The sequence below is a fragment of the Amycolatopsis sp. NPDC043887 genome (assembly GCF_056435665.1).
Window position 1 is genome coordinate 114,604 of record NZ_JBWKEB010000003.1, and the last position, 98,523, is coordinate 213,126.

A 98,523-nucleotide genomic window follows, 5' to 3' on the forward strand; every position below is an offset into this window, starting at 1 on the left:
CTGCCGTCGGCTTCACAGATCCGTTCCGTCGCGCCGGACACCCCGATCGCGCCGACCACGATGCCGCCGTGGCCGCGGATCGGCGCCGCGATCCCGGCCTCGCCGGTGATCATCTCGCCGTTCTCGCTCGCCCAGCCCGCCTCGCGCACCTTGCCACAGGCGCGTTTGATCGCGGTCTGGGTGACCAGGGTCCGGCGGGTGTAGGCCTCCGGCTCGCCGGTGCGCAACGATGCCACGAGACCGGTGTCGTAGGCCAGAAGTACTTTTCCGAGCGCGGTCGCGTGCAACGGCAGAAGCGTGCCGACGTCGAGGGTCTGAAGGCTGTCGTCGGGCCGGAACACGTGGTGCACCACCAAGACGCGGCCTTCCAGCGGTGCGCCGATCCGGACCGCTTCACCGCTGCGCGCGGCCAGCGCGTCGGCCCAGTTGATCGCGCGCGACCGGAGTTCGTTGACGTCGAGGTAGCTCGTCCCGAGATGCAGCAGTGCCGCGCCCAGTTGGTATTTCCCGGTGTCCCGGTCTTGTTCGACAAAGCCGACCCCTTGCAGGGTGCGCAGGATCCCGTGCGCGGTTCCCTTGGCGAGTTCGAGGGAATCGGCGATCTCGCCGACGCCGAGACGCCCCGAACCGCGCGCCAGCAACCGCAGGATCGCGGCGGCGCGCTCGATGGACTGGATCGGACCGGGCACGGCTCAACCGTAGCCCGACCGGCCCTGATTCGACAATGTCGAACATCGTCTCCGGGCGTTCGACAATGCCGACCGGTGTCCGTTGACCCTGGGTTTCCACGAACTTAACTTCGGCCTCAACAGGGCAACGGTGTCCTTTGTGGAGGAAGCAATGGTGCGAAACCTCAAAGCTCGCGGACTGGCGGGCGAACTGGCGGCGGAGTTCGTCGGGACGATGATCCTCATCCTGTTCGGCTGCGGGGTGGTGGCTCAAGTCGTCGCCGCGGGCATCGGGGACCACGACAGCATCGCGTGGGCCTGGGGTATCGGTGTCACGCTCGGTATCTACGTGGCTTCACGGATCAGTGGCGCGCATCTGAACCCCGCCATCACCGTGGCGCTCGCGGTGTTCAAGGGCTTCTCGTGGCGCAAGGTCGCCCCGTACGCCTTGGCGCAGACCGCCGGCGCGTTCCTGGGCGCGCTGCTGGTGCGCTGGAACTACACCGAGGTGCTCAACGCGGCCGACCCCGGCCTGACGATCAAGACCCAGGGTGTGTTCTCCACTCTTCCGGGTAACGGAACCCTGCCGGTGGGTGACTGGGGCGCCTTCCGGGACCAGATCATCGGAACGGCCATCCTCGCTTTGGTGATCTTCGCCATCACCGACCTCCGCAACACCGCGCCCGCCGCGAACCTCGCCCCGGTCGTCGTCGGCTTCCTGGTGGTCGCGATCGGCATGGCCTGGGGTACCAACGCCGGCTACGCGATCAACCCGGCCCGCGACTTCGGCCCGCGGCTGATGTCCTGGCTCACCGGTTACGACACCGCGTTCACCGATCAATACGGCTATCCGTACTGGTGGATCCCCATCGTGGCGCCGGTCATCGGCGCGGTCATCGGCGGCGCGATCTACAAGTTCTTCATCGAGCGTTACCTGCCCGCCGACCCGGAACCGGAAGCCTTGCCCGCCAAGGACATCGAGCGCGTTTCCTAGGAGAGAAACCATGTCTGACTACATCGGCGCCGTCGACCAGGGCACCACCAGCACGCGGTTCATGATCTTCGACCACGGCGGCAACGAGATCGCCCGCCACCAGCTCGAGCACGAGCAGATCCTGCCGAAGCCGGGCTGGGTCGAGCACGACGCCACCGAGATCTGGGAGCGGACCCGTTCGGTCATCGCCACGGCGCTCAACAAGGCGAAGCTGACCGCCGCCGATCTCGCGTCGCTCGGCATCACCAACCAGCGTGAGACCACGGTGGTGTGGAACCGCCGGACCGGGCGGCCCTACTGCAACGCCATCGTGTGGCAGGACACCCGCACCGACCGGATCGCGTCGGCGCTCGAGCGCGAGGGCAAGGGCGACGTCATCCGGCGGAAGGCCGGTCTGCCGCCCGCCACCTACTTCTCCGGTGGCAAGCTGCAGTGGATCCTGGAGAACGTCGAGGGCGTCCGCGAAGACGCCGAAAAGGGTGACGCGCTCTTCGGCACCACCGACACCTGGCTCATCTGGAACCTCACCGGCGGGCCCGACGGCGGCGTGCACGTGACCGACCCGACCAACGCGTCGCGCACCATGCTCATGGACCTGGAAACGCTGGAGTGGGACGACGAACTGCTGTCGTTCTTCGGCGTCCCCAAGCAGATGCTGCCGTCGATCGCGCCGTCGTCGAACAACGGCCGCTTCGGCGTCACCCGTGCGGACGGCCCGCTCGGCGGCGAGGTCGCCATCACCGGCGTGCTCGGCGACCAGCAGGCGGCGACCGTCGGCCAGGTGTGTTTCCGCCCCGGCGAGGCCAAGAACACCTACGGCACCGGCAACTTCCTGCTGCTGAACACCGGGCACGAGGTCGTGCGCTCGAAGCACGGGCTGCTCACGACGCTGGCCTATCAGTTCGGCGACGAGAAGCCGGTGTACGCCCTGGAGGGCTCGATCGCCGTCACGGGTTCCGCCGTGCAGTGGCTGCGCGACCAGCTGGGCATCATCAGCGGCGCGTCCCAGAGCGAGAGCCTCGCCCGCCAGGTCGAAGACAACGGTGGCGTGTACTTCGTCCCCGCGTTCTCCGGGCTTTTCGCGCCGTACTGGCGATCCGACGCGCGCGGCGCGATCGTCGGCCTCACCAGGGCCACCACCAACGCGCATCTCGCGCGGGCGACCCTCGAAGCGATCTGCTACCAGACCCGCGATGTCGTCGAGGCCATGCAGAACGACTCGGGCGTCACGCTCGACGTGTTGCGTGTGGACGGTGGCGTGACCGCGAACGAACTGTGCATGCAGCTGCAGGCCGACATCCTCGGTGTGCCGGTGTCGAAGCCGGTCGTCGCGGAGACCACCGCGCTCGGTGCCGCCTACGCGGCAGGGCTCGCCGTCGGGTTCTGGAAGAGCACCGACGAACTGGAACGGAACTGGAACGAGGACAAGCGCTGGGAGCCGTCGTGGACGGACGAACAGCGTGCCGAGGGCTACGCGGGCTGGCAGAAGGCCGTCGGCCGCACGCTCGACTGGGTCGAGGTCGAGTGAGCCCGATGAACAGGAGGAACAGAGTGACACCCGTACCGCTTTCCCCGGTCTACCGTGCCGAGACGCTGCGCAAGCTCGCTCGCGAGGAGATCGACGTACTCGTCGTCGGCGGGGGAGTGACCGGTGCCGGCGTCGCGCTCGACGCGGCGTCGCGCGGGCTCTCCGTCGCGCTCGTCGAGGCCCGTGACTTCGCCGCGGGAACCTCCAGCCGGTCGTCGAAGCTGATCCACGGCGGGCTGCGGTACCTGGAGAACCTGGACTTCAAGCTGGTCCGCGAGGCGCTGAAGGAACGGAGCCTGCTGCTGCAGACGCTGGCGCCGCACCTGGTCCGGCCGGTGAAGTTCCTCGTGCCGCTCAAGCACCGCGTCTGGGAACGCGGCTACATCGGCGCGGGTGTCACGCTCTACGACACCCTCGGCGGAGCGCGGGCCTTGCCGCGGCACCGGCACCTGTCCAAGCGCGGTGCGGGCAAGGTCGCTCCCGGCCTCGCGGACGACGCCCTGATCGGCGCCATCCAGTACTACGACGCGCAGGTCGACGACGCACGCCACACGATGATGATCGCGCGCACCGCGGCGGAACAGGGTGCTTCCGTCCTCACCCGCGCCCGGGTCACGTCGCTGATCCGTGACGGCGAACGCGTCGTCGGCGCCAAGGTCGTCGACCGCGAGAGCGGCGCGGAGATCGAGGTCCGGGCGAAGACGGTCGTCGCGGCCACCGGCGTGTGGAGCGACGACATGGCGGAAGCGGCGGGCATCCCCGCGCCGTTCACCGTGCGCGCGTCGAAGGGCATCCACCTCGTGGTCCCGCGCGAGAAGATCGACCTGGACACCGGGCTGATCCTGCGTACCGAGAAGAGTGTTCTGTTCGTCATCCCGTGGGGGCGGCACTGGATCGTCGGCACCACCGACACCGAATGGGACCTCGACCGCGAACACCCGGCGGCCAGCCAGGCGGACGTCGACTACGTGCTCGACCACCTCAACGCGGTCCTGCGCACGCCGATCACGGCAGACGACATCGAAGGCGTGTACGCGGGGCTTCGGCCGCTGCTGGCCGCGAAGGCGACGTCGACGACGAAGCTGTCGCGGGAGCACGCCGTGGCGCATCCGGTGCCGGGTCTGGTGATCGTGGCCGGCGGCAAGTACACGACGTACCGCGTGATGGCCGCCGACGCCGTCGACGTCGCGGTGGAGGACCTCGGCCGTCCCGCGCCGTCGTCGTGGACCGAGCGGCTGCCGATCGTCGGAGCGACGGGCTACCACGAGATGTGGGGCGCGCGGCACTCGCTCGCCCAGCGTGCGGGCCTGCCGATCGGCCGCATCGAGCACTTGCTCCAGCGCTACGGCACCGCCGTGGAGGACATTCTGGAGTCGATCTCGGAACGTCCCGAACTGGGCGAAGCGATCCCGGGGACGGCGGAGTACCTGAAGGCGGAGGTCGTCTACGCCGTTTCGCACGAGGGCGCCCTGCATCTGGAGGACGTCCTGACACGGCGCACGCGAATCTCCATCGAGGAGCGGGACCGCGGTGTGACGGCGGCGCCGGTGGTGGCGGAGCTGATGGCGCCGCTGCTGGGCTGGGACTCGCACAAGCAGGAGCGCGAGGTCACCAACTACCTCGCGCGGGTCGAGGCGGAGCGCTCCGCCCAGGCCCAGCCGGACGACGAAGCGGCGAATGCCAGCCGTCTCGCGGCTCCGGCGCTGCTGCCGAGCTGATCCGAAGCGCGTGAAGGCCCCCTTCTCTCGGCTGAGCCGAGGGAAGGCGGCCTTCACGCGCTGTGCCGCTACTTGAGCCAGTCGGGGTAGCGGGTCTCGGCGATGCGGGCGCCGTCCTTCGTGGTGAGGACGTCGCCCTTGACGGCGGCGAACATGCCCGCGGTCTCGTCGACGGTCACCGGACGCGTGTCTCCCTTGGCGGACAACGTGATCCGGCCCAGCTCGTCCAGCGGGTAGACATCCGGGCCGCCCACGTCGAGGGTGCCGTTCAGCGGCTTCCCGGCCGACACCTCGGAAACGGCGGCGGCGACGTCCGCCGCGGCGATCGGCTGGATCGGCGTACTGGGCAGGCGGACCGCGGTCTCGTCGGAGGTCCAGGACAGAACCGCGTCGACGAATTCCATGAACTGGGTGGCGCGGACGATCGAGTAGGGGAGGCCGCTCTCCTTGAGAATGTCCTCCTGCAGCGTCTTCGCGCGGTAGTAGTCGAGCTCGGGCACCTGGTCGACGCCGACGATCGACAGGATCACGAAGTGCCCGGTGCCCGCCTTCTTCGCGGCCGCGACGAGGTTGTCCATCGACGTCCGGAAGAACGCGGGGGAGGCGTCGTCGAAGGTCGGCGAGTTCGTGAGGTTGACGACCACGTCGGCGCCGTCGAGCGCGCTGTCCAGCCCTTGGCCGGTGAGCAGGTCGACCCCGGTGGACGGCGAATGCGGCACCGCCTCGTGCCCCGCCTCCTTCAGGTCGCGCACGACCTGCGAACCGATCAGCCCGGTCCCGCCGATGATCGCGAATTTCATGGCCCAGTGCCCTTCGTCGGTGGCGTCCGTAACCCGGACACCTCATGTCCGAGATAATACTCGGACAGATTGTGTCCGAGTCAAGAGGCGGGTTAGAGTCATCCGGGTGAAGATGTCCGGTGGGGTGGAGTGGGCCCTGCACTGCTGTGTCGTGCTGACCTCGGTCGACGAACCCGCGCCCGCCGCGCGCCTGGCGCAGCTGCACGACGTCTCGCCGAGTTATCTCGCGAAGCAGCTTCAGGCGCTTTCCCGGGCCGGCCTCATCCGGTCGGTGCAGGGGAAGGCCGGCGGCTACGTCCTCACCCGGCCGCCTTCGGAGATCACGGTGCTTGACGTCGTCGAAGCCATCGACGGGCCCGGGCCGGCCTTCGTCTGCACCGAGATCCGGCAGCGCGGCCCGATGGCGACGCCGCCCGAGGCGTGCACGACGCCGTGCGCCATCAGCCGCGCGATGGCGAACGCCGAAATCCAGTGGCGGGCGGCGTTGCGCGCCGTCACCATCGCCGATCTGGCCGACGACGTCAGGGGCGACTACGGTCCGGGCGCGCTCGCCGGGATCGGCGCGTGGTTCAAGGCCGCCGAGGGGTAGTGAGCGTGCCGGTCCGGGTGGTCGTGAGTGGCGATTCGGGCTAGAACCCGAATCGTCACTCACGACCACGGTGGGCCAACGCTCACCGTCGCCTTCGTTTTCCCTCAAGTGGTCCGGGGCATCAGCGCGGTGGCGACCATGGGTCGCCACCACCAGCACCGCCGCGAGCGAGAACGCCTGCGCCACGGAATGGCTCAGCGCGCAGCCGGCCACCGCGCGGACGCTCGCCCGGTCGCTGGCGAGACGGCCGGACACGTCCTGGTCAAGCTCACCTCGGGTGGCACGGAGATCGTGACGATCGCGCACACGCCGAGACACGAGCAGAGCGCCATGCTGCTGCACGACATCCGGCGCACCGCGAGCGTCACGGCGGTGTCCGCGCATTTCATCCTGCACACCTACCTCGGCGGCCCGACGGCGTGGCGCGGGCGGGTCGCCGCGTTGACGGAGGAGCAGCAGGAGGCGTTGCGGCCGCCGGAATCCGTCACCGAGGAAGTTCCGCTGACCGCGGCGGACCACGCGCTGATCGCCGCCCTCCGGCAGGACGGCCGAGCGAGTATCGCGGATCTCGCCGCGGCGGCGGGACTGGCGCCGGCGACCGCGGCCCGTCGCCTGGCGGATCTGCGCGCACGGGGCGCGCTCTTCTTCGACGTCGAGATCAGCGCGGCCCTGTACGGCGTGACCACGCAGGCGTTCCTGTGGATGGCCGTCGCGCTACACCGCTACCTCACGCACCGGCTGGGCGCGCTGCGCGCGATCCGCACGGTGCACACGGCGCCGGTGCTGGAGATCGTGAAGGCGGTCTGACCGCTCACGGCTTGAACCGGTCGGCGTGCTCGGCGACCCATTGCGCGAACGTGCGGGCAGGGCGTCCGGTCACCTTCTCGATCGTGTCGACCACGGTGCGCGCCTCCACCGGCGGATCGCTGTGCCAGCCGATGACGTATTCGGCGTCCGCGACCGAGACGCCCTCGGCCAGCAGCCGGTCGATCGCCTGCTGTCGCGTGATCCGCTCCAGCGCGATGTCGTGGCCGAGCGCGGAGGAGAGGATGGCGATCCGTTCGCTCGTGGTCAGCGCTTCCGGGCCCGTGAGGTTGTAGACCTTGCCGGAGTGCCCGTCCTCCACGAGCGCGGTGGCGGCGACGGCGCCGATGTCGCCCTCGTGCACCACAGCGCTCGGGAGGTCGAACGGCTCACGGACCACCTTCCCGGTGCGGATGGAGTCGGTCCAGGTCAGGGCGTTGGACATGAACTCCTGCGGCTCGAGCCGCGTCCACTCCACCCCGGACTCGGCCATGGCCTGTTCCGTCGGCCCGACGTAGCCGCCCCAGACGATGGTCATGCGCCGCACTCCCGCGGCCACGGCGCGTTTGACCAGATCGGCGCCGACGTCGGCGAGCCCGGCCGTCACGGTGATGTGCAGGCGGGTGACGCCCTCGAAGGCATCGGTGAGTGTTTCGGGCGCGGTGTGCGTGCCCTCCACCAGTTCGACGCCTGCCGGAAGCCGTGCCCCGGCGGGGTTCCTGGTGAGTGCCCGGACGCGTTCCCCGCGGCGGACGAGTTCGGCCACCACGTGGCGGCCGGTGTTCCCGGTGGCGCCGGTTACCAAGACGGTCATGAGTGATTCCCTTCGTTTCCAGCGAAGGTAAAAGCTCAAGTAATGTGGAGGTCAAGCGGACCGATCAGGAATCGAGAAGCGTCGGTGCCCACGGGATCCCTAGCGTCTTCGCCATCAGGCAAAACGACTCCAGGAGGTTCTCGTGAGCAAGCGGATCCGGACGTTCCACCGGTGGACGTCCCTCGTCTTCGTCGCCACCGTCATCGTGTGCTTCGTGGTCGTGGCACAGGGCGACCCGGCCCAGTGGGTGCTCTACACGCCACTGCCGCCGCTCTTCCTGCTGATGTTCAGCGGTCTCTACCTGTTCGCGCTGCCGTATACCGCCAAGTGGCGGAACCGGCGGCGCGTGCCCGGATGACTCGCCCGATCTTAGTTCATGGCAAAAATTAACACTCGGTGTACCGGCCCGAAACTCTTGACGCGGCCGCCGGGTCCGGTGAGGATCGGCCGGTCCCCGCCTCCCGCAGAATGGACCAGACCATGGCAAGACGTTCTCGTGCGCGCCGAAGTCCGCTGATCGCCTTGATGAGTCTCACGCTGCTCGGCGGGGCCGTGGTGGCCACGCCCGCGGCCGTCGCCGCCGAACAGCCCGTGATCGGGAAGCCCGCGTTCGACCGGGACGGTTGCGCCCGGATCGAGAAGAGCCTGCCGACGCTCGCCGACTGGCCGAAGGTCGAGAGCCGGTTCAAGGGCAAGGGCGGTGACGAGCAGCGGATCGCCCGGATCCTCCAAGAGATGACCCTTGAGGAGAAGGTCGGGCAGATGACGCAGCCCGAGATCGCGGCGATCACCCCCGACGAGGTCCGGCAGTACTCGATCGGTTCGGTCCTCAATGGCGGCGGTTCGTGGCCGAACAAGGACAAGCACGCCTCCCAGCAGGACTGGCTCAAGCTCGCGGACGCCTACTGGGAAGCCGCGAAGGGCAGCCGGACGAAGATCCCGGTGATCTGGGGCATCGACGCCGTGCACGGCAACAACAACGTGTACGGCGCCACCGTCTTCCCGCACAACATCGGTCTCGGCGCGGCGCACGACCCGTGCCTGGTGCGCGACATCTCCGCGGCGACGGCCCGGCAGATCCGTGCCACCGGCCAGGACTGGGCCTTCGCGCCGACGCTGGCCGTGGTGAAGGACGACCGCTGGGGCCGCACCTACGAAGGATTCTCCGAGGATCCGCGGATCACCAGGGCCTACGGCTACGAGGCGATCAACGGTCTCCAGGACGGTTCGACCAAGCGCATCGGCTACAACGGCGTGATCGGTACCGCCAAGCACTTCATCGGGGACGGCGGCACTCTGAAGGGCCAGGACCAGGGCGTCAACCCGTCGTCCGAAGCCGAGATGATCAACGTCCACGGCCAGGGCTACTACGGCGCGCTCGCGGCGGGTTCCCAGACCGTGATGGTGTCGTTCAACAGCTGGACCAACGCCGAACTCGGTATCGACGAGGGCAAGCTGCACGGCAGCGACAAGGCGCTGAACCAGATCCTCAAGGGCAAGATGGGCTTCGACGGCCTTGTCGTGTCCGACTGGAACGGCATCGGCCAGGTTCCCGGCTGCACCAACGCTTCCTGTCCGCAGGCGATCAACGCCGGCATCGACATCGTGATGGTGCCGAACGACTGGAAGGCGTTCATCGCCAACACCGTCGCCCAGGTCAACGGTGGGCAGATCCCGCTTTCGCGAATCGACGACGCGGTGGCCAGGATCCTGCGCGTCAAGCTGCGCTCGGGGCTGTACGAGGCGCAGAAGCCGTCGGACCGGTCCTATGCCAACTCCGACGAGGCGCTGAAGGAGACTTGGCTGGCGCGCGACGCCGTCCGTTCGTCGCAGACGTTGCTGAAGAACAACGGCAACGTGCTGCCGCTGAAGCCGAAGTCGAAGGTCCTCGTGGTCGGCAAGAGCGCGGACAGCATTCAGAACCAGACCGGTGGCTGGACGCTGAGCTGGCAGGGGACCGGCAACACCAACGCCGACTTCCCGAACGCCACGTCGATCCTCGCCGGGCTCAAGCAGCAGTTGGGCGACGTCAACGTCACCTTCGACGAGAAGGGTGACACGGACCCGAAGGGCTACGACGCCGTCGTCGCCGTCATCGGTGAGACCCCGTACGCGGAAGGCGTCGGCGACCTGACCCGCAAGACACTGGAGGCGTCGAAGCTCTACCCCGAGGACCTGGCCGTTCTGGACAAGGTCCGAGGGAAGGGCGCTCCTGTCGTCACCGTCTACGTCGGCGGCCGCCCGCTGTACATGAACAAGGAGATCAACCGCTCCGACGCGTTCGTCGCGGCCTGGCTGCCCGGCACCGAAGGCGGCGGCGTCGCCGACGTCCTGCTCAAGGGCGGCTTCAAGGGCAAGCTGCCGTATTCGTGGCCGAAGAGCGCCTGCCAGACGCCGCTGAACGCGGGCTCGGCGGAGTACGACCCGCTGTTCGAACTCGGTTACGGCCTCAAGGCCGGCCAGCGCGTCACCGTCGGTCAGCTGGACGAGACGGCCGGACCCGCGACGTGCGGCTCGACCGGTGGCGGCGGCACGGCGACCGAGGATCTCGAGGTATTCAATCGTACCGATGTCGCGCCGTACAAGGGTTTCATCGGCTCGGCGGAGAACTGGGGCGGTACTGAGATCGGCCCCGACGGCGCCGCTTCACACGCTGAGATCGGCGTCGTGCAGTCGGACGTGAACGTGCAGCAAGACGGGCTCAAGTCGACCTGGACCGGCACCGGGCCTGCCCAGCTCTACTTCCAGAACCCGGCCGGTACCAACGATTTGCGGGGCTATCTCAACGCTGACGCGGCGCTGGAGTTCGACACGATCGTGCACGAGGCGCCCGCCAACCGGACGGTGATCAGCATGCACTGCGTCTACCCGTGCTTCTCCGAGGTGAACGCGACCAAGCTCTTCACCGATCTGGCGGGGGCGCCGAAGTCGACGGTGAAGATCCCGGTGTCGTGCTTCGCCAACGGCCTGGATCTGGAGAACGTCAACACACCGTTCCTGGTGTACACCGACGGCAGGTTCTCGGCTTCGTTCGCCAACGTGCGGTGGGTGCCCAAGGGGGCACAGGACCCTGATGCGAGGCCTTGCTCGAGTCTGAGCTGATTTTCGCCGCGAGGGTTCCGGAGCGGCATGATGCGAAAGCCACTTTCGCAACCTTCAAGGTTGCGAAAGTGGCTTTCGCGTCGTCGGGGGAGCGACCGGCGCAGGGGGTAGTAAGTGCCGAACCGGGCTGGAGTCAAGGTGGCTCAGGTACCTACGTGTATTCCGGGTGAGGTTGATGTCAGGCCGGTGAGGAGCCGCTGGCACAGGGTCGTCCATGAAGGATTCGGGACGCTCAAAGTCCCAAATCCTTCATGGACACGGGACAGCCCAGCTCCCCCGGCATGATGAACCGAAGTACGAGGCACCTGGTCCACCAGAACCCGAATCGCCACTCACGACTCTCGCGGCGCGGCCGACGCGAGGCCGCTGATCAATGGCTCCAGGGTCCCGCTCGGGGTCGGAAACTGGGCGTGGTCGTCCCCCGTCTGGGGCCGTGTACTGCGCGAAACGAGGACCAGGCCGCGTTACTGCGTCCCGGTTAGCACGTCGCCGCGCTCCGCGAGGTGATTGAGGAGACCTGGAGATCTCGGCGGCCGAACGGCACTTCATCGCGGTGGCTCCCGCGCTCGTTGCGGGGTGGAGCGAGCCGCGTGTATAAAGTGAAACGACTGTTCAAAATGTAACGATCGTTCAAGTTGTGGGGGGCGCCGTGCCAGGCCAGTATCGGGAGCTGTTCTCCGCGAAGGGTTCCCTCGCCTTCTCCGCCGCCGGCCTGGTCGCCAGGGTCCCGATCCCGATGATGGGGATCGGGATCATCACGATGCTGGCGCAGACGCGGGGCGACTACGGGCTCGCCGGTCTGGTTTCGGCGACGTTCACGCTGTCCATGGCGCTGCTCGGGCCACAGGTCTCGAGGCTGGTGGATCGCCGGGGACAGAGCCGGATCCTGTTGCCCGTGACTGGGATCAGCGTGATGGCGCTCGGCGCGCTCCTGCTCTGCGCCCGCTTCGGGGCACCGGTCTGGACGCTGTACGCGTCCGCGATCCTCGCCGGGTTCATGCCCAGTATGGCGGCTATGGTCCGGGCCCGGTGGTCGCGGTTGTACCGAGGCTCACCTCGGCTGCACACCGCCTTCGCGTTGGAATCGGTGGTCGACGAACTGACTTTCGTCATCGGGCCCGCGCTGTCGGTGGCGCTGTGCACCACTGTCTTCCCCGAGGCAGGACCGCTGGTCGCCGTGGTCTTCCTCGCCATCGGAGTGCTGCTGTTCGTCGCGCAGCGCGAGACCGAACCGCCCGTTCTGCCGCCGAGCGGATCGGCCGGCAGTTCGGCGATCCGGCTGGGCGCCGTGCGGGTGCTCGTGCTGACGCTGGTGGCGGGCGGCGTCATCGTCGGCACGGTCGACGTCGTCAGTGTGGCGTTCGCCCGGCACGTCGGGTCGCCGTCGGCCGCGGGGGTCGTCGTTTCGGTCTACGCGGTGGGCTCCGCGATCTCCGGACTGGTCTTCGGGACGCTCAAACCGGCCATGACGCCGCCTCGGCTGCTCCTGATCGGCACCGCGGGCACGGCCGCGAGCGTGGTGCCGTTGCTGGTCGTGGATGGCGTCGTGAGTCTGTGCGCGGTGGTGTTCGTCGCCGGATTGTTCTTCTCTCCCACGATGATCGTCGTCATGGGGATGATCGAGAAGGTCGTCCCGGCGGAGAAGCTGACCGAGGGGATGACGTGGGCGATCACCGGCCTCAGCATCGGTGTCGCGCTCGGCGCCGCCGTGTCGGGCGAGGTCGTCGACCGGTTCGGGTCGGACGGCGGGTTCGCCGTGGCGGTCGTCGCCGGTGGCTTGATCATCCTGATCGCGCTGCTCTCGTATCCTCTGCTGAGCAGGAGGATCGCGATCAGTGAGGAGGCGGCACGCTGAACGAGCCGAGCACCGACGGCCGCCTCGCCAAAGGCGAGCAACGCAAACGGGAACTGATCGAGGCCACGCTGCGCATCGTCGCGAGGGACGGGGTATCGGGGGTCAGCCACCGTACCGTCGCCCGCGAGGCGGGTTTGCCCGCGACAGCGGCCGCGTACCACTTCCGGGGGATCGAAGACCTGCTGACCGCCGCGCTCACCCAGTGCATGGACGAGGACTCCGAACGGATGCGGATGCTCGCCGCCGAAGCCGACGGGGGCGAGGACGCACTGCGGAGGTTCGGCGCCTTGATGGCCGAAGTGGTCGCCAAGCCAGGGCATCTGCTGGCGGAGTACGAGCTGTACCTCTTGGCGGCGAGGGAGCCGAAGCTCCGCGAGTCGACTGATCGCTGGATGGGGGCGTTGGCGGACTTCGCCCGCCGCTACACCGACGATCCGGTTCGGGTCGAGATGGTGGTGGGGCTGGTGGACGGGGTGCTGCTGCAGGGATTGCTGCGCGACGAGCCGCCGACGGCGGAACGGTTCGAGGCCATCCTGCGGACCGCGTTGCCCTCGTGAGCGCGTTGCGAAAGCCACTTCCGCAACGTCAGGGCAGGCCTGGGGTGTCCGTGAAGGCCTCCTTCCCTACCTTCAGGGTAGGTAAGGAGGCCTTCACGGACTTTCGGGCGCCTCAGGTGGTCGCGGGTGGCGACCAGGTCAGCCGCGGATCCGTCTGGACGAAGCTGCCCAGCAGGTGATCGATCCGCGTCAGCGCGTCGAGGTCCAGCACCACGCCTGCCGCCTTCGCGTTCTCGGTCACCTGGGCGGCGGTGCTCGCGCCGGTCACCACGGAAGCGACGGTGTTGTGCTGCAACGTCCACGCGAGCGCCAGCTGGGCCATGGTCAACCCGGCCTCGTCGGCGACGCCGCGCAGCATGCCGACGCGTTCGAGGAGGTCCGGCAGGAGTAACGGCCGCGCCTCGACCGCCTTCGCGGCCCGAGAGCCCGGCGGGATCTCACCCGGCCGGTACTTGCCGGTCAGCACACCCTGCGCGAGGGGGACCGACGCGAACTGCCCGATCCCGGAGCGTTCGCACACCGGCATCACCTGGGCTTCGGCGACCCGCCAGAGCATCGAGTAGTGCGGCTGGTTCGCGACGAGCGGGACGCCGTGCCGCTCGGCGATCGGCCGCGCCTCCAACAGTTGTTCCGCCGTCCATTCCGCGGTGCCCGCGTAGAGGATCTTCCCCTGACGCACCAGATCCGACAGCGCGAGGAACGTCTCTTCCAGCGGCGTGCGGTAGTCGAACCGCAGCAACTGGTAGACGTCGATGTAGTCGGTGCGCAGCCGCCGGAGCGAGCCGTGCAGCGACGTGACCAGGTGTTTGCGGCTGAGGCCCGCGTCGTTGACCCCCGGGCCTTCCGGCCAGAAGACGCCGGTGCACAGGACGAGATCGTCGCGGCGGGCGTGGCTCAGCGCCGCGGCGAGGTTCTCCTCGGCGGCACCGCCGTCCCAGGCCGCGGCGGTGTGAAACGTCGTGACGCCCGCGTCGAGCGCGGCCTGCACGCATTCCGCGCCGTCGTGGTGGGTGAGCCAGTTGCCGTAGGAGATCTCACTGACGGACAGCCCGCTCGCGCCGAGCCTGCGGTACTCCATGGTCACCTCTTCCGCGCGCCGGTTTCGAGGATGGTGCGGTCGATCCATTCGTCGAGGCCTGCCGCCTTGCGGGCGTAGGTCTCCCGTACCGATTCGTGCGGCAGGATCAGGAACTCCTCCGTAGCCAGCCCGTGCACGACGGACTCCGCGACGTCTTCCGGTTCCAGCAGGGGCGCGGCGGCGGCGATCGCGAGCGCGGCGGGGTGCCCGGCCGCGATCCCGGGTTCCAGCAGCGCGGTCCGCACGCCGAGCGGGCACAGCGCGCTGACCCGCACCCCCCGCGGACGGTAGGTGATGGCCAGCCATTCGGCGAGCCCGACGGCCGCGTGCTTGGTCACCGAATACGGCGCGTCACCGGGGGTGCCCAGCAGGCCAGCGCCCGACGCCGTGATCAGCAGGTAGCCGTGCCCTCGGCTCAACATCGCGGGAAGCGCGACCTGTGCGGCGTGCACGTGCTGCATGACGTTGATCGCCCACGACCGCGTCCACTGTTCGTCCGCGGCGTGCACGCCGGTCCCGAACGCGGCGCCCGCGTTGGAGCAGAAGAGGTCTACCGCGCCGAACGCCGAGCGGGCGTCGGTCACCAGCATCTTCAAGTCCTCTTTGGACGACGCGTCGGCGTGGCGCGCGATCGCGGCGCCGCCCGCGGCGGTGATCCCGGCGACGACCTCCTCCGCGGCGTCGAGATCGAGATCGGAGACCACCACCCCGGCGGCGCCCTCGGCGGCGAACCGCCTGGCCATGGCGGCGCCGATACCGTGTGCCGCGCCGGTCAGCACGACGACTCGTCCTGTTACTTCCACATGCGCTCCATGGTTATCGATTCTGCTTTCGGTGACAATTCTTCTGTTTTGTCATATCGGTGAGCAACGCGTTGCCAAAACATGCGACGCGGGTGATAAAAGTGCAGGTCAGAGGCTTGTTTCGTGGGTGCCGACATATTTGTTTCCGGCGTCGGACTTTAGCACGCGTTCCCTTGTTTTCCGAGTTTTCGCACGAGACTATTGCGCTCTCTGCGGCAAGTAGGTTATTTCTTGGGAATCCCGCTGAAAGATCGCCGAACCCGGCGAGGTTCGACCAGCCCAGCCGAACAGGAGGTCCGCCGGTGAGTCATGCGACGGCGCGCACGCGGGTACTCGGCGTCAACCCGCTCGGACGTCCCGATCCCGGACTGGCGGCCGCCGTCGCCAGGGGTGGCGGTCTCGGGATCGTGGATATCGGGTCCACAATGGACTGTGGCTTTCCGTTCGGCGTCCGGATCCCCGCGGGACGTCACGTGCGGGACGAAGAGGTGCGGGAAAGCGGCGCGGGGCTCGTGCTGCTGGCCGAGGGGGCGGTCTGGCGGGGCAGGGCCGACCTCCCCGTGCTGGCCGAGGTGACCGGTGTCGAGCAGGCCGTCCGGATGCTCGACGCCGGCGCCACCGGTCTGGTGGCGAGGGGAGCCGAAGCGGGCGGCTCGGATCTCACCACGTTCGTCCTGCTGCAGCGGTTGCTGGCGCGGTTCGGCGACGGTGTCCCGGTGTGGGCGTACGGGGGCATCGGGCCGAGGACGGCGGTGGCCGCGATCGCCGGCGGCGCCGCGGGCGTGGTGCTCGACGGGCTCGGCCTGTTCCCGGAGGCCGACGTGCCCGCCGCGGAGCGCACCGAACTGGCCAGGGCCGACGACGGGCTCACCGCGCTGTTCGCGAATCGCTTCGAGGACGCGGAAAGCGCTGTCCGCTCGGTCGTGCGCTCGCTCGCGGCGCCGGCGGTGATCCCCGCGGACCAAGGCGAACGGCTGTGCCGCACGTTGGGGACCCGCCTGCCGGTCGTGCAGGGCCCGATGACGCGGGTGAGCGACCAGCCCGGGTTCGCCGCCGCCGTCGCCGCGAACGACGGCTTCCCGTTCGTCGCGGTCGCCACCGCGAACGGCGCCAAGACCGCCGAACTGCTCGGCCGGACCGCCGGCGCCCTCGGTGAACGACCGTGGGGAGCGGGCATCCTCGGGTTCGTTCCGGAGGCCCTGCGCGCCGAACAGCTCGCGGCGATCCGCGCGGCGCGCCCACGATGCGTGCTGATCGCGGGCGGGAAACCCGCGCAGACCAAGACACTGGAGGCCGACGGCATCGCGACCTTCCTGCACGTGCCATCGCCGATCCTCCTGCGGCAGTTCCTCGACGCCGGGATCCGCCGGTTCGTCTTCGAGGGCGCCGAGTGCGGCGGGCACATCGGCCCGCGGTCGAGCTTCGTGCTGTGGGAGCAGCAGCTGGACGTCCTGCGCGAACACGGCGCCGACGACGTCGAGGTCCTGTTCGCGGGTGGGATCCACGACGCCCGGTCCGCCGCGATGGTGTCGGCGATGGCGGAGCCGCTCACGGGCATCGGCATCCTGATGGGCACCGCGTACCTGTTCACCGGAGAAGCCGTGACTCATGGCGCCATCACCGGGACCTTCCAGGACCGCGTGCTCGACGCCGGGTCCACGGTCACCCTGGAGACCGCGCCCGGACACCTGACCCGCTGCCTGCCCAGTCCGTACACCGACGAGTTCGCCGCGCTGAAGGCCGGGCTCCGCGCGGACGGCGTCCCGCCGCAGGAGGTCTGGCAGCGGCTGGAGGAGCTGAACACCGGACGGCTGCGGATCGCGAGCAAGGGCATCCGGCGGGAAGGCGACACGCTCGTCGAGGTCGACACCCTCGGCCAGCTCGCCGAGGGCATGTACATGGCTGGGCAGGTGACGGTCCTGCGCGAGCGGTGTACCGACATCGCCGCCCTGCACCGGGAAGTCACCGAAGGCGCGGCGGAACTGCTCGCCGCCCGCGTTCCCGCCGAGGAGTCCGTTGTGGACAGTGACATCGCGATCGTCGGGATGGCCTGTGTGTTCCCCGGGGCACCCGACCTCCCGGCCTTCTGGTCCAACGTCCTGCACGGTGCGGACGCCGTCACCGAGGTGCCGGTTCACCGCTGGGACACCGATGTCTACGCGGACCAGTCGACGTCGAAATGGGGCGGTTTCCTGCCTCCGGTGGACTTCGACCCACTCGCCTACGGCATCCCGCCCAAGTCGATGGGCAGCATCGACCCGGCCCAGCTCGTGTCCCTGCAAACCGCGCGCCGCGCCCTCGAAGACGCCGGCTACGGTGAAGGCGGCTTCGACCGCGAGCGCACCAGCGTCATCTTCGGCGCCGAAGCCGGGGGAGACCTGGCGAACGCAGGAGTCCTGCGCGCGCTGCTCCCCAGCTACCTCGAAGACGTCCCGGAGGAACTCCTCGCCCAGCTGCCGGAACTGACCGAAGACTCGTTCCCCGGCACCCTCGCCAACGTCATCTCCGGCCGGATCGCCAACCGGCTCGACCTCGGCGGCGCCAATTACACCGTGGACGCCGCGTGTGGCTCTTCGCTGGCCGCGCTGGACCTCGCGGTGAAGGAGCTGCGGGCGGGGACGAGTTCGATGGTCCTGTGCGGAGCGGTCGATCTGCACAACGGCGTCAACGACTACCTCATGTTCACCTCGGCGGGTGCCCTGTCGCCGACCGGCCGGTGCCGTCCGTTCGACGCGGCGGCGGACGGGATCGCCCTCGGCGAGGGCGTCGCGTGCCTCGTGCTCAAGCGGCGGTCCGACGCCGAACGCGACGGCGACCGTGTCTACGCCGTGGTCAAGGGCGTCGGCGCCGCCAGTGACGGCAAGGCGCTCGGCCTCACCGCGCCGCGTCCCGAGGGACAGCGGCGAGCCCTCGCCCGCGCCTACAGTGACGCCGGCGTGTCCCCGGCGGACGTCTCGCTGGTCGAGGCGCACGGTACGGGCACGGTCGTCGGCGACGCCACCGAACTGACCACGCTCACCGAGTTCTTCCTCGCCGCGGGTGCCGAACCGGGCACATGCGCGCTGGGTTCGGTGAAGAGCCAGATCGGGCACACGAAATGCGCCGCGGGACTGGCGGGCCTGATGAAGGCGGCGCTGGCGCTGTGGCACGAGGTCGTGCCGCCCACATTGCACCTGAGCAGGCCGAACCCTGCCTGGGACGCCGAGAGCAGTCCCTTCACCTTCTCCACCGGCGCCCGGCCGACGCCGGTTCCGCGCGGACGCGAGTTCGCCGGAGTGAGCGCGTTCGGGTTCGGTGGGACCAATTTCCACGCGGTGCTCGCCGCCCCCGGAGTGCCGCCGGGGCGGCGGCACGGCCCGCGTGACTGGGACGCCGAGCTGGTCCTGCTCCGCGGCACCGACGTGGACGCCGCCCGCGCCACCCTGCGTGATCTGCTGGCGGCCAACGAAGGCCGTCCGCTCCGGGAGATCGCCGCCCTCGCCGCCGAGCGGGGCGGATCGGGGCCGGTGCGGCTCGCGGTCGTCGCGAGTGACGTCGCGGAACTGCGTGAGGCCGCCGAGAACGGTGGAGGTCTTGCCGCGGAGAGCACCGAACCCGGTGCGGTCGCCTTCCTGTTCCCCGGCCAAGGCAGCCAGCGGACGGGAATGCTGGCGGACCTGTTCGTGCACTTCCCCGAACTGGCCGACGTCCTGAGGCTCGCTCCCGACGTCGCCGCGACGGCTTTCCCGCCGCGCGCGTTCACCGAAGACGCCCGCGCCGCGCAGGACGAAGCGCTCAAGGACACGCGTATCGCACAGCCCGCGCTCGGGCTCGTCGAGTCGGCCGTCTGCCGGCTGCTCGCCGACCTCGGCGTCCGGCCGGATCTGCTGGCGGGGCACAGCTACGGCGAACTGACCGCGCTGTCGGTCGCGGGCGCGTTCGACACGCCGACCTTGGTGGCGCTCAGCCGGGCCAGGGCCCGTTCGATCGCCGAAGTCGCGGGCGCGGACCCGGGCGCGATGGCCGCGGTGAAGGCATCCAGCGAGGAACTGGCCACCGCACTCGACCACCCGGACGTCGTACTGGCCAACCACAACGCGCCGGGGCAGACCGTCCTTTCCGGACCGACGGCCGCCATCGAGGAGTCGGTCCGCGAACTGCGCGCCCAGGGGATCGGCGCGAAGCGGATCCCGGTCGCCTGCGCCTTCCACAGCCCGCTGGTGGCCGGGGCGAGCGACGTGTTCGCCGTCGATCTCGACAATGCCGAGATCGGCGAGCCGGGTCCGCCGGTGTGGTCGAACCGCACCGCCCGGCCGTACGAAGCCGGGGCGGTCCGCGCCGAGCTCGCGGCACAGATCGGCTCGCCGGTGCGGTTCGTCGAACTGATCGAGGACATGTACGCGGCAGGCGCGCGCACATTCGTGGAGGCGGGCCCCGGGCAGGTGCTTTCCCGGCTGGCCAAGGACATCCTCGGCGACCGGCCGCATACCGTGATCGCGTGCGACCCCGGCGGGCCGGGGCTGCGCGGGTTCCTCACCGCGCTCGCGCGACTGGCCCTCACCGGTGTCGATGTGCGCATCGAACGGCTCTTCCGCGGCCGTGTCCGTGTCGGTCCGCTTCCCAAGCCCGTTTGGACCGTGGACGGCCAGACCGTCCGCGCGCCAGGCGGCGAGGTCCCCGCCCATGGGCTCGTGCCCGCCCGACGAATCCCGAGGACGACCATGAACCAGCCCGCGCCCGGACGTGACCAGGCCGTCGTCGAATTCCTCCGCACCAGCCGCGAGCTGCTGGCGGCGCAACGGGACGTGATGCTGGGGTACCTCGGCACCGCGCCGCTCGCCCCCGCTCCGGTGCGGGCTCCGGTCGTGCCGGCGTTGCTCCCGCCGGTCGAGGCCCCGGCCGTCGTGCACACGCCGGTCGCCGAGCCGGAACCGGTCGCGGAGGCCGCGGTCACGGACGTCCTGGCCACCGTGATCGGCGCGATCAGCGAACGCACCGGCTATCCGGCCGAGATGATCGACGCCGATCTCGACCTGGAAGCGGATCTCTCCATCGACTCGATCAAACGCACCGAGATCGCGGGCTCGTTGCTCGCGAAGCTGGGTCTCACCGGCCGGGTGCACGACGACGCCCAAGATCAGCTCAGCCGTGATCGGACGGCGAGCGCGCTGGCCGCACGGCTGCGGAAGTGGCTCGAACCGGCGGCACCGGTCGTCGCGACACCGGTTCCCGCCGAGACACCCGTCGGAACCGCTCCCGGCCGGTACCTGCTCGACCGCGTGTCCGCGCCGCTCGGCACGCCCGACCTCGCCAAGGTGACCGGCAGATCGATCGCGGTGAGCGCCGAGCCCGGCCAGGAGGAACTGGCCGAATCGGTCCGCGCGGTGTTCGCCGACGCGGGTGCCCTGCCGGGGGAGCGGGACGAGGCCGACGTCGTCGTCGTGCTGAATCCGTTGTCGGACGCCGAGGAACCCGTCGCGGCGCAGGTGTTCGGCCTGCTCAAGAGCGCCAAGGGCGCGGTGGTCGTGGTGGCGAGGCCAGGTGCCGCGCACACCGCCGGGCTGCGTGGTCTCGTTCGCGCGGCGGCGCGGGAGCGGAGCGAGCCGACCAGACTGGTCGAGGTGGAGTCCACAGTGGACCTCGGGCGGATCGTGCTGGAAGAGGCGATCGCCGACGGTCCGGTGGCCGTTCGCTACGACACCGCGGGACGCGCGGCGTTCGAGCCTTCCGCGGGCTCGCTCGGTTCGATCGCGTATGCGGGCGCCGGTCCCGGCGGGGGCGAGGTCAAGGCGCTCGGCCTCGACGCGGATTCGGTGCTGTTGCTGGTCGGCGGCGCCCGCGGGATCACCGCGCGGGCGGCGGTCGCGCTGGCGGCGAGCGGATGCCGGATCGAACTGGCGGGCCGCACACCGTGGCCCGCCGAACCCGGCGACGAGGACCTTCCCGATGACGCGCCGGGGATGCGCTCGGCTTTGGCCGCGCGTGGCGGCTCGCTCGCGGACATCGAACGCCGGGTGCGCACCGTCCTGGCCCAGCGCGAGATCGCGCGGACGCTCGACCAGATCCGGGCGGCGGGCGGTATCGCCGCCTACCGGTCGCTCGACGTGCGCGACGCCGCCGCCGTCCGGCAGGTGGTCAAGGATCTGCACACCCGCTACGGGCGGATCGACGGCGTCGTCCACGCGGCCGGCGTGATCGACGACAAGCTGATGGCCGACAAGGACGAGCACTCGTTCCGCACGGTCTACGGGACCAAAGTGGACGGTGCGCGGGCGTTACTCGACGCGCTGGAGCATTTCGGTGTGCGGCCCGGGTTCGTGACCTTCTTCGGCAGTATCGCCGCGGTGCTGGGAAACCGGGGGCAGACCGACTACGCGGCGGCGAACGACGCGCTCGAAACCCTCGGTGAGCAGTGGGCGGAACGTACCGGCTGCCGGGCGCTGACCGTCCACTGGGGACCGTGGGCGCCCTCGGACGATCACGCGGGCATGGTCTCGCCCGAGCTGGCGCGCGAGTACGAGCGCCGCGAGGTGGCGTTGATCGACCCGGACGAGGGTACCGCCGCGCTCCTGCGTGAGCTGGCCTACGGTCCGGCCGACGTCCGCTCGGTGCTGTACACGGCGTCGCTGTGGTGAACCAGGAGCCGGTCGCGATCGTCGGGATGGGCGTGTTCCTTCCCGGCGCGTCCACTGTGGACGAATATTGGCGGAACATCGAGTCGGGCACCGACGCGATCACCGAGATCCCGCCGCACCGCTGGGATCCGAGTTTCCACGACGGAGACGGCCGCACCCCGGATCGCACCTACGGAAGGCGCGGCGGGTTCGTCGCCGACAGCCTGGACTTCGACGCGACGGCGCTCGGCATCGCCCCCAGCAGCGTCGCCGGGATGGAGCCGGACCAGCTCGTCGCGCTGGCCGTGGCCGCTTCCGCGGTCGACGACGCCGGTGGCCTGCGACGGCTCGGAGACCTCGAACGCGTGGGCGTGATCCTCGGCAGGGGCGGCTACCTCTCGCCCGGGCTCCAGCGGTTCGACCAGCGGGTCCGGTCGGTCCGCCAGATCACCGGCGCCGTCCGGGAGCTGCTGCCGTCGGCGCGTCCGGAGATGCTGGACCGGCTCCGGGACGCTCTGCTGGAACCGCTCGGCGAGTTCCGGCCGGACACCGCGATCGGGCTGGTGCCGAACCTCGCCGCGTCGCGGGTCGCCAACCGCCTGGACCTCGGCGGCCCCGCGTACACGGTGGACGCGGCCTGCGCGTCGTCGCTGCTCGCCGTGGACCAGGCGATCGGCGAACTCGCCCGGCGCCGCTGCGACGTCGTGCTGGCAGGCGGCGTGCACCACTGCCACGACGACACGCTCTGGTCGATGTTCACCCAGCTCGGCGCCCTCTCGCCGAGCCAGCGGATCAGCCCGTTCTCGCGGGACGCGGACGGGCTGCTGATCGGCGAAGGCACCGCGATCGTCGTGCTGAAGCGGTTTTACGACGCGCGCCGCGACGGCGACCGGGTCTACGCGGTACTGCGTGGTTCGGGGACGTCGAGCGACGGGAAGGGCGCGAGCCTGCTCAGCCCGGCCGTCGCCGGTCAGACGCTGGCGCTGCGCCGCGCGTGGGCGTCGGCGGGCCTCGATCCCACCGCGCCCGGCGCGCTCGGCCTGTTGGAGGCGCACGGAACCGCGACACCGGCCGGGGACGCGGCCGAACTGGCCACCCTCGCCGAGGTGTTCGGCCCGCCGGACGGACCCCGCGCCGCGATTGGCGCGGTGAAGGCGATGATCGGCCACACCATGCCGACCGCCGGGGCCGCCGGGCTGGTCAAGGCGGCGCTCGCCCTGCACCACGCGATCCTGCCGCCGACCCTGAACTGCGCCGATCCGAGCCCCCTTCTGGACAAAACGCGATTTCGTACCTTGACCACCGCCGAGCGCTGGCGTTCGGGGGACGTCCCGCGCCGGGCGGCGGTCAACGCCTTCGGTTTCGGCGGCGTCAACGCGCACGTGGTGCTGGAGGAGGCCGACCCGGCGCCCGTGCGGCCGCGCCGGGCCAAGGTGACCGGGGAACCCGAGCGCGTCCTGCTGCTCGCGGCGCACACTCCCGGGGAACTGCGCGCCCTGCTCGCCCGCCCGGAGCCGGAATCCGGTGGGCACGGCCCGTGCCGGATCGGGATCGTCCGGCCCGACGAGAAGCGGCTCGAAGTCGCGCGGAGGGTGCTCGCCAAGGTCACGGCCGAGGGCGGGTCCTGGCACGGCCCCAACGACATCTGGTGCACGACCGCGCCCCTGCTGGACCAGGCCGGGGCGAAGACCGCTTTCGTCTACCCAGGGCTGGAGGCGGACGCGGAACCACGGTGCGACGACGTCGCCAGGCACTTCGGATCGGACCGTCCGGAGTGGTCGACGGCGAGTGTGCTTTCGCGGGCTACGAGCGTGTCCCAGGTCGGGTTGCTGCTCGACGCCGCGCTGAGGCGGCTCGCCATCAAGCCGGATCTGCTCGCCGGGCACAGCGTCGGCGAATGGACCGCGATGCAGGCGGCGGGCATGTACCCGGGACAGTCCACAGAGGACATGCTGAACCGGTACTGGCCGCAGGGGTTCACCCTGCCGGACGCCGAGTTCCTCGTGCTGGGCTGCTCCGCGGAGCGTGCCGAGGCGCTGCTCGCGGCCGAACCGGAGCTGATGATCTCGCACGAGAACGCGCCACGGCAGACGATCGTCTGCGGTGACCCGGCCGCCGCCGCCCGGCTAGCCAAGCTGTGCACGCAGCATGGCATCGTCGCCAGGACACTGCCGTTCCGGTCGGGATTCCACACGCCGCTGATGCGATCCCGGCTCGGCCCGTTCACCCGGCTCGCCGCGGAACTGGACCTGAAACCGCCGCGGATCCCGGTCTGGTCGGCGACCACGGCGCGGCCGTATCCCGCGGACCCGGTGGAGGTCCGCGAGCTGTACCTGGCACATCTGGTGCGCAAGGTCCGGTTCCGGGAACTCGTCGACGCGCTCTACGCCGACGGCGCGCGGGTCTTCGTGCAGGCGGGCGCCGGTCAGCTCGGCTCGTTCGTGTCGGACACGCTGGGCTCGCGGCCGCATCTGGTCATCCCGGCGTCGTCCGGTACGAGGCCCGGCCTCGCGCAGTTGCGCAGGGTCGCCACCGCGGTCTGGGTGGAGGGCGGACGCCCGGCGTTCGAGGCGCTGGAGCCGCGTCGCACCCGGATCGACACGGCGGGCACGCTGCTCTCGGTCGAGGGTGATGTGAAAGGCCTGTTCGCGGATACCGGTGAGGTGCCCGAACTGGCCGACGGGATCCCGGACGCGATCGTCGCGGAGTTCAGCGCGCTGCTCGCGGAGACCAGAGAGGCCGCCGCGAGTGTCGCCAACGCCGCGGCGCGGCGCACCTTCGAGTCCGCTGTGGACGTGTCGCTGACGACGATGCCGTACCTGGTGGACCATCGGTTCTTCCGTCAGCGCGAGGGCTGGCCCGACGAAGCCGATTGCCGTCCCACCGTGCCGGCGACGACGCTGGTCGACCTGGCCTGCCGGGAAGCGGAACGGGCCTGGCCGGGTACGGTCGCGACCGGGGTGAGCAACGCGGCGTTCTCCCGGTGGCTGATCGCCGCCCCCGCCGTGCGCGTGCCGCTTTCGATGACCCGCGAGGATGATCGGATCAGTGTCCAAATAGGACCCCACGCCAGTATGGACGTCCATCTCGGACAACGGTATCCGACGGCCCCCCGGCCGTCCCCGCCGCCGGGACCGGAAACCGCGCCGCCGCTGAGCGCCGCCGAGATCTACACCCGCCGCGAGATGTTCCACGGCCCCGCGTACCAAGGGCTCGACAGGCTCATCGGCCTCGGCGAACGGCATATCCGCGGCGACCTCGTCGTGCCGACGGCGCCCGGCGCGCTGCTGGACAACGTCGGCCAGTTGCTGGGCTGCTGGCTGATGGCCACGAAGGCGGACGCGCTGCTGGCGTTCCCGACGTCGATGGGCCGGATCACCTGGTACGCGCCGGAACCGGCGCCGGGCACCCGGCTGCGGTGCGTGGTGCGGGTCCGGCTGCCGCGGCCGGACGTGCTGGAGATGGACGCGGAACTCGTGCTGGACGGCGCCGTGCTGGCCAGGATCGAGCAGTGGCGGGACATCCGGTTCCCGTGCGACCGGCCTGCCCACCGGGTCTACGCCTTCCCGGACCGGAACCGGCTTTCCGAGGACCACCACGGCGGCTGGACGCTGGTCACCGACCGGTGGCCGAGCCCGGCGGCGCGGGACATCTACGCGGGCATCTACCTGGGCACGGAGGAACGTGCCGAGTTCGCCGCCTGCGCGCCCCGGCGGCAGCGCGGCTGGCTGCTGGAACGGATCGCGATCAAGGACGCGGTCCGCGCGAAACTCGGCCTGGGCGGCGTGTACCCGGCGGAACTCCGCGTGAGCGCCGACGGGACCAGGGTGACCGGGCTCCACGGCCGGACGGTGCCACCGCTGGAGGTGGCCGTCGCGACCACGGGAGAGGTCGCGGTCGCCCTCGTCCGCGAACCGGCCGCGACGCCGCCCAGGATCGCGATCCGGGCGGAAGGTGAGCTGGCCGGGCTGGCCGAGGAGATCGGTATCGGGGCGGAATTCGCCGGAATCCCCGGGCATGTGGTGGCCTGGAACCGCGGGTAAGAACAGGGAGCAGAGCATGACGATCGAACAGCAGAGCCCGACGTCGGTCTTCGGCACCGTGGCGGAGTTGCTGCGAGAACTGGTCGGGGACACCGACGTCCTCGGCATCGAGATCACCCCGAAGACCACCTTCCACGAGGATCTGCAGCTGGAGAGCATCGACCTGGTGACCTTCGCGAGCATCCTCGCCGAGTTCTTCGGCGCGGACGTCAACCTCGCGGAGTTCCTGGCGGAGAAGGACCTCGACGACGTGATCGAACTCCGCGTCTGCGACATCGCCGACTACGTGGCCGCCCGCCTCGGCGAACGGGGGTGAGGCGGTGCCGACGATGACCGTCAACGGGCTGCGCACCAACGTGCAGCTCGTGCCCGGCGGGGGTTCGGAGACCGTGGTGTTCCTGCACGGAATGGGCACCGACAGCCTCGCGAGCTTCTACCTCACGCTCGCGCCGCCGGTCGCCGCCGCCGGGGTGGACGTGATCAGCTACGACCTGCGCGGGCACGGCAAGACAGAACGCCCGGAGCGCGGGTACACGATCGCGGACTTCGTCGCCGACCTCGACGACCTGCTCGATCAGCTCGACCTCGACCGGCCGGTTCACCTGGTGGGCAACAGTTTCGGCGGCACCCTCGCCTACAGCTACGCCGTGGCGAAACCGGAACGGGTGCGCAGCATCGTGTGCATCGAGTCGGAACCCGCCACCGAACTGTGGGCGGGCAAGATGGCGCAGATCCTCGAACACACCGTGCGTTTCTTGAAGGTCGAGGAAAGCTTCGACTGGATCGAGGCCAACTACAGCGCGCATCACCGGCGGCTGGCGCGGATGGCGGCCGAGCGGATCATGTCCACGTCCATGGCCGAGGAGGTCCCGCTCGGTCCGCTGCTGACTCTCGACCAGGTGGCGGGGATCGGCTGCCCGGTACTGTCCATTTTGGGCAGTCACGGTTATCAGGCCGACGACCTCACCGCGTTGACGTCCCTGTTGCCCCGTGGCGAACTGCACGTGTTCGAGGGGCAGGGCCATTCGGTGCTCGTCGAGCAGCACCGGGAAGTCCGGGAGCTGCTGCTGAACTGGATCTCGCGGCACGGGAGGCCACGCGGATGAGATTCCTGCTGGTCGTCCCGCCGCTCACCGGGCACGTGGCGCCGTTGCGCGCGGTGGCCGCCGAGCTGGTGGACCGTGGTCACGACGTCGCCTGGTGCGGTCCGGAACCCACGACGTCCGAGCTGACCCGGGCGGGCCGGGTGTACGCGGCCGCCGACGCGCTGGAGTTCGCCGTCGAGCGCCGCCCCGAGGGCCTGCGCGGGTTCGCGGCGCTGAAATACCTTTGGGAGCAGTACCTGGTTCCGCTGGCGGACGCGATGGTGCCCGGGGTCGAGAAGGCGGTGGCCGCGTTCCGGCCCGACGTCGTGCTCGCCGACCAGCAGGCGTTCGCCGGTGCCCTCGTGGCGAGCCGTCACGCCCTGCCGTGGGTGACGTCCGCGTCGACGTCCACCGAACTCGGGGACCCGCTGGGCACCATGCCGAAGATCGCCGCTTGGGTCGAGGGCCTGCAGGAAGGCCTGCGAGGGCGGCACAAGGTGTCCTGCGGGGACCTGCGTTTCTCGCCGGATCTCATCCTGGCTTTCACCACCGTGTCCCTGACCGGCCCGATCGCCGACGTGGGCGCGGTCCGGTTCGTCGGCCCGGCGCTGGCCCCCGCACCGCCGGTGGGCTTCTCGTGGGACCGGCTCGACGGACGTCCGCTCGTCCTCGCCACCCTCGGCACCGCCAACGCCGCTCTAGGCCGCCGCTTCCTGTCCGAATGCGTCGACGCCCTCGCCGGGATGCCGGAAGTCCAAGGTCTCGTCGTCGACCCCACCGGCGAGCTGCTCAGCGACGAAGTGCTGGTGGTCAAGCGGATCCCGCAGGCGGACGTGGTGCGGAAGGCGGCGGCGGTGATCTGCCACGGCGGACACAACACCGTCAGCGAGACTCTCGCTTCGGGGCTGCCGCTGGTGATCGCGCCGATCCGGGACGATCAGTCGATGCTGGCGCAGCAGGTCGAGGCCGCCGGCGCCGGGTTGCGGCTGCGCTTCGACCGCGTGAAGGCACCCGACATCCGCGACACGGTCACCGAGGTGCTCGCCGAGCCCGCCTACGCCGCCGCGGCCGCGCGGGTGCAGGCCTCGTTCGCGGCGGCCGGGGGAGTCGTGGCGGCCGCGGACCACCTGGAAGCCTTGCCGCGCTGAGCGGGACTCGCGTGCTTGGAGCCGGATCTCGCGTGCTTGGAGGCGTAACACGCGAGTTCCGTCTTCAAGCACGCGAGTTCCGTCTTCAAGCACGCGAGTTCCGTCTTCAAGCACGCGAGTGCGGGGTTCAGGCGATCGGGGTGACGCCTCGCGGCGACCGGAACGTCCTCGCCGCGATCCATCCGCCGCCCGCCGCCGCCACGGCGGCGATCGCCAGCGAAATGGGGATCGACCAGCCCGAAGGCCGTCCGAGCGCGAGTGCCCGGGTCGCGTCGATCGCGTAGGTCAGCGGGTTGAGCGCCGAGACCACTCGCAGCCACGTCGGCATAGTCTCGAGCGGCATGTACGCGCTGGAGGAGAACATCAGCGGGAACATGACCACAAAGGACGCCATCTGCAGCGTTTCGGCCTTGCGCAACCAGGTCGTGATGGCGACGAAGATCCAGCTCAGGCACCAGCCGACGACGAGCGTGAGCACGAGGGCGGCGGTGATGCCGAAGACGCCGCCGGTCGGCCGGAAACCCAGCAGGACCACGCTGGCGAGCGCGGTCACCAGCAGTTGCACGCCGAGCCGGGCGGAATCCGAGATGGTGCGCGCCACCAGGACGGCCGAAAGGCTGATGGGCATGCAGCGGAGACGTCCGGTGAATCCACTGTAGATCTCCGCGAGCAGGCCCGCCCCCGAACTCATCGCCGTCGTCATCGCGATGTTCACCAGCGTCGCCGGGACGAGGAAGTTCACGTAGCCCTGGTAAGCCGCGACACCGGGCAGCGTGCTGACCCCGTTGAAGACCTGGCTGAACAGCAGGAGGAGCACGATCGGTTGCAGCAGCCCGAAGAATACGAGCCGCCGGTCGCCGAACGCCGTCTTCAGCGAACGTGCGGCGAGCACCCGGACCTGGGTGGCGAAGGTGCTCGGCGGCCAGGTCGACGGGTCACCCAGCACCGGCGGGGACGGCGCGCGATGCCGTGCCTCGGTCATGACGTGACCGCCGGATTCCGGTGCAGCGAAAGGTAGACGTCGTCAAGCGTCGGCTCGGCGACGGTAAGGTCCTTCATCGGCGCCCCCGCCGCGTCGAGCGCGCGCACCAGCACCGTGATGTCGGCGGGCCCGGACAACGCGACACCGAGCACCAGCCCGGAGGCCGACGTCGTGCAGCTCATGCCGAGCCGGTGCACCGCGGCCAGTGCCCGGCGGGCGGCGAGGTCGGTGCCGAAGGTCAGGGTCGCGGTCCGTTCCCCGAGCCTGGCCTTCAGCTCCGACGGCCGCCCGGCAACGGTGACGTGCCCCAGCCCCAGCACGATGACGTGATCCGCCAGCCTGTCCGCCTCCTCGAGGTACTGCGTGGTGAGCACGACGGTGGTGCCGCGTGCGGCGAGCCGTTCGACGCCGTCCCAGAGCCCCGCGCGGCTGAGCGGGTCGAGGCCGGTCGTCGGTTCGTCGAGGAAGAGGACGTCGGGGGAGCCGACGAGCCCGGCGGCGAGGTCGAGCCGCCGCCGCATGCCGCCGGAGTACGTCCGCGCGGGCCGGTCGGCCGCGTCGTCGAGGCCGAACATGGCGAGCAGTTCGGCCGCGCGAGCCCTGGCCTGATGCCGGTTGGCGCCCAGCAGCCGGGCGACGAGTTCGAGATTGCCGCGCCCGGAGAGCGCGTCGTCGACCGCCGCGAACTGGCCGGTGACCCCGATCCGCCGCCGGACGTGATGCCCGGCGCGCACGACGTCGAAACCGCAGACCTTGGCGCTGCCGCCGTCCGGTTTGACGCGCGTGCTGAGGATGTCGATCAACGTCGTCTTGCCCGCGCCGTTGTGGCCGAGCACCGCGAGCACGGTGCCACGGCCGACCCGGAGACTGACGCCGGCGAGGGCCGTCACTTCACCGTAGTGCTTGGCGAGGCCGGTCACCTCGATGGCAGCCTGCTCCATTCGCCGAACGTAGCCGGGGTTTCGGTGCGGCCGCAAGCTTTTGGGCTCGTGAGTGGCAAGGACGGTTAGAACCGTCATTACCACTCACGAGACCCGACGCAAAACAGTTACGCCCATTACAATCTTTTCCTGTCGCGGACCCTCCATTCCCGAATTACTTGTCCCTCTGGCATTCCGTCAGTAGCGTGCTGCACCAGTTGGCCGTTCGGCCGGACAAGTCGAAATGAGGAAGCCCGTATGTCAGTGCTGACCGGGCGCGTTCTGCGCGCCCTCCTGCTCCCGGCGGTGCTGGGGCTGGGGGCGCTTTCCTTGGCTTCCGCCTCCGCCGATCCCGCCAGGACACAACAGACACCGGAAGCCCTCGCGCAGGAACCCGCCGTCGCGCAAGCCGGACTGACGTTCGGTTTCTACGTCGGCGACGAACAACAGCCCACGACCAGCCGCGTCGCGAAACTCGGTTCGGACATCACCTTCCCGCAGGGGCGATTCGACGGCAAGATCCTCGGTTTCAGCGACACCTCGCCGATCACCGGCAAACTCGCCATCCCGTCGACGTCGAGCTACTTCGTCTCCTTCCGCTTCATGCCCGCCACCGGCACCGTCGAACTCATCCCGGACGGCGACGCGACCGGCGTTGTCGACGTGGACACCGGCGCCACGGGCGACTGCAAGGAGGTCGCCACCAACATCTGCGCGCATACCGATGTCACGAACAAGGTGTTCATCAAACTCTCGAACGTCAAAGTGGACGGCAAGGTCCTCGACGTCGGACCGAACTGCCGGACCGCGCAATCGGTCGCGGTGAACATCAAGGCCCTGGTGCCGCTCGCGGTCCCCGCCCCGCCGGTGAAGGTCACGAGCACCTTCACGACACCGGGGTTCACCGGATGCGGGGTGCGTGAGGATCTGAGCCCGTTGCTGACCGGGCTGGTGTCCGGTCCTGGAAACACCCTGGTCACCAACCTCAGGCTGCGATGCGTCGGCGATGGCCCGCCCCCCAACGGATGTGGAGCCTGACGATGGCCAATCCAGTCGCCCTGCTCGCCCGCGCGCCGGAGAAGGCCGCCGCGGGCCTGCGCGAGTTCGGCCGCATGTGCGCCATGGGGATCGACGTCGTCCTCGCGATGTTCCGCCGCCCGGTGCAGGTCCGCGAGTTCATCCAGCAGTTCTGGTTCATCGCGAGCGTGTCGATCACCCCCGCGATCCTCGTGTCGATCCCGTTCGGCGCGGTCATCTCGCTGCAACTGGGTTCGCTCACGAGCCAGATCGGCGCACAGCAGTTCAACGGCGCCGCGAGCGTCCTCGCGGTGGTGCAGCAGGCCAGCCCGATCGTGACCACGCTGATCATCGCGGGAGCGGGCGGTTCGGCGATCTGCGCGGATCTGGGCGCCCGCTCCATCCGCGAGGAGATCGACGCGATGGAGGTGCTCGGCGTCTCGCCGATCCACCGGCTGATCGTGCCCCGTGTGCAGGCGGCCATCGGCGTTTCGGTGCTGCTGAACGGTTTGGTCAGCGTCGTCGGCGTGCTCGGCGGCTACTTCTTCAACGTCATCGTGCAGGGCGGGACGCCGGGCGCGTACCTCGCGAGTTTCAACGCGCTCGCCCAGCTGCCCGACCTCGTGGTCAGCTCGATCAAGGCGTTCATCTTCGGTTTCCTCGCCGGCGTCGTCGCCGCCTACCGGGGCCTGAACCCCAAGGGCGGCCCCAAAGGCGTGGGCGACGTCGTCAACCAGTCGGTGGTGATCACGTTCCTGCTCCTGTTCTTCGTCAACACGATCCTGACCGCGCTGTACCTGCAGCTCGTCCCGGCGAAGGGAACCTGATCCCGTGACCAGCGTCCCCGAACGGGCCCGCGAGGCGTTCAAACGCCCCGGCAACAGTCTTTTCGAGCTGGGCGACCAGTTGCTGTTCTACATCCGCGCGCTCGCGGCGATCCCGATGGCGGTCACCCGCTACTTCCGGGAAGTGGTACGCCTGCTCGCCGAAGTGACCTTCGGCAGCGGGGCCCTCGCGGTGATCGGCGGGACCGTCGGAGTGATGGTCGGTCTGTGCGTGTTCACCGGGATCACGGTGGGGCTGCAGGGTTTCAGCGCGCTGAACCAGATCAACATCTCCGCGATGACCGGCTTCCTCACCGCGTACTTCAACACCCGCGAGATCGCTCCGCTGTCGGCGGGGCTCGCGTTGTCCGCGACGGTCGGCGCCGGGTTCACCGCACAACTGGGCGCCATGCGGATCTCCGAAGAGATCGACGCACTCGAAGTGATGGCCGTGCGCAGCATGCCCTACCTCGTCACCACCCGGATCGTGGCCGGATTCATCGCGATCATCCCGCTGTACGTGATCGGCCTGTTGATCTCCTATCTCGGCTCGCGGGTGACCACGGTCGTCTTCTTCGGACAGTCCGGCGGAACCTACGACCACTACTTCTCCCTGTTCCTGCCGCCTGAAGACGTGCTGTGGTCGTTCGCCAAGGTCCTCGTCTTCAGCGTCGGCGTCATCCTCACGCACTGCTTCTACGGCTATCGCGCCGCCGGCGGCCCTGCGGGCGTCGGGGTCGCGGTCGGTCGCGCCGTGCGGACGTCGATCGTGCTGATCAGCGTGCTGGATCTGTTCCTCAGCCTGGCGATCTGGGGCGCCACCACGACCGTGAAGGTGTCCGGATGAGCGCGCGCGCCCGGACGCAGGCGGCGGGGGTGGTCTTCCTCGTCATCCTGGTGCTGCTCGGCTGGCTCGCCGTCGCCATCTTCAACAAGGACTTCGACCGCGCGGAACTGGTCACGCTCAAAACCGACAGGGTCGGCAACCAGCTGGCCCCGCCCGCCGAGGTCAAGGTCCGCGGCGTCCCGTTCGGCGAGGTCAGGGCGGTGCGGGGCACCGCGGAAGGCGCGGAGATCGATCTCGCCCTCGATCCGGCGAAGATCGATCAGCTGCCGCGCAACGTCTCGGCGCGGTTGCTGCCGAAGACGGTGTTCGGCGAGCGTTACGTCAACCTCGTGCTCCCGGAGCGGCCCGCGGGAGGTTCGCTGCGCGACGGCGACGTCATCGGCCAGGACCGGTCTTCCAACGCGATCGAGCTGGAACGCGTCCTCGGCGATCTGCTGCCGCTGCTGCGTGCGGTGCAGCCGCAGAAACTGAACAGTTCGCTGGGCGCGATCTCGCTCGCGCTCGACAACCGTGGGAAGTCCTTGGGGGACAGCATCGTCCAGCTCAACGACCTCCTTAACCAGGTGAACCCGCTGATGCCGCAGTTCAAGGCCGACATCAGCGGTCTCGCCGACGTGGCGGATCTGTACACCGGTGCCGCGCCGGACATCCTCAAGGCGCTCTCGGATCTCTCCACCACCGCGAAGACCATTGTGGACACTCGGGCGGACCTCGACAAGCTGTACGCCAGCGTCACCACCGCGAGCGGCGACCTGAACAAGTTCCTGGTGCAGAACAAGGACAACATCATCGGCGTCAGTGTGAAGAGCAGGCCGACACTCGAGCTGCTTTCCCGATATTCGCCCGAGTTCCCTTGCCTGTTCGACGCGGTGAACCGCCTCAAGCCGGTGATGGAGAAGGCTTTGGGCAAGGGAACCGGGGAGCCGGGACTGCACGTGACGTTGTCCGTCCACGATCCGCGCGACAAATACGTGCCGGGCCGGGACGATCCGCGGTTCGACCAGAAGGGCGGGCCGCGCTGCTACGGCGGCGGCGGGACTTCGGCGGCGGTGGCGTTCGCCGCCGATGGGGACCTCGGCCCGGCCAATTCGAAGGGGGAGCGGGGGCTGGTCGCCGAGATGCTGGCGCCGTCGCTCGGGATGAAGCCGGCCGAGGTCCCGGACTGGAGCAGCGTGCTCGTGGGCCCGGCCTTGCGTGGTACGGAGGTGACCGTCCGATGAGGGGTATCGCGGGGCCGGCGATCAAAGGCCTGGTCTTCTTCGTGATCACCGTGGTGGCGACCGGGATCCTGGCCATCACCATCGCCAACTCCGGGGTCGGCACGACGGTCGGCTACACCGCCAGGTTCACCGACGCCACGTCGGTCAACCCCGGTGACGAGGTCCGGATGTCCGGTGTCCGCATCGGCCAGGTGGATTCGGTCGGGGTGGTCGAGCGTCGGCTGGCGGACGTGCGGTTCTCGGTCGAGAACAAACGCCGCCTCACCGCCGGGGCCACGGTCACCATCAGGTACCGCAACCTCGTCGGCCAGCGATATCTCTCGATCGATCCCGGCCCGGACGGGCCGGCGGTGCTCGACGACGGCGCGTTGATCCCGCCGGAGCGGACGCATCCCGCGCTGGATCTGACCGCGTTGTTCAACGGATTCAAGCCGCTGTTCCAGGCACTTTCGCCGAGTGACGTCAACCAGCTGTCGTTCGAGATCGTCCAGGTGCTGCAGGGCGAGGGGAGCACCGTCGACAGCCTGCTCGAACACACCGCGTCCCTCACGAACACCCTGGCGGGCAAGGACGAGGTGATCGGCCAGGTGGTCGGGAACCTCAACACGGTGCTCGACACGCTCAACTCCCAGGGCGACCAGTTCGACAAACTCGTCGACGTCACCGCGCAGCTGGTCTCCGGGCTCGCCGGCGACGCGAAACCCATCGGGCAGGCGATCGGCGGGCTCGGCGAGCTCACCACCGCCACCGCGGATCTGCTCCAGGACGGCCGCGCGCCGTTGAAGGACAGCATCAACACCCTCGGCGACCTCTCGAAGAATCTCGCCGACAACACCCCGGTGTTCGAGCAGTTCCTGGCGAACCTCCCGAAGAAGCTGGACCGCATGGGCTCGATGGTCTCGTACGGCTCGTGGTTCAACTTCTACCTGTGCTCGGTGAAATCGGACGCACCGCCCGCCCCGGGCGGCCCGCCGGTCGGGATCCCGCTGACCCAGGGACGGTGCCGGTGAAAGCGCCGAGGATCAAACCGTTCCGCAGCCGCAACCCGATCGTCGTCGGCGCCGTCACGGCGCTGCTGATGGCGGTGGCGGGCTCGGCCACCTTCTTCTCCGACGATCTCCCGCTGGTCGGCGGCGGAACCACGTACGCGGCCGAATTCACCGAAGCCGCCGGTCTCAAACGCAACGACGAGGTCCGCGTGGCCGGGGTCAAGGTCGGTGAGGTCTCCGACGTCCTGCTGGACGGTGGCCGGGTCAAGGTCCTGTTCCGGGTCAGGGACACCTGGATCGGCAACCGCACCACCGCCGCGATCAAGATCAAGACCCTGCTGGGGCAGAAGAACCTGGTCCTCGACCCGGTCGGCAACGCGGAACTCGATCCGGACGAGCCGATCCCGGTGCAGCGCACGAGTTCCCCGTACGACGTCACCACGGTGTTCAACGACCTCGCGAACACGGTGGGAGCGATCGACACCGACCAGCTGGCGAAGGCGTTCGGGACCCTGTCGGAAACGCTCGGCGCCTCCACCCCGCAGGAGGTCCGGACCGCGTTCGACGGCATCACCGCGCTGTCCAAGACGCTCGCCTCTCGCGACCAGGAGCTGGTGAAGCTGTTCGAGAACACGAACAAGGTGTCGAAGACGCTCGGGGACCGCTCGCAGCAGATCGAGGCGTTGATCCGCGACGGGAACACCCTCCTCACGGAGCTGAACGCGCGCAAGGACGCCATCGCGAAGCTGTTCAGCGGGGTGAAGAACCTGTCGATCCAGCTCAAGGGACTGGTGGCGGACAACCAGAAGACGCTCGGCCCGGCGCTCGACCAGCTCGATCGGGTCGCCACCGTGCTGCTGCGGAACCAGGACAAGCTCAACGAGAGCCTGCGGCTGGCCGGGCCCTTCTACCGCCTGCTCGGCAACGCGGTCGGCAACGGCCGCTGGATCGACACCTACATCTGCGGGCTCGTCCCGACCGGCGGCACGCCGGGCAGCTGCATGCCTTCGAGGAAGGGGGGACGCTGATGGGGCGCCACTTCACGTTGTCGGATCTCGGGGCACAGGCCCGGCGGCGGGCCTGGGTACGGAGGCTCGCGCTCGCCGTCGTCGCCGGGCTCCTCGTGACGGCGGCCTGGCCGCTGCTGACCAGGCAGGCCGACCGTGTCCTGACCGGGTTCTTCACCGCGACCGTCGGGGTGTACCCGAACACCGAGGTGCGGGTGCTCGGTGTCCCGATCGGTTCGGTGACCAAGGTCGAACCGCGCGGCACGAACGTCGAGGTGACCATGACGGTCCGGCCCGATGTCAAGCTGCCCGCCGACGTCGGCGCCGTCGTGATCACGCCGAGCCTGGTCGCCGACCGGTACGTGCAGCTCACCCCGGTGTACGTCGGCGGGCCGGAACTGGCCGACGGCGGGCGGATCCCGCCCGAGCGCACCGTCACCCCGGTCGAGGTCGACGAACTCCTGGGCAGCCTCAACCAGCTGATGACCGCGCTGGGGCCCAAGGGCGCCAACCGGGACGGCGCGGTCAGCGACGTCCTGACCAAGGCCGCGGAGTACCTCGACGGCAACGGCGGCAAGCTCGGCGAAGCGATCAAGAACCTCGGCGAGTTCGCCAGGACCGCGAGCGATTCCAAGGACGACCTGTTCAACTCGGTCGACAACATCAGCAAGTTCACCGCGATGCTCGCTTCGAACGACGACAAGGTGAAACAGGCGATCCAGCAGATCTCCTCGCTCAGCAAGATCCTTGCCGATCAGCGGGACCAGTTCTCCGGCGCGATGACCGAACTGACCGAAGCGCTCAGCGTGGTGCAGGGCTTCATCAAGGACAACCGGGGCAAGGTCAAGTCCGATGTGGACAAGCTCGCCGAGATCACCAAGCTGCTCAGCCAGCAGAAGGCGTCGCTGAGCGAAGCACTCGACGCCGCGCCGAACGCGCTGGCGAACGTGCTCGGCGCGTACAACCAGGGCGCGGGAACGCTGGACGGCCGAGGGAACCTCACTGAATTCTCGGGGGCGAAATGAAAAGCAGGACACTATCTGCCGTCCTGGTCCTCGTGCTGGCCGCCACCGGCTGCAGCGGCGGTGTCGACGTCTACGACATCCCGCTGCCGGGCGGGGCCGCGCTGGGCGAGCGTCCGATCCACGTCACGGCGAGCTTCACGAACGTGCTGGACCTCGTGCCCCAGTCCGGGGTGAAGGTCAACGACGTCCCGGTCGGTCAGGTGCGGACCGTCGAGCTGGCGCCGGACGGCCGAAGCGCGGTGGTCGGCCTGCTCATCAACGGGGACGTGAACCTGCCTGCCAACTCCGTCGCACGGCTGCGGCAGGCGAGCATCCTCGGCGAGAAGTTCGTCGAGCTCGCGCCGCCTCCCGAGGGGACCCCGAGCGGGCGGCTGGTCGACGGCGCGGTGATCCCGCTGGCCAGTTCTTTGCTGACCCCGGAGATCGAGGAGGTGTTCGGTGCGCTTTCCCTGCTGCTCAACGGTGGTGGCGTCGCGCAGGTGCAGAACATCACCCGTGAACTCAACGACGCGCTCGGCGGCAAGGAAAGCGCGGCACGCAGCCTGCTGTCCAATTTGGACACGTTCGTGCGCGGCCTCGACGAACACAAGGCCGAGATCACTCGCGCCATCGAGAGCGTCAACAAGCTCGCGGCGACGCTGAACGCGAACACCGAGGAGATCAAGGCGACGCTGAACGGGCTCACCCCCGGCATCGAGGTGCTGAACCAGCAGCGTCAGGCGCTGGTCGGGATGCTCAAATCGCTGGACGGGCTGACCTCGGTCGCGGTCGATACGGTGAACCGCAGCAAGGACGACCTCGTCGCCGACCTCAAGGCGCTCGAACCGTTGCTGCGGAAGCTGGCCGACTCCGGGGACAAACTGCCGAAGGCGATGGAGATGATCTTCACCTTCCCATTCCCCGACGCCGCGCTCGAAGCCATCCGCGGTGACTACCTGAACACGTTCCTGACCTTCAAGAACAGTGGTGGCCGCTGATGCTGACCAAGTTCGTCCGCGTCCAGCTGGTGGTCTTCGTGACCATCGCGGTCCTCGGCGTCGCGTACGTGGGCGCGACGTACGCGGGCCTGGACAAACTGGTGCTCGATCGCGGGTACACCGTCAAAGTGCGGCTCGCCACCGGTGGCGGCATCTTCACCAACGCCGAAGTCACCTACCGGGGCGTGCCGATCGGCCGGGTCGGTGAACTGCGGCTGACGGCCTCCGGGATGGAGGTCGATCTCGAGATCGAGCCAGGCGGCCCGGAAGTGCCCGCGGACACCGAAGCCGTCGTCGCCAACCGATCCGCCGTCGGCGAGCAGTACGTCGATCTGCGGCCGCGCCGCGGCGACGGCGCCATGCTGCGCGACGGTTCGGTGATCGCCGAGGCGGACACGAAGATCCCGCTGCCGGTGGACATCGTCCTGTCCAGTGTGGACTCTTTCGCCAATTCGGTGCCGAAGCCCGCCCTGCGGACCGTGGTCGACGAGCTGTACAACGCGACGTCCGATGCCGGCCCGGCGCTGGACCAGCTCGTCGGGCGGGGGATCGAGTTCGTGCAGGAGGCGAGCGCGCATGTCGGCCCGCTGACCCGGCTCGTGACCGACGCGCAGACCGTGCTCGACACCCAGGTCTCGCAGGCGGACGCGATCCGCTCGTTCGGTGCCAACGCGAAACTGCTCGCCGCGACCTTGAAGAGCTCCGACGGCGATCTGCGGCGGCTGATCCCGGCCGTCCCCGCGGCCGCGAACGAGGTCAGCACGCTTCTGCGGGAGACCGGCCCCAGCCTCGGCATCCTGCTGGCCAACCTGCTGACCACCGCGGACGTGCTGGAAACGCGCCAGGACGGCCTCGAACAACTGCTGGTCACCGCGCCGAAAGCGGTCGCCGCGGGGCACGCGATCATGGGACCCGACGGCGCGCGCGTCGGTCTCTCGCTGACGTTCTTCGATCCGCCGCCGTGCGTCACCGGTTACGGGACCGCCTACCGCGACGGACTCGACACTTCGCCGCGTCCGTTGAACACCGCTGCGCGCTGTGCCCTGCCCAAGGGCAATCCCACGAACGTGCGCGGCTCGCAGAACGTGCCGGGAAGGTGAAGTCCATGACTCGAATCGCCGCGTTCCTCGCCGCGATCGCCACGGCTTTGGCGGCTTGGTTCGGCTACTCGTGGTGGGACGCGAGCCACGACGAAGGTGTCGCGCGGGCGACGGTTCGTGAGGAGGCGTTGCAGGTGGGCAGACAGGCCGTCGCCGCTCTGACCACTTTGGACTACCGGCAGGCGGAGCAGGGCTACCAGAACTGGCTGAACCTGTCCGGCGGCGCGTTGCACGACGAACTGGCGCGCGACCGTGAAGGCGGTCTCGGCCGGATCGGCCAGGCGAAGACCGTGACCACCGGCCGGGTCGTCGACGCCGCGGTGACCGAAGTGGACAGTGGCGGTGGAACGGCCGAGGTGATCGCTGCGGTCGAACTCGAGGTGCGGCCCGAAGGCGGGGAAGCGGTGACCAAGCACAACCGGTTCCGCGCCGGCCTGAACCGGACACCGGACGGGTGGCGGGTCACGTCGCTCGGCCAGGTGCCGGTGACCGACACCGGAAAGCCCTGACGGAGGACGGGATGACCACGAAACGAGCCGTCAAACCGGCGCGGCGCGCGGTGAAGGTCGCAGGGAAGATGGGCGGTGGCACAAAGGTACTCGAACCTGCGGAAGCCTCGGAGGAGGCTCCGGCCGATCCTCCCGCCGTCGCTCCGGTGCGGCGGCGGGGTGCGCTGGTGTTCGGCGCGGTCGCGCTGGTGATGGCGGCTCTGGCGGGGTGGTTCGCCATCGAGGCGCGGGACGCCACGGCGGTGCTGGCGCACAACACGGCGCTGACCGACGTCGCCACCACCGCGGAGGTGAGCGATCAGATCGGCAAGGCGCTCGGCACGGTCTTCTCCTACCGCTACGACGACCCCGCCAAGAGCGAGCAAGCCGCGAAAGAGGTCCTCACCGGGCCGGCGCTGGGGCAGTACGACCAGCTGTTCGCGCAGGTCCGGGGGCTCGCGGCGGAGCAGAAACTGGTCGTGACCTCGACCGCGGTGGTCTCGGGAGTGAAGGTCCTCGACGGGGACCGGGCGTCGCTGCTGGTGTTCCTGGACCAGACCGGCGTGCGCGGGGACGGGCAACGCAGTACCGGTGCGGCTCAGCTGAGCGTCAGCGCGGAACGGGCCGAGGGGAAGTGGCGGGTGACCGCCCTGGCGGCCGCCTGACTTGAGCGGTCGCCGGTCCGTGAAGGCCTCCTTCCCTACTCTCAAGGTAGGGAAGGAGGCCTTCACGGGCTTTCGCCTCAAGAAGGGGCCGCCCGAAGGGTCAGGATCCCGGCAAAGTCGGCTATCCGCGGGTCAAGCGGGTGCCGGATGGGGCTCGTCACAGTGACTTCCTCGACTGTCTACATGGGACACTGTCGGTGTGACCGTGTCTGCTTCGGGCGTTTTGTGATGGGGTCGTGAGTGGCAAAGAGGTTTATAGAGGGGTAAGTCAAACGTGGCGTGCCGGAGTTGGCGGCAGGAGCGGACTTGCCGAAGAGACACCTTCCTGACTGTCCATAAGGGACGTTTTCCGTGGTGTCAGTGCCCGAGTTGAGCGATTTGTGCGATTTGGCGAGGGGGTCGTGAGTGGCAAAGAGGGTTAGAACCCTACTTGCCATTCACGACCCCCTTGCCAAAGCGGGCATATGGCCTTGAAACAGACATTTCGTCACCGGAAAGCGTCCCTTGTGGACGCTCAGAGCGCAGCTGGCTCCTGTCGGCCAGTCCAGAACCACACCGGGAAGGCCGCCTCTCCGCCTTGACCCAGCGAAGGGGTCCTTCACCGCAGAGGCTCGGTCACGCCACATTTGACTTACCCCTCAATGGAACCCTCTTCGTCACTCACGACCCCGCTCGAAAACCGTACAGATGCGCTCAAACGGACGTCCACCTGGCAGCTGGCGTCCTTGTGGACACCGTCCGTTCAAGCCCCCTGCCGTCGGCCCCGTTCGAATCACCAAGAGCGACACCGAGCAGCGTTTACGCGACTTTGCCGAGCCCCTGACCCTGAGCGTAGGGAAGGAGGCCCTCACGGGCTTTCGTGGTCCTGCTGGGTGCCGTGCCTGGAGGAGGGTTGCGAAAGCCACTCTCTTTCGCAATCTCCGGCCGCCGTCGGGCTCACGACCGCCCGGCGATCTTGTCCCGAAAGCGGCTTTCGCGACACCACCCTCCAGAACCCAAAGGCCTGTTGCGCGTGAAGCCCCTTCCCTCGGCTCAGCCGAGGGAAGGGGCTTCACGTACTTGGGGCGGTGTGAAGGTCGAGTTTCCTCGGCCGAGCCGGGTGTCCCCAATGCCACATTGGGGACACCCGAGCAGTCCGCCGCAAAGCCTCAAGAAGGGGCCGCCCGAAGGGCCAGGATCATCTCGAACCGTCGCTCAGGGTCCCGCAGCCCGTCCGCGAACAGCGCCTCCAGCTCTTGGGCACGGGACCGCACCGTCTGCGGATGCACGGCGAGCCGTTCCGCCACCTCGCGGACGTTCCCGCAGGTCTCCAGCCACGCCAGCAGCGTTCCCGCCAGCCGCGAATGCTGCTTCCCGGTCAACCCGGCCAGCGGCCCGAGGCGTTCCCGGACCAGCTCGGCGGCCAGAAACGGCTCCTTGAGCAGCCACAGGCGGGAAAGATGGTCGACGCACCACGTCACGGGCTCGTCGGCGAGCGCGCCGGAGTCGACGAGCCGCAGGGCCTCGCGTGCGGCCCGCAGCGAACGTGCCGCGAAAACGGGTGGGACGGCGGGGCCGATCGCGGCCCGCCAGCCGGTCAGTTCTTCGGCGAACCGGTCCCGTTCGTCCGGTTCGGGGGCGGGGAGCAGAAGACAGGGCGAGGCGCTCTCGAAGTCGGCCAGCGCGGTCGGCGCGACCGCCGGTGCTTCGTCCGACGGCCGGTCGAGAGCGACGGCGACGAGCAGATCCGGTAGTTGCCAGCGGGCCAGGTCGGCGGCGTGTTTGACGACGTCCGGCGGTGACGGTGGCTCGGCGAGCAGGAGTTCCATCAAACGGTGCCGCCGGCGCTCCAGTGCGCCGGCGGCCTTTTCCCGTGCCTCCGCATGGCCCTCGACCGAGAGCGCCGACAGTTCGTCGATATAGGCGAAGATGGCTTCCGCGAGCAGGCACAGCGTCGCCGAAGGAACTCTCGCGCGTCGGCCCGCTTCGGCCACCCGGCGCCAGGTCACCCTGGCGCCGACGCGGTACGCCGCCTGGAGGACGTCGACGTTGCGGCCCTGGTGGAACTCCTGGACACCCAGGCTCAGGAATACGCTCCGGCGGTCCTCCGACGGCGCTTCCGGGTTCCCGATCCGTTCCACGAACTGCAGGAACGCCATCTGGACGCCGGTCTTGAGCGCCTTTCCGAACGCGCCGTCCAGCGGCCGCGCGTAGTCGGGGATGGTCCGCTGGATCTCGCGGACCACCTCCCCGGCCACGTCGGCCAGCACCGGTCTGAACACCGTCGCCAGCTCTCTCGGCAGCAACGCCCAGAGCTGGACCGGGCGCCCGCTCGGCCCACCCGGCCGGGCAGGCGTGAGCAGCGGACCGTACGTCGCCTCGACCCCGCTGCGGGCGTCCTGCGGTCGGGTCACCTCGTCACCTCGTTGTGAGTGGGAAACGCTGATCTGTCAGTCCTCGGCGAGCAAGGCCTCCGCGCGCAGGGCGATCTCCATGTCGAGCCGGTCGTCGGCGTTGTTCAACCGGTCGCCGAAGAGATCGATGAGCTGGTGCATGCGGTACCGGACGGTCTGCGGGTGGACCTTGAGTTTCTTCGCGATCTCCGGAGCGCTGCCCCGGGATTGCAGCCAGATCAGCAACGTCTCGCCGAGCCGCGCCCGCTGTTTGGGGGTGAGGTCGTCGAACGGGGCGAGGCTGCGCGTGCACAGTTCACGGACCAGGAACTCGTCCGCGAGCAGCCACAGGGTGGACAGATGATCGCTGTACCGCGTGACCGGATTGTCCGGAAGGACCCCTCGCTGGACCAGCCGCAGCGTGCGGCGCGCCCACAGCAGGGAGCGCGGCGCTTCGGTGAGCCGCACGGCCGGGCCGATCACCGCGCGCCAGCCGGGGAGCCGTTCGGCGAGATCCTTCAGATGCTTGTCCGGGTCGCCGGTGACCAGGCAGGGTTTGGGGCCTTCGAAGTCGACGAGGACGTCGGCGTCCAGGTCGGCGCTGTCGGGGTCAAGCGGGCCGAGCCGTCGCTCCAGCGCGACGACCGTGATCTCGGTCGGCAGCGCCCACTGCGCGTTGGCGGCGTGGGACGCGATCGACTGCGGTGAGGACGGGGGATCGGAGAGCATCAGTTCGAGCAGCCTGCGCCTGCGTCTGGCCCTGGTGCCCGCGGCCCGCTCCTGCGCGGCCGTGTAGCCCTCGATGGACAGTGCGGAAATCTCGTCCACGTAAGCGAAAATCGCTTCGGCCGCGGTGCACAGGAGATCGGCGTCCGCTCCGATCGCCTGCCCGAATTCCGAAACGTGCCGCCACGCGACGCGGCCGCCGACGCGGTAGGCCGTCTGGAGACAGTCGAGGCTGCGGCCCTCGTTGAATTCGACCTTCCCGAGGTTGCGGAACACCGCCGACCATTTGTCGAGCGGCGCCGTCCCCTGACCGACGGTGTCGAGGCAGTGCAGGATCGCCTGCCGGATACCCTGCGTGATCATCTGTCCGAACGCGCCTTCCAACGGCTGCGCGTACTCGGGGACGGCTCGTTGCACCTCCTGCAGGATGGCTCGTGCCAAGGGGTCGGCCCGCGGCCGGAACCGCTCGCCAAGGTCTCTGGGCAGTGACGCCCACAGTCCATTCGCACCGGTGCTGCGCACAGGTCGGTTCTCCACTGGGGTTCTCGGTGCCGGCGTGAAGGCGCGCGGTCGCTGGACCGGACCCGGTGGCTGGCGGAGCGGGGTGGCGGGGTGACGCACGCCGGGGTCGGGTCGTGCGGTCCGCAGATCGTGCCGCGAGAATCCGGTATCCAAGTCGGTCATGTTTTTTATCCTTGCTGGCAACAAAATCAGCCTCTTCAACGGTGAAGCCGATCCAGATTTTGTGGCTCACGCAACATAAAATCCGGCCGAGAGGACTGTCAACGGCTGGCGGGAGCTTGAGCGGCCACCTGGATGGACTACACCCGAACGGGTGGTCCGATCCGATGGTGGGTGACATTCAGGCAGGCCTGAGATGGCGTCCGGATGACAATTTTTCCGGGACGTTTTCGGGCGCTTCCGCCGCCTCGCTGGCGCGGATGAGCACCTCGACGACCTCGTCCAGGCTCAACCGGGCCGGAGCGGTCTCGGTGAGGAAGCGTTCGAGCTCGTCACCGAACCGGGCCGGGTCGGCCACATGTGGAAAGTGTTTCGCATTTTCGAACACCGTCAATCGGCTGTCCGGCAGCACTTCGGCGGTCTTGCGGCCGTGGGCGACCGGGATGAGCGGGTCGTGCGCTCCCCAGACGACGAGGGTGGGCACCTCCCGGGCGAGATAGAGCTTGTCGATCGCGCTCGCGCGCTGGCCCCGGAGGTCGATCAGGCTGCGCGCGATGAACAGGAACGCCCGACGCCTGCCCGGGGCGGCCAGTGACGCAAGGTGACGGGTCAGCTCTCGGGTCTCGGCGGAGAGCTTCCCGCCGAGCGCGCGGCCGGCGGCGGCGATCCCGCGAGCGATCGCGACGGTGACCGGATTGACCGCGACGGTGAGCGTCGCGTTGGCCCCCGGCAGCGCCGTCGCGCGCAGCACAGGGGTCACCTGCGGGCCGAGCCCGGCGCTGCCCACGAGCACCAGCCGGGCGCACATCTCGGGGAACTGGTAGGCGAACTGCATCGCGATCCCGCCGCCGAGGGAATGCCCGACGATGGTCGCGTGCCGGTTCCGGGTGAGCGCGAGGACGTCGCGGACCACACTGGCCATCGCGCCGAGGCCGTAATCGGCCCGAGGTGCGGCCGAATCACCGTGGCCCGGAAGATCGGGGGCGAGGACATGGCGCCCGAACCCGGTGTGCTCGAAGTGGTCGAGCAGCGGGACCCACGTCTCGCTGCTGCCCGAGATGCCGTGCAGCAGTACGAGCGGTTCACCCGCAGCGTCCTTTGTGGACGGAACGTATTCCCGTAGCCGGATTTCCCGCCCGTGCAGGGTCAGTGTGCGCGCTTCGAGGGTCATGTCCCGCCTTTCCGTTGTCAGGCGTCAAAATAACGTGTAGAACGCCGGGTCCGTCAGCGTGTCGCCGGACACGTGCGGCAATTGCGACCCGGGTGACAAGAATGCCGGGGTCGACCCCGAGCCGGATGCCAAAACCGCGCGGGCGGGGCAATTGCGCATCGACATTTTCCCACCGTCCCGGTATTCAGGAAAACGTTGGTAAACACCCGTAACGACGGAGAACGCGATGGCCTGCCGGGCGGACTTCCATGTCGATCAGCCGAGGGCGAAGCGTGCCCGCCGCGGCCTCCGCTGGGTGCTCCCCACCGTGCGGCCGCCGGAACGGAGGGTCCGGCGTGTCAGCTCCCTGGCGTCCCTTCGTCGCGGCGGTGGGCGCGCATGAGCCGCTGCGCGCGGAGCGCGAGTTGCATGTTCAGCCGGTCGTCAGCGTCTTTGAGTCGGTCGCCGAACAGGTCCTCCAGTTGACGGAGGCGGTTCCGCACGGTCTGCGGATGCACGCCGAGCCGCAGCGCGATCTCCGGCGCGCCACCGCGTGTTTCCAGCCACGCCAGCAGGGTTTCGCTGAGCCGCTCCTGCTGTTTCCCGCTCAGCGAGGTGAACGGGTCGAGGCTCTGTTTGGCGAGTTCGGCGCCGAGGAAATCCTCGGCCAGCAGCCACAGTGTGGCGAGGTGATCCCGGCACCAGATGACCGGGCCGGGCGCGTCCTCGCTGTCCAGCAGTAGCGCACGGCGGGCGGTGCGGAGGGCGGCCGGGGCGTCGGCGAGCGGTACGACGGGGGAGACCGCCACGCGCCAGCCGTCCAGCGCGTCCTTCAGCGGGGCGAGATCGGTGTCCGGATCCGCGGTGAGCAGGTACGGCTCGGCGGTGTCGAGGTCGGCCAGCACGGTGGTGTCCAGGAGGTGGACCGGGAAGGCGGGCGCGCCGGGAGCGCGCTGGAGTGCCACCATGGCCGCGGCTCGCGGAACCCGCCAGCCTGCGCCGTCGGCGAGGCTGGCGATGCTGCACGCGGAACCTTCCGGCGCCTGGGCGATCAGTTCGAGCAGGCGACGGCGCCGGAGCGGGATCGCGCCCGCCGCCCTGGCCTCCGCCTCCTGATACCCCTCGATCGTCGTGGCGCACAGTTCGTCGACGTAGACGAAGACGGATTCGGCCGCGAGCGCGATGACGTCGAGGCCGACGCCGAGCCCGCGCACGATGGGCCGCATCGCCCGCCATGCCGCCCGTGCGCCGATGGTCACGCTGTCGTGCAACGGTTCCAGGCTGCGGCCCTCGGTGAATTCGATCCGCCCGCGCATACGGTAGAAGTCGATCCAGCGGTCGTGGGGCGCGTCCGGATCGCCGATGCACTCGACGTAGTGGCGCACCGCCCGTTCGCAGGAGACGACCAGGACGCGGCCGAAGACACCGCGCAACGGCTGCGAGTACGCCGTGACCGAGCGCTGCACCTGCTTGACCATGGCGGCCGCGGCGTGACCGGTATACGGACGCAGTTCTTCGCCGAGCGAACGCGGCAGCGCCGCCAGCATGCCGAAACCGCGGTACTCGACCACCAAGACCACCCTTTGATTTTCTTCGAACCAGGAAGGGAAACATGAATCCGTTTGCATAATCGCGTCGGATCGACGGGAACGGTGCGGGCCGTTTGTACTGGATCGGCGGACGGCCTGTACCCCGAATGTGACGTTGAATTTGCAACGGAAAGTCGCGACGCTCAGCCACGTGACAACGAGCGGGCGTTTCGGTGTGACGTCTTTTGACACGGATGTGTCGGCGGTCCTACGCTCCGTGCATTCGAGTGCGCCGGTGGCGCGCGGACGAAAGGGATTGGGTGCCCGAAATCGTCGGCCTACTTCACAGCGGGGGATCGCACACGTGAGCTGGCAGTCCGTTGGCGTGTTGTGGGAACGCCTGCCGAGGGAACTCGGTGACGCCATCCGCCCGCGCATCCCGGCGATCGCCCGGCACTGTGTCGAAGGCGTGGTGTCCGAGGTGGGCGAATGCGCCGAAGTGTTCAGCGACGGCGAGGCCCGTGCCGCGGCCGTCGAGCTGACCCGGCGCAGTATCGAACGCGCCATCGACCGGGTCGGCGTCCCCGAACTCCTGCAGAACGACCTGCTGGCCGATTTCCGTGCCCAGGGCCGGATCGCGTTCCAGCAAGGGCTCAGCAGGGAGTCCGCGCAGGCGGCGTTCCGGGTCTCGAGCCGGGTGCTGTGGCGTTCGATCGCCGCGATCGGCCGCCAGCTCCAGCTGCCCGGCGACGTCCTCTACGGCGCGGCGGAATGTCTGTTCGGTGACGTCGTCGAAGTGACGATGGCGCTGACGGACGGGTACAACGCCGCGCAAGCCGAGGCGACGGGCCCCGCGGAGCAGCGGGCCAGGCTCTTCCGGCTGCTGACCGGTGGCTCCGGATACAGCCAGGCCGACGCCGGCGCGCTCGCCGTCGCCATCGGCTGGCGGATCCCCGAACGGATCACCGCGGTCGTCTTCACCGCGGCGCCCGGCGCGCCCTCGTTCCCGCCGGGCCTGCTGCCCGCGGCGGTCCCGGTGGACCTTGTCTCCGACGTGCCCGGCGCGCTCGTGGCTTGTCCGGAGGCCGACCTCGGCGGCCTGCGGCACCTGCCGTCCGGCTGGTCGGCGACGGTCGGGGTGTCCGTCCCGGTCGCGCAGGCCGCCGAGTCGTTCCGGATCGCGCGGCGCGCGTCCGAACTCACCCAGCGGGGCATGATCACGACGGTCGGCCCGGTGCTGTGGTGCGAAGAGCACATCACCACGCTGCTGTTGCTCGCCGACGAGTTCCTGCTCGACCGGCTGGCCGGCGAGGCGCTCGAACCCTTGTCGGGGCTGGCGCCGCGCCAGCACGACGAACTGGCGGCGACCCTGCTCACACAGGTGCAGACGCGGGGGAGCGCGCCCGAGATCGCCCGACGGCTCGCCGTGCATCCGCAGACGGTGCGGGCACGGCTGCGGCGGCTCACGGAGCTGTTCGGCGAACGGCTGGACGATCCGGATCAGCGGCTGCGGATCGAGCTGGCGCTGCGCGCGGAACGGTTGCGGCCCGCCGACGTCTGACGCGCTCCCGCCACCGGGAACACCCAGCGGCGGTAGCCCCACCAGCGGAACGCCGAACCCGCCGCGGTGCCCAGCACCATCCCGCTGACGAAGTCGGCGATCTCCTGGACGAGGAAACCGACTTCGGGCACCTCGAGCCGCAGGACGTAGCGCGAGATCAGCGGCGGGCACAGGTTGATCGTCACGGCGACCGCGTTCACGGTGAAGAACAGCGCCGCTTCCGTGAAGCCGCGTCTGCCGCCGCGGGTGTGGAACGCCCAGCGCCGGGACAGCAGATATGAGAAGGCGGTGGCCACGACGGTCGCGATCGCGAGCGCCGTGACCGGTTTCTCTTGCAGGACGGTGAGTTTCAGCCCGTAGTTGGCCCCGAGCGTGAGCCCGAACGCCGCGAGGCCGACGGTGGCGAACCGGAGCAGCTCACGCCGCTCGCCGGTCCGCGCACCATCGTCCACAAAGGATGCCGGGGCGGTTCTGAGCACCGCCCGGCTCAGCAGTTCGACGTCGCCGGGGTGCCCGTGACCCGGTCCTTGAGGAAGGCGAGCACGTCGGCGTTGCCGGTGTAGACCGCCGTGATGTGGTCGGTGTCGAAGGTCTTCCAGGTCGTCTTGACACCCGCGGCGCAGTAGGCCTTGCGCAGCGCCTCGGCCTGCGCGAACTGCACGAGCTGGTCCTGGGAGGCGTGGTAGAGGAACACCGGGACCTTCGGCGGAGTGCCGCCGAGCTTGTTCTCGTTGAGCCGCTTCACCCATTCCGGCCGCACGTAACCGGCGCTGGTCGTGTAGTCGGCGATCTTCTGATTCGCGTAGGTGGTGAGCAGCTCGAAGGTGCACGCGCTCTTCTGCATCTCCGCCAGCTTCACGCGGCCGTTGTCGCTGAGGAACGAATCCAGCTTCAGCTCGGGATAGGCGTGGTCGAGGCCGATCAGTGCGTAGGCGAAGACGCCGAAACCGAATTTTCCGTCGAGTTGCAGCGTGACCTGGACGAGGTCGGCGGGCACGCCGCCGGCGGCGACACCGACGAGGTTCAGCTCCGGCGCGTAGGCCGGTTGCAGTTCGCCGGCCCAGGCCGCCGCCCCGCCGCCCTGCGAGTACCCGCGGAAGAGCACCTTGGCGTCGGTGGACAGGTTCGCCTCCGGCAGGCGCTGCGCGGCGCGGACCGCGTCGATCATCGCCGGTCCTTCCGAACGCCCGACCACGTACGTCGTTTTCGGATCCTGGCGATAGCCCTCGTAGTCGGTGAGCGCGACGGCGAATCCGGCGTCGAGCGCGTCGTCGAGGCCGGATTGCTCGTAGAACGCGCCGATGTCGATCATCTTCGACGGCGTGCAGTGGAAGGCGGGGCCGTGCGTACCGGCGCCGAACGAGACGATCGGCGCCTTCGCCGGGTCCACGTTCTTCGGCACCAGCACGGTCCCGGTCACCGCGTCCGGCCGCCCGAGGGCGTCGGTCGACAGGTACATCACCTGCCACGCGTTGACGGAATCCTTACGCGGACCGGCTTTCGAGACACGCGAGCGGATGATGTCACCCGGTTTGCCCGCCGGGAGCGGGGACGGCGGGGTGTAGAACGAGTCGTCGGACGCCGCCGGGGCGGCGGAGCTCGCCGGGCTCCCGCTCAGCACGGTCAGGAGACCGGCAGACAGGACGATCGCCAGCGCGACGGCGAGCGTCCGGCGGGACGGGCGGGGGAACGGGGTCGGCACGGCCGGGCCTCCAGAGGCGGTGGGCTGGGTGAGGGGCAGAGCGTCGCGAAAGCCACTTTCAGGACATCAGGTGTCCCGAAAGTGGCTTTCGCGACACCTGCCCCGGGCTTCGAGGGTGTCCGCTCAGGCGTTGCCGCCGTAGACCTGGCGGCAGGTCGTGGACTCGGCGAACGCGAGCTCCAGTTCGGGGTTGGCACGAAGGTGCTTGATCGGGCCTTCCGGCTCGCTCAATCCGCTCATCGTGCTGTCGGCGTCGGCGACCACCTTCTGCAGGCTCGCCTGGTCGGTGACCTTCGCGTCCTGCATCCGCGTCAGGGTGGCGGACACCTTCGATTTGGTCTCACCGAGCGTGGTGGTGGCCTTGTCCACAGCGGACTGTCCATCCGGGACCGGTGGTACACCGGCGTTCCGGATCCCGCCCGCCATGTCGTCGAGCGCGGCGGACAGCGAATTCAGGAAACCCACCATGGCGGTCTTGGTCCCCTGCGGGTCGGCGGGGTCGAACGCGGGTGGCTTGGACAGCTTCGCCGAGCCCGTCGCGACACCCGAGCACACCTTGTCCACCCAGGCGAGCGCGGCCGGGTCGGCGTGTCTGCCGGCGTCGGCGGGATCGTCGGACCCGCAGGCGCTCAACAGGACCGCCGCGGCGGTCGTGGAGACGGCGGCGAACGCGATTCGCGCTGCCATGCGGCGCATTCTTTTCATGGTTTCCCCGTCGAATTCGGCGAAAGAGGGCCTGCCCCGCCCGCGACGAGCGGGATTCCGCGCTGGTCGGCGGTGACCGGCTTGCTGAACCGCGAGGTTACTCACGAAAGATTCCGGCAGGCAAGGCGGTGGTGACCTGGAAAAGTGTGATTGGCACGTGCGAGATAGTTTCCAGCGGTGAGATTGTCACTCTCGTCAGCGGTTCCGCGAGCGGTCTTACCTGGCTCTGAACTGGGGAAACCCATGTGCCGCTACTAGGAACCAGCCGGTTGTACCGTGCCCGCGTGACAATTTACCCGTGGCCGGTCAACTTTTCCGGTGAAGCACTTGATAGCGGTGTGGACGCGTCGTTAGTTTACTGTTCGGTTGCGATCCGTCAGACATCGTCGCTACCCGGAGAATTCTCTCGGGCCGATATTCATTGCTCTGGGGAATTGTACGCCGTTTCGTATCATCGTTGATACCACGGAAGGACGATCGTGAGTCACCGTAGAGGAACCAAGAAGGCGGTCGCCGCCGCCGCTGCCGGTGCCGTGGGGCTTGCCGCCGCGGTACTCGTGGTCGGGGCACAGTCCAGTGTCGCCGATCCGATCTCGCTCCCGCTCAACTACCACTGCGACCTGCCGCTCGTGGGGTCGCAGTCGCTGAAGGTGGTGATCAACACCGATCTTCCGCTGTCGGTCAAGACCGGTCAGCCGACCGGCACGTTCGACATCAAGGCCGTCTCCACGATCAACGCGGACACGGTCAGCGGGCTCAACCTGATCGGTGCGACCACGCTGGAAGGACAGGCCGTCGCGGCGGCGACCGTGGCGGCACCGGGGCTCAACCTCCCGGTCAACGTCCCGAACGACATCGCCAAGCAGAACATCCCCACCTCGGGCGAGATGACGGTCAACGCGGCGGGCAAGACGCCTTCGCTGACCTTCAACCAGCCCGGCGAAGCGAAGATCACCGTGGGTGACCTGCAGCTGAAGGTCACCCCGCGCAAGGCCGACGGTTCGGTCACCGGCATCACGCCGGACGGCACGATCGACGCGCCGTGCAAGCAGGATCCTGGCCAGAACAACACGCTGGCCACGATCAAGATCGGTGACGGCGGTGGCGGCACGACCACGCCCACCACCCCGACCACGCCCACCACTCCCACGACGCCGACCACCCCGACCACGCCGACGACCCCGCCCACTACCACCACCACGCCCGGTGGCGGCGGGATCAAGTACGCCTTCGGCATCAAGGGACAGACGGCGCTGAAGTCGCTCGGCAGCACGGCGGAGATCAACGGTGGCTTCGACGCGGACGTGGATCTCGCGTCGAAGACGTTCACCGGTGACCTGAAGCTCGACCCGTCGTCCACCCAGTTCAAGCTGTTCGGGTTCGTCGACGGCCGTTCGGAGATCAAGGTCGAGCAGGTCGGCAAGCAGACCGGTGAGCTCGTCGGCACCGGGTTCAAGGCGCACATCAAGTTCAACGTGTTCCTGCCGAGCGTGCAGGTCTTCGGGATCCCCATCAGCAGCGACCCCAAGTGCGGCACGGTCAGCCCGTCCACCAGCGAGATGACCACCGGTCCGGACTTCGACCTGCTCAAGGGCGGGAAGCTCACCGGCACCTACTCGCTGTCGGCTCTGCAGAACTGCGGTCAGCTGAACGACTGGATCAGCGCGTTCGCCAAGAGCGACGGCAACACGCTCGATCTGAACCTCACCAAGAAGTAAGTCAGGCAGCCGGTCCCCGTCGCGCTCCGTGACGGGGACCGGTGCCGTTTCCGTGCCGTCCAGGAAGGCGACCATGCCCCTTCGCATCAACGTCCGGATGCTGCTCGCGGCGGGCCTCACCGTCCTGCTCACGGCGGGCTGCCTGCTGTTCGTCGCCGTCCGCGGCGCGGCGGCCGGTACGCCCGTCGACAAGAAACTGTCGTTCACCTGCCCGTTCCCGCTGATCGGGCTGCAGAAGCTCGACGTGAACATCAAGGCCGACTTCGAGGTGCCGACGGCGCCCGGCGGCACGCTCACCACCTCCGGCCTGACCATCACCGTGACGGTGCCGGACAAGGCGGCGCGCGGCCTCAACCTCGTCGGCGCCACCACCATCGAAGGCACCGCGGCGGCCGGTGTGACACTGGTCAACGGCGACGCGAACCCGCTTCCCGTGCGCATCCCGCTGAACGTCGCCAAGACCGACGTCCCGCCGTCCGGCACGTTCAGCCCGGTGGCGACCGGCTCCGTGCCCACCATCACGCTGGCGAAACCGGGCAAGACGACGCTGACCGTCGGCGACTTCACCACCCGACTCACTCCGAAGAAGGCCGATGGCTCCTTCACCGGGCTGGGCTCCTTCACCTCGGACTGCACGCTCGACCCCGGCCAGGACCCGATCCTGCTCTCCTTCGATCTCGGCGAGAAGCCCGCGGGGCACCGGTTCACGATCGCCGGGAAGACCGGTATCAAGGCACTCGGTGCCGACGCGCCGCTGACCGGCGCCTTCGAGCTGAGCCCGACCGCGGCGACGGTGTTCAGTGGCGGCCCGGTGTTCGACAAGGCACACGCCGATTTCCGGCTGTTCGGCTTCCTGCCGGGTTCGGCCGATCTGGAGTTCGTCGCCGACGGACCGCAGGGCGGCGATCTCGCCGGGACCGGTTTCGTCGCGAGATCCCGGTTCACCACCGTCCTCCCGCTGGTGACGCTCGTCGGCATGCCGGTCAGCACCGGGCCGGGCTGCCGGACGTCGGCCCCGTCGACGGCGGAACTGCGCACCGGCGACGGTTTCGCCATGGCGAAGGGCGGCGCGCTCAGCGGCACCTATTCGCTGGCGCCGCTGACCGGCTGTGGCGCGTTCACCTCCTACGTGAGCACACTCGTCCAGGGGGACGGCAACACCTTCGAACTCGCGCTGACCCCGCGCCAGGCCTAGTGGTACAGCTGGTCGTGAGTGGCGATTCGTGTTCTATTTGAGGGGTAAGGCAAATGCGGCGTGCTGCGTGCTGGAGGCCCGGCCTGCCGAGCTGATCGCGACCCCGCTGTCCACAAGGGACACGAAGACACCCCCTTGTGCCCGATTTGGGTGCTTTGTGCGGGGGTCGTGAGCGGCAATGATCGTTCTAACCGTCTTTGCCACTCACGACCCCGGCAAGAAGCGGACATCAGGACATTAATCGGGCACGCAATCGGCGTGAAGCGTCCCTGGTGGGCACTTCACGCCGGAGTCGGCCGGCGAGTCAGTCCGGAACCCTGTTGTCCAGGGCGGTGATCTCATCACGAAGCCGGCGAAGACGGCCCGCGTGACAGGATTCGATCACGCCACGTTTGCCCTTCCTCTCATTAGAACCCGAAACGCCACTCACGACCAGCTGTACCGAAGCCTGACTTGAGACGCCTGTTTCCACCACCACCGCAGTAGTCGGGCCGACGGCGGCGCCGGTTCCCGGCGGCGGTAATCTGCCTCGCGACACGACCCGGACACCTGTTCCGCCACCGAGGAACCACTGGTGAATCCTGGGAGTGCCACGAAATGACGATTTCCGCGCCGGAGACCGCCGTCCGCACGGTGGAACTGACCGTGTCGGGGATGACCTGCGCCGCTTGTTCGGCGCGGGTGGAACGCACGCTGAACAAGCTGGACGGGGTGCGCGCGTCGGTGAACTACGCGACCGAGCGCGCCACCGTGCAGGTGCCCGCGGCGCTGGCTGACGACGTGCTCATCGAGCGGGTCCGCAAATCCGGCTACACGGCGGAGCTTCGCGGCGAAGAGGATCCCGACATCGGCTTCGCCCGGGTCCGGGATCTCCGGCGACGGCTGGTCGTCGCCGCGCTGCTGGCGATCCCGCTGGGGAACCTCTCGATCACCCTCGCGCTGGTGCCGCGGCTGCGGTTCCCCGGCTGGGAACTGCTGTGCCTCGCCCTGGCCGTTCCCGTGGTGTTCTGGTCCGCGCTGCCGTTCCACCGTGCCACGCTGCGGAACCTCCGTCATCGATCGTCCAGTATGGACACCTTGGTGTCGCTGGGCGTGCTCTCGTCGTTCGTGTGGTCGGCGTGGTCCGCCTTCGCGGGCGGCACGGAGCCCGGCTACTGGATCGGCTTCGGCCCGACGGCGGCCGGCGCCGACGCGATCTACCTCGACGTCGCCGCCGGTGTGACCACCTTCCTGCTGGCGGGCCGGTATTTCGAGAGCCGGTCCAGGCGCAGTGCCGCCGGACTCCTGGCCGCGCTGGACGCCTTGGCCGCCAAGGACGTCCGGGTGCTGCGGGACGGTGTCGAGCGCATGGTCCCGGTCGGCGAACTGGCCGTCGGGGACCTGTTCGTGGTCAAGCCGGGGGAGTCGATCGCCGCCGACGGCGTCGTCCGCAGCGGACTGTCCACTGTGGATGTGAGTGCGGTGACCGGTGAGCCGGTGCCCGCGGAAGTCGCCACCGGGGACCGGGTCGTCGGCGCTTCGGTGAACCGGGACGGCAGGCTCGTCGTCCGCGCGACCGCGGTCGGCACGCATACGCAGCTGGCCCAGATGACCGCGCTGGCCGAACGCGCGCAGGCCCGCAAGGCCGCGGTGCAACGGCTGGTCGACCGGATCTGCGCGGTGTTCGTCCCCGCCGTGCTCGGCGTGGCGGTGGTGACGCTCGCGGCCTGGCTGCTCGGCGGGGCACCCGCCCGCGAAGGGTTCGCGGCGGCCGTCGCCGTCCTCATCATCGCCTGCCCGTGCGCGCTCGGGCTGGCGACGCCGACCGCGTTGATGGCCGGGGTCGGCCGCGGCGCTCAGCTCGGCATCCTCATCAAGGGGCCGGACGCGCTCGAGGCGAGCCGCACGGTGGACACCGTCGTACTGGACAAGACCGGCACCGTCACCACCGGGAAGATGACCGTCACCGCGGGCCGCCCCGCCGACGGGTTCACCCTCGGCGAGGTGCTGCGGTTCGCCGGGGCCGTGGAGGCCGGTTCGGAGCACGCGATCGCGGCGGCCGTGGTGACCGCGGCGCGGGCGGAACTGCCGGATCTGCCCCCGGTCGAAGGATTCGGCGCACTGCCAGGGCTCGGTGCGAAGGGCGAGGTCGAGGGGCACGAGGTCCTCGTCGGCAACGCGCGCTTGTTCGCCGACCGCGGGATCGCCGTCCCCGACGACTTCACGGCGGAGGACGGCACCACGGCGGTCCTCGTCGCGGTCGACGGCCGGATCGCCGGGCAGCTCGCGGTCCGGGACGTCGTGAAGCCGTCGGCACGAGCCGCTGTCGACGCCCTGCACGCGCTCGGCCTGCGGACCGTGCTGCTGACCGGCGACAACGAAGCCGCCGCCCGCGTGGTCGCGGACGAGATCGGCGTCTCCGACGTGCGTGCCGGAGTGCTGCCCGCGGAGAAGGCCGCGGTCATCGACGAACTGCGGGCCGGGGGAGCGCGGGTCGCGATGGTCGGCGACGGGATCAACGACGGCCCGGCGCTGGCCACCGCGGATCTCGGCATGGCGATGGCGCAGGGCAGCGACATAGCGGTGCGCTCGGCCGACATGGTGCTGGTCCGCGAAGATCTGCGCGTGGTCCCCGACGCCATCCGGCTCGCCGACCGCACCCTGCGGATCATCCGGGGGAACCTGGCCTGGGCGTTCGGGTACAACGTCGCCGCGATCCCGCTGGCCGCGCTCGGCCTGCTGAACCCGCTGATCGCCGGGGCGGCGATGTCGCTGTCCTCGGTGCTCGTCGTGTCCAACAGCCTCCGGCTCAAGGACTTCGGCCGGGCGGACCGACGCGCCGCGTGACACTTGCGGGTGGTTTTGTACCATCGCCCCTCGGGACAAGGGGGGCCTTCGTGAAGCCGTTGAACACCGGCGAACCCACCGGCGTGGGGCGCTACCGGGTGTTCGCCGCGCTCGGCGAGGGCGGGATGGGCCGGGTGCTGCTCGGGATCTCCGCCGACGGGCGCCTGGTCGCGATCAAGCAGGTCCACCCGGGTTTCGCGCAGGACCCCGGCTTCCGCGAGCGGTTCCGCCGGGAGGTCGAAACGTCCCGTCTGGTGTCCGGCGCGTACACCGCACCGGTCATGGACGCCGACCCGAACGCGCCGACACCGTGGCTGGCGTCGGTGTTCGTGCCCGGACCCGCACTGTCGGAGGCGGTCTCCGCCGCCGGCCCGCTGCCGCCGATGGCGGTCCGCCATCTCGCCGCCGGGCTTGCGCTGGCGCTGGGCGACATCCACCGTGCCGGGCTGATCCACCGCGATCTGAAGCCCAGCAACGTCATTCTCACCGGTGACGGCCCCAGGGTGATCGACTTCGGGATCGCGCGCGCCGTCGAAGGCGACTCCGAGCTCACGCACACCGGCGCCGTCATCGGTTCGCCCGGGTTCATGTCCCCGGAACAGGCCGAGGGGAAGCCGCTGACCCCGGCGAGCGACCTGTTCTCGTTCGGCGCGCTGCTGGTGATGGCCGCGACCGGACGCGGCCCCTTCACCGGGACGTCCACTCCGCACACCTTGTACAACGTCGTGCACCTCCAGCCCGACCTGCGGCAGTTGGCGCCGGAGCTGCGGCAGATCGTCGAGCCGTGCCTGGCGAAGAACCCGGCGGACCGGCCGTCACCCGCCTGGGTGCTGGAGCGGCTCGGCCCGATCCCGCCGACGACCAGCCCGTGGCCGCCGGTGGTGTCGCAGCTCATCGAGACACAGCAGGCCGAGGTCCGGCGGCTGCTGAACCCGCCGCCGAAGCGATCCCGCCGCGGCCTGTACGCGGGACTGGCCGCGGCCGCCGTGGTGCTGCTGGCCGGTGGCACCGTCGCGGCGATCTCGCTGTCCGGGGACGATCCGCCTCCGGCCGCCATCGCGCCGAGTTCGTCACCGCAACCGGACGAACCGGTCGCCACCCCGGTCAATCAGGATCCGCTCGGCCCGGACAACCTGCGCCGGGTCGACCTGTGCAAGGTGCTCGCGGGCCGGGACGTGCCCGGGTTCGGCAAGCTGAGTACGGAGATCGACATCCAGTTCGACTCGTGCACGTACTCCTCGCCGTCGGGTAAGTGGCTGGAGCTGAGCGTCGGCGGCGACCTGGTCGAAGGCGAAGCCGGCGGCGAGCTGGAAGGGCTTCCGCTGCGCATCAAGGGGTCCGACGACGCGTGCGCGGTCGCCGTCCCGGTCAGCGGCCTGCCGAACACCAAGCTCAGCGTCGACGTGAACTCGGTGTCCACAAAGGACCAGGCGTGTTCGGTGGTCAAGGCGGCGCTCGCCGACGCGGTCAAACGGATCCGCGCCGGAGGCCACGAACGCGAACTCCCGGCGGGCACACTGGCTCCGCTGGACCCGTGTGCGCTGCTCGGCCCCGCGACCACGGACCGGCTGATCGGCCCGGTCGTCGAAACGATCCGCGAACACCTGCACCAATGCCGGTACGACGCGGCGGGCAGCGTCCGCCTGAGCTTCGTGCGCGCGTACCCGCCCGCGCAATCGAAGGACTCGTACTACACGGAGGCCGCCACCCTGGATCTCGGCGGCGCCAAGGTGTACCTGGCCAAGAAGGACGACGGCATCGCGCGCTCCACCTGCTCGCTGACCTGGCAGCACCGGTCCGTCAGCGACCGTGACGGGGAGAACGTCGAGCTGACGGTCGGGACCAGTGGTACGAAGATGACCGCCGACGAAGCCTGTGAAAAGGCGAAGGCCTTCGCCGGGGCACTGCTGCCGAAACTTCCGAAACCCTAGGGCTGACCAGTGAAACCGTTGAACCCCGGCGAACCCCGGCAGATCGGCCCGTACCGGATCATCGCCGAACTCGGTGAAGGCGGGATGGGCCGCGTCGTGCTCGGCCTCGCCCCGGACGGCAGGCTCGTCGCCGTCAAACAGCTGCACGCCCAGTTCGCGCACGATCCACGCTTCCGTGAACGGTTCCGGCGCGAGGTCGCCACATCGCGGTTGGTCTCCGGCGCCTACACGGCCGCGGTCATGGACGCCGACGCGGAAGCGGAAAGCCCGTGGCTCGCCTCGGTCTTCGTCACCGGACCGTCCTTGAAGGAGGCCGTGGACGGTGCCGGGCCGCTGCCCGTCGAGTCGGTGCGGCTGCTGGCGTCCGGGCTCGCCGCGGCGCTGACCGAGATCCACCGCGCTGGACTGATCCACCGGGATCTCAAGCCCAGCAACATCATCCTGACGAGTGACGGCCCCAGGGTGATCGACTTCGGTATCGCGCGGGTGGCGGAGGACGCGCAGGATCTCACTGGAACCGGCGCGATCATCGGTTCGCCCGCGTTCATGTCGCCGGAACAGGCGGGCAGTGGGCGGATCACCGGCGCGAGCGACGTGTTCTCCCTCGGCGCGATCCTGGTCATGGCCGCGACCGGACGCGGCCCCTTCACCGGCCCGACCGCGCCGCAGACCCTGTATAACGTCGTGCACGCCGCGGCGGATTTCAGCGACGTCCCGGACGAGATCCGGCGGATCGCCGAGCCTTGTCTGGCCAAGGACCCCGCACGACGGCCGACTCCGGAACAGATTCTGGACTTCCTCGGCCCAGTGCCTCCGGGCGCGGCGCCCTGGCCGCCCGCCGTGCACGCCCGGATCCGGCAACAGGACGCAGAAGTACGCTCGGTGCTGGCCCTGCCACTGCCGATCTGGCGCCCGCCACCCAAGAAGATGACGCCGCGGACGAAGAAGATCCTGTTCGGCTCGCTCGCCGCGGTCGTCCTGCTCGTCGTTTCGGGGATGGTCGCGCTAGGCCTCACCATCGCGGACTACGCCAAGCCGGAGAACCCCGGGACGACTTCGCTGTCAGCGACCGACGCGCTCGGCGCGGAACGCCTGCGCCTGGTGGATCCGTGCAAGGTGCTCGCGGGCCGGTTCGTGCAGGAGTTCGGCACCCTGAAACCGGAGACGGGCCCGATCTACCCGGCTCGCTGCAAGTACACCGGTCTCAAGGGCGTCGACTTCGAGCTGCGGCTCGGCGAAGGCGTGTCCACCAGCAGTCTCGACCGGACGGACCGCACGGCCGAAGGACTTCCGTTGCTGCGTAGCACGATCAGCGGCGGATGCGACTCGGTCGTCCAGCTGCCGACGGACCGGCGGCTCGGCGTCGTCGTCTCCCATCCCGGCCGGGAAGGTGACCCCTGCAAGGCCGCCGACGACATGCTGACCGCCGCGCTCACCCGGCTGCGCACGCACGAGGTCGACCGCGCGAGTGATCCGGCGAGCCTTCTCCCGCTCGATCCGTGCACGATCGCCGACCCGGCGGTGCTCGGCAAGACCATGCCCAACGCGCAGCCTGCCCCGCGGACGCTGCGGATCTGCGAGTGGGTGGGCGGCGGGGACACCCTGACCGTCGAATTGCAGCGAGGTTCCTACGCGCCGGAGGGTTCGCCGGTCGATCTCGGCAGCGGTGTCACCGGCGACATGCGGGAGTTCGGCGACTCGAACTGCGCCGTCACCTGGCGGCATCGCCCGCTGCCGGACCGCGAAGCCGAACACGTCGCGGTCCGCTTGCTGGCGCGTGAGGGGAGCGGAAGCCCTTGCGACCGGGCGAAGGAGATCGCGGGCTCGGTCGCCTCGCGGCTGCCGAAACCCTGAGCCTCGCGGGTAGGCAACCCCCTGTGACAGCCCCGGAAACGGGGTCCGCTAAGCTATCGTCAGTACGAACGAAACAACACGCGCGTTTAGCTCAGCGGGAGAGCGCTTCCCTGACACGGAAGAGGTCACTGGTTCAATCCCAGTATCGCGCACCAGGTTCGCTTCCCCGGCGGACCGAAGTTCGTACCGCGGGCGATTAGCTCAGGGGGAGAGCGCTTCGTTCACACCGAAGAGGTCACTGGTTCGATCCCAGTATCGCCCACCGCAGTGAAGGCCCCACCCGGCGAGGGTGGGGCCTTTCGCGTTTCGTGAGCGATAGGACGACGGTTAGGCAAGGGCGTCTTAGCCACCCAGCAGTCTCACGGTTGCGCGTGAAGGCCCCCTTCCCTACCTTCAGGGTAGGCAAGGAGGCCTTCACCGCCACCTGGGTCGATCACTTCAGCTGACGTCGCGCACTGTGGCTTTCGCAACCCTCGGGCCAGTACGTCACCAAGCGGGTACTTCAGGCGGGCGAGGCCGGAAGCCGTAGCGCCTCCATCATCGGCGTGAGCGTGTCCATGGTCGCGGCGAGGTCGGCCTTCGGGTCGGGGGAGTGGGCGAGCCAGACGGCGGCCTCGTTCATCGCGCCGGAAAGCAGGCGTACCAACGGTTCGACGGGCCGCTTCGCCAGGACACCCTCGGCCATCAGTTCGGTCAGCGCTTCGGCGAGGTGCCGGGCGGACGACTCCGCGTCCAGTTCGCGCCAATCCTGCCAGCCGACCACTGAAGGACCGTCCAGCAGCATGATCTGCTGAGTCACCGGATCGGTCGCCGCGGCGAGGAACGCGCGGCAGCCGGCGAGCAGTCCGGACCACGAGTCCGGCGCGGCGTCCGCGGCCCGTGCGATCTGCTCGCCGACGTCGTGCTGTACGACGCCGAGCACGTGCCGGAACAAGTCCGACTTGCTGCTGAAGTGGTGGTAGAGCGCGCCTTTGCTCACGCCCGCGGTCTGCGCGATGGTCTCCAGCCCCACCTTGCCGTACCCGTGCTCGGCGAACAGTCGCCGGGCAGTGGCGGTCAACGCCTCCATCGTCTCTTCGCGTTGCTGCTGCTTCGTGCGGGCCATGGCCGGAATCTTGACATACCGACCGTCGGTTGGCTAACTTCGGAGAAACAAACCGACGGTCGGTATTGTTCGCGAGCAAGGTGGCATCATGCGTCTGACCAGCTTCTACCCCGTTCTCATGACCGAGAAGATCACCGAGACACGGGACTTCTACTGCGACCACTTCGGCTTCGAGCCCACCTTCGAAGCCGACTGGTACGTCAGCCTCAAACGCGGCGAGTGGGAGCTGGCGATCCTCGCCCCCGGGCACGAGACCATTCCTGCCGGGGCAGGCAAACCCGTGCAGGGACTCTTGCTGAACTTCGAGGTCGAAGACGTCGACGCCGAGCACCGGCGGCTGGTCGAAGAGGCTGGACTGCCCGAGGCGCTTTCCCTGCGCAGCGAGGATTTCGGACAGCGGCACTTCATCGTCGCCGACCCCAACGGCGTGCTGATCGACGTCATCCAGGAGATCCCGCCGACCGGAGAGTTCGCCGAGCAGTTCACCGACGAGGCACGCCCGCGCTGACGACGACGGCCACCATGAACAGTCCACAAGCGACGGCCGCCGACACCTGTAGTCCTGTGGTGCAGGCGGCCTTCGCGGCATCGAGCAACTCGCCGGTCAAACGCGGAGTGAGACCGGCCGTGGCCGCTTCGGCTTGAGCGGGCCCCGACAAGGCCAGTTGCCGCGCCGGTTCCGGTACGCCGGAGGGGACGGCCAGGTGCCCCGCGTACACCGCGGCGGCCAGGGAACCGAACACCGTCGTCCCGAAGCCGGCGCCCAGTTCGTAGCCGGTCTTCTCCACGGCCGCGGCGCCGCCTGCCTGGTCCGCCGAGGTCGCCGAAAGGAGGGTGTCGGTGCTCGACGTGAGCGCTAGAGCCATCCCCAGGCCCAGTCCCGTCAGCCCGGCGCCGAGCAGCACCGGCGACGTGAGCGCGGCCGATCCCGCCGCGGGGACCAGCAACGACACCGCCGCCACGGTGAACCCGGCCGTGCGGACCCGGGCGTTGCCGAAGCGTCCCAGCAGTGAAGGGGTCACGACACTGCCGACGGCCGAAGCGCCCAGCACCAGGAGCAACCGGCCCGCCGCCGCGGTGGGCGAAAGCCCGAGCACCACCTGCAGGTACTGGGCGAACAGCAGGCCGAGCCCGACGAGGGTGCTCATCACCAGCAGCACCCCGCCCAACGCGGCGCGCACTCCCGGCCGCCGGAACAGGGTGAGGTCCAGCAGCGGCGGATCGGTCCGGCGCTGGCGGCGCAGAAACAGTCCGATGAGGACACATCCGGTCGCACCAGACGCGACGGCCGTGGGCCACGTACCCGGATGCCCGACGGCGAAGGCGATCCCGAGGACACCGCCCGCGGCGAGGGCGGCGCTGAGCGCGTCCCACGTACCCCGGCCCGGCGGATTCCGGGGGAGCCACCGCAACGCCAGCGCGACTGCCGCCAGGATCACCGGCGGATTCAGCAGGAACGTCGTCCGCCAGCCCCACGCCTCGACGAGCACCCCGCCGAGGATCGGCCCGAACACCGATCCGGTGCCCGCGATCCCGCTGCACACCGCGATCGCCGTGCGGCGATGTCGCTGCTCCGGGAACAGTTCGCGGAGCAGCGACATCGTCACCGGCATGATCATCGCGCCGCCACAGCCGAGCAACGCGCGGAACGCCAGCAGTGCCGGGACGTTCGGCGCGAACGCGCAGCCGAGCGACGCGATCCCGAACACGACGTACCCGGTGACCAGCACGCGTCGCCGTCCGTACCGGTCGCCGAGGGTGCCGAACGGCAGCAGCAGCGGCGCGGCGGTCAGCGGGTAGATCGCCACGATCCACACTTGAGCCGCCGCGCCGGGCCGCAGCTGCCGGACGAGGTCGGGCAACGCGACGTGCAGCACGGTCGCGTCGACCGCCACGAGGAAGAGCCCGGCGCCGAGTACCGCCAGCAGCGGCCAGGCGCGGTCGACCGCTCGCTCGGCCCGGGCCGTGGTCACAGGAGTCCCGTCAGATGCCTCGCCACCACATCGACGTGGGGCGGGTCGACGACCGACAGGTGATGCGCCTCGACCGGCACGATTTCCAGTCCCGGGCACAACTCCGCCCAGCCCGCCGCGAGGTCGGTGCGCGAATACCGCGGTTCCATCGCCAGCCCGGCCGCGTACTGCTCGGTCGCCCGGTAGAGCACGACCCGTCCGTCGTAACGGCGGGGCGTGCCGCGTTCGGCCGCCAGCGTGTCCAAAAAGGACTGACGCTGGTGCCGGAGCACGCCGGGGCTGAGCAAGCCCGCCTCGGCGACGCGCCGCATGGTCAGTTCGATCTGCTCCTCTTCGGGCAGCGGAGCCAGCTCCTCGTGACCTAGTCGCACTTCGCGGCCGTAGGTTCCCTCGACGTAGCCGGTGAACCGCAGGAACCGCCGGGCGGACGACGCACGCGGGTCGAGGTCCGGCTCCGGGAGCGGGAGCATGGTGTCGATCAGCGCGACGAACTCGACCTCTTCGCCTTCTTCGGCGAGCCGCGCGGCGACGCCGTAGGCCAGCGCCCCGCCGAACGACCAGCCCGCCAGCCGGTACGGCCGGTCGCGACGCTGTTCCCGTACCAGCGGCAGCAACTGCTCGACACGGTCTTCGATACTGACCCCGGGAACGCGTTCGAAGCCGACGCATGGCACCGAGGTGGGCAGCCGGTCCAGCAGCGGCCGGTACACGGTGCAGGTGCTGCCGCCGGGGTGGAACAGCAGCAGCGGCGCGACTCCCGTTTCGCCGGGAGCGAGGACGTGCACCGGCCCCCGCTCCTCCCTCGTGTCGAGGACGGCGCGGGCGACATCGGCGATGGCCGCGAGCGAGTCGTGCCGTCGAAGTTCGGCGGCGGTGACAGGCGTGTCGAGTTCGGTGCTGAGCGCTTCGGCGAGCAGTTCGGCCAGCCTGTCCGGGGTGGCGGTCTCGGTCAGCCGGACCTGCGTGCCGCCCGCGTCGGTCCCGGTGTACTCCTGCCACAGACGCAGGACGAGGCGATCCGCCGCGTCCCAGGCGCGACCACGGGACGGCAATGGTTCCTCGTTCTCGCGGGGGTGCGAGATCGCGGCTGAGATCGGCGAGGGTGGCGCCGCGGAGCACGCTGACGGCGTCGGGTTCCGTACCGAACTCCCGGCGGACGGCGTCGGAGATCCGGTTCGCCATCAGGGAGTCCAGCCCGAGTTCCACCAGCGGGACGTCGGCGTCGAGGCGATCGGGACGCAGTCCCATGACGGCGGCGACGATCTCGGTCAGCCGGTCGCCCCCGGCGATGCGCACCGGTTCGGGTTCCGGCGTGCGTGCCGCGAACGTCGGGGCTGCTTCGGCGGTGGTGTACCAGTGGCGTTCGTGCCGCCACGGCATCGGCGGGACGTCGACCAACCGGGCACCGTCGTCCGGGTCGGCGGTGGTGATCCGGGTGCCCGCGCAGTACAACTCGGCCGCTGCGGTGCCCAGCGTGCGGACCTCGTCCTGGCCCCGGCGCAGCGTTCCCGTGACGACGGTGTCGCCGATCCCCTCGGCTTCGAGTGTCCTCGCCACCGAGCCCCGCAGGATCGGATGCGGCGACACCTCGAGGAAGACGCGGTGCCCGTCCGCGGCGGCGGCCGCCACGGCCTGCCGGAACCGCACCGGACGGCGCAGGTGCGCGGCCCAGTACCCGGCGTCGAAGTCCGGCAACTCCCGCGGATCGGCCAGAACCGTGTCGTACCAAGGCACCGTCGGACGACGGCCGCCCAGTTCGACGAGCGCCTCCCGGAGCGCGGGCAGCACCGGATCGACGCGGGCGGAATGCCCGGCGACCTCGACCGGCAGCCGCCGCGCGGTCAGCCCGGCGGCTTCGAGTTCCGCGACGAGCAGGTCGAGCACGGTCGCGTCCCCGGCCACGGTCAGCTGCCCCGGCGCGGATTCGACGGCGAGTTCGATGTCGGGGTACAGCTCCAGTTCCTCCGGCGCCAGTTCGACCGCCGCCATCGCGCCACCCGGGCCGAGGGTGCCCAGCAGTCGGGCACGGGTCGCGACCAGGTGGACGGCCTCGTCGTTGGTGAGCACGCCGCTCACCACGGCGGCTGCCGCGGAACCGAGCGAGTGCCCGACGACGGCCGATGGCCGGACCCCGAGTGCCTCCCACTGGCCGGCCAGCGCCACCTGCGTCCCGAAGATGGCCGTTTGGGTTTCGGGCAGGGACAGGGGATCCGCGCTGGTGAGCAACGCGCGAAGCGATCGGCCGGTGTGCTCGGTGAACAGGTCGTGCAGCTTGTCGACCTGCGCGGCGAACGCGGGTTCCGCGCGCAGCAGCCCTTCCCCCATCCCCGGCCACTGCGAGCCGTGACCGGAGAACACGAAGACCGGGCCGCCGGTGCTCACGGCGGTGCCGGTGACGGCGCCCGCGGGAAGCGGATCGGCGCCGGAACCGACGGCCCGCAGCAGTACCGCCAGTTCGGCGGTGTCGCCTGCCACGACGGCGGCACGGTGCGATCCGCCGTTGTCACGCCGGGACAACGTGTGGGTGATGTCGGCGAGGGAAAGCGACGGCGTGGAGTCCAGCCAGTCCGCCAGCTGCGCCGCCCGTTCGGTGAGGCGGTCGCGGGTGCGGGCGGACAGCAGTCCGATCCGGACGTCGGCCCGATCCGGCGCCGGTTCCAGCGGCGGCGCCTGTTCGAGGACGACGTGCGCGTTGGTCCCGCCGAACCCGAACGCGGACACTCCCGCCGTGGCACGGCCGGACCGGCGTGGCCACGGCGTCGGCTCGGTGACCACCTTCAGGCGCAGGTCGTCGAACGGGATGTGCGGATTGGGGGCGGTGAAATGCAGCTGTGGTGGCAATTCGTCCCTGGTCATCGCCAGGACGACCTTGATCAGCCCGGCGATCCCCGCGGCCGCCTCCGCGTGCGCGATGTTCGTCTTCACCGAGCCGATCAGCAGCGGGGCGTCGGCCGGGCGGTCCTTGCCGAGCACGGCGCCGAGCGAGCGGGCCTCGATCGGGTCACCGAGCAGCGTGCCGGTGCCGTGCGCCTCGACGTAGTCCACAGTGGACGGATCGAGCCGGGCGCCGTGGTACGCCGTGCGCAGCATGTCTTGCTGGGCGACCGGGTTCGGCGCCGCCATACCCTGTGACCGGCCGTCGGAGTTGACCGCAGTGGAGCGGATCACCGCCAGCACCCGGTCGCCGTCGTACTCGGCGTCCGTCAGCCGCTTGAGCACGACGACGCCGCAGCCTTCGGCACGCGCGATGCCGTCGGCGTCCGCGGCGAACGTCTTGCACCGCCCGTCCCCGGCGAGCAGGCCGGCGGCGGCGAACGCGGCGGTCGGACCGGGCAGCAGCATGAGGTTCACCCCGCCCGCCAGGGCCAGGTCCGCCTCGCCGTCGCGCAGCGCGCGCACCGCGTGGTGCACCGCGACCAGCGACGAGGAGCAGGCGGTGTCCACCGCCATGCTCGGCCCGCGCAGGTCGTAGACGTAGGAGAGCCGGTTGGCCGCGATACTCCCGGCGGCACCGGTCGCGGTCCAGAGGTCGACGCCACCGCCCGCCATCGTGAGATGTCCGTAGTCGTGTGTCGAGATCCCGGTGAACACGCCGGTCCGGCTGCCGCGCAGGGAGGCCGGGGCGATCCCGGCGTGTTCGAGCGCGGCCCAGGCGACCTCCAGCAGCATCCGCTGTTGCGGGTCCATTGTGGACGCCTCGCGCGGGGTGATGCCGAAGTGGTCGGCGTCGAAACCGGCCACGTCGTCTAGGAAGCCGCCGACGATCGGGGCCGCGTCGGCGTCCCAGCGGCCCGGCGGAGCGGTCCGGACGGCGTCCCGTCCGCTGCGCAGCAGATCCCAGAACTCGTCGAGGCCGTCCGCGCCCGGCCACCGGCAGCCGAGGCCGACGACGGCGATCGGGTCGGTCCGGCGGCGGTCCGTGCCCGTCTGCTCCGCCTCGGGCTCCGTGCCGCCGGTGAGCGAGCGGGCCAGGTGATCGATGGTCGGGCTCTCCCACAGCAGGGTGGCCGGGAGCGGGGTGCCGAGCAGATCTTCGAGGTCGGCGGCGATACCGACGGCCTGGCGGGAGGACAGGCCGTAGTCGCTGAGTGGGCGGTCGGCTTCGAGCCGGGCCGCGTCGACGCCGGTGTGCTCGGCGACGGTGTCGAGCAGCCAGCGGCGCAGCGCCGGGGCGTCGAACGTCGGGTTTCTCATCGCACCAAGGCCTTTCCGTAATCGCCGGCGAGGTAGCGGTCGCGGCAGGCGCTCCGCGCGATCTTGCCGCTGGAGGTCCGCGGGACCAGGCCCGCCGGGACGAGCACGACGTCACGCAGGGCGAGGCCGTGCGCGTCGGAAACCAGCCGCCGGATCGAGGCGGCGAGGGCTCGTTCGTCCTCCGTGGTCAGCGCGGTGTGACCGCGGTGCTCGGCGACGACCACCGCGGCTTCGGTGTCGGTGCCTTCGACGGCGAACGCGGCGACACTGCCGGGGCGGATGTCGCGGTCGGCCGAGGCGGCGGTCGCTTCGACGTCCTGCGGGTAGTGGTTACGGCCGTCGACGATGAGCAGGTCCTTGATCCGTCCCGCGATGTAGACCTCACCGTCGTGCCGGACGCCGAGGTCGCCGGTGCGCAGCCACGGACCAGCCGGAAGGTCCCCGTGGTCGCCCGTCAACCGGGCGCCGAAGGTTTCGGTGCTCTCCAACGGTTTCTGCCAGTAGCCGGTGCCGACGTTGGGTCCGTGGACCCAGATCTCGCCGACCGCGCCGTCTTCGAGCGCGACGCCGGTTTCCGGATCGACCAGCGCCACGTGCTGACCCACCGGGACACCGCAGGCGACGAGCCGGAGACCGGTATCCGCCTGCCGCGCCGTTCCCGCGCCCAGCGCGACGCGGTCGAACGTGGTGACACGCGGGGGAACACCGGGGCCAGTGGTGACGAAGACAGTCGCTTCGGCCAGCCCGTACGCGGGCCGCGTCTTGTCCGGGGTGTACCCGGCTTCGGCGAAGGTGTCATGGAACCGGTCGAGCACTCCGGGGTTGATCGGCTCCGCGCCGTTGACGATCGCGGCGACGCGGTCGAGGCGGAGCTTGGCGCGGTCCTCCTCGCGCACCCGGCTCGCGGCGTAGTGGAACGCGAAGTTCGGGGCGGCGCTCCAGCTCGCGTTGTGGTCGCCGAGCAACTCCAGCCAGCGCACCGGGCGCTCGATGAAGGCCAGCGGGTCCATCAGTACCGACCGCATGCCCATGGCCAGCGGCGTGATCAGGCCGAGGACGAGACCCATGTCGTGGAACAGCGGTAGCCACGACACCGTGGTCCCGGCCGGGTCGATCCCGAGTCCGTGCACCGCCTGCCTGACGTTGGCGAGCACGTTCGCGTGGGTCAGCACCACTCCCGCCGGGCTGCGGGTCGAACCGGACGTGTACTGCAGGTACGCCACGTCGTCCGGTGCCGGTGCCGGGGCGGGCCAGGCGCGGCCGGGCCCGGTGGGCTTGTCGGCCGCGACGACGGCGACGCGCTCGCCGCCGGGCAGGCCCACCAGGAACTCGCGGACCGCGTCCACCGACGCGGACGTGGTGACGACCGCGGTGGGGGAGCAGTCGGTCAGCACCGCGGCGAGCCGTCCGGCGTGCCCGGGCAACCCGGGATCGAACAGCGGCACGGCGATCGCGCCCGCGGTGATCGCGCCGAGGAAGGCGACGACGTAATCGGCGCTCTGCGGGCACAGCACCGCCACCCGGTCACCGGGTCCGACGGGGAGAGCCGCCGCGACGGCGTCGACGCGCTCTTGGAGTTGCCGCCAGCTCAGCGTCCTCCGGCGTCCGGCGCGATCGGCCGAGAAGTCGGCGAAGGTCAGCGCGGCCCGGTCGCCGTCGGTGTCCGCCCAGTGCCGGAGGCAGGCGGGGAGGGTGGGGCCGGCCGTGGCGGGCAGGTTTTCGGGGGCCAGGGACATGGCGTCTCCTCGGGGTTTTCAGGGGGGATTCAGCGGCCGAGCGGCCCTGCGGCGTGCCGCCAGGCGGTGACGGCGAGGGCGTCGAGATCGAGGCCGGTCGTTCCGGCGTCACGAAGCACGACCAGTACGTCGTCGGCGGCGATGGCGACGGTGCGCAGACGCAGCCCCGGCAGCTCGGGGGGCTGGCCGGGTAGTGTCAGGAGTTGTTGGTAGGAAAGGGTTTTCGCCCCCGGAACGGCGGGAGCGGGGTGGACGGTGACGGTCGACACCGCGGTACCGGCCGCGTCGTCGACCGTCACCTTCGAGCACCGTCCGGCTTGCGCGGCCCACGCCGCCAGATCGGGCGGGTTCGTCGTACGCGCGACGAGTTCGGAGACCTGCCCGCCGGGCACGGCGGACTGGAAGCCCTGGCCGGTGGCACCGGCGCCGACCAGCCTGCCGTGGACGACGTCCTCGCATCCACCGACGTCGACCTTGCCGCTTCGCCCGCGGTCCGAGGTGGACAGTGCCGACGCCACGTCGAAACCGTCGCGCGCGGACGCGTCCGGGACGGTTTCCGGAGGTAGCAGGGCGGCGGGCGGAACAGTGGGGGAAGGCGGCGCGGGCGCGGCCTGAATCGATTCTCCGGGTGTGCCGGAAATGGTCAGCAATGCTGCTGCGGACAAGACGAGAGCGCGAATTCGGGCAGCCATGAATAGCCCTTTCGGAAGGGTCCTTGGGGAGGTGTGGTCCCTTCGGTGGGACGCGGGCGCCGGGTCGCGTGAGGGGACGCCGAACCCGGGCGGCACGACGAAGGCTACGACGGGAAATCGAATACCGGAAGGTGTCAAGAGAACGTAAATGTCCTTCGTGTACAGGGTGTGACCTGCGGGTTCCGGGATTTTCGCTGGTATGCGAGCCGGTCTGGTACTCCCGTGCCACAGTCCTTCACTGTCCGTGAGCGACGGGTCACCCTGATGGGGGAGGTGGGGGCATTTCTTGTTTCCCTGGCATTCATATTGTCCTCCCGGATTGTGGGCAGGACAATTGCCTGGAAGGGGTCCGTCCGCTTACCGTGTCGCCACCTCTGATTTTCTTTCTCGGGTAATCGCCGTCACATTTTCGAATTCGATCGAACGACCGGGACAAAGGATTACGTATGCGCACTACTTCGAGGCGGCTGCGGGCCGTCGCGTCGCTGGCGGTCGCGATGTGCTTGCTGCCGAGCGTCGCCGCCGCACCGGCGCGGGCCGAGAGCGGTGTCCCGGACGCCCGTGCCGACGACGGCTCGCACGTCGTCGCCCAGACCACTGTGGACGGTGACCCGCGGATGCTGGACCTCACCGTGCGCTCGGTCGGCGTCGGAAGCTACGCGATGGTCCGGCTGATCCTGCCGTCGCGGTGGGAAGCCGAACCGGAGCGGAAGTGGCCGGCGGTGTACCTGCTCGCCGGTGAGACGCGCCTCCAGGACTACCGCGGGTGGACCGCCAATACCGACATCCGGAAACTCGCCGACGACTCGGGTGCGCTCGTGGTGATGCCGGGTTCCGGTTCCGCCGGGTTCTTTTCCGACTGGTGGAATTACGGCAAGAACGTCGTGCTCAACCAGTGGGAGACGTTCACCGCGGTCGAGATCCCGCAGCTGATCGATCGCGGCTATCGCGGGGACGGGCGGCGGGTCGCGGCGGGGCTCTCGCTCGGCGGATACGGCGCGGTGGAACTCGCCGCCCGGCGGCCGGGAGTGTTCCGCTTCGCCGGGTCGTTCAGCGGCAATCTCAACCCCACCGGCCCGTACGGCGAGCTGCTGACCAGCGCGATCGTCGCCTCGGCCCGGCAGGATCCCGAAGCGCTCTGGGGCGACCGGAGGCGCGAGTCGTCCCGGTGGGACGCGCACGATCCGCTGGTGAACGCCGACCGCCTTCGCGGCACCGAGCTGTATCTGTCCACGGGCAACGGCCTGCCGGGGCCGTTCGACGGGAAACTCCCGATCGACGTGCTGCCCGGCGCGATGCTGCTCGAATTCCTGTGCTCCGGCCAGACCACCGCGATGGCGGACCGGCTGAACCGGCTCGGCGTCCCGGTCATGACCGACTTCTACGGGCCGGGCACGCACCACTGGGCGTACTGGCAGGACCAGCTGCACAAGACCTGGCCGAGGATGCTTCGGGCGCTTTCCGCGCCGGTGAAGCCGGGGGAGGCGACATGACCCGTCCGTCCTTTGTGGTCACCGGTGCTTCGAGCGGGATCGGCCGGGCGTGCGTGGCCGAACTCGTCCGGCGGGGCGCCCACGTCTGGGCCAGTGTGCGTACCGACGCGGACGAAACGGAACTCGCCCGTGTTCACGGCGAGGCCGTCACCGTACTGCGGATGGATCTCCGCGATCCGGCGTCGATCGCGGCGTGCGGTGAGAAGGTCGCGGCGGCGGGGCCGCTGCGTGGTCTGGTGAACAACGCCGGGATGGCCCGGCCGGGACCGCTGGAACACGTCCCGCTCGAAGACTTCCGGCAGCAGCTGGAGGTCAACGTCACCGGTCAGCTGGCCGTCACGCAGGCGATGTTGCCCGCGCTGCGCGCCGCGCCGGCCGCCAGGGTGGTGACGGTCGGGTCGATGGGCGGGCGGATCGCCGGGCCGATGGTCGGGCCGTATCACACGTCGAAGTTCGCCCTGGTCGGCTTGACCGACAGCCTGCGCGCCGAACTGGCCCCGTCCGGGATCGGCGTCGTCCTCGTCGAGCCCGGTGCCGTCGCCACATCGATCTGGCCGCGCGCCCGCGCCGCAGCCGAAGAGGTGCGCGCCGCCCTGCCGGAAGCCGCGCGGGAAAGGTATGCGGCGCAACTGGAAGAGGCCGAACGCAGTGCGGAGCGGTCCGCGCGGAACGGTGTGCCACCCGAGCGGGCGGCCCGGGTCGTCGTCCACGCGCTGACCGCCCGGCGGGTCGCGCCGCGGTACCTGGTCGGCAGGGACGCGCATATCGCGGCGGTACTGGCGAACCTGCCGTTCCGCCTCCGCTACCGGTTGACGGCGGCGAAGCGATGACCCGGCTCGTCGTGATCGTCGCTCCGGGTTCCCGCGGCGACGTCCAGCCGTGCATCGCCCTGGGGCGTGGTCTCGACGGCGACCGGGTCCGGGTGCTGGCGGCCGAGCGGTTCCGCACCTTGGTGACCGGGCACGGCCTGGATTTCGCGCCGCTCTCCGCCGACCCGAGCGAGATCCTCGGATCGGACGGCGGACGCGAATGGACCGAGGGGCGCACGTCCGCGACCTTCCTGCGTGGGCTGCGCGGTGCGTTGGCCCCGGTGATGGAGCGTCTGCTGGCCGACGTCCAGCGAGGAGCGGCGGGGGCGGACCTCGTCCTCGCCCCGACGCTCGGGTTCCTCGGCGCGCACCTGGGTGCCTCGCTCGGTGTCCCCGACGTCGAGCTGCACTACCAGCCCAGCGTGCCGACACGGGCGTTCGCGCATCCGCTGGTGCCGTGGGCGGCCAAGGCCGGGCCGTGCGGCAGGCGGTTGAGTTTCCGCGCTGTCGACGCCGCCGCCTGGCAGGTGCTGAGGCCGGAGGTGGACCGGTGGCGCGAGCGGTCGCTGGGGCTGCCCGCGGCCGGTCTCCGCGGACCCCGGCGATCGGAAACCCTGGTGCTGTGCGGTTTTTCCGACGCGGTCGTGCCGCGGCCGAAGGATTGGCCTTCGAGGGTGCACGTCACCGGGTACTGGTTTCTCGAGGCGCCCGCCGCGTGGCGGCCGGACCCGCGACTGCGGGATTTCCTCGCGTCCGGGCCACCTCCGGTGTACGTCGGCTTCGGCAGCATGCGGCCGTCGGAGGCGGAGCGAACGTTCGCCGCCGTCCGCACGGCGTTGCGCCGGGCGGGGTTGCGCGGCCTGCTCGGTACCGATGCCGCGTCCGGCGACGACGATCTGCTGACGGTCGGGGACGTCCCGCACGCGTGGCTGTTCCCGCGCACGGCGGCGGTGGTGCACCACGGCGGCGCGGGCACGACCGCGGCCGCGTTGCGCGCGGGGGTCCCGGCGCTGGTCTGCCCGGTGTTCTCCGACCAGCCCTACTGGGGAGACCGGGTGTTCCGGCTCGGTGCCGGGCCGCGACCGCTGCCGCTCCGGGACCTCACCGCGGACTCGCTGACCGCGCGGCTGCTGGAGCTGTCCGGCAACCTGCTGTTCCGCCGCGGTGCCCAGTACGTAGCCGGGCGGCTGCGGGACGAGGACGGGGTGGCGCGGGCGCGGAAGGTCCTGCGGGAACTCGGCTAGCGTTGCTCCGCGAGGTGGGTGGCGAGGCGGCTGAAGCAGGACTGCCAGCCTTCGACGTGGCTGTCGCGTTCCGCCACGGTCTCGAAGATTGCCTGGTGGAACGCCATTTCGGTCTTGCCGTCGAGGTCGGAGAGGACGACCGTGACGAGGGTGTCATGGCCGCGGGAGCCTTCCGGTTCCTCCCAGGCGAAGCTGAAGACGAGCCGCTCCGGCGGGACGATCTCGTGATAGACGCCCGACGCCCAGAGCTCGGTTTCGCCGTCGCTCATGCACGTGCGCCACTTGCCACCTTCGGTGAGGTTGACGGTGCAGGACTTGGTGGTGAACCCGACCGGGCCCCACCACTGGGCGAGATGGTCCGGATCGGTCCACACCCGGAAGACGAGCTCGCGGGGAGCGTCGAGGAGGCGGGTGATCGTCAGGTCGGTCATCGAAGTCTCTTCCACAGGGCAATCAACCACAAGGTTAATCAACTTACTGGTTGAACTCTAGTGGTTGTGTCAAGCGGTGAGGCGTGACTCGCGTGTCCAGACCCGTAACTCGCGTGCTTGAAGACGGAACTCGCGTGTTTGGAGGCGTAACACGCCGGTGCCGTGTGTTCCGCCTCCAAGCACGCGAGTTACGGCTGGAAGCACGCGAGTTACGGCTTAGCGCACGTCGGGAATTCGCCGCGAGTGTCGGTGCCGGTCCGTACGGTCGCGCTCATGACTCTGCGCTCAGCACTCTGGCTGCCGATCTTCGACGAACTGGCCGATCCGGTGATCATCGCGCGTCTCGCCGCAGAAGCCGAGGAAGCGGGCTGGCACGGCCTGTTCGTGTGGGACCACGTCCGATGGCATGAGCCGGTGCGGGCGATCGCCGATCCGTGGATCACCCTCGCCGCCGTCGCGTCCGCCACCGAGAACCTCGCCATCGGTCCGATGGTCACGCCGCTGGCCAGGCGCCGTCCGGTCAAGCTGGTGCGCGAAACGGCCACCCTCGACCAGCTGAGCGGCGGAAGGCTGATCCTCGGCGCGGGGCTCGGCAGTGACCGCTTCGGCGGCGAGTTCTCGAAGACCGGCGACGAAGTGGACGACCGCAAACGCGGCGAGATGCTCGACGAGTCGCTCGAAATCCTCACCACCGCCTGGTCGGGGGAGCCCGTGCGGCACCACGGCGTGCACTACACGGTCGACGACATCACCTTCCTGCCTCGGCCGGCGCGGCCGATTCCCGTATGGCTGGCGGGCTTCCCCGGGAAGGCGAAGCCGATGCGCAGGGCCGCGCGGTACGACGGGTTCTTTCCGGTGCATCTGCCGCACGCGGACGAGTTCGCCGAGGTGGTCGAGACGATCACCGCGCTGCGCGAAGACGGCGAGAAGCCGTACGACTTCGCCATCGGCGTCCCTGCGGGCACGGATCTCGCGCCCTACGAACGAGCGGGCGCGACCTGGTGGATGGCCGAATTTCCCTGGGACGACCTGTCCGTCGACGCGGTGCGCGGCGTGCTGAGGGAGGGCCCGGCTTGACCCGACCTTTAATAACTCTTTACCAAGTGCGATACTGGACCGGCGAGGGGAGTACTTCCCAAGGGTCTGCCCGGTCAATACGGACGCTCCGCTGGTGTCCCCGGGAGACCGCCCCGCAGGGGTGAAGGAGACCTCGAACTTCGAGTTCGAGGAGGCTTCATGCCCGAGTCCGTGGCAACCGTCGGATCGCCGGGGTTGTGGGCGATCAGCATCGCCGTCCTGGTCGCGCTGCTCGTCGCCGATTTCGTGGTGACCCGCCGTCCCCACGAGGTGTCGATGCGGGAGGCCGTCGGCTGGTCGGTCTTCTACCTCGCACTCCCGGTCGTGTTCGGGCTCTGGCTGTGGCTCGAGTTCGGTAGCGGCCAGGCGCTGGAGTTCATGACGGGTTTCGTCGTCGAAAAGTCCCTGTCGGTCGACAACCTGTTCGTCTTCATGCTGCTGCTCGCCGCCTTCGCGGTCCCCGCGGCCGTGCAGCAACGCGTGCTGCTGTACGGCATCGTGGGCGCGCTGGTGCTTCGCGGCGTGTTCATCGCGGCCGGTGCCGCGATGCTGTCGGCGGGCACCTGGGCGTTCCTCGTGTTCGGCGTGATCCTGTTCGTCTCGGCGGTCAAGATCCTGCGCGAGGCCATGTCCGGCGGCAAGGACGAGCTGGATCTTTCGCAGCTGCGGTCGGTCCGGCTGCTGCGACGGCTGATGCCGGTCACCGACGACTATCACGGCACCCGGCTCACCGTGCGTGAACACGGGCGCCGCGCGCTCACCCCGCTGGCGGTCGTGGTCGTCGCGGTGTTCGCCACCGACGTGGTGTTCGCGGTCGATTCGGTGCCCGCGGTCTACGGCATCACCGAAGACCCGTACCTCGTGTTCGCCACCAACGCCTTCGCGCTGATGGGCTTGCGTGCCTTGTACTTCGTGCTCCACTCGGCGCTGGCGAAGCTGGTCCACCTGAACCACGGCCTCGCCATCATCCTCGCCTTCATCGGGGTGAAGCTGGTCCTGCACTGGGCACACGGGATCTGGCCGTCGGTGCCGCAGGTCCCCACACCGGCGTCGCTGGGCGTGATCATCGCCGTCCTGGTCACGGTTTCGTTCACCAGTCTGTACGCGCGCCGCCGCGAAGCCGCCAGGACGGCACAGGAGTGAGCGATGATCACCGCACTCGTCGTCGGTTTCCTGGTCGACCTGGCGGTCGCCGCCCTCTTCCTCGCCGCGGTGTTCCTGGTCTTCGCGGCGATGCGGCCACCTCGGTGACCTCAGGGGAAGCGGATCACGGTGATGCCGGCCAGCACGAAGAACACGAGTACCACCAGGGTGCCGCTGTGCCCGCCTGACGAACTGGTCACCACCTGCTCGACGGCGCCGGTCAGCCGCACGCCGCAGTCGGCGACGACGGTATGCCTGCCCGCCTCGATCCGGGTGAACTCGACGGCCGCGGTGAAGGCGCCGGTGGCGTCGGCATAGGCGCCGCCGACGCGCTCGCCGTCCGACGTCAGCGTGACCCGCTCGCCAGGCGTGCACCCCTTGCCGGTCGCGGACAGTGCGTCGCCGGGCTTCACGATCGGCCGATCGAGGATCAGGTCGTCGGGGCCCGGCGGCGTGCTGCTGGACGAGGGGACGTCCGTCGTCGTCGGCGGGGGAGTGCCTGTTGTGGACGGTGGGGTCGTCGTGGACGGCGGCGTCGTCGTGGTGACCGGGGTGGTGGTGACCGGGGTGGTGGTCGTTCCGGGGCGGGTCGGGGTGGTCACCGGGACCGTCGGCTTCGTCGTCGGGGGCACCTTCGTCGTCGGTGGCGCCGTCGTCACGGTCCCGGTCACCCGGAAGGTCGCGTTTCCGGTCAACGGCTGACCGGTCCGCGCGTTCGTGCAGGTGCCCGTGACCGTGTGGCCGCCGGGTGTCGCGTTGCCCGGAACCGTCGCCCCGGTCTGTCCACTGGGGGCGCTGACCGACGTAATGGCCGTTCCTTCCCAGGTGAAAGAAATCGGGCCTTTGCACGGAGAGAAATTCCAGGAAATGGTGAACGAACTCCCGGCGGGGCCGCTCGAAGGTTTCAAACCAACCGTGGACTGATAAGGGGACTGCTGCGCGTTTCCCGCTCCCACCTGGGAAAGCAGGAACAACAACCCGGTCACGGTGCCGAATATCAGGCGAACCACGATACGCATTGGGACGTCCCTCTCCGGTAAGTACTCGCTGTAGCATTCCGGACCAGTCGGATAAGGAAAACAGGGGATGCGCAAAATGGGACGTGTCATCGCGGCAGGGGTTGCGTTGGGTCTGTGCGCGGTCCTCCTCGGCTCGCCACCGGCCGTCGCGGACAGTGGCGGACTCGACCTGGCGGTCACCTTCGACGACCGGCCGATCACCAACGCCACGGTCGTGATCGATCCGGCGAAGCAACTAGAACTCACCGTCACGGCGACCAACAGCGGCGGCACCGCCGTCAAGGTCCGTAGCGTGCGGGTGTCCGGAGTGGCGCTCGCCCTGACCTTCTTCGCCTACGACACCACGGCGCCGTTCGAAGTGCCCGCGCACAGTCGCGTCACCAGGACCTTCGTACTGGACATGGCCGACCTCTCCGGCCAGGCGATCGGGCTGCTCCCGTCGACGGTCGAACTGCTGGACGCCCGGCGCGGAACCCTCGGCGAGGCGACCACGGTCGCCGACATCCGCGGATCCTTCTGGTCCGTCTACGGCGCCTTCGGGCTCGCGATGCTCGTGCTCACCGTGCTGGCGTGGCTGACGGCCCTGCTCGCGCTCGCCCGCCATCGCCTCCCTGTCAACCGGTGGCGTCGCGGCCTGCGTTTCCTGCCCGCCGGCTTCGGCACCGGCCTCGTCGCCGTCGTCTCGCTGTCGGTCCTGCGGCTCGTCCCGCCGGAGCCCGCGATCGAGATCCCGGTGGTGCTCGGCGCCGCCGTCATCGCGTTCCTGCTCGGCTACCTGACCCCGCATCCCGCGCCGGGGCCCGCCGTCGACGAGACGGTCCGCTTTCCCGACTCCACCAAGGAATTCAACCGATGAGCGCACCCGCCGAGGTCGTCGCCGCGCTGCCGCAGTACGAGATCGGGCCGGCGATCGGCCAGGGCGGTATGGGGGTCGTCTTCGCCGGCGTCCATCGTTCGCTGCGCCGCGACGTCGCCATCAAACAGCTGCCGTGGGACGTGCTGAACCACGCCGCCAGCAGTGAGCTCTTCGACCGCGAAGCGCGTGTGCTGGCCAGCCTCGACCATCCGCACATCGTGCCCGTGTACGACTATGTCCGCACCGGCCGCGAGCATCTGATGGTGATGGAACGCCTCGACGGCGGCACCGTGTACAGCCGCTTCCGCAGCGGGGAGATCGGCGGGGAGCAGGCCTGCGCGATCGGGCTGGCGATGCTCGCCGGGCTCCACGCGGCGCACGAAGCGGGCGTGCTGCATCTGGACGTCAAGCCGAAGAACCTGCTCTTCACCACACAAGGCGTGATGAAGGTCGCCGACTTCGGCATCGCGAAGGTGATCAGCGAGGGCGCCACCCTTGTCACGCACGGCGGCGAGGTCCTCGGCACACCCGCCTACATCGCGCCCGAGCAGGCCATGGGCAACGCGCTGAGCCCGGCGGCAGACGTCTACTCGGCCGGCACGGTGCTCTACGAACTGCTGTCCGGGAAGCTGCCGTTCGACAACACCCGTGGCGCGATCAGCATGATGCGCCAGCACATGTTCACCGATCCGCGCCCGATCGACGGCGTGCCGTCGCCGATCGCCGGGGTCGTCATGCGCAGCCTCTCGCGCGAGCTCGACTCCCGGTATCGCGACGCGGAGACCTTCGCGGCCGACCTCGCCTCGGCCGCCACCGCCGTGTACGGACCGGGCTGGCTGGAACGCTCCCGCGTGCCGGTGCGGCACCTCACCCCTCGGGTGATCTCCGCGTTCGGCGCGCCGGTCCCGGCCGGAGACGGTCCGACAAGACCGGTGCACCGCCCCGCACCGGATCCGACACTGTCGGCGACCCGCGCGAGCTTCGAGCCCGAGTCCCGGTCCGGTGCGGTGCTCTGGTTCCGACTGGCCGCGGCGGCCGCCGCGATCGCGCTCGTGGTGCTCACGCTGCTCACCCCGGAACGCCTGCCGCACGAGGCCACGACACTGAAGATCGACGGTGTCGCCGCCTCGTCGGCGCCGGTGGACCTCAGCAAGACGTTCGCCGTGACGGGGGAGGGGCGCCCGGAACAGGTGACCCTCGCCCTTTCGGCCGCCGGGATCCCGCTCGGATCCGCGTCGGCGGTGCCGAAACCCGAGGGCGACGGCTTCCGTGCCGATCTCGCTTTTCCCGGGGTCACCCGCTGGATCGTCGGCGGAGCCGTCACCGCGACCTTGACGGCCGACGGCGTTCCGAGGACCTTCGCCGTCGTCACGCGGCAGCATCCGCTCGCGAGCGCGCTCGGCGCGGGCAGCCTGATCCTCGCCCTGTTCGCCTTGGCGTACCTGGAATCCGGGCTGCGGACCATCCGGAACGGTCACCGCTGGCGGGGCGCCCTCGTCGGCGGCCCGGTGCTCGGCCTGCTGTTCGGCGCGTCGGCGTGGCTGTGCGTGTCGGTCCTGCGAGTGCACGAGCCCGCGGTGCTGTTCGGTGTCGGCTGTTCGATCGCGGGCGCGGTGGCGACCGGTTTCGTGGTCGCGGCCGCCCGCGCCCGCCGCATGCGCTGACCCCGGGGGCGGGCTCACGACTTGCGGTGCTTGCCTTCGTCGTCGGTGACCTCGAACTGTTCCTTGCGTACCTTGCCGGACACGGTCTGGTCCTCGGTGACGGTCTCGGTCTTGAGCCTCGCCCGTTCCACCGCGACGGTTTCCTTGTTCACGACCGGTTTCTCGGCGTGGAGCACGACTTCCTGTTCGTCCTCGGCGATCTCGGCGCGCTCACCGCCCGGCTTCGTGATCGGCTCGCGTTCGATGCGCACCTCCTCGTGGCTGACCGGAACGGTGACCTGCTGCTCCTCGGTCACGACGTACTTGCGCAGCCGGACATGGCCGGTTTCGACCTGCTCGGTGCCGACGTTCAGCCGCTCCTCGGACCGGGTCATGGTGGGCTCGGCGTCCCGGTGCTTCCTGCCGGTGTCCGTTCCCGTGTCCATCCCTGCCCTGGTCCGGCCCGCGTCGCCCCGGCCCTGCGCTCGGTCGTCCATCCGGCCGTCCGGCGAGGTCCTCGGCATCGGCAGCCCGTAGTGCCGGTAGAGCTGCGCGCTTTCCTCCGCGGACAAGTGGCCGTCGGCCTCGATGCGGGGTGCGTCGGTGACCGCGTCCTTGTCGACGCGGACGTGGACGCCGTCCTGGTCCGCGTGCGCTCCGGACAGCGGGACGAAACTCTCCTTGGTGCCGAACAGGCCCGTCTTGACGGTGATCCATTCCGGCTGGCGCGTCGCGTCGGCGAGGTAGACGTTGCCCACCTTGCCGAGCTTGTTGCCGGTCGGGTCGACCACGGCACTGTCGATGAGTTCCTGCGGCTGCATGGTCTTCGCCATCGGTCCCGCTCCTCTCGGAAGATGCCTGCTGAGAAGCCCACCGTCGAACGGGCCGGTGATCATGGCAACCGTCGTGATGCCCCTGAGGGTGACCCCTGAAGGTGGGGGTTTGAAGCCGTGATCGCGGGCTAGGAGAGGCGTGTCGCCGCAGGTGAAAGGGGGTCTCCATGGGGTGACCGCTAGTCGTGCGGGATGGTGCGAACGTGTGGTCCCGAAAATCGGATGCGGCGCTCTCCGGACGTGACCTACCCTCGTGATCGTGATGCAGCAACTGCTGTTCCTCTGAGGAACGACGCCTCCACCGGTACCGCGAGCCGCGGTACCGGACTTCGTTCTTCCTGCTCATCACTTTCACCGGAGGCAGTTCCTTCATGTCATCCCCTCTTTCGCCCGCGCCTGTGCGCGCGGCGCACGTCCGCCTGTCCGGCGTCCACCTCTCCTTCGGGGGACGGCCCGTCCTGTCCGGGGTCGACCTCGTCGCCGCGGCCGGCGAGCGTGTCGCCATCGTCGGGGAGAACGGTCGCGGCAAGACCACTCTTCTCCGGGTACTCGCCGGTGACCTGGCCGCCGACCGCGGCGAGGTGCATCGATCCGGTTCGGCCGGCGTCGCCGACCAGCAGATCCCGCTCGGGGCGACCGACACCGTCGGCGCGTTGATCGACCTCGAACTGGCCGCCGTCCGCGGCGCGCTGGCCCGGCTCGAGGCCGCCACCGAGGCGCTCAGCGACGGACGTTCCGGAGCCGAAGACGCGTTCGCCGCCGCGCTCGAAGAAGCCGAGGCCCTCGACGCGTGGGACGCCGACAGGCGTGTCGAAGTGTCCTTGGCGGCCTTGAACGCCGTCGACGACCGCGACCGTCCACTCGGGACACTGTCGGTCGGCCAGCGGCACCGGGTCCGGCTGGCCTGCCTGCTCGGTGCCGGGCACCCGGTCCTGCTGCTCGACGAGCCGACCAACCATCTCGACGCGGCGGGGCTCGACCATCTCACCGAGCGGTTGCGCGCGCATCCGGGCATGATCGTCCTGGTCAGCCATGACCGGGCCCTGCTCGCGGACGTCGCCACCACGGTGATCGACCTCGATCCGTCGAGCGACGGACGGCCGCGCGTCTACGGCGGCGGGTACGCGGCCTATGCCGAGGCCCGTCGAGCTGAACGCGCCCGCTGGGAGTCGGCGCACGCCGAGCAGATCGCTGAGCGGCAACGGCTGGCCGACGACCTGTCCGCGGCGCGGAACCGGTTGCGTGACAACTGGCGGCCGCCCAAGGGCACCGGCAGGCACGTCCGCGCCACACGCGCGCCAGGGCTGGTCCGCGCGGTCCACCGGCGGCAGGAAGAACTGGCCGAGCACGTGGTCGCCGTTCCGCCGCCACCCGCCCGGTTCGCCATGCCCGAGCTACCGGCGCACGGAGGCGCGACGCTCCTGCGTGCCGCCGGGGTGACGGTGGCCGGACGGCTCGCGGGTCCGGTCGATCTGGTGCTGGAAAGCGGCGATCGACTGGTCGTCACCGGCCGCAACGGCGCGGGCAAATCGACGCTCCTGTCCGTGCTGGCCGGGGAGCTGGAGCCCGGGACCGGCACGGTCACGCGTTCGCGGTCCGCGCGGATCGGCAGGCTGGGCCAGGAATCCGAGCTGCCGGCCAGGCGGACGGCGATGGAGCTGTACGACGAACAGCTCGCCAGGACCGGGATCCCGGGGCCGGGGCTGGGCGAGCTGGGCCTGCTCGCCGGCTACGACCGGCACCGGCCGGTGGCCGAACTGTCGGTCGGCGCCCGGCGTCGGCTGGACCTGGCACTGGTGCTGGCTCGCCGTCCGCACGTCGTGCTGCTGGACGAGCCGACCAACCACCTCTCCGCCACACTCGTCGACGAGCTGACCGCCGCGCTCGAAACGACCCCGGCCGCGGTGGTGATCGCCACGCACGACCGGCAGTTGTCACGGGACACTGAGTCTTGGCCGAGGTTGGCGTTGTGAGCCGTCAGCCGCGGTGGGCGAGGGTGTAGCGCACGGTCTGGGCCAGCACCACGCTCCCGTCGTGCTCGCGAAGCGGTTCGAGCTCCGCGAGCACGGCCTGGCGCACGGCGTCGAGGTGGTCTTCCGGGATCAGCTCCCAGAACATCCGCTGGCCGTGCGACCACGACCAGGTGATCCAGTGCCCGGGGTCGGCGAACTTCACCGGATAGACGCGTTCCACGGACGTGACACCGGTGAAACCCGCCGACTCCACGGCCTGGCCGAACCCTTCGATGGTGGCGAACAGTCCCGCCCTGACGGCCAGTGTCCAGGCCAGCTCCGGCGGAACGAACGGTTTGAACACCTCGCGCACGCCCGCCCACCGGGGATCGTCGGCGCCGAACGTGGTGACACCCAGCCGGCCGCCGGGTGCGAGGAGGCGATGCCAAGACCGCAGGCCGTCGACCGGATCAGGCAGGAAGAACACCACGAACGACGCGAGGACGGCATCGAAGGCGGCGTCGTCCAGCGTCGGTTCTTGGGCGTCCATAAGGGAAACCGAGGCGTTGGCACCACGTGCCTCGATATCCTTCGCGGTGCGCTCGACCATTTCCGCGGAAAGGTCGATCCCCAGCACCGATCCTTCCGGACCGACCTGCTCGGCCGCGGGGAACAGCACCGCGCCCCGTCCGCAGCCGACATCCAGCACGCGCTCACCGGGAACGAGCCCGACCCGGTCGAGCAGTTCCGCGGCGAACGCGCCGAAGAAGTCGACGCCGAGCGCGTCGTAGGTCTCCGCCGTCCGATCGAACAGCCGCGCCATCGCCTGCCGGGTGTAAGCGCTCATGCCCAGGACAATGGCCCCGCGAAAACGGTGTTGTCAAACGGATGCGGGGGATTTATCAGTCTCGTGAGTGGTGAGGACGGTTCTATTGAGGGGAAGGGCAAATGTGGCGTGACCGAGCCTCTGCGGTGAAGGACCCCTTCACTGGCTCAAGGCAGAGGCGGCCTTCGCGGTCGTGGGTTCTGGACTGGCCGACAGGAGCCGACGGCGCCCCTGAGTGTCCACAAAGGACACTTTTGGCTGATTCGATGTCCGATTGATGTCCAGATGGGCGGGTTCGCGAGGGGGGTCGTGAGTGGCGTTTCGGGCTAGGGCCAACGGTGTCTTGCGTACCTACCGGAGGTGACTGCCGGTCGATCGCGGGTCCGTGAAGGCCTCCTTCCCTACGCTCAAGGTAGGGAAGGAGGCCTTCACGGACACCAGAACGCCGGCAACGGCACGTTAAGGCTGGTCCAGGTCCCCTCGTGAGTGTTTTGGGTCGTTAGAACCCGAAACGCCACTCACGACCCCCTCGCCGAACCGTGCAAATCACCCAAGTCGGACGCTGTCACCGCGGAAAAAGTCCGTTATGAACAGTTGGAAAGGTGCCTGGTCGGCGAGTCCCGCTCCTGCCGCCAACTCCGGAACGCCACCTTTGACCTTCCCTCAATAACCGTCCTTACCACTCACGAGACCTGGCAGTACGTACCCGAGACACGGTACCCACTCACGAAAAGGCACGGGAGACCTGCGAAAGCACGATGAGCCCGCAGAAGACCAGGTTCTTGTACTTGTGGTCCACCAGGATGGCCACGAATTCGCGAAGGGTGGCGCTCGGCCAGAAGTACCAGGGCGTCGGCGATCCGATGACCTGACCGTTCACCTTGGCGCGGCGGGCGATGAGGGCGGCGCGGAGCACGTGGAAGTTGTTCGTGACCACCGTGCATCGGTAGTCCGCCTTCCGCTGCTTCATGATCTCGGCGCTGAAGGTGAGGTTCTCGAAGGTCGTCCGCGAGCGGTCTTCGAGGAGGATCCGCTCCCTCGGCAGCCCGTTTTCGACCAGGTAGCCCGCCATGGCATGGGACTCCGGCAGGTCCTCGTCGGGTCCTTGCCCGCCCGAGGTGACCACCATCGGCTCCCGGCCGCGCCGGGCTTCGGCGTCGATGACGCGTTTGGCCCGGTTCAGGCGGCCCGCCAGCAGCGGCGGCACCCGGTGCCCGTCCAGCAGGCCCGAACCCAGCACCACGACGAAGTCCACGCCCTTTTCGGTGCGGATGCGGCCGTAGACGACCGAGTACAGGAGGAAGCAGACGAAGAGGAACGAGAAGTAGACGACGATTCCGTTCAGGATGCCCCGGACGATGTCGAGCGGCTCCCAGGCGAGTTGCGTGACCGTCGCGTTGAAGACGATCAGCGCGCAGATGCCGAGCCCCGTCAGCAGCGAAAGGACGTTGGCCAGCCGCCGTCCCTCGCGGCGGAGCATGGTGATCCCGTTGCAGATCAGGAAGACCGTGAGCGCCAGAACCGTCGGGATGATCATCAGGATCACGCCGACCGCGACGAACCCCGCCGCCTCGGGCGACACCGAGGCGAGCAGCGCGATGAAGGTCACGCCGAGGAACAGCAGCGCGAAGAAGAGGTAAAAGCCGTTCCGCAGCCGGCGTCGGTCGCGCAGGAAGCTCACGAGGAACGCCGCGCAGCACAAGGCCGCGATGGCGAAGGGGATTGCAGCGGCCTTCACGAGAACTCCAGCCTGGGGACGATGCGGGCACTCGGGTGTCGGACGCGGTGCGGCGGCATTCAAACACACGGCGGAACCGCTGGGCGCATCTCCCGCGGGTGTGTCGGCTTTCCTGGCCCGAGTGTGTCACCGGGCGCGTTGCACAGGCCGCTCGTCCCACACCGGTTCCGCGGTTTCGCGTACGTGTCCGTCCGAGCCGAACACGAGGTACCGATCGAAGGAGCGCGCGAACCACCGGTCGTGCGTCACCGCGATCGTGGTGCCTTCGTAGGCTTCCAACGCCTGCTGCAGCGCTTCCGCCGAGGCGAGGTCGAGGTTGTCGGTCGGTTCGTCCAGGAGCAGGATCGTCGCGCCGCCGATCTCCAGCAGCAGGATCTGGAACCGCGCCTGCTGGCCGCCGGACAGCTTCTCGAACCGCTGGTCGCCCTGGCCGTCGAGTTCGTAGCGCCGCAAGATGTTCATCGCGGGACCGCGGCTTCGCGCGTAGCCGGTCCAGAGGATGTCGACAAGCGTGTGCCCGAGCAGTTCGGGATGGGCGTGCGTCTGCGCGAAGTGGCCGGGGACGACGCGGGCACCGAGTTTCCACAGTCCGTCGTGCGCGACGTCCTCGCCTGCCAGCAGTCGCAGGAAATGTGATTTGCCGGAGCCGTTCGAACCGAGCACCGCGACCCGTTCGCCGTAGAAGACCTCCAGATCGAAGGGTTTCATCAGGCCGCGGAGTTCGAGCCCTTCGCAGGTGACGGCGCGGACACCGGTCCGGCCGCCGCGCAGGCGCATCGTGATCTTCTGTTCGCGCGGGGGAGCGGCGGGCGCTCCGGCCTCCTCGAACTTCCGCAGACGTGTCTGCGCGGCGTGATACCGCGACGCCATCTCGTCGCTGCGCGCGGCGTACTGCCGCATGTCGGCCACGAGTTTCTTGAGCTGGGCATGCTTTTCGTCCCAGCGGCGACGGAGTTCCTCGACGCGTTCGAAGCGTTCCGCGCGGGCCTGGTGGTAGCCGCCGAAGCCGCCTCCGTGCACCCAGACGTCGCCGCCGGCGGGCCCGGGTTCGACGCTGATGATCTTGTTCGCGGCCCGCGCGAGAAGCTCCCGGTCGTGCGAAACGAACAGCACGGTCTTCTGGGTCTCACGCAGCCGCTCTTCCAGCCACTGCTTGCCGGGGACGTCGAGGTAGTTGTCCGGCTCGTCGAGCAGGAGGACGCCGGATCCGCCGAGAAGCAGCGCCTCCAGCACCAGCCGCTTCTGTTCGCCGCCGGACAGCGTGCGCACCTCGCGCCAGCGCGCCTTCTCGTACGGCAGGTTGAGCGCCGCCGTCGTGCACTTGTCCCACACGACTTCGGCTTCGTAGCCGCGAGCGTCGCCCCAATCGCCGAGCGCCTGCGCGTACGCCATCTGGTTCGCTTCGTCGTCGCGTTCCATCAAGGCGAGTTCGGTCTCGTCGACCGCGCGCGCGGCGGCGCGGAGCGCTTCCGGCGACACCGACACGAGCAGATCCCGCACCGTCCGTTCGTCCCGCACGGAGCCGACGAACTGAGGCATCACCCCGAGCCCGCCGCTGATGGTCACCGAGCCGCTGCTGGGAGACAGTTCCCCCGAGATCAGCCGCAGCAACGTCGTCTTGCCCGCCCCGTTGGCGCCGACGAGCGCGCAGACGCTGCCCTCCCCGACCCGGAACGAGACATCGTTGAGTAGCAGTCGTCCGTCGGGCAGGTGGTACTCGACGTGCGCGACCTCGACGTGACCCATTTCGACAGACTGCCCGCGCCGCCGGGAATCACGCAACGCGATATCTCCGGTAGTGTCGGTGACGTGGAGCGAACCTACTTCGGCGTGCGGCTCAAGCTGGTGCTTGCGCTGTTCCTGCCCGGGTTGTTCGTCGTGCTCCCGGTCGTCGGCGGGATCAACCCGCTGGGCCTGGCCGCCGCCCTGACCGCGTCCCTCGCCGCCGTCCTGCTCGCGCTGGCGGCGCACTTCCGCCTGGAACCGGCCGCCGCCGCGATGCGGGTGCGCGCCATCAGCCTGCGCGAACGCGCGCAGCTGTTCCTGAGCCTGCGCGATCCCGACGCGCGTGGCCGCGTCCGGCCCCGAGCTCCGTCACTGGGCATCGCGACTGCCTGACCTTCCGTCCGAAGGTGAGGCAGTCACTCCTGCCCATACCCCTTCGACCGACGGAGTGACCTGGTCATGTTCGATGTCTTCCTGTACCCCGTTTCCGCCATTCTCTGGTTCTGGCACAAGGTTTTCGGCGTCTTTTCGAGTCCCGACTCCGGTGTGGCCTGGGTGCTGTCCATCGTTTTCCTCGTCTTCACCCTGCGCCTGCTGCTGGTCAAACCTGCCCTCGCCGCGCTGCGCGCGGGCCGCCGCATGCAGGCGCTGGCTCCGCGGATGCGGGAGATCAAGGACAAGTACGGCAAGGATCGCCAGCGGATGACGAAAGAGATCCGGAAACTGCACGCCGAAACCGGTGCGAACCCGCTGGGCGGTTGTCTCCCGGCGCTGATCCAGCTGCCGGTGTTCCTTTCCCTGTACTGGGTTTTGCGCGACTTCACCCCGGGCGCGCAGTCGAACCACGTGTTCGACGACGCCGGGGTGCGGTCGTTCTTGAACGCCGACCTCTTCGGCGCGAAGCTCGGCAACTGGCTTTCCCAACCGGCGGGGGAGCTGGCCGCGTTCGGCACGGATCACGTCCACATGATCGCCGTCGGGGTGCCGCTGATGCTGATCGCGAGCCTGGCCACGTTCTTCTCGATGCGCTCGGGACTCACCCGGCAGACCGCGACCGCCCCCGAGGCGGCGGGGATCACCAAGCTGATGATGTACCTGGCGCCGATCGGCATGCTGGTCTCGGGAGCGTTCTTCCCGGTGCCGATCGGGGTGCTGCTGTACTTCCTGGCCACCAACGTGTGGACGCTGGGACAGCAGTATTTCCTCACCAGGATCGTCGACAGGGAGGAAGCCAGGTGAGAGCGAACCGGTTCTTTTCGGTGTCGTAGCCGACCAGGTCATTTCGTCCTCCCGCCGGGACGGGTCCCGCCGCGCAGCTTTACGGTCTGCCGGATGACAGCGTGCATTCGGGTGATCGTGGCGCTCGCCGTCTTCGAGCAGCCCGGATCCGGCGTTGGTCTCCTGGGTGGGCGGGTACTGCGGTGCGGTCAAGGACATGCGGTTGGTCGTCTACAGCCTGGCCTAGGGGTACGACAGAGCTCGCCTTCTCCCGGGAACTCCAGGGGAAAGTGACCGAGTACCGCACCCTGCCGCCGAGGGGCGGGTGAAATACGCCAAGGCCGCCCTCGACCTGAGCGGGGTCGACCTGGTTACGCACGTGCCCGCGGTCGAGACCGGCAAGGTGCCCGGCTCGACCAGCCGATGAAGGCGAACCAGGAGTGCGAGCTGGTCGCCTAGATCACACGGGATCGAGCGAAGAACTGTTCGGTACCGGCGTGCCGGGCAAAGCCCGATGGGGAATCATCGCGCTCGCCCGGGAACTGTTCCCGGGCGGGTGGGTGTTCCCGGCGCCGTCCGGCGCCGGGAACGCGTTCGCAGATGACGCCCGGTGATCGACGCGGAGTCCTCGGCCAGTGCCGACGGCGTGCCCTCGAACACCACTGTCCCGCCGTCGGCTCCCGCGCCCGGCCCGATGTCGATGACGTGGTCGGCGTGCGCGATCACCCGTTGGTCGTGTTCGATCAGGACGAGTGTCGCGCCGCCGTCGACGAGTTCGTCGCAGAGGGCGAGCAACCGGTCGACGTCGCTGCCGTGCAGTCCGGCGGTGGGTTCGTCGAGCACCAGGCGCAGTTCTTCCGCGGGGCCGGCGTCGGCGAGATGGCGGGCGAGCAGCAGCCGTTGCCGTTCGCCGCCGGACAAGGTGTCGAGGCTCTGTCCGATGGTCAGGTAGCCGAGCCCGACCCGGTCCAGCCAGCGCAACCGCCTGCCGGTGGCGGACCGCTCGCCGAACAGGGCGGCGGCGTCCGCCGGGTTCATCGCCAGGACGTCGGCGATGGTCCGGCCGTTCAAGCGCGCGGCGAGCGCGTCCGGGTTGAACCGGGTGCCGCCGCAGGCTTCACAGCCGGTCTGGACGTCGTCGAGGAAGGCCAGATCGGTGATGATGACGCCCTTCCCCTTGCAGACCGGGCACGCGCCGCGGCCGTTGGCGCTGAACCACGACGGATTTTTCCCGGTGGCCTTGCCGAACGTTTCGCGAATGGGTTCGGCGACGCCCAGCACCGTGGCGGGTGTGGACCGGATGCCACCGCGCAGCGGGGCCTGGTCGACGACGACGAAATCGGGATGCTGCCGGGGAAGTTCACCCGTGATCAGGGTGCTCTTGCCGGAACCGGCGACACCCGAGACGACGGTCAGGACGCCGAGCGGCACGTCGACGGTGACGTCACGCAGGTTGTGGCTGCGGGCGCCGGAGATCGTCACGGCGCCGCGCGCGGTGCGCGTCCGCTGCCGGAAGTGAAGCGGGGTACCGAGAATCCGCCCGGTCTCGGTGCCCGCCGCGATGAGTTCGCCGGGACTGCCTTCGAACTGGATCCGCCCTCCGCCGTCACCACCGCCGGGCCCGAGGTCGATGACGTGATCCGCGGCCGCGATGACCGCGGGATGGTGCTCGACCACGAGGATCGTGTTGTGCGCGTCGCGGAGCTTGGCCAGCAGTTCGAGGAGACGGTGCACGTCGTGCGGGTGCAGGCCGGTACTGGGCTCGTCGAACACGTAACAGACGTCGCTGAGCGCGCTGCCGAGATGGCGGACGATCTTGACGCGCTGGGCCTCGCCGCCGGACAGCGTCCTCGACTCGCGGGACAGGCTCAGGTAGCCGAGACCGACCGAGTCCAGGGCGTCGAGGCGTTCCCGGATCGCCCGCAGCAGCGGCGCCACCGACGGATCGCACACTTTCGCGACGACGTCTCGCAATTCGCCGACCGGCAGCGCCGACCAGTCCGCGATGGACCGTCCGTCGATCAGGCTGCCGCGCGCCGCCTCGGACAGGCGGGTTCCCGCGCACTCCGGGCAGACGCCGCGGGTGACGACTCCGGCGAGCCCTTCCTGGTCCTCGGCGGTGAGTCGTGAGGGGGTCTTGCGCAGGTACGTGTCGCGCAACCGCGGGACGATACCGTCGAAGAGGCCGTGCTTGGGGTAGTCGGAGCCAGGGGAGTCGAGGGGGAGTCCTTCGGCGTGCAGCAGCGTTTCGACCTTCGCCGACGGCAATTGTTCCAACGGGACATCGGGGTCGACGAGTCCGGAGTGGACGAGCCGTTTCCACCGGTAGGTCCCGGGGGCGAACGTCGGGAACCGCACGGCCCCTTCGCGCAGGCTCAGCGAGCGGTCGAGCAGCCGGTCGAGATCGATTTCGTCGACCACGCCGAGCCCTTCGCAGCGCGGGCACATCCCGGCCGGATCGTTGAACGAGTAGGCGGGCGAGAATCCGGCGTTCGGTTCGCCGACGCGGGAGAAGAGCAGACGCAGCAGTGGCGCGATGTCGCTCGCCGTGCCGACGGTGGACCGCGCGTTGCCGGTGAACCGCCGCTGATCGACGATCGTGGTGAAGACCAGCCCGTCGATCCGGTCGACGTCGGCGGGCGGATGCTGGGGCAGCCGGTTCCGCACGAAGGCGGGATAGCTCCCGGTGACCAGGCGTTCGGCTTCGGCCGCGATCGTGTCGAAGGCCAGCGACGACTTCCCGGACCCGGATACACCGGTGAACACCGTCAGCCGGTGTTTCGGCACCCGCACCGAAACGTCGCGGAGGTTGTGCGTCCGGGCACCTTCCACCGCGATCCACCGGCCACGGTCTGCTTGAACTTTCGCCATGAACCGAGGCTACGATGAGATGTGGCCGGTTTTCGGCCACAATTACGGGAGGCGTCGTGACGGCACCACGGGAACGGATGCTGCGGCTGTTGTCCCTCCTGCAGTCCGGCCGGGCGTGGCCCGCCGCCGAACTCGCGACGGCCATGGAAGTTCCGCCGCGCACGCTTCGCCGGGACATCGACCACCTTCGCGGCCTGGGCTATCCGGTGGAGAGCAGCCGCGGCCCTGGCGGCAACTACCGGCTCGTCGCGGGAAGCGCGCTGCCGCCGCTCATGCTGGAACACGACGAGGCGATCGCCACCGTGCTCGGGCTGCGGCTCGCCGCGGCGGGCGGCACCGGCGTCGACTTGACCGCCGAATCGGCGGACCGCGCCGCCGCGAAACTCCGGCGTGTCCTGCCGGCGGCGCTGCGCAGGCGGACCGACGAAATGCTCGCAGCGGTCGAGTTCGGGAGCGGTGAACAGCCGCGGGTCACCCAAGACGTCCTGAACGTCCTCGCCGCGGCGATCGCGGCTCGTCGATGCCTCGAATTCGCGTACACGGCGAAGGGCGGCCCGTCGTCAAGGACGGTCGAGCCGATGCGCCTCGTCCAGCTCGGCAGACGGTGGTACCTGTACGCGTGGGACCTCGGCAGGCGGGATTGGCGGGCCTTCCGGCTCGACCGGATCGCCGGGCCGAGGACGACGGACGTGGCGTTCGAGCCGCGTGAACTCCCGGTCGACGACGTCGCGGCCCACCTACAGGAACGCTTTCACAGCCCGAAATCGCTCCGGATCACGCTGACCCTGGACGTCGGCGCGGAGGAGGCCGCCGCCCGTCTGCATCGGATCGACGGGAGTTTCGAAGCCCTGGGCGACGACAGGTGCCGGTATGTCGCCCATGTCGACTCCTTCGAGTGGCTGGCCGTCGTCCTCTTGCTCACCGACATCGGGTTCACGGTGGAGGAACCGGCGGAATTCGGCGAGTACCTCGCGCGAACGGGGGACCGGTTGATGCGGGGGAGCAAGAAACCCGGCCCACGGGACTGACCGGCGCCGTGGCTTTGGCGCGACTCGCGTGTTTGAAGACGGAACTCGCGTGATTGGAGGGCGAACACGCTGGGGCCGTGTCTTCCGGCTGGGATCACGGGTGTTCCGGGTGGGGCCACTGCTGCCCCCGCGTCCAGGAGTCCAGCACCATCAGCGTCTTCGTGCCCGTCACCTGGTGGTGTCGCCGGATCTCGTCGATGGTCTGCTGCAGGTGGCCCATGTCCCGCACCCGCAGCCAGACGAGCGCGTCGGGGTCGCCGGCGATGGTGAACACCGCCTGGGCCTCGGGCATCCGGGTGGTGGTGCGGACGATCTCGCCGACCTTGGTGGTCCCGGTGAACCGCAGCTCGGTGAACGCCTCGATGGCCCAGCCGAGTTTGGCGTGGTCGATCTGGACGGTGTAGCCGACGATGACGCCATTCTCCTGCATACGGTCGATGCGGCGTTTGACGGCCGCCGTCGACAGCGTGACGCGGGCCCCGATGTCGCCCAGCGTGCGCCGGGCGTCCTCCCGCAACAGTTCGAGGATCTCGCGATCGGTCTCGTCGATGAGCTGGTCCGCCATAAGCCAGAATGGTACGCAGACGCAACAGATATCGGCCACCGGAGAAGATGGGCCGGATTTTTTGCGTGCCCGGCGCCAATAGACTGTCGCCTGTTGCGGCGGCCCGCGAGGTCGGGTCTCCTGTCGTGACGTCGCGCGGGGGTGCCGAAGGAGGCAGGTCTGGTGGAGCAGTTCACGTTGGAGGACCGGTATCTGCGGGAGGACGGCACCGTCTATCTCAGCGGCGTCCAGGCCCTGGTCCGGATGCTGTTCGACCGGGTGCGGCACGACCGCGCCGCCGGGGCCTCGCCCGCCGTGTTCGTCTCCGGCTACGAGGGATCCCCGCTGGCCGGATACGACCTCGAGCTCGGCCGCCGCTCCGTCCTGCTCGAGAAGCATGACGTCGTGCACCGCCCTGGTTTGAACGAGGAGCTGGCCGCGACGGCGGTGATGGGGAGTCAGCTGACGTCGTCGGTGGGGTCGTCGCGGGGTGGGGTGACCGGGTTCTGGTTCGGCAAGGCTCCTGGCCTGGATCGGGCGACGGATGCTTTGCGGCACGCGAATCTCGCGGGCACGGATCCGGCGGGTGGTGCGGTGGCGCTGGTGGGTGATGATCCGAACGCGAAGTCGTCGTCGGTGCCGTGTGCGTCTGAGCTCGCGCTGGCCGACCTGGCGATGCCGGTGTTCTTTCCGTCGGATTCGCAGGACGTGCTGGATTTCGGGCTGCACGCCGTGGAGTCGTCGAGGGCGAGTGGTCTGTGGTCGTCGATGAAGCTGGTGGCGAACGTGGCGGATGCCGCGTCCACGGCGCAGGTCCGGCCGACCTGGACGGCGCCGGAGCTGGCGCTGCCCGCGTACCGGCACAAGCCCAGTTCACGGCTGCTCGGGACGACGTTGATGGCGTTGGAGCGCAGCCTGTACACCGAACGTCTGCCGTTGGCGGTGGAGTACGTGCGGGCGAGCGGGGTGAACCGGATCGTCCAGGAAGGGCCCGGGGACCGGATCGGTATCGTGACCGCCGGGAAGTCCTATTTGGACCTCATGCAAGCGTTGCGGCTGCTCGGCTTGGACGCCGACGCGTTGTCCCGGCACGGGATCCGGATCCTCAAACTCGGCGTCATTCATCCGTTGGAACCGTCGATCGTCCGCCGGTTCGCCGGCGGACTGAGCGAGATCGTCGTGGTGGAGGAGAAGCGGTCGTTCGTGGAGTCGGCGATCAAGGAAATCCTGTACGGCACTGTCGGCGCGCCGCCGGTGTACGGCAAGACCGGCCCGGACGGGCGCACCCTGTGCACCGAACTCGGTGAGCTCGACCCGGACGCCGTCGCCAGGGTGCTGGCCGGGCGGTTGGGTGAGCATCATGAGATCCCGTCGGTGACGGCGTGGCGGCAGCGTCGTCGCCGTGAGCGGATTTCGGTGCCGTTGCTGGCCAGGACGCCGTATTTCTGTTCCGGTTGCCCGCACAACTCCTCGACCAAGGTGCCCGAGGGGACCGTGGTGGGCGGCGGTATCGGTTGTCATGCGATGGCGTTGTTGATGGAGCCGGAGCAGGTCGGGGATGTGGTCGGGCTGACGCAGATGGGTGGTGAGGGGGCGCAGTGGCTGGGGATGGAGCCGTTCGTGGCGGCCTCGCATTTCGTGCAGAACATCGGTGACGGCACGTTCACCCATTCGGGCAGTCTCGCGGTGCGGGCGGCGGTGGCCGCGGGGGTGAACATCACCTACAAGATCCTCTACAACGCGACCGTCGCGATGACCGGTGGTCAGGACGCGGTCGGCGGGCTGCCGGTGGACCGGCTGGCGTCGCTGCTGCTGGTGGAGGGTGTGGCGAGGGTGGTCATCACCAGCGACGAGCCGAAGCGGCTCCGCGGTGTGCGGCTGCCCGAGGGTGTGGAGGTCCGGCATCGGGATGCTTTGCTGGCCACGCAGGAGGAACTGGCTCGCGTTCCCGGGGTGACGGTGCTCATCCACGATCAGGAGTGCGCGGCGGAGAAGCGCCGCAAACGACGTCGGGGCAAACTGGCCACCCCCGCCACCAAGGTCGTGATCAACGAACGCGTCTGCGAAGGCTGCGGCGACTGCGGCGAGAAGTCGAACTGCCTGTCGGTGCAGCCGGTCGCCACGGAGTTCGGCCGCAAGACCGCGATCCACCAGTCGTCCTGCAACGTGGACTACTCGTGCCTGGCGGGGGACTGCCCGTCGTTCATGACGGTGATACCGACCGGCCGGAAACAGCACCGCAAGCCAGGGGAGATCACCGCCGCGGAACTGCCCGAGCCCGAGACCTCCGGCACCGACTTCACCGTGCGGATCACCGGGGTCGGCGGGACCGGCGTGGTCACCGTCGCGCAGATCCTCGCCACCGCGGCGGTGATCGAGGGCAAGCAGGTCCGGACCCTGGACATGACCGGGCTGGCGCAGAAGGGCGGTGCTGTCGTCTCGGATCTGAAGATCACCGCCGAGCCGGTGCCGCAGGCGCCGAAACTCGCGGCCGGGGAATGCGATCTCTACCTGGCCTGTGACGTCCTCGTCGGCGCCGACCCGGCGCATCTGTCGGTGACCGATCCCGGCCGGACCATCGCGGTGGTCTCCACGACCGAGGTCCCGACCGGCCGGATGGTCGTCGACACCACCGTGTCGTTTCCCGACGCGGCGGCCGTGCGCGGGGCGATCTCCGACAGCGCGGCGCGGACGGTGGCGCTCGACGCGCGGGCGCTGGCGGAAACCCTGTTCGACGACGACCAGTTCGCCAACATCCTCCAGCTCGGCGCCGCCTATCAGACCGGTGCGATCCCGCTGGACGCGGCGAGCGTGGAGCGCGCGATCGAGCTCAACGGGGTCGCGGTCGCGGGCAACCTCCAGGCGTTCCGGCGCGGCAGGCAACTCGTCGCCGACCCCGCCACCCTGCACGCCACCGTCGCCCCGCCCACCGTCGCCGCGACCCCCGCCCCGTCGACCGCCGCGCTGCGTGCCCGCGCGCTCGTCCACGCCGAGCCGGGTTCGGAACTCGCGCGGCTGCTCGACATCCGCGTCCCCGAACTCGTCCGGTATCAGAACGTGCGGTACGCGCGGGAGTACGCCGAGTTCGTCGAACAAGTCCGGGTCCTGGAAGGGGATACGACCGCCGTCACCGAAGCGGTGGCCCGCAATCTGCACAAACTGATGGCCTACAAGGACGAGTACGAGGTCGCGCGGCTCTCGCTCGACCCGGCCGTGCTCGCCGGGATCGAGGCGGAGTTCGGCGTGGGCAGCCGCTACGCCTACCGCCTGCACCCGCCCTTCCTGCGCGCGCTGGGCATGAAACGGAAGATCGCACTCGGCCCGAAGTTCCGCCCGGTGTTCGTCGCACTACGTGCAGCGCGGAAGCTGCGCGGCACCCGCTGGGACCCGTTCGGCAAAGCACAGGTCCGGAAGGTGGAACGGGAACTCATCACCCAATACCGCGACACGGTCCTCACCGCCTTCAACACCGAAGGCGCCGATCGCGGCCGGATCCTCGCCTTGGCCGAGCTGCCCGATCTCGTTCGCGGATACGAAGACATCAAACTCGCGAACGTCGAGGCTTACCGGCGGGAACAGTCCGCGCTCCTCGCCGAACTCGTGCAGGGGGACAGGCTCGGCGCGAGCACCTGACGGCTTCAGGGAAGGTTCGCGTGCTTCGGCAGCTGATCCAGGACGGAGGCGGTTCCGGCATCGCGGCGATCCGGGCGGCCATGTCGAACTGGCCAGCGGTGAGACCACCAGCGGCACGTCGACATACGGCAGTATTCGTCGTTGGCGAAAGAAGTTCTCGATACGCACCCCGGCGGGCCGCGCTCCGAACCGCTCCCGGTCGCGGCCGATGGTCGCGATGACGTTGACCTCTCGCCGTGCAACGCGGAGATCATGGTCTCCAGCACCCCCGGCCGGGTGTTATCGAGGGGTAGGGCAAAGGTGGCTTAGGTGGCGAGGGCTCGTGAGTGTTAAGGACGGTTGGAACGGCCGGTATTCGCCTACCTGCTGCTGACCCGCAGGAGGGCGACGATCCCCGCGGGTATCGGGACCGTCGATGAAGGAATCAGGACACTCAACGTCCCGATTCCTTCATCGACGCGAGGTGACCCCCGTCCCGGACCTTGCTCAACGGAAGATCCGGGACGCTCAACGTCCCCCATCCTCCGTTGATCAAGGCGGTGCCACTCGAACCCGGCGGTCGACACACCCGCACCAGCCCACCGCGGCACCGCTCAGATCGCCTGAATGAAGTACGTGAGGGCCGACCACCTGGAACGACCGCCCACCCCTGCCGCCACGACGTTGCGAAAGAGGCTTTCGCAACATGCCACCTTTGCCCTACCCCTCAATATCTCGGCGAGTCCGGCGGGCGAGTACCTGCTCCGGGCCTGGCGGGCGGCCGCCTCGTCGGCGGGCCCGTCCACGGCGATCGTCGGCAAACCGTACGACGCATTGCCGAAGGTTACGCCTGGCAGACGGAAATTAGTTTCCTCGTGGCGTGTCACGGCGGTGCTCGATTTCCGATATGGGTTCACTGCTTCGGGAACGGGCGGGTCGCCGACCGGAATCATGCTGTCGGTCTTTTGTATTTCCCGACGACGTTTTCCGGGTATCCCGCCCTTCTTGTGTCACGAATGTGCTGGGTTTTCGGCGAGACGGGCGCTCGATTGTCAATATTCGCGTCGGTCAGAGGAACGAACTTGAGACGGAACCAGTCGGCTGTTCGTGTGGAAAGCGATCGCCGTGGAAGCTATTCGTGAAGGGAGTGCACTACTGTCGCACCGGGGGTCCGCACATCGCACGCCACTGGATCGAGATTGGGGAGTCATCGTGATGAGGAATTGTGTGCCAGTTGCGCGAAGACGGGTGCTTTCGCTGGTAGCGGCTCTTGTCGTGGTCACCGGCGCGGTGACGGGGACCGCGCGGGCCACCCCGATGGGGCCGGTGGATCTCGGTACGTTGCCCGGGGACGACGAGAGTACGGTCCTCGCGGTCAACGAGGAAGGGGAGATGGTCGGGCTGTCGTTGGTGGGCCCGACCCCGAAACGCAGCCATCCGGTTCGCTGGGACGCCGACGGCCGGATCATGGCGCTGCCCACGCCAGGCGGCACCGAGGGACAGGTGCGCGACATCAACAGTCACGGGGCGTCCGCCGGTTACGTGTTGACCGCGACCACCGCCGTGCCGGTTCGCTGGGACGCCGCGGGCCAGGCGACCTCGCTGCAGCTTCCGCCCGGCTATCACAACGCCACCGCGTGGGCGATCAGCGACACCGGCGTCGTCATCGGGAACTGGCTGACGCCGGACAACCAGTTCCACGGGTTCCGCTGGGACCCGGATGGCGCGGCCACCGACCTGGGCACGTTGCCCGGCGAGACCTGGAGCATGACCGAGGGCATCTCCGGCGACGGCACCATCATAGCCGGAAGCGCCGTCCGCTCCGCGGCGAACCAAGCCGTGCGGTGGGTGAACGGCGGGCCGATCACCGAGCTGGCGCCGCAGGGCGTGAGCAGTGGGGCGGGCCGGATCAACAAGGACGGCGTGGCCGCCGGAGTCCTGCGTGAGACCAGCAGTGGGCCCCCTGTCCCGGCGAAGTGGGATCGGGACGGCGTGATCCATCCCATGGACTGGCCCAGCCCCCACTCGGTCTGGATCTACGGGATCGGCCCCACCGGTTACGTCGTCGGTTCCGGGTACCTCAACCCGCCTCGCCGATCGGCCCTGATCTGGGACCTCGACGGCCACGTCGCCGCCCTGCCCGACGACGGTCTCGGCGCTGAGGCCGAAGCGGTCAACGCGCAGGGCACCGTGGCCGGCACTTTCCGGAGTCAGGCGACGGTCTGGTTCCGGAACGGGGAACGCAGGCAGCTCGGCACGCTGCCCGGCGGCACCCGCGGCCAGGGATATCGGATCACCGACAACGGCCGCGTCGTCGGAGTCGCCTCGAACGCCGCCGGGAAGTCCCACGCGGTGTACTGGACACTCGGCTAAGCGCTGCCCTGTGAGTCCGTTCGATGAGCGTGCCGTCCGCCTGATCACGTGTGTGCACGGACGACACGCTGCCGGTCGCGGGGGGGGGGGGGGGGGGGGGGAGGGGGGGGGGGGGGGGGGGAGGGGGGGGGGGGGGGGGGGGGGGGGTTGTTGTCCAGCTCGCAGGTTTTCCGGTGTTTCTTTCCATTTCCCTGCCCA

73 protein-coding genes, 2 tRNA genes and 1 pseudogene (1 of these 76 only partly in view) are annotated in these 98,523 nt (G+C 69.5%); 49 read left to right on the top strand and 27 right to left on the bottom strand.

Translation table 11 applies throughout. The features are described 5' to 3' along the window. A protein-coding gene (locus AC069H_RS10030) for an IclR family transcriptional regulator (protein WP_007033228.1) crosses the window boundary here: on the bottom strand, positions 1-689 show its 5' portion. Its footprint begins 79 nt before the window's first position; 689 of the gene's 768 nt are visible here — the first part of the coding sequence; the start codon lies at positions 687-689; the stop codon falls past the left edge of the window. A 151-nt stretch (positions 690-840) separates the two neighbouring features. Between AC069H_RS10030 and AC069H_RS10035 the strand changes: the two genes are divergently transcribed. From AC069H_RS10035 to glpD, 3 genes are read left to right on the top strand one after another with little or no spacing between them, the layout of a single operon-like run. After that, positions 841-1,662 (top strand): MIP/aquaporin family protein, encoded by an 822-nt coding sequence (locus tag AC069H_RS10035; protein ID WP_478232013.1) that lies wholly within the window; start codon positions 841-843, stop codon positions 1,660-1,662. Between the two features lie 10 nt (positions 1,663-1,672). Then, positions 1,673-3,190, top strand: a complete 1,518-nt coding sequence (gene glpK, locus AC069H_RS10040) for a glycerol kinase GlpK (protein WP_478232014.1) — start codon at positions 1,673-1,675, stop codon at positions 3,188-3,190. 5 nt (positions 3,191-3,195) lie between these two features. Next, positions 3,196-4,908 (top strand): glycerol-3-phosphate dehydrogenase, encoded by a 1,713-nt coding sequence (gene glpD / locus AC069H_RS10045; protein WP_478232015.1) that lies wholly within the window; start codon positions 3,196-3,198, stop codon positions 4,906-4,908. A gap of 68 nt (positions 4,909-4,976) precedes the next feature. Here glpD and AC069H_RS10050 read toward each other — a convergent pair whose 3' ends face one another. Then, positions 4,977-5,708, bottom strand: coding sequence for an SDR family oxidoreductase (locus tag AC069H_RS10050; RefSeq protein WP_478232016.1), 732 nt, complete (start codon positions 5,706-5,708; stop codon positions 4,977-4,979). 106 nt (positions 5,709-5,814) lie between these two features. On the opposite strand from AC069H_RS10050, the gene AC069H_RS10055 reads away from it, so the two are divergent. Then, positions 5,815-6,297: an RrF2 family transcriptional regulator gene (locus AC069H_RS10055; RefSeq protein WP_478224715.1), complete on the top strand. Its 483-nt coding sequence runs from the start codon at positions 5,815-5,817 to the stop codon at positions 6,295-6,297. Positions 6,298-6,435: 138 nt separating this feature from the next. Further along, positions 6,436-7,104 carry an AsnC family transcriptional regulator gene (locus tag AC069H_RS10060; protein WP_478232017.1) on the top strand — a complete coding sequence of 223 codons (669 nt, stop codon included), beginning with the start codon at positions 6,436-6,438 and terminating at the stop codon, positions 7,102-7,104. A gap of 4 nt (positions 7,105-7,108) precedes the next feature. Here AC069H_RS10060 and AC069H_RS10065 read toward each other — a convergent pair whose 3' ends face one another. Next, a complete protein-coding gene (locus AC069H_RS10065) occupies positions 7,109-7,915 on the bottom strand; it encodes an NmrA family NAD(P)-binding protein (protein WP_478232018.1) in 807 nt (268 codons plus the stop codon). Positions 7,916-8,057: 142 nt separating this feature from the next. Here AC069H_RS10065 and AC069H_RS10070 point away from each other — a divergent pair, with 142 nt between their 5' ends. From AC069H_RS10070 to AC069H_RS10085, 4 genes are all read left to right on the top strand, one after another. Then, entirely contained in the window at positions 8,058-8,273 is a 216-nt protein-coding gene (locus AC069H_RS10070; protein ID WP_478232019.1) for a hypothetical protein, read from the top strand. 167 nt (positions 8,274-8,440) lie between these two features. Next, entirely contained in the window at positions 8,441-11,017 is a 2,577-nt protein-coding gene (locus tag AC069H_RS10075) for a glycoside hydrolase family 3 protein (RefSeq protein ID WP_478232273.1), read from the top strand. A gap of 649 nt (positions 11,018-11,666) precedes the next feature. Further along, the gene (locus AC069H_RS10080; RefSeq protein ID WP_478232020.1) at positions 11,667-12,872 is read left to right on the top strand and encodes an MFS transporter; all 1,206 of its coding nucleotides are present in this window, start codon (positions 11,667-11,669) and stop codon (positions 12,870-12,872) included. 56 nt (positions 12,873-12,928) lie between these two features. Further along, positions 12,929-13,429, top strand: coding sequence for a TetR/AcrR family transcriptional regulator (locus tag AC069H_RS10085; protein ID WP_478232274.1), 501 nt, complete (start codon positions 12,929-12,931; stop codon positions 13,427-13,429). Positions 13,430-13,541: 112 nt separating this feature from the next. Here the strand turns inward: AC069H_RS10085 and AC069H_RS10090 are convergent, their stop codons facing one another. Together AC069H_RS10090 and AC069H_RS10095 are read right to left on the bottom strand one after the other, a co-directional pair. Next, a complete protein-coding gene (locus AC069H_RS10090) occupies positions 13,542-14,507 on the bottom strand; it encodes an aldo/keto reductase (RefSeq protein WP_478224708.1) in 966 nt (321 codons plus the stop codon). Between the two features lie 2 nt (positions 14,508-14,509). After that, positions 14,510-15,310 (bottom strand): SDR family oxidoreductase, encoded by an 801-nt coding sequence (locus AC069H_RS10095; RefSeq protein WP_478232021.1) that lies wholly within the window; start codon positions 15,308-15,310, stop codon positions 14,510-14,512. A gap of 302 nt (positions 15,311-15,612) precedes the next feature. Between AC069H_RS10095 and AC069H_RS10100 the strand changes: the two genes are divergently transcribed. The 5 genes from AC069H_RS10100 to AC069H_RS10120 are packed head-to-tail and all read left to right on the top strand — an operon-like array spanning position 15,613 to position 28,179. Further along, a complete protein-coding gene (locus tag AC069H_RS10100; protein WP_478232022.1) occupies positions 15,613-21,924 on the top strand; it encodes an SDR family NAD(P)-dependent oxidoreductase in 6,312 nt (2,103 codons plus the stop codon). Then, complete coding sequence (locus tag AC069H_RS10105) at positions 21,918-25,946, top strand: beta-ketoacyl synthase N-terminal-like domain-containing protein (protein ID WP_478232023.1); 4,029 nt, start codon at positions 21,918-21,920, stop codon at positions 25,944-25,946. Before AC069H_RS10100 ends, AC069H_RS10105 begins: the two co-directional genes overlap by 7 nt. A gap of 16 nt (positions 25,947-25,962) precedes the next feature. Further along, on the top strand, positions 25,963-26,262 hold the full coding sequence (locus AC069H_RS10110) for a phosphopantetheine-binding protein (RefSeq protein WP_478224704.1): 300 nt from the start codon (positions 25,963-25,965) through the stop codon (positions 26,260-26,262). 4 nt (positions 26,263-26,266) lie between these two features. Continuing rightward, on the top strand, positions 26,267-27,052 hold the full coding sequence (locus tag AC069H_RS10115) for an alpha/beta fold hydrolase (protein ID WP_478224703.1): 786 nt from the start codon (positions 26,267-26,269) through the stop codon (positions 27,050-27,052). After that, positions 27,049-28,179, top strand: a complete 1,131-nt coding sequence (locus AC069H_RS10120) for a glycosyltransferase (RefSeq protein WP_478232024.1) — start codon at positions 27,049-27,051, stop codon at positions 28,177-28,179. Before AC069H_RS10115 ends, AC069H_RS10120 begins: the two co-directional genes overlap by 4 nt. 127 nt (positions 28,180-28,306) lie before the next feature. Here the strand turns inward: AC069H_RS10120 and AC069H_RS10125 are convergent, their stop codons facing one another. Then, positions 28,307-29,161, bottom strand: a complete 855-nt coding sequence (locus AC069H_RS10125) for an ABC transporter permease (RefSeq protein WP_340685560.1) — start codon at positions 29,159-29,161, stop codon at positions 28,307-28,309. After that, entirely contained in the window at positions 29,158-30,102 is a 945-nt protein-coding gene (locus tag AC069H_RS10130) for an ATP-binding cassette domain-containing protein (protein WP_478224701.1), read from the bottom strand. The genes AC069H_RS10125 and AC069H_RS10130 overlap by 4 nt, the downstream gene beginning before the upstream one ends. 237 nt (positions 30,103-30,339) lie before the next feature. On the opposite strand from AC069H_RS10130, the gene AC069H_RS10135 reads away from it, so the two are divergent. Genes AC069H_RS10135 through AC069H_RS10185 form a run of 11 tightly spaced genes read left to right on the top strand, consistent with a single transcriptional unit; the run spans position 30,340 to position 40,240 of the window. Next, entirely contained in the window at positions 30,340-31,119 is a 780-nt protein-coding gene (locus tag AC069H_RS10135; protein ID WP_478232025.1) for a hypothetical protein, read from the top strand. A gap of 2 nt (positions 31,120-31,121) precedes the next feature. Continuing rightward, the gene (locus AC069H_RS10140; protein WP_125796979.1) at positions 31,122-31,925 is read left to right on the top strand and encodes an MlaE family ABC transporter permease; all 804 of its coding nucleotides are present in this window, start codon (positions 31,122-31,124) and stop codon (positions 31,923-31,925) included. A gap of 4 nt (positions 31,926-31,929) precedes the next feature. Then, positions 31,930-32,769, top strand: a complete 840-nt coding sequence (locus AC069H_RS10145) for an MlaE family ABC transporter permease (protein ID WP_034315131.1) — start codon at positions 31,930-31,932, stop codon at positions 32,767-32,769. Then, a complete protein-coding gene (locus tag AC069H_RS10150) occupies positions 32,766-33,989 on the top strand; it encodes an MCE family protein (protein WP_478232026.1) in 1,224 nt (407 codons plus the stop codon). The genes AC069H_RS10145 and AC069H_RS10150 overlap by 4 nt, the downstream gene beginning before the upstream one ends. Beyond that, positions 33,986-34,999 carry an MCE family protein gene (locus tag AC069H_RS10155; RefSeq protein WP_478224698.1) on the top strand — a complete coding sequence of 338 codons (1,014 nt, stop codon included), beginning with the start codon at positions 33,986-33,988 and terminating at the stop codon, positions 34,997-34,999. Before AC069H_RS10150 ends, AC069H_RS10155 begins: the two co-directional genes overlap by 4 nt. Further along, a complete protein-coding gene (locus AC069H_RS10160; protein WP_478224697.1) occupies positions 34,996-36,006 on the top strand; it encodes an MCE family protein in 1,011 nt (336 codons plus the stop codon). Before AC069H_RS10155 ends, AC069H_RS10160 begins: the two co-directional genes overlap by 4 nt. Further along, positions 36,006-37,010: an MCE family protein gene (locus tag AC069H_RS10165; protein WP_478232027.1), complete on the top strand. Its 1,005-nt coding sequence runs from the start codon at positions 36,006-36,008 to the stop codon at positions 37,008-37,010. The genes AC069H_RS10160 and AC069H_RS10165 overlap by 1 nt, the downstream gene beginning before the upstream one ends. After that, positions 37,007-37,987 carry an MCE family protein gene (locus tag AC069H_RS10170; protein ID WP_478232028.1) on the top strand — a complete coding sequence of 327 codons (981 nt, stop codon included), beginning with the start codon at positions 37,007-37,009 and terminating at the stop codon, positions 37,985-37,987. Before AC069H_RS10165 ends, AC069H_RS10170 begins: the two co-directional genes overlap by 4 nt. Beyond that, positions 37,987-39,087 carry an MCE family protein gene (locus AC069H_RS10175; protein WP_478232029.1) on the top strand — a complete coding sequence of 367 codons (1,101 nt, stop codon included), beginning with the start codon at positions 37,987-37,989 and terminating at the stop codon, positions 39,085-39,087. The genes AC069H_RS10170 and AC069H_RS10175 overlap by 1 nt, the downstream gene beginning before the upstream one ends. A gap of 5 nt (positions 39,088-39,092) precedes the next feature. After that, positions 39,093-39,596, top strand: coding sequence for a hypothetical protein (locus AC069H_RS10180; protein ID WP_478232030.1), 504 nt, complete (start codon positions 39,093-39,095; stop codon positions 39,594-39,596). Between the two features lie 11 nt (positions 39,597-39,607). After that, positions 39,608-40,240 (top strand): hypothetical protein, encoded by a 633-nt coding sequence (locus tag AC069H_RS10185; RefSeq protein ID WP_478224692.1) that lies wholly within the window; start codon positions 39,608-39,610, stop codon positions 40,238-40,240. Positions 40,241-41,388: 1,148 nt separating this feature from the next. Here AC069H_RS10185 and AC069H_RS10190 read toward each other — a convergent pair. The 4 genes from AC069H_RS10190 to AC069H_RS10205 form a co-directional block, all read right to left on the bottom strand. Beyond that, positions 41,389-42,633, bottom strand: a complete 1,245-nt coding sequence (locus AC069H_RS10190) for a PucR family transcriptional regulator (RefSeq protein ID WP_478232031.1) — start codon at positions 42,631-42,633, stop codon at positions 41,389-41,391. 36 nt (positions 42,634-42,669) lie between these two features. Next, entirely contained in the window at positions 42,670-43,860 is a 1,191-nt protein-coding gene (locus AC069H_RS10195; RefSeq protein WP_478224897.1) for a PucR-like N-terminal domain-containing protein, read from the bottom strand. Between the two features lie 340 nt (positions 43,861-44,200). Then, on the bottom strand, positions 44,201-45,190 hold the full coding sequence (locus AC069H_RS10200) for an alpha/beta fold hydrolase (protein WP_478232032.1): 990 nt from the start codon (positions 45,188-45,190) through the stop codon (positions 44,201-44,203). A 338-nt stretch (positions 45,191-45,528) separates the two neighbouring features. Next, positions 45,529-46,749, bottom strand: a complete 1,221-nt coding sequence (locus tag AC069H_RS10205; RefSeq protein WP_478232033.1) for a PucR-like N-terminal domain-containing protein — start codon at positions 46,747-46,749, stop codon at positions 45,529-45,531. A gap of 313 nt (positions 46,750-47,062) precedes the next feature. Here AC069H_RS10205 and AC069H_RS10210 point away from each other — a divergent pair, with 313 nt between their 5' ends. After that, complete coding sequence (locus AC069H_RS10210; protein ID WP_478232034.1) at positions 47,063-48,259, top strand: PucR-like N-terminal domain-containing protein; 1,197 nt, start codon at positions 47,063-47,065, stop codon at positions 48,257-48,259. Here the strand turns inward: AC069H_RS10210 and AC069H_RS10215 are convergent. From AC069H_RS10215 to AC069H_RS10225, 3 genes are all read right to left on the bottom strand, one after another. Continuing rightward, complete coding sequence (locus tag AC069H_RS10215) at positions 48,199-48,738, bottom strand: GtrA family protein (protein ID WP_478232035.1); 540 nt, start codon at positions 48,736-48,738, stop codon at positions 48,199-48,201. The two genes, AC069H_RS10210 and AC069H_RS10215, sit on opposite strands and share 61 nt — an antisense overlap. Before the next feature lie 8 nt (positions 48,739-48,746). Continuing rightward, a complete protein-coding gene (locus AC069H_RS10220; RefSeq protein WP_478232036.1) occupies positions 48,747-49,961 on the bottom strand; it encodes a lipase family protein in 1,215 nt (404 codons plus the stop codon). Positions 49,962-50,084: 123 nt separating this feature from the next. After that, complete coding sequence (locus AC069H_RS10225; protein WP_478224686.1) at positions 50,085-50,648, bottom strand: hypothetical protein; 564 nt, start codon at positions 50,646-50,648, stop codon at positions 50,085-50,087. Positions 50,649-51,145: 497 nt separating this feature from the next. Between AC069H_RS10225 and AC069H_RS10230 the strand changes: the two genes are divergently transcribed. The 7 genes from AC069H_RS10230 (at position 51,146) to AC069H_RS10260 (ending at position 60,452) form a co-directional block, all read left to right on the top strand. Then, positions 51,146-52,384 (top strand): DUF6801 domain-containing protein, encoded by a 1,239-nt coding sequence (locus tag AC069H_RS10230; RefSeq protein WP_478232037.1) that lies wholly within the window; start codon positions 51,146-51,148, stop codon positions 52,382-52,384. A gap of 73 nt (positions 52,385-52,457) precedes the next feature. Further along, a complete protein-coding gene (locus tag AC069H_RS10235; protein ID WP_478232038.1) occupies positions 52,458-53,579 on the top strand; it encodes a DUF6801 domain-containing protein in 1,122 nt (373 codons plus the stop codon). A 597-nt stretch (positions 53,580-54,176) separates the two neighbouring features. Then, a complete protein-coding gene (locus AC069H_RS10240) occupies positions 54,177-56,405 on the top strand; it encodes a heavy metal translocating P-type ATPase (protein ID WP_478232039.1) in 2,229 nt (742 codons plus the stop codon). A gap of 50 nt (positions 56,406-56,455) precedes the next feature. Then, the gene (locus tag AC069H_RS10245; protein ID WP_478232040.1) at positions 56,456-58,336 is read left to right on the top strand and encodes a serine/threonine-protein kinase; all 1,881 of its coding nucleotides are present in this window, start codon (positions 56,456-56,458) and stop codon (positions 58,334-58,336) included. 9 nt (positions 58,337-58,345) lie between these two features. Continuing rightward, positions 58,346-60,190, top strand: a complete 1,845-nt coding sequence (locus AC069H_RS10250; protein ID WP_478232041.1) for a serine/threonine-protein kinase — start codon at positions 58,346-58,348, stop codon at positions 60,188-60,190. Between the two features lie 80 nt (positions 60,191-60,270). Continuing rightward, positions 60,271-60,345: transfer RNA gene (locus tag AC069H_RS10255), tRNA-Val, on the top strand. Positions 60,346-60,380: 35 nt separating this feature from the next. Next, positions 60,381-60,452: transfer RNA gene (locus AC069H_RS10260), tRNA-Val, on the top strand. 240 nt (positions 60,453-60,692) lie between these two features. Here AC069H_RS10260 and AC069H_RS10265 read toward each other — a convergent pair. Then, the gene (locus AC069H_RS10265; protein WP_478232042.1) at positions 60,693-61,295 is read right to left on the bottom strand and encodes a TetR/AcrR family transcriptional regulator; all 603 of its coding nucleotides are present in this window, start codon (positions 61,293-61,295) and stop codon (positions 60,693-60,695) included. An 88-nt stretch (positions 61,296-61,383) separates the two neighbouring features. Here AC069H_RS10265 and AC069H_RS10270 point away from each other — a divergent pair, with 88 nt between their 5' ends. Further along, positions 61,384-61,803 carry a VOC family protein gene (locus AC069H_RS10270; RefSeq protein ID WP_478224677.1) on the top strand — a complete coding sequence of 140 codons (420 nt, stop codon included), beginning with the start codon at positions 61,384-61,386 and terminating at the stop codon, positions 61,801-61,803. Here the strand turns inward: AC069H_RS10270 and AC069H_RS10275 are convergent. The 4 genes and pseudogenes from AC069H_RS10275 to AC069H_RS10290 form a co-directional block, all read right to left on the bottom strand. After that, entirely contained in the window at positions 61,778-63,367 is a 1,590-nt protein-coding gene (locus tag AC069H_RS10275) for an MFS transporter (protein WP_478232043.1), read from the bottom strand. The genes AC069H_RS10270 and AC069H_RS10275 overlap by 26 nt on opposite strands. Then, positions 63,265-67,462: pseudogene (locus AC069H_RS10280) on the bottom strand (beta-ketoacyl synthase N-terminal-like domain-containing protein). The gene AC069H_RS10275 and the pseudogene AC069H_RS10280 overlap by 103 nt, the downstream one beginning before the upstream one ends. Beyond that, on the bottom strand, positions 67,459-69,198 hold the full coding sequence (locus AC069H_RS10285) for a fatty acyl-AMP ligase (protein WP_478232044.1): 1,740 nt from the start codon (positions 69,196-69,198) through the stop codon (positions 67,459-67,461). The pseudogene AC069H_RS10280 and the gene AC069H_RS10285 overlap by 4 nt, the downstream one beginning before the upstream one ends. A 29-nt stretch (positions 69,199-69,227) precedes the next feature. Beyond that, positions 69,228-69,890 (bottom strand): hypothetical protein, encoded by a 663-nt coding sequence (locus tag AC069H_RS10290; protein ID WP_478232045.1) that lies wholly within the window; start codon positions 69,888-69,890, stop codon positions 69,228-69,230. 446 nt (positions 69,891-70,336) lie between these two features. Between AC069H_RS10290 and AC069H_RS10295 the strand changes: the two genes are divergently transcribed. Genes AC069H_RS10295 through AC069H_RS10305 form a run of 3 tightly spaced genes read left to right on the top strand, consistent with a single transcriptional unit; the run spans position 70,337 to position 73,436 of the window. Then, positions 70,337-71,383: an alpha/beta hydrolase gene (locus tag AC069H_RS10295; RefSeq protein ID WP_478232046.1), complete on the top strand. Its 1,047-nt coding sequence runs from the start codon at positions 70,337-70,339 to the stop codon at positions 71,381-71,383. Further along, positions 71,380-72,213, top strand: coding sequence for an SDR family NAD(P)-dependent oxidoreductase (locus AC069H_RS10300; protein ID WP_478232047.1), 834 nt, complete (start codon positions 71,380-71,382; stop codon positions 72,211-72,213). Before AC069H_RS10295 ends, AC069H_RS10300 begins: the two co-directional genes overlap by 4 nt. After that, on the top strand, positions 72,210-73,436 hold the full coding sequence (locus AC069H_RS10305) for a glycosyltransferase (RefSeq protein WP_478232048.1): 1,227 nt from the start codon (positions 72,210-72,212) through the stop codon (positions 73,434-73,436). Before AC069H_RS10300 ends, AC069H_RS10305 begins: the two co-directional genes overlap by 4 nt. On the opposite strand, the gene AC069H_RS10310 is transcribed toward AC069H_RS10305, so the two are convergent. Beyond that, positions 73,433-73,867, bottom strand: a complete 435-nt coding sequence (locus AC069H_RS10310) for an SRPBCC family protein (RefSeq protein ID WP_478232049.1) — start codon at positions 73,865-73,867, stop codon at positions 73,433-73,435. The genes AC069H_RS10305 and AC069H_RS10310 overlap by 4 nt on opposite strands. A gap of 273 nt (positions 73,868-74,140) precedes the next feature. Here AC069H_RS10310 and AC069H_RS10315 point away from each other — a divergent pair, with 273 nt between their 5' ends. Next, a complete protein-coding gene (locus AC069H_RS10315) occupies positions 74,141-74,944 on the top strand; it encodes an LLM class flavin-dependent oxidoreductase (protein WP_478232050.1) in 804 nt (267 codons plus the stop codon). 159 nt (positions 74,945-75,103) lie between these two features. Continuing rightward, on the top strand, positions 75,104-76,087 hold the full coding sequence (locus tag AC069H_RS10320) for a TerC/Alx family metal homeostasis membrane protein (protein ID WP_478224667.1): 984 nt from the start codon (positions 75,104-75,106) through the stop codon (positions 76,085-76,087). 110 nt (positions 76,088-76,197) lie between these two features. Here AC069H_RS10320 and AC069H_RS10325 read toward each other — a convergent pair whose 3' ends face one another. Further along, positions 76,198-76,500, bottom strand: a complete 303-nt coding sequence (locus AC069H_RS10325; protein WP_478224666.1) for a hypothetical protein — start codon at positions 76,498-76,500, stop codon at positions 76,198-76,200. A 40-nt stretch (positions 76,501-76,540) separates the two neighbouring features. On the opposite strand from AC069H_RS10325, the gene AC069H_RS10330 reads away from it, so the two are divergent. From AC069H_RS10330 to AC069H_RS10345, 4 genes are all read left to right on the top strand, one after another. Beyond that, positions 76,541-76,789 (top strand): hypothetical protein, encoded by a 249-nt coding sequence (locus AC069H_RS10330; RefSeq protein WP_478232051.1) that lies wholly within the window; start codon positions 76,541-76,543, stop codon positions 76,787-76,789. 27 nt (positions 76,790-76,816) lie between these two features. After that, positions 76,817-77,011, top strand: coding sequence for a hypothetical protein (locus AC069H_RS10335; protein WP_478232052.1), 195 nt, complete (start codon positions 76,817-76,819; stop codon positions 77,009-77,011). A gap of 171 nt (positions 77,012-77,182) precedes the next feature. Further along, positions 77,183-77,962: a hypothetical protein gene (locus AC069H_RS10340; RefSeq protein ID WP_478232275.1), complete on the top strand. Its 780-nt coding sequence runs from the start codon at positions 77,183-77,185 to the stop codon at positions 77,960-77,962. Next, on the top strand, positions 77,959-79,626 hold the full coding sequence (locus tag AC069H_RS10345; RefSeq protein WP_478224663.1) for a serine/threonine-protein kinase: 1,668 nt from the start codon (positions 77,959-77,961) through the stop codon (positions 79,624-79,626). Before AC069H_RS10340 ends, AC069H_RS10345 begins: the two co-directional genes overlap by 4 nt. Positions 79,627-79,640: 14 nt before the next feature. Here AC069H_RS10345 and AC069H_RS10350 read toward each other — a convergent pair whose 3' ends face one another. Beyond that, complete coding sequence (locus tag AC069H_RS10350; protein ID WP_478232053.1) at positions 79,641-80,438, bottom strand: DUF2382 domain-containing protein; 798 nt, start codon at positions 80,436-80,438, stop codon at positions 79,641-79,643. A gap of 371 nt (positions 80,439-80,809) precedes the next feature. Here AC069H_RS10350 and AC069H_RS10355 point away from each other — a divergent pair, with 371 nt between their 5' ends. Beyond that, positions 80,810-82,411 (top strand): ATP-binding cassette domain-containing protein, encoded by a 1,602-nt coding sequence (locus tag AC069H_RS10355; RefSeq protein WP_478232054.1) that lies wholly within the window; start codon positions 80,810-80,812, stop codon positions 82,409-82,411. A gap of 4 nt (positions 82,412-82,415) precedes the next feature. On the opposite strand, the gene AC069H_RS10360 is transcribed toward AC069H_RS10355, so the two are convergent. The 3 genes from AC069H_RS10360 to AC069H_RS10370 all read right to left on the bottom strand — a co-directional run bounded on the left by AC069H_RS10360 (position 82,416) and on the right by AC069H_RS10370 (position 86,700). Then, on the bottom strand, positions 82,416-83,237 hold the full coding sequence (locus AC069H_RS10360) for a class I SAM-dependent methyltransferase (RefSeq protein WP_478232055.1): 822 nt from the start codon (positions 83,235-83,237) through the stop codon (positions 82,416-82,418). Between the two features lie 703 nt (positions 83,238-83,940). Further along, a complete protein-coding gene (locus AC069H_RS10365) occupies positions 83,941-84,954 on the bottom strand; it encodes a YdcF family protein (protein ID WP_478232056.1) in 1,014 nt (337 codons plus the stop codon). 126 nt (positions 84,955-85,080) lie between these two features. Beyond that, positions 85,081-86,700, bottom strand: coding sequence for an ABC-F family ATP-binding cassette domain-containing protein (locus tag AC069H_RS10370; protein ID WP_478232057.1), 1,620 nt, complete (start codon positions 86,698-86,700; stop codon positions 85,081-85,083). Positions 86,701-86,763: 63 nt separating this feature from the next. Between AC069H_RS10370 and AC069H_RS10375 the strand changes: the two genes are divergently transcribed. Continuing rightward, complete coding sequence (locus AC069H_RS10375; RefSeq protein ID WP_478224657.1) at positions 86,764-87,072, top strand: DUF6412 domain-containing protein; 309 nt, start codon at positions 86,764-86,766, stop codon at positions 87,070-87,072. Positions 87,073-87,138: 66 nt separating this feature from the next. Then, positions 87,139-87,918, top strand: a complete 780-nt coding sequence (gene yidC / locus AC069H_RS10380) for a membrane protein insertase YidC (RefSeq protein WP_478224656.1) — start codon at positions 87,139-87,141, stop codon at positions 87,916-87,918. A 501-nt stretch (positions 87,919-88,419) separates the two neighbouring features. Here the strand turns inward: yidC and AC069H_RS10385 are convergent. Then, positions 88,420-90,768, bottom strand: coding sequence for an excinuclease ABC subunit UvrA (locus tag AC069H_RS10385; protein WP_478232058.1), 2,349 nt, complete (start codon positions 90,766-90,768; stop codon positions 88,420-88,422). 56 nt (positions 90,769-90,824) lie between these two features. Between AC069H_RS10385 and AC069H_RS10390 the strand changes: the two genes are divergently transcribed. Further along, positions 90,825-91,796 carry a helix-turn-helix transcriptional regulator gene (locus AC069H_RS10390; protein ID WP_478232059.1) on the top strand — a complete coding sequence of 324 codons (972 nt, stop codon included), beginning with the start codon at positions 90,825-90,827 and terminating at the stop codon, positions 91,794-91,796. 94 nt (positions 91,797-91,890) lie between these two features. On the opposite strand, the gene AC069H_RS10395 is transcribed toward AC069H_RS10390, so the two are convergent. Beyond that, complete coding sequence (locus tag AC069H_RS10395) at positions 91,891-92,361, bottom strand: Lrp/AsnC family transcriptional regulator (RefSeq protein ID WP_340688386.1); 471 nt, start codon at positions 92,359-92,361, stop codon at positions 91,891-91,893. A gap of 162 nt (positions 92,362-92,523) precedes the next feature. Here AC069H_RS10395 and AC069H_RS10400 point away from each other — a divergent pair, with 162 nt between their 5' ends. Next, a complete protein-coding gene (locus AC069H_RS10400) occupies positions 92,524-95,973 on the top strand; it encodes an indolepyruvate ferredoxin oxidoreductase family protein (protein ID WP_478232060.1) in 3,450 nt (1,149 codons plus the stop codon). Positions 95,974-97,200: 1,227 nt separating this feature from the next. Further along, positions 97,201-98,325 carry an HAF repeat-containing protein gene (locus AC069H_RS10405; protein WP_478232061.1) on the top strand — a complete coding sequence of 375 codons (1,125 nt, stop codon included), beginning with the start codon at positions 97,201-97,203 and terminating at the stop codon, positions 98,323-98,325. The last annotated feature ends 198 nt before the right edge of the window (positions 98,326-98,523 follow it).

Coding starts and splice junctions, on each gene's coding strand:
- AC069H_RS10065 (WP_478232018.1), bottom strand. CDS start 7,915: ATGACCGTCTTGGTAACCGGCGCCACCGGGAACACCGGCCGCCACGTG.
- AC069H_RS10285 (WP_478232044.1), bottom strand. CDS start 69,198: ATGTCCCTGGCCCCCGAAAACCTGCCCGCCACGGCCGGCCCCACCCTC.
- AC069H_RS10185 (WP_478224692.1), top strand. CDS start 39,608: ATGACCACGAAACGAGCCGTCAAACCGGCGCGGCGCGCGGTGAAGGTC.
- AC069H_RS10175 (WP_478232029.1), top strand. CDS start 37,987: ATGCTGACCAAGTTCGTCCGCGTCCAGCTGGTGGTCTTCGTGACCATC.
- AC069H_RS10170 (WP_478232028.1), top strand. CDS start 37,007: ATGAAAAGCAGGACACTATCTGCCGTCCTGGTCCTCGTGCTGGCCGCC.
- AC069H_RS10355 (WP_478232054.1), top strand. CDS start 80,810: ATGTCATCCCCTCTTTCGCCCGCGCCTGTGCGCGCGGCGCACGTCCGC.
- AC069H_RS10295 (WP_478232046.1), top strand. CDS start 70,337: ATGCGCACTACTTCGAGGCGGCTGCGGGCCGTCGCGTCGCTGGCGGTC.
- AC069H_RS10110 (WP_478224704.1), top strand. CDS start 25,963: ATGACGATCGAACAGCAGAGCCCGACGTCGGTCTTCGGCACCGTGGCG.
- AC069H_RS10050 (WP_478232016.1), bottom strand. CDS start 5,708: ATGAAATTCGCGATCATCGGCGGGACCGGGCTGATCGGTTCGCAGGTC.
- AC069H_RS10235 (WP_478232038.1), top strand. CDS start 52,458: ATGCCCCTTCGCATCAACGTCCGGATGCTGCTCGCGGCGGGCCTCACC.
- AC069H_RS10130 (WP_478224701.1), bottom strand. CDS start 30,102: ATGGAGCAGGCTGCCATCGAGGTGACCGGCCTCGCCAAGCACTACGGT.
- glpD (WP_478232015.1), top strand. CDS start 3,196: ATGAACAGGAGGAACAGAGTGACACCCGTACCGCTTTCCCCGGTCTAC.
- AC069H_RS10165 (WP_478232027.1), top strand. CDS start 36,006: ATGGGGCGCCACTTCACGTTGTCGGATCTCGGGGCACAGGCCCGGCGG.
- AC069H_RS10310 (WP_478232049.1), bottom strand. CDS start 73,867: ATGACCGACCTGACGATCACCCGCCTCCTCGACGCTCCCCGCGAGCTC.
- AC069H_RS10240 (WP_478232039.1), top strand. CDS start 54,177: ATGACGATTTCCGCGCCGGAGACCGCCGTCCGCACGGTGGAACTGACC.
- AC069H_RS10060 (WP_478232017.1), top strand. CDS start 6,436: ATGGGTCGCCACCACCAGCACCGCCGCGAGCGAGAACGCCTGCGCCAC.
- AC069H_RS10035 (WP_478232013.1), top strand. CDS start 841: ATGGTGCGAAACCTCAAAGCTCGCGGACTGGCGGGCGAACTGGCGGCG.
- AC069H_RS10320 (WP_478224667.1), top strand. CDS start 75,104: ATGCCCGAGTCCGTGGCAACCGTCGGATCGCCGGGGTTGTGGGCGATC.
- AC069H_RS10395 (WP_340688386.1), bottom strand. CDS start 92,361: ATGGCGGACCAGCTCATCGACGAGACCGATCGCGAGATCCTCGAACTG.
- AC069H_RS10340 (WP_478232275.1), top strand. CDS start 77,183: ATGGGACGTGTCATCGCGGCAGGGGTTGCGTTGGGTCTGTGCGCGGTC.
- AC069H_RS10180 (WP_478232030.1), top strand. CDS start 39,093: ATGACTCGAATCGCCGCGTTCCTCGCCGCGATCGCCACGGCTTTGGCG.
- AC069H_RS10225 (WP_478224686.1), bottom strand. CDS start 50,648: ATGGCAGCGCGAATCGCGTTCGCCGCCGTCTCCACGACCGCCGCGGCG.
- AC069H_RS10090 (WP_478224708.1), bottom strand. CDS start 14,507: ATGGAGTACCGCAGGCTCGGCGCGAGCGGGCTGTCCGTCAGTGAGATC.
- AC069H_RS10075 (WP_478232273.1), top strand. CDS start 8,441: ATGAGTCTCACGCTGCTCGGCGGGGCCGTGGTGGCCACGCCCGCGGCC.
- AC069H_RS10315 (WP_478232050.1), top strand. CDS start 74,141: ATGACTCTGCGCTCAGCACTCTGGCTGCCGATCTTCGACGAACTGGCC.
- AC069H_RS10300 (WP_478232047.1), top strand. CDS start 71,380: ATGACCCGTCCGTCCTTTGTGGTCACCGGTGCTTCGAGCGGGATCGGC.
- AC069H_RS10345 (WP_478224663.1), top strand. CDS start 77,959: ATGAGCGCACCCGCCGAGGTCGTCGCCGCGCTGCCGCAGTACGAGATC.
- glpK (WP_478232014.1), top strand. CDS start 1,673: ATGTCTGACTACATCGGCGCCGTCGACCAGGGCACCACCAGCACGCGG.
- AC069H_RS10135 (WP_478232025.1), top strand. CDS start 30,340: ATGTCAGTGCTGACCGGGCGCGTTCTGCGCGCCCTCCTGCTCCCGGCG.
- AC069H_RS10200 (WP_478232032.1), bottom strand. CDS start 45,190: ATGACCCTCGAAGCGCGCACACTGACCCTGCACGGGCGGGAAATCCGG.
- yidC (WP_478224656.1), top strand. CDS start 87,139: ATGTTCGATGTCTTCCTGTACCCCGTTTCCGCCATTCTCTGGTTCTGG.
- AC069H_RS10360 (WP_478232055.1), bottom strand. CDS start 83,237: ATGAGCGCTTACACCCGGCAGGCGATGGCGCGGCTGTTCGATCGGACG.
- AC069H_RS10305 (WP_478232048.1), top strand. CDS start 72,210: ATGACCCGGCTCGTCGTGATCGTCGCTCCGGGTTCCCGCGGCGACGTC.
- AC069H_RS10140 (WP_125796979.1), top strand. CDS start 31,122: ATGGCCAATCCAGTCGCCCTGCTCGCCCGCGCGCCGGAGAAGGCCGCC.
- AC069H_RS10270 (WP_478224677.1), top strand. CDS start 61,384: ATGCGTCTGACCAGCTTCTACCCCGTTCTCATGACCGAGAAGATCACC.
- AC069H_RS10150 (WP_478232026.1), top strand. CDS start 32,766: ATGAGCGCGCGCGCCCGGACGCAGGCGGCGGGGGTGGTCTTCCTCGTC.
- AC069H_RS10155 (WP_478224698.1), top strand. CDS start 33,986: ATGAGGGGTATCGCGGGGCCGGCGATCAAAGGCCTGGTCTTCTTCGTG.
- AC069H_RS10385 (WP_478232058.1), bottom strand. CDS start 90,768: ATGGCGAAAGTTCAAGCAGACCGTGGCCGGTGGATCGCGGTGGAAGGT.
- AC069H_RS10350 (WP_478232053.1), bottom strand. CDS start 80,438: ATGGCGAAGACCATGCAGCCGCAGGAACTCATCGACAGTGCCGTGGTC.
- AC069H_RS10290 (WP_478232045.1), bottom strand. CDS start 69,890: ATGGCTGCCCGAATTCGCGCTCTCGTCTTGTCCGCAGCAGCATTGCTG.
- AC069H_RS10125 (WP_340685560.1), bottom strand. CDS start 29,161: ATGACCGAGGCACGGCATCGCGCGCCGTCCCCGCCGGTGCTGGGTGAC.
- AC069H_RS10265 (WP_478232042.1), bottom strand. CDS start 61,295: ATGGCCCGCACGAAGCAGCAGCAACGCGAAGAGACGATGGAGGCGTTG.
- AC069H_RS10370 (WP_478232057.1), bottom strand. CDS start 86,700: ATGGGTCACGTCGAGGTCGCGCACGTCGAGTACCACCTGCCCGACGGA.
- AC069H_RS10120 (WP_478232024.1), top strand. CDS start 27,049: ATGAGATTCCTGCTGGTCGTCCCGCCGCTCACCGGGCACGTGGCGCCG.